We start from the raw sequence: 87,811 nt of genomic DNA on the forward strand, positions 1-87,811 counted from the left end.
TGGCTGACGCGCCAGCGCGCGCTGGCCACGCACCCCTTGAATGCCAAGCTTTTCGCCCACTCCGCGCTCCAGCGCGTGGTGCTATCCTGCCTGGCGTAGTCCCGCGCCGCCCGTCGCCCGCGGCCCGCACGAGCGCGGCGCCGGCCAGGGCCAGGGGCGGCGCCCGCAACCCGGATTTCCATGTACGTCGATTCCCACTGCCATCTGAATTTCCCCGAACTGGCCGCCGACCTGCCCGCCATCCTGGAGCGCATGGCCGCCAACCAGGTGACGCACGCGCTGGTGGTCAGCGTCAACATGCCCGAATGGCCCGGCTTGATGGCGCTGGTCGAGCCGCACGCCCATCTGTGGGCGTCGGTGGGCGTGCATCCGGACTACGAAGACACGCCGGATCCCTCCGTGGAAGAACTGGTGCGCCTGTCGGCCCATCCCCGCGTGGTCGCCATCGGCGAGACCGGGCTGGACTACTACCGGCTGTCCGAGCCGTTGGACTGGCAGCGCGAGCGCTTCCGCCGTCATATCCGCGCGGCGCGCGAGACCGGCCTGCCGCTGATCGTGCACACGCGCGCCTCGGCCGAGGACACGGTGCGCGTGCTGCGCGAGGAAAACGCTGGTGAAGTCGGCGGCGTGATGCACTGTTTCACCGAGAACTGGGAGGTCGCGCAGGCGGCGCTGGAGCAGAATTTTTATATCTCGCTGTCCGGCATCGTCACCTTCAAGAATGCCCAGATCGTGCACGAGGTCGCTGCCAAGGTGCCGCTGGACCGGCTGCTGATCGAAACGGATTCGCCGTACCTGGCGCCGGTGCCTTACCGTGGCAAGCTGAACGACCCGTCCAAAGTGATCCATGTGGCCGAGAAGATCGCCGATCTGCGCGGCATCACCGTGGCCGAGGTGGCGCGCGCGTCAACCGATAACTTCTTTAATCTTTTCAATAAGATAAAGAAATAAATTAAGAAAATAGTTCAAGTTGAATCGCGAGGTTCCCATGCAGATCGCCCGCCGTCCGTCGCCCGTTCGAGGCTCGTTCCCGTCCGCCCGCAAGGCGCTGGCAGCCATGGCGATGGCGCTGGCGGCCCACGCGGCGCAGGCCGCCAATCCGAACGACTGGTGGGTCTACCTGGCTAACGACTACGCCGACGACATCAAGGACGTGCTGGCGCAAGGCGCCGATCCCAATGTCCGCTTCCAGAATGGCCAGCCGGCGCTGATGCGCGCGGTGGTGGCCGGCGCCTGGAACGTGTTCGACGCGATCGCCGCCGACCGCCGCACGGACGTGAACGCCGAGAATCCGGCGGGCGAGACCCCGCTGATGTACCTGGCGATCGCGGGCCAGACCGAGCGGGCGCGCGCGCTCATCGCGCGCGGCGCCCAGGTCAACCGCCTGGGCTGGACGCCGCTGCACTATGCCGCGTCCAAGGGCCAGCTGGCGATGGCGCAACTGCTGCTGCAGCACAAGGCCATGGTCAACGCGCCCGGGCCTTCGGGCGAGACGCCGCTGATGATGGCCGCGCTATCGGGCAGCAAGCCCATGGTCGAGCTGCTGCTCAAGGCCGGCGCCGACGTCACCACGCGCGATACCAAGGGGCAGAACGCGGCCGACTGGGCCACCACCGGCAAGTCGACCAAGCTGGCCGCCGAGCTGCGCGAGCTGATCGCGCGCCAGGATCGGGACAAGCAGGCGCGGCGCGCGGCCGCGCCGGCGGAAGCCGAATCGGTGGATGATGCGGCGCTGCAGGCCGTCGCGCCAGCCGGCGCGGGGCAGGACGCAGCGCCGCCCAGCCTGGCGCCGCCTCCCGTCGCGTCGCCGTCACCGGCACCTGAGCCCGGTACGCCGGCCGTCCGTGGCGTCTCGGGCGTCAAGCTGAACAGCTACGACTGACGGGCCTCGCCAGCCGGATTTCCGCCGTTGCGCGCCGCGTCCAGCGGCCACGCGACGACGCATGCGCCGCCTCTTGGGGCGGCGTTTTGCTTTGCGCTGCGTGGTGTGGCGCGCCCTTGGCGCGCGCCTGGGCAGGCCGTGTCCGCGCGCAGGGCTTCCTTTGATATTTTTCTCATATTTGCTGGGGTTTTCCCTTGTAATTCTCAATTTTTGGGAATAATTTGCAGGATCAAAGCCATAAATTGATAATCTCCGCTCCAGTTCGTTTGGAGATGAATCTTGACACCCGACCCCTCTGTCGGCGCCGGCGCGGATCGCGTCCTGTATGTGCTGGCCACGCTGGCCCGGCATGACGGGCCGCTCAGCATCGCGGCGCTGGCCGAACAGACCGGCCTGGCGCAAAGCACGCTGTACCGGCAGGTGGCGCTGCTCAAGCGCTGGGGCTTCGTCGCCGAACACGATGGCGAATACGGGCCGGGGCCGCTCAGCGTGCAGCTGGCCTGGGGCTTCGACCAGTCTTCCTTCCTGATCCATGAAGCGCAGCCGGACATGGCGGCGCTGGCGGTCGCGTCCGGCGAGACCATCGGCCTGCTGGTCGCGGTCAAGGATCAGGCCGTCTGTCTGGACATGGTGGAAAGCCAGCATCCGCTGCGCTGCTCGTTCACCAAGGGTCGCGGCCTGCCGCTGGCCCGGGGTGCGTCGGCCAAGTCGCTGCTGGCCTTCATGCCGGCGGCGCGCCTGCAGGCGGCGCTGGGCTACCTGGCCGGCGAGGCGGGCATGGATCCGGCGCGCCTGTCCGGGGAGCTGGAAACCATACGCGGGCAGGGCTACGCCGTCACCGACAGCGAAGTCGACGCCGGCGTCTGGGGCGTGAGCGTGCCGATCTTCCAGCGCGCCCACCAGGCCGTCGCCTCGATCACGCTGATGGCGCCGTCGACCCGCGCGGCGCAGCGCCCGCAGGCCCTGATCGACATGACGGTCGGCGCCGCCCGGCGCATTTCACTGAAGCTGCAGGCGCGCTGAGCGCCAGGCCCGATACCGTTACGTTCCGAATACCGTCCCGACCGACCTTGATTTTCCATTCCATGCTGTCCCGGCGCTCCACCGCGTTCCCTGTTCCGCCTGCCGCCTCGCGGCTCGCCTTTCCGATATCCCTTTCCTAGGATTGATCATGACCACTCGTCGCACTCTGCTGACCGCCGCCCTGAGCCTGGGCCTGGCCGCCTGGACCGCCGGTTCCGCCCACGCGCAGGAAACCATCCGCGCCGTCACCGACGCCACCTTCCCGCCGATGGAATTCGTCAAGGACGGCAAGCGCACCGGCTTCGACATCGAGCTGGTGGAAGCCCTGGCCGGCGCCATGGGCAAGAAGGTCGAATGGATCGACATCGACTTCAAGGGCCTGATTCCCGCCCTGCAGGCCGGCCGCGCCGACATCGCCGTGTCCGCCATCTACATCACGCCCGAGCGCAGCCGCGTGGTCGACTTCACCGACCCGTACTACGCCGGCGGCCTGGTCGTGCTGACCAAGAAGGACGGCCCGATCAAGACGCTCAAGGACATGGATGGCCGCAAGGTCTCGGTGCAGGTCGGCACCAAGTCGGTCAACTACCTGAAGGAACACTTCCCGTCGGTGCAGCGCGTCGAAGTGGAAAAGAACCAGGAAATGTTCAGCCTGGTGCAGATCGGCCGCGCCGAAGCCGCCGTGACGGGCAAGCCCGCCGCCAAGCTGTTCGCGCAAAGCACGCCGGACCTGACCGTGCTGACCGAGCAGGTCACCACCGAGGAATACGGCATCGCCGTGCCCAAGAGCAAGCCCGAGCTGACCCGCGACCTGAACGCCGCGCTGGCCAAGCTCAAGGCTGACGGTAGCTACCAGGCCATCGTCAACAAGTGGTTCGAGGCCCCCGCGAAATGAACCAGCCTTTGGATTTTTCCGCCGTCTTTGCCGACTTCGACGCGCTGCTGCGCGGCGCGCTGGTCAGCATCGAGGTGACCGCCGGCGCCTTGCTGGTGGGCTGCGTCGTCGGCCTGCTGGTCGGCGTGGGCCGGCTCAACCCGCAGCGCCGCGTGATCTACAACCTGTGCAGCGTCTACCTGCTGCTGTTCCGCGGCACGCCCCTGCTGGTGCAGCTGTTCATCTGGTTCTTCGGCCTGCCCCGGTTCGGCATCACGCTGCCGGCCTTCGTCTGCGGCGTGGTGGGCCTGGGCATGTACTCCGGCGCCTATGTGTCGGAAATCGTGCGCGGCGCCATCCAGTCGGTGGATCGCGGCCAGACCGAGGCGGCGCGCTCGCTCGGCATGTCCTCGGGTCAGGCCATGCGCATCATCATCCTGCCGCAGGCGGTGGTGCGCATGATCCCGCCGCTGGGCAACGAGTTCATCGCGCTGATCAAGAACTCGGCGCTGGTGTCGCTGCTGACCATCCATGACCTGATGCACGAAGGCCAGAAGATCATCAGCGTGTCGTACCTGGCGCTGGAAACCTATCTGGTGGTGGCGCTGGTCTATCTGGTCCTGACCACGGTGGCCATGGTGATTCTGCGCAAGATCGAGCAACATCTGCGCGCCGGGGGGATGGTGCAATGAACACCGCAACCATGAATGAAATGATCCGCATCCGCGGCCTGCAGAAATCCTACGGCGACCACGCCGTGCTGCGCGGCATCGACTTCGATGTGCTGCCGTCGCAGGTGGTGGTGGTGATCGGGCCCAGCGGCTCGGGCAAGAGCACGCTGCTGCGCTGCTGCAACGGGCTGGAAGTGGCGCAGGGCGGCACCGTCCGCATCTGCGGCCAGACCCTGCAGGACAACGGCAAGATGCTGCCCGAGGCGCAGCTGAACCAGCTGCGCATGCAGGTGGGCATGGTGTTCCAGGGCTTCAACCTGTTCCCGCACCTGTCGGTGCTGGACAACGTCACGGTCGGTCCGCGCAAGCTGCGCGGCATGGGCCGCGACGAGGCCCACGCGCTGGCCGAGGACCTGCTGACCAAGGTCGGCCTGAGCCAGAAGATGAACGCCATGCCGGCCAGCCTGTCCGGCGGCCAGAAGCAGCGCGTGGCCATCGCACGCGCGCTGGCCATGCAGCCCAAGGTCATGCTGTTCGACGAGCCGACCTCGGCGCTGGACCCGGAACTGGTGGGCGAAGTGCTGCAGGTCATGAAGCTGCTGGCCCGCGAGGGCATGACCATGATGGTGGTCACGCACGAAATGGGCTTCGCGCGCGACGTGGCCGACGTGGTGGCGGTGATGGACGGCGGCGTGATCCTGGAATCCGGCTCGCCCGACGTGATCTTCACCCAGCCGCGCGAGGCGCGCACCCGCGCCTTCCTGCAGGCCGTGCTGAACAACGGCCAGGGAGAGCAGGCATGAGCACGCCGCAACTGGACGCCAGCGTCTGGGTGGCGCGCGACGACAGCGCCGAGCGCGGCGACACGCGCCGCCTGGCGCACATCGTGCGCGCCTACGACGGCCAGGCCAAGGCGGGCGAGGGCGTATTGCTGGGCTTCGCCTGCGACGCCGGCGTGGCCCGCAACCAGGGCCGCGTGGGCGCGGCGGCCGGCCCGGCCGGCATCCGCAAGTTCCTGGCCGGCCTGCCGGCCCATGGGCTGACGCGGCTGCTGGACGCCGGCGACGTGGCCTGCGAGGGCGACGCGCTGGAAGCGGCGCAGGACGCGCTGGGCCAGCGCGTGGCCGCGCTGCTGGGGCAGGGCGCCCGCCCGCTGGTGCTGGGCGGCGGCCATGAGATCGCCTGGGGCAGCTTCCAGGGCCTGGCGCGCTGGCTGGAGTCGCGCGGCGACGACGGCGCCGTGCTGGTGCTGAACCTGGACGCGCACTTCGACCTGCGCACCGGCCGGCCCGGCAGCTCGGGCACGCCGTTCGACCAGATCGCCAGCTACTGCCAGGAACGCGGCCGCAAGCTGCAGTACGCCTGCCTGGGCGTGTCGCGGCTGGCCAATACGCCGGCGCTGTTCGCGCGCGCCGACGAAGTGGGCGCGGTCTGGGTCGAGGACCGCGACATGGGCGAACGTCACCTGCCGGAGCGCCTGGCGCAGCTGGACAGCCTGCTGGCGGCGGCCAGCCATGTGTACCTGACCATCGACCTGGACGTGCTGCCCGCGGCGGTCATGCCCGGCGTGTCGGCGCCCGCGCCTTACGGCGTGCCGATGGCGGTGGTCGAGGAAATCGCGTTGCGCGTGAAGGCCAGCGGCAAGCTCCGGCTGGCCGATATGGCCGAGTACAACCCGCGTTTCGACGTGGACGGCCACGGCGCCCGCGCGGCGGCGCGGCTGGCCTGGCAGCTGCTGTCGGCCTGAGCGTTAGCGGGACCGCCTGAAAAGGCAAGGGCGGCCGCTGCGCGAGCAGGCCGCCCTTTTTCTTGTGCGCGGCGCGCGGAGCCGGCAGGTTGCGCGCGCCGTTCCCGTCTCAGCCCGTCAGACCGGCGGCGTCAGCGGAATCGACATCTGGTGATGGAACAGATTGTCGGGATCCACCGAGCGCTTGGTCGCGATCAGCTGGTTGACCTTGTTGCCGTAGTACAGGTGCAGCCAGCCCGGATCGATCTGCGCGTGGGTCTGGTTGGTGTACTTCATATCCACGTCCGGGTAGTTGATGTAGCACCCTTCGAACGGGGAGCCGGGCTGATAGACGGGCTTGCCGCCATACTGCCCGAAGTACTCGTCGTACAGGTCCGAGATCCACTTCAGATAGAACGCATCGTCGGCTGGATCGGTCCAGTAGACCTGGAACTGCGACTTCAGCAGCGAGGAACGCTGCGGGACGCTGGTGGGGTTGAGCGTTTCGTCGTTGCGGTTGATGCGGCCGCCATACGAATCGATCTGCACCAGAGCCTGGTTCAGGCGCGGGTCGGCCGTGCCGTTCAGGTACTCCCACATGGCGGTGATTTCCACGTCGGTGAAGTTGGCGCGGTGGTACGCGGACTTGTACTTGCCGCGCTGGTTGCTGCCCGAGCCGTTGATGTTCTGCGTCAGCCACAGCCAGTCCATCAGCCGCGCGTCCTGCACCGGGTGGGACAGGTCCAGCGGCGCTTCGGTCAGGCGCCGCGTCGGTCCGAGCCAGTTGGCCTCGATGTTGATGCTGGGCACCGTGGCGGCGGCCGCGTTCATCGCGTTGACGAAGTTGATGAAGGGCTGGTCGCGCGCGCCGCCGACCTTGCCGTCCGTGCCGGTGTACTGGATGTTGAGCACGATGTCGCCGGTGGAGCGGTGCTGCACCTTCAGCAGCGTGAACAGTCCGCCGTTGGCCTTGGCCGGGTCGGAGCTGTTCCAGTCGGCGTCATTGTCCGCGAACCACTGGTAGTAGGCCTTCATGAAGCGGCCGAAGGCGGCCTTGCCGGTGGCGCCCGTGCCGAACGAGGCCCAGGGATACGACAGCGACAGCCAGTAGGCCTGTTGCGGCGCGACGGGCAGTTCCGCGAAGTAGTAATTCAGGATGATGCCGTAGTTGCCGCCACCGCCGCCACGGCACGCGATGAACAGGTCGCGGTCGGTGCCGACGCTGGCCAGGTTGACGTGCTTGGCGACCAGGGCGTTCTGGCCCGGGCCCTTGGGCACCAGGATGTCCACGCCCGACAGCCAATCGACCGTCAGGCCCTGCAGGCGCGACAGCAGGCCATAGCCGCCGCCGACGATGTGGCCGCCAGCGCCCACCGAATAGCACGAGCCGCCGGGCAGGGTCCGGTTGGCCGACTTGTACAGGTTCACATAGCCGTCCCAGTTCTGGTTGCCGGCGGCGGCCGAGAACTTGTAGCGCGCCGACGCATTCCAGGGCGAGGACACGTCGCCGGCCTCGCTGTAGCGCAGGCCCGTCACCAGGCCGATGTCGATGATGGCAAGGGACTTGCCGTGGTCCTCGGGCAGCTTGTTCGCCACGAAGCCTTCGTAGCAGTGGCCGCCGCTGCGCACCGTGATGCGGCAGCCCTTGGCCAGCGCGTCGTTGGCGGCAGCCAGGACCGACTGCGCGTCGTGGCAGACATAGATCGCGTCCGCACCCTCGCCGGTGGTGGGGAAACGCAGGTTGAAACCCTTTTGCAGGGTTCGGTAGCGCTGGTCATCGTTATTGACAAAGACAAAATCCGACATGAGATCCTCTATGTTTTAAGGGTTCATAAGGGTCTTCAGACGCTAGGTCTTCACATGCAAGGTCTTCACATGCGACCGGACTCCCGCCTGGCGGCGGAATGACTCGCACACGCTATCCCCAGCCGGTCGCCGGGGACCTGCGCATTGTGCGGGATCAGGGTGACGGATTCAACGCTGTGCGACATGCCTGCGGAGGATGGACGCTGGCGCCGCCGCGCACTAGGATAGGCAGGGCGGGAAGCCGCCTGAGGGCAGGCGCCGAATGGACGCAGGTCCGCCTTTCGGAAGGCTCCGAATTATATGTGTCCCCATTTAAAATATTTTCATTAAAAATGGGGACGATATAGGTTTCGTGGATAAAATGGCGCAACTTTGTCAGGAGAGCCAGCTCATGTCTCAAACTCCCACCCACGCATTGCCGTCTTATCTGAACGCCGACGACCTCGGCCCCTGGGGCAACTACCTGCAGCAGGTCGACCGGGTCACCCCGTACCTCGGTTCGCTGGCACGCTGGGTCGAGACCCTGAAGCGCCCGAAGCGCTCGCTGATCGTCGACGTGCCGATCGAGCTGGACAACGGCAAGATCGCCCACTTCGAGGGCTATCGCGTGCAGCACAACACCTCGCGCGGCCCGGGCAAGGGCGGCGTGCGCTTCCACCAGGACGTGACGCTCTCCGAAGTCATGGCGCTGTCGGCCTGGATGTCGATCAAGAACGCCGCGGTGAACCTGCCCTACGGCGGCGCCAAGGGCGGCATCCGCGTCGACCCGCGCACGCTGTCCATGTCCGAGCTCGAGCGCGTGACGCGTCGCTACACCTCGGAAATCGGCGTGATCATCGGACCGTCCAAGGACATCCCCGCGCCCGACGTGAACACCAACGCCCAGACCATGGCCTGGATGATGGACACGTACTCCATGAACGAAGGCTCGACCGCCACCGGCGTCGTGACCGGCAAGCCGATCGCGCTGGGCGGCAGCCTGGGCCGCGTCGAGGCCACCGGCCGCGGCGTGTTCGTGGTGGGCTGCGAAGCCGCGCGCGACCTGAACATCAACGTCGCCGGCGCGCGCGTGGTGGTGCAGGGCTTCGGCAACGTCGGCGGCACCGCCGCCCGCCTGTTCCATGAGGCCGGCGCCAAGGTCATCGCCGCCCAGGACCACACCGGCACCGTGCACAACGCGGCCGGCCTGGACGTGCACAAGCTGCTGTCGCACGTGTCGCAGCATGGCGGCGTGGGCGGCTTCACCGGCGGCCAGGCGATGGACAAGAACGAGTTCTGGACCCTGGAAACCGAATTCCTGATCCCGGCCGCCCTGGAAAGCCAGATCACCGCCGCGAACGCATCCAAGGTGCGCGCCAAGATCGTGGTGGAAGGCGCCAACGGCCCGACCACCCCGGAAGCCGACGACATCCTGTTCGAGCACGGCGTGTACGTGGTGCCGGACGTGCTGGCCAACGCCGGCGGCGTGACGGTGTCGTACTTCGAGTGGGTGCAGGACTTCTCCAGCTTCTTCTGGAGCGAGGACGAGATCAATCAGCGCCTGGAGCGCATCATGCGCGAAGCCTACGCCGGCATCTCGCAAGTGGCGCGCGAGCACAAGGTCACGCTGCGCACCGCCGCCTTCATCGTGGCGTGCACGCGGATCCTGCAAGCCCGTCAGGTGCGCGGCCTGTATCCGTGATACCCGAACTGGCGGGACGCCGTCAGGCGCCCCGCCGGGGAGCAGGAGGAAGACAATAAGGAGATCGCCCCGCAAGGGGCGATCTTCATTTGGGCGGCCGGCGCGCTTGCGTCGGTCCGTCCGCCGGCGCCGCCACGGGGCGCTGGCCGGCGCGTCTGCCGGCCGACGCGATCAGGACGCCGGCAGCAGCTCGGGCTTGAGGATGCCGCGCAGTTCCGAGTATGGAATGCTGATCTCCGGTTCGCCCTGCGCGTAAGGCGCGATCGAATAGGCCGGATATTTGATGACCATGCCGTCGCGGGTCAGCGCGTAGTTGTCGTTCTCCTGGAACGGCCACATCTTGTCGTAGGCCGCCGGGTCGCGGCGGGCCTCGGCGTTGCCCTGCAGCCATTTGGCGTGGGCCCGGCGCAGCGCGGCCACGTATTCGGCGCGGCGGCCGGGAATCAGCGCCTCGTCCAGCGCCATCACGCGGCCTCGCCCCAGCTCCCAGTTCAGGAACTGGGTGGCGGGAATGCCGTGGGCCGAACCCGTCAGGAACTGCTCGGTGTGCAGCTCGATGGCGACGACGCCGCCGACCGTGTCGCGCACGCGCGCCTTGAAGTAGGTGGCATCGCGCGGACGCGCGGTCTGCCAGAAATACTGCGTGTATTCCGACAGCGTTTCATAGGGGCCGCGGCGCTGGGCGTCGGTGCCGGTCATGTAGGCCAGCACATGGTCGACCAGCGCCGTCAGCTTGGGTATGCCGGGGAAGGCCACGCTGTCGATCTCGATGCGCGGGCAGTCGCCCTTGCAGTCGGGCTTGTTGGACGCCCACTTGATGCGCTCGGTGGCCAGGTCGCCCACTTTCTCCGGGGTTGAAGACGTAGCGGCGGGCGCGGCCAGCGTGATGTTGGCGGGCGGCGAACTGCCGCAGCCCGCCAGCCCCAGCGCGGCGGCCAGGGACAGGACGCCAGCCGCGCCTCGGTGCGTGAACGTGCGACGCATAGACAGGAACCTCCAGGTAAAACGGGGCAATACCAAGGCGACCGCGCTCAGGGCACGACCGCCGTCCACTCGGCCGTCGAGAACTTCTCGTCGGCCTGGGCCTGCGCGCGCGCCAGCGTCGCCTCGCCGATCTGGCCGGGGCTCAGGCGGTGCAGGCCGGCGAAGGTGTCCACCATGCGCTGGATCACGTCGGCGCGCGCCAGGCCCGTCTGCGTGCGCAGCGGGTCGACGCGCTTCTTCGCGCTGGTGGTGCCTTTGTCCGACAGCTTCTCGCGGCCGATGCGCAGGACCTCCACCATTTTATCGGCGTCGATGTCATAGGCCATGGTGACGTGGTGCAGCACCGCGCCGGAACGCCGCGCCTGCGCCGCGCCGCCGATCTTGCCCAGGTCCGAGGCGATGTCGTTCAGCGGCTGGTACCAGGCCTTGATGCCCAGGCTCTTCAACGCTTCCAGCACCCAGGCATCCAGGAAGGCATAGGACTCCTGGAAGCTCATGCCCTGCACCAGCGCCTGCGGCACGCTCAGGGAATAGGTGATGGAATTGCCCGGCTCCATGAACATGGCGCCGCCGCCGCTGACCCGCCGCACCACGGTGATGCCGTGGCGCTGCGCGCCGTCGGGGTCGACCTCGTTCTTGAGCGACTGGAAGCGGCCGATGACGACGGCCGGCTCGGCCCATTCCCAGATGCGCAGCGTGGGCGGGCGCAGCCCGGCGCCGACTTCGTCGGTGATGGCCGCGTCCAGCGCCATGTGCAGCGCCGGCGGCTGCGGGCCTTCATGGATCAGCTGCCAGTCGTAGTCGTTCCAGTCGCTGCGGTTCGCGCTCATGCCAGGGCCCGCCGCAAGGTCACGGCCACGGCCTCGGCCGAGAAGCCGAACATCTCGGCGTCGGAGGGCAGGGCCGACTGCACCGCCAGCGCCAGCTCCAGCTCGCCGGCGTCGGCGGGCATGCCGGTCAGGCCGCGATTGATCGCTTCCAGCGCCTCGGGCGGCTCCAGGAAAAAGTCTCCGCTGATGCGCACGTCGGCCAGCCGGCCATCGCGCACCTCCACGTCCGCCACGACCAGCTTGCCGCCGGGGACCTTGTATTCGCCATGCATGGGCGCTCCTTTCTAATGCTCTAGATTCAGTTTCATGCCGTCGTGGCTGGCCGCGAAGCCCAGGCTCTCGTAGAACCGGCGCGCGTCCGGCCGCGCGCGGTCGGTGGTCAGCTGCACCAGGCCGCAGCCGCGTTCGCGGCACTGCGCGATCGCCCATTCGAACATGGCGCGGCCCAGGCCGGCGCCGCGCAGTCCGGCGGCGATGCGCACGCTTTCGATCTGCCCGCGCCACAGCCCCAGGCGCGACAGGCCGGGGATGAACGATAACTGCAAACAGCCGGCAATGCTTGAATCCAGCTCAACCACGGCCAGGAACTGGTTGGGATCGCGGTCGATGGCGGCGAACGCGTCCTGGTAGCGCGCGTTGACGGGCAGCGAGGGATCCTCGCGCGTGGCGCCCAGCGCGTCGTCGGCCAGCAGGGCGACGATGGCGGGCAGGTCCTCGGCGCGCGCGCGGCGGAACTGCGGGGTTGGAATGGACATCGCGAACCTCTCAGCGCGCTACGTTCTGCGCGGTCTGGCCGAACAGGATGCGGCGCGATTCCTCGTCGCCGACCGAGGGCGCGGTATTGATCTGGTCGGCCAGCGCATAGGCGCGCCGGGTCGCCGGACGCGCGGCGATGGCGTCGAACCAGCGCTTCAGGTGCGGGAAGTCGTTCAGGTCCTGGCCCTGCTTGGCGTGCGGCACGATCCAGGGATAGGCGGCCATGTCGGCGATCGAATAGTCGCCGGCCACGAATTCGCGGTCGGCCAGGCGCTTGTTCAGCACGCCGTACAGGCGGTTGGTTTCCTTGACGTAGCGTTCGATGGCATAGGGAATGCGCTCGGGCGCATAGCCCGAGAAATGGTGGTTCTGCCCGGCCATGGGCCCCAGCCCGCCCATCTGCCAGAACAGCCATTGCGACACTTCCTGGCGGCCACGCAGGTCGGCGGGCAGGAAGCGGCCGGTCTTCTCGGCCAGGTACAGCAGAATGGCGCCGGATTCGAACAGCGACAGCGGACCGCCGCCGTCGGCCGGCGCCTGGTCCACGATGGCGGGGATGCGGTTGTTCGGCGCGATGGCCAGGAACTCGGGCTTGAACTGGTCGCCCTTGCTGATGTTCACCGGATGGATGCGGTACGGCAGGCCGGTTTCCTCGAGGAACAGCGTGATCTTGTGGCCGTTGGGGGTGGTCCAGTAATAGAGATCGATCATGGCGGGTGTCCTTTGCGGTCAGGGCGCGGTGCGCCCTGGGCCCCGCCGGTGATGGCCGGCGGGTGGGGAAGGCCATGATAGCGGGGACGCGCAGGCCCGCGCCCCAATAACCGGGGGGCGGGCGCGGTTATGAGAGCCGGACCTCAGGAAGCGGCGCCGTGGCCGGCGCGGCCGCGCGGCAGGCGCCAGCTCCAGTTCAGGCTGACGCCGGCGGCGGCCAGGAAGATCAGCGCCACGCCGGCGATCTGCGCCATGTCCATGCGATGGCCGTACACCAGCAGGTCCAGCAGGATGGCCACGGCCGGATAGATGAAGCTGAGCGCGGCGGTGGACGTGGTCGGCAGCTTCTGGATGGCGGAATACATCAGGATGTACATCAGGCAGGTATGGACCAGCCCCAGCGCGACCAGGTAGCTCCATTGCAACGGCGAGGCGGGCAGGGCGCTGAAATCGGCCATGGGCAGCAGCATGACGGCGCCCAGCGTCACCTGCGTCAGCGCCAGCACCTGCGGCGGTATCGCCTTCAGGCGCTTGACGATGACGGCGGTGACGCCATACAGCGCGGCCGCGCCCAGGCCCAGAGCCAGCCCGGCCAGGTAGTCGCCGCCGTCGGCGCGCGCGTCCCACAGTCGCAGCACCAGCAGCAGGCCGGCGAAGGCCACCAGCGACCAGGCCAGCTTGCCGGCGCTGGGCCGCTCGCCCAGGAACAGCACGCCCAGCCCGATCAGGAAGAAGGGCTGCACGTTGTAGACCGCCGTGGCCAGCGAGATCGAGGCCAGCCGGTAGGCCGAGAACAACAGCACCCAGTTCAGCACCAGCGCGGCGCCGGCCGCCAGCGCCAGGGCCAGCGTGCGGCGCGTGTACAGTCCGGGCCGCAGCAGGCCGCGCGCCCAGCAATACGCCAGCAGCGACAGCGCGCCGAACAGGCAACGGAAGAACACCACGTTCCAGGCGCTCTGTCCGGACTCCAGCACGAACACGCCCAAGGTGCCCGACAGGGTCATGGCCGCGGCCATCTGCGCCAGGCCCACGCGTTCGGAATTCGGGTTCATGATGATCTCTCCAGCCGGACAGGGCGCCGGCGCTGATGTTTGATGGAGAAATTATCCCAGGCAGATAAAGCTGGTTATATGATGAGGTTTCGGCATTTTTATTTTCCAACCTTCTTTTAGGTGGAATATATGCAAAACGACCTAAAGAATGAAAACCCGGTCCTGGACGGTATCGACCGCCGCCTGGTGGAGATGCTGTCGGCCAATGCCCGCACCACCACCGCCGACCTCGCGCGCCAGGTCGGCATGTCGGCGCCCAGCGTGGCGGACCGGCTGCGGCGCCTGGAAGATTCCGGCGTGATCCGCGCCTATACCGTCGACGTGGACCCGGTCGCGCTGGGCTACACGCTGGAAGCCATCGTCCGCATCCGCCCCTTGCCGGGCCAGCTGCGGCACGTGGAAGGGCTGATCCAGGAGATCCCGGATTTCATCGAATGCGACAAGGTCACGGGCGACGACTGCTTCATCGCCCGGCTGGTGCTGCGCTCGATCTCGCACCTGGACGGGATCCTGGAGCGGGTGACGGAATACGCCGAGACCAACACGTCCATCGTCAAGGCGCGCACGGTGCGGCGCAGGTTGCCGCCGTTGCGGTGATGGCGGCTGGCTCGCAGGTCGCTTGGCGGGATGAAATGTCATTACATTGTTCGCACAATGCAATGACATTAAAATTGGCTTCAGAGAACCTCATGCCGGAGTCCTTAGCGTGAAAGAATCCACCGTCACTTTCCGGGTCGAGACCGAGTTGCGCGACGACTTCCATCGCGCCGTTGAAACCGAGCACCGGCCTGCCGCACAGGTCTTGCGCGAGCTCATGCGCGAGTACATCGTCCGCACCCTGCCGCCAAAGTCATTGATCACTGCCGCTGAGCGCCAGCGGCGGCAAGCTGCGGTCGAGTTTTCGCGTGCCAACGTCGGCCTGGAGGGTTTCGTGCTGACTCCGGCAGACGAAGTCCATGCGCAACGCTTCATAGACGGTGAAATCGATTTGGCCGAATTCGTCGCGGCTCAGTTGCATGACCAACCGCCAAGCTCCTGATTTGACGCCGCAGGCGCGCCACGCACAGGAGCGCCGGCATGTTTTCCAGCGCAGCGTCGAGCTTCTGCTTACGCCTGTGGCTGGCGATTTCGATGCCGCGCATTTACGGGAGATAAACCGACGGCTTTTCCAGGATCTGCCCGCATTGGGATTCGATGATGTCACGCCCGGGCAGTATCGGCCCGCCGTGCCGGATGGGCTGGATTGGATCAAGAACCGTCGACTGGAAACTGTCGACGCACCGTCTTGCGTCGCGTATTCGCGCATGGATGATATCGCCCTGGCTCGCATGGACCACATGCTTGCCGAAGCCAGGCCTGCCACGTTGTCCAGGCTACCTTTGGCCGAGTTCGTGCGGGCGCTCGGAGATCTTTATGCGGAGCTGGATTATGCGCATCCGTTTCGCGACGGCAATAGCCGAAGCCTGCGCATTTTCACCCGCCAACTCGCGCAGGCCTGCGGCTATTCGCTAGACTGGGAACGTTTCAACCGATCTCCAGGTGCTCGCGACCTGCTCTATATTGCCCGTGACCGCAGCGTCAACGCCCTGGCCTTGCCAGACATCCGGCACGCCGGCACACGGCGCGATGTCGTGCTGACCATGGATCGCTTCGAAGGCAACCCCGATCTTCCCGAACTGCTCCGCGACGCCGTATCGGCAGCCAGCTAGCGCAGCCTATTCCTGCAACGGCCTAGCTGTCAGCGTCCGCAGTTCGTTCAGCGATTTCATGGCTGAGCCGATCCGCCGGTCCCTGGCGCCAGGGAGCGAGCCATTTCGGATGCAAAGTCCGACAAATCCTGCCTGTGAATTCGAAAATATCCCATGGCCTGTCCGTTGCGATGGGCCTAGGGTAATGCCGACCACTGACCTCTGCCTGCAAACCGAATCGTCGGCGAGCCCGGTCAGAGCGCTTCCTGGCCAGGACATTGCCCAACATGGATGCACCACACAGCGCGAGCCTCGCCGGCCCGGAATCGGGGCGCGGGATAGAAAGCCGATCGATCGACTACATTCCCGGGCACGAGCGGCACGCAAAGCTGCGCAGCCAGGGGCCGTTCTGGTTTCTGGGAAATCTCCACTTCTTCACGATCTCGATCGGCTTCGTCGGGCCGGGCATGGGGCTGTCGGCGGCGTGGACCGCGCTTGCCGGCGCGCTGGGCGTCATGTTCGGCACGGTCTTCATGGCATTCCATGGATCGCAGGGGCCGGAGATGGGGCTGCCGCAGATGATCCAGTCGCGCGCGCAGTTCGGCTACCGAGGCGTCGCGCTGGCGCTGGCGGCCACGCTGTTCGTATTCGTCGGCTTCAATGTGGTCAACGTCTCGCTCATCATGGGCGGCCTGAATCTGGTCTTCGGACTGGATCCCGCCGCCGTGGCGATCGCCGTCGTCGTCGCGGGCGGCCTGCTGGCGATCTACGGGCACGACCTGATGCACCGCGCATTCAAGTGGGCGCTGATGGCCACGCTGCCGCTGTATGCGCTGGCGACCGTCGCGCTGGCCCTGGGCGTCGGCCACGGCCCGGCGGCCGCGCCGGCGTATCCCGGATTCAGCTGGGTGGCGTTCCTGACGCAGTTCGCGATCAGCGCCAGCTACAACATCTCGTATGCGCCCTACGTGTCCGACTACTCGCGCTATCTGCCCCGGGATACCCGCCGGGCAAGGCTGATCGCCGCGATTTTCCTGGGGGCGTCGCTGTCCGGCGCCTGGATGATCGGCCTGGGCGCCTGGCTCGCGCAACGGCTGCAAGCGTCGGATGCCCTGGTGGCGTTGAATGATGTGGGCTCGGCCCTGTATCCCGGCCTGGGCCGGGTTTTCGTCATCGTGTCGGTGGCGGGCTTCCTGCCGGTGATCGCGCTGAACACCTACAGCGCGATGCTGACGCTGTTGACCGCCGTGGATTCGTTCCGCAGGATCCGGCCGACCCGAGGCGCGCGCGTTGCGGCGGTACTGGCCATCAGCGGCGTCCTGCTTGCCTGCGCGCTGCTGGCCCGGGGCAATGGCATCGCGCTGCTGAGCACGTTCCTCGTGCTGCTGCTTTATTTCCTGGTGCCCTGGACGGCGGTGAACCTGGTCGACTATTTCCTGGTCCGCAAGGGACGCTATGCGATCCCGCATTTCTTCACGCCGAAGGGCATCTATGGCGCCTGGCAGGCGCGCGGCATCGCCGCCTATCTGATCGGCTTCGCCAGCATGGTGCCGTTCTTCCATATCGTCGATGCCGCGTCGGGGCAGGCCATTTTCGTGGGGTATGTCGCGCAACGGATGCACGGCGTGGATATCGCCTGGCTGGTCGGCCTGCTCGTCGCCGGATCGGTCTACCTCGCGCTGGGTCGTTCCATCGACCTGCGCGCGGAAGAGCGCGTCATCGCGGGCATCCGCGACAGCGACCTGGCGTCGATGGCCCAACACATCGCGGAGATCGAGCAATGAACGGGCCTCGCATCCGTCTGATCCAGTCGACCCTGGGCGATGGCGACGTCGCCGCCAATCTGAATCAGGCGCTCGCCCTCATCGCGCAGTGCGCCGGTCAGGTGGATCTGGTGGTCTTCTCCGAAACATACATCCCGGGCTTTCCCACGCCGCAGAACGTGGCCCGGCTGGCGGAGCCGCTGGATGGGCCATCCCTTTCCGCGCTGCGGGACGCCGCCCGGCAGGCCGGCGTCAGCGTGGCGATCGGGCTGGCCGAACGCGACGGCGAGCGTTTCTACAATACCGCCGTGCTGATCGATCACGAGGGCGGGCTGCTTCTCAGCTACCGCAAGACGCACCTTTATGAGTCCGACCTTGGGGTGTTCAAGCCCGGCGCCGAGTTTCCCGTATGCCGCTGGAACGGCATCCGCGTGGGCCTGCTGATCTGCTTCGACATCGAATTCCCTGAGACCGCGCGCATGCTGGCGAACAAGGGCGCTGAAATCATCCTCGTGCTGGACGGCATGATGAAGCCCCATGGGCATGTGCACCGTCGCGTCGTTCCGGTCCGGGCCCTGGAAAACCAGGTCTATGTGCTCATGGCCAATCGGGTGGGCGCGGGCGACCGGTACACGTTCAGCGGCGAAAGCCAGGTGGCCGATCCGTTCGGGCGCGTGCTCGCGATCGCCAGCACGGAGCAGCCGCAGGCCCTGACCGTCACGCTGGACATGGACGCGGTCGACCGGGCCCGGTCCGAGTTCCGGTATGTGGACCTTGCCGCCATCGCGCTCGATCCCGCCAGACGCGGCTGACGCCGGCTCTGGCCGGCTTGCGTCGAGGATCTGGCGATCTCAGCCCGCCGGCGCGGCCAGCGCCCGCAGGATGTCCTTCTCGATCCCGGCCGGCGTGTCCGTGGGCGCGTATCGCCGGATCACCTGGCCATCGCGGCCCACCAGGAATTTGGTGAAGTTCCACTTGATGCCCTCGGTGCCGAAGACGCCGGGCTTCTCGCCCTTGAGCCAGCGGTACAGCGGGTGCGCGTTGGCGCCGTTGACCTCGATCTTGGCGTGCAGCGGGAAGCTGACGTCGTACTTGGTGGAGCAGAAGGCGCGGATCTCTTCCTCGGAGCCCGGCTCCTGGTGGCCGAACTGGTCGCAGGGAAAGCCCAGCACCGTCAGGCCGGCGTTGCGGTGCGCCTGGTACAGCGTTTCCAGGCCGGCGTACTGCGGCGTGAAACCGCACTTGGACGCCACGTTCACGACCAGCAGCACGCGGCCTCGATACTGGTCCAACGCTTGCTCGGTGCCGTCGATGCCGCGGGCGGAGAAATCGTAGATCGTGCTCATGGGGACTCCTGGTCAGGCGTTCGAGCGCAGCGGCAGGGCTTCGCCGCCGGCTTGTCCGGCCAGTGTAGCCGCGCGGCGGCCGTGGCGGCGGGTGCCCCACAGCGTCAGCAGCAGCGCCGCCATGGCGATGGCGGCGGACATCCAGGGCAGGCCGGTCAGCGGCAGGCCGCTGCCCAGCGCCATGCTGCCCAGCCAGGCGCCGCCGGCGTTGCCCAGGTTGAACGCGCCCTGGTTCAGCGTGGACGCCAGGTTGGGCGCTTCGGCCGCCTGGTCCACGATCAGCGTCTGCAGCAGCGGCACCAGCGCGAAGCCCAGCGTGCCCCAGACGAACACCAGCGCCAGCATGGGCGCCAGCGCGTGCACCGCCTGCGACAGCGCCAGGAACACCAGCACCAGCCCCGCGAACATGCGCGTCAGCCAGAATTCCAGGTTGCGGTCGCCCAGCCGGCCGCCCAGCGTGCTGCCCACGGTCAGCGCCACGCCGAACAGCAGCAGCACGCCGGTGACGCCGCGCTCGGACACGCCGGTCACGTCGCGCAGCAGCGGCGCGATATAGGTCAGCACGCAGAACAGGGCGGCCGAGGCCAGCACGCTGGCGGCCAGCGGCCATAGCACGCGCGGATCGCGCAGCACCTTGAATTCGCGCAGGATGTTGCCGGGCTGCATCGGGATGCGGGCCGGCAGCCAGGCCGCCAGCGCCGCCACCGCGAGCAGGCCGATGCCGCTGACCACCCAGAAGGTCGAGCGCCAGCCGGCGGCCTGGCCCAGCGCCGTGCCCAGCGGCACGCCCAGCACATTGGCCAGCGTCAGGCCGGTGAACATCAGCGCGATGGCGCTGGAGCGCTGGTTGCGCGGCACCAGGTCGGCGGCCACCACCGCGCCGATGCCGAAGAAGGCGCCGTGGCAGAAGGCCGTGAACACGCGCGCCGCCATCAACGTGGCGTAGCCGGGCGCCAGCGCGCACAGCAGGTTGCCGATCACGAAGGTGCTGGCCAGCCCGATCAGCGTGGTCTTGCGCGGCAGCCGGGCGGTGATGATGGCCATGATGGGCGCGCCGATCACCACGCCCATGGCGTAGCCGGTGATCAAGAGGCCGGCGATGTCGATCGACACGCCCAGGTCGGCGGCCACGTCGGGCAGCAGGCCCATGATGACGAATTCGCTGGTGCCGATGCCGAAAGCGGCGGCGGCCAGCGCGATGAGGTGCAAGGGCATGGAAAGAGCCGGGAAGGGCGCGGCCCTGGGAAAGGGGCCTGGCGGCATGGGAAACCCACGAATTCTAGAACAAGGCGTCGCCGCGTCGCGAGCAATGCCCTGTCGGCATCGTGGAAATCAGCCTTTGTCCCGGCCGGGCTGGCGGGCTTGCGCCCGCGTTCAGACCAGTTTCAGGTCCAGCGGCCGCACGCCCGGAAACACCTGCCCCAGCCGCGCCGCGTCCAGTCCGTACAGGCGCGCGAACAGGCCGGCGAAGACGGCGCGGTACTCGTTCAGCACCGGGTAGTCGCGGTCCTGGAACAGGGTGTCGCGGCGCACCTCGACCTGGCGGCCGGCGATGCGCCCGCCGCGCACCGCGCCGCCCATCACCCAGTACACGGTGCCGTGGCCATGGTCGGTGCCCTTGTTGCCGTTCTCGCGGAAGGTGCGGCCGAATTCGCTGATGACCACCACCGTGGTCCGCTTCCAGGCATCGCCCATGGCGTCGGCGTAGGCCGCCAGCGCGCGTCCCAGCTGGCCCAGCCGCGTGGCCAGCGCGCCGCTGGCGCCGCCCTGGCCCACATGGGTGTCCCAGCCGCCCACGTCGACGAAGCCCAGGTTGTACTGGTCGCGCATGAAGCGGGCGATGCGCCGCGCCTCCTGTTCGAGCCTGTCGGCCGACACCGCGTTGCCGTTGGCGGCCTGCATCTCCGCATCCATTTCCTGGCGCGCCGCGCTCATGATGCGCTGGCCCTCGGCCACGGTCGCGTTCAGCTCGGTGCGCCGGTACATGGACGCGATGGCCTGGTTGTCCTTGTCGTTCAGCCGCGACTGGCGGCTGGCGCCGCCCAGGTCCACGTTGGGCACGTGGGCCGCGCCCCTGCAGATCTGCGGCACGTCGACGGTGAAGGCGGCGGCCTGTCCGCGCTCATCGCCCAGCACGCCCGCCAGCCGGTTCAGAAAGCCAGAGCCGTAGCCGGCGCCGCCCTTGTCCAGCCCCTGTCCCAGTTCGATGCGGTTCTGCGTCTCGAAGTGGCTGCGGCTGGTGTCCTCGGTGCCGGCAAAGGGCAGGAAGGCCAGCTCGCGCCGCTGGTAGAACGGCATCAGGCTGGCGGCCAGCGCGGGATGCAGCGCCCAGCCGTCGGCCAGCGGCAGCGCGGCGTCGGCGCCGCTGCCGGGGCGGGGGATGGCGATGGTGGGCCGCGACTCGTAATAGAAGTCGCTGGCGGCCGGCACCAGCAGGCTGGCTGCGTCGTAGGCGCCGCGCATGAATACGACCAGCAGCCGGTTGTCCCGCGCGGCCGGCGCGGCGTAGAGGCGGCCGGCGCCCAGCGCGAAGGGGGCGGCGGCCATGAGTTGGAGCAGGCGGCGACGGTGCATGAGGATCTCCGGGGCGGACGGGGCCGTGTTGTGCGGGCGGGGACTAGCGCCGCATGAATTCCGGCGAGGCCAGTAGGTAGGTATTGACGTCGCGCGGATTGGCGGCCTGCGCCAGCGCCTGGCGCGTGTCGGGCGACAGCCGGTCGAACAGCCCGGTGCCGGCATAGGCCTTGAGCAGGTCGGGCAGGCGCGGCGAGGGCGGCTGCGGCGTCTGCTGCTGCTGCTGCTGCTGCTGCTGCTGCTGCGGGTTCTCGGCGGGATCGCGGTAGAAGTTCGGCGGCGCCGCGGCGATCGCGCGCGCCGTCTCGAAGCGCGCCGTCATCTGGCCGGGGCCGGCCCAGTCCGATTGCGCCAGCGGGTAGCCGTCGGGCGTGAGGCGCTGGTTCAGCGGCTGGCCGAGCTGGCGCAGCAGGTTCAGCGCGGGCCGGGGATTGACGATGGTCGGCATGCCGGCATAGGCCAGCCGCAGCGACGAATACACATAGTGCACCGGGTCCTTGAACACGCCGGCGTCCAGCGAGCGCGCGAATTCGGGCGAGGCGTACAGCGTCTGCAGCACGGCGGCGATGTCGCCGTCGCTGGCCAGGAAGGTGCGCGCCATCCTGTCGACCAGCGCGGGCGGCGGCGCGTCGCCCAGGAAATAGGCCGCCAGCTTGGCGCTGATGAAATGGGCGGTGGCCGGATGGCGCGCCAGCAGATCCACGGCCTGGTCGACTTCTGCCAGGCCGGCGCCGGCGATGCGGTGGCCCAGGAACTGCTTGTCGCCGTAGTCGTGGCGCGCCGGATTGAACAGGAACAGCCCGTCCTGCACCACCTGCGCGCGCAGCTCGGGCCGCAGCTTGGGCGGCTCGTCGGGCCGGCCGATGCCCAGGCCGGTGAGGATGCGCGCCAGCTCCTGCACGTCCGCCTGCGTATAGCCGCCTTTCACGCCCAGCGTGTGCAGCTCCATCAGCTCGCGCGCATAGTTCTCGTTGATCTTGCCGGCCGCGTTCTGCGCATTGTCCAGGTACAGCAGCATGGCCGGCGAGCGGATGGTCGCGGCCAGCAGGTCGCGGAACTTACCGAGCGCGTGCGCCCGGATGGCGCGGTCTTCATAGCTGCCGATGAAGGCGCCCACGTCGCCCTTGGGGGCGTAGACGTTGAAGTGGTTCATCCAGAACCAGGTCATCTGCTCCTGCAGCTGGTTGGGCGAGTACAACGCGCGCCAGACCGCGCGGTCGGCCGTGGCGTCGGCGCGGTCGCGGGCGATCACGCGCGCGTCCCGCTGCGCCTGGACCCGGGCGTCGGGCGTCTGGTCCTTGGCGTCCTGGCGCAGCCGGCGCTGTTCGGCCTGCGCATCCTCGTCCGACTGCCGCGAGATCGGCAGGGCGTCGATGCGCCGCTGGACCTCGGGCGGCAGGGCGGCGCCGGGGGCGGGGTGCAGTTGGGCCTGGAGATAGCGCTCCGGCCCCAGTTCGCGGATGCGGGCCAGCTCGGCCGGCGTGGCGCCCCAGGTGATGCGGTTGACCAGCGCGGCCTCGCGCGCCGGGTCCGCCGCCGGCGGCTGGGCCAGCGCGGCGGCCGCCAGCGGCAGCAGCAGGAGGGGGGCAAGACACGGCAGAATGCGGCGGTGCAAGATGGGCATGGACGGACACCAGGAAAAGGGCGCGCGATCAAGCATATGACGCGATCATCGCCCGGACATTCCCGTTTCGCCGCGACTTGAAACGCACGGAAACGGATGGTTGTCGCCGGGCCGGCAGGGCGCGGGCAGGGCTGTCCGGCCGACGCGCTATCCCTGTATCAAGCGGGGCCATTGCCGATTTATCCGCGCCGCCCGCCTATGATGTCGCTGACGCCACCGCCGCACGCACAAGGAGCCCGACCATGCAAGGAATGACCGAACGCCTGGAGGCCATGCTGGCCAAGGGTACGGACAACATGCTGCTGCGCTTCTCGCTGGGCAAGGCCTACGCCGAGCAGGACTGCTACGGCGACGCCGAAAGGCATCTGCGCGTGGCGCTGGAATTCGATCCCGACTATTCGGTGGCCTGGAAGTGGCTGGGCAAGGCCTGCCTGGGGCAGGGCGACAAGGCCGGCGCGCGCGCGGCCTGGGAGTCCGGCCTGGAAGCGGCGCGGGCGCGCGGCGACCAGCAGGTGGTGAAGGAACTGCAGGTCTTCATGAAGCGGCTGGACAAGCAAGCCTAGACCGGGCCGCGGAACGCGTCGTCGAGCGTCGCGCCCGCGCGCGCCAGCTGCCGCGTCTGGTTGAGATAGCGTGAATAGCCCTGCGGATCCTTCGCGATGGTGTCGACGGCATCCATGCCCAGGTTCAGCGTCAGCATGGCGAACGGGCTGCCCTTGGTCAGCACGTGCGCGCCCAGTTTCACGCTGCTCAGCGCGACCTGCTTCAGGTCGTTCTGTTGCACGCCCTTGCCGATATCCACGATCATTTCCACCGAGTCGGCGATCAGGCCGAACTTGATGCCCGGCGGCTTCTTGGGCGTGGACACATCCAGCGTCTCTTTCATTGCGTCCGTCAGCGGACCCTTGACGATTCCGCTGGCCAGGGTGGAGCCAGAGGAGATCACGGCGCCCGCGTCTCCTTCCTGGCAGCCCTTGACGAAGCCGAGCGTGGCGCTGCCGATGCCGAGCTGGCGCTGCACGAGGCCGAAGAGATGTTTCGGCGTGTCCTTCTGCACGAACGTTTCGCCGACCGCATTCATTGCGCTGGCCGAATCGCTGAGCGTCTTTTGCGCGTCGCCCGCGCCGCGCTGCGATTCGGTCGCGCTGGCGTGGGTATTGAACACGGGGATGAGGCTGGCGCCTATATTGTTGAACGGCGTGCTCATATCGCGTTTCCCCGATCAAATGAACTGCTGGACTTCGTCAGACAAGGCCGGCTCAGGCAGATCTTCCGCCTGCGCGAGCAGGCTCTCGATCTGGCGGCTGGCGATGGCGCCGGCCAGCGCATCGACCTGCATGCCAAAGGCCGCAAGCAGCTCAAGAAAGGCCTCGCCCCGCCAATCGTCCTGCGCCGGCGCCCACAGCAGGCGCAGTATCAGGGTCTGTTCCGCAGGATGCAGCCCGATGCTGCTGGGATAGGCCATGCCGGGCACCACGTTGGCCGCGAGCAAGGCCCGGAACAGGTTGGCGGACATGGTCTCGTCGGTTTCCGACAAGGCGCCCGTCAGCACCAATGCCAGCTGCCCGCGCACCGGCTCGATCAAGATGGCGCGGTCGCCGCGCGTATACAGGCTGAACGCCCCTTCGTCGGTGGCGCTGATGATGACTCCCAGCGCGGATTCGATCTGCCCGATCCAGTCCCTCAGCTCGGTGGCGGCGTTGGCTTGCATGTCACGCTCCGGGGTAAAGAGCGTGGGTAACGGGCGGCGGGCGAAGGTTCCCGCCTGTTTTCAGGGCAGCTGCCGTTCCAGCAGCGGAATCTGCCTGCGCGGCGAGGGCAGGGGCTCGGCCTGCGCAATGGGACGCCTGGGCATGGCGCCCTGGGCGCCGGCAACCCTGAACACCTCGATGGCATGGCGCAAGTGCGCGCCGCGCGTGCGCAGATTGTCCACCGCCAGGCTGGCCTGTTCCACCCGCGCCGCGTTGCGCTGCGCCGCGGTGTCGGTCTCGGAAATGGTGCGGCTGACGTTGTCGATGCCGGTGTGCTGCTCGGACGAGATGGCGGCGATCTCGTTGACGATCTGCGTCACCTGCTTCACGGATGTCTCGATGTCCAGCATGGCGTCGCCGGCGCGCTCCACGTGGCGCACGCCTTCGGCCACCCGCTGGTTGGATGTCTCGATCAGTTCCTTGATCTCGCGCGCCGCCGTGCCGCTTTTCTGCGCCAGGCTGCGCACCTCGGCCGCCACCACCGCGAAACCCTTGCCGGCGCCGCCGGCCCGGGCGGCCTCCACGGCGGCATTGAGCGCCAGGATGTTGGTCTGGAAGGCGATGCCGTCGATGATGCCGACGATCTCCGAAATCCGCGACGTGCTCTGCACGATGCCCTGCATGGCCTGGACCGCGTCGCCCACCACCTCGCCGCCGCGCCGCGCCACGTCGGTGGCCTGGCCGGCCTTCTGGTCGGCCTCGAAGGCGCTGGACGCGTTCTGCTTCACGGTGGACGCCAGCTGCGCCATGCTGGCGGCCGCTTCTTCCAGCGAGGCCGCCTGGCGCTGCGTGTGCGCCGACAGGTCGGCGTTGCCGTCGGCGATCTCGGCGGCCGAATGCAGCGCGCTCTCGATGCCCTGGTGCACGTCGCGGGTGATGCTGACCAGGCTCTTGCGCATCACTTCCAGCGAGAACTTCAGCGCGCCGATCTCGTCGCGCAGGCTGGCCGGCGGCAGCGGCGTGCTGAGATTGCCCGCCGCGATCTGCCGGGTGAAATCGGTGGCCGTGACCAGCAGGCCGGTGATGGAGCGCGCGAAGCCCCACCCCGAGGCGAAGATCAGCGCCACGCCGGCGGCCAGCAGCGCGCCGGCGGCGGCCAGCTCGCGCGTGTCCATGCTGTCATACAGCGCGGCGATGGCCACGCCGGACGCGCCCAGGAACAGCGCGCAGGCCAGGCAGGCCCAGGCCAGCATGCGCGAGCGCACGCCCGTCAGGCGCCACAGCATCAGCCGCGCCAGCAGGCCGCGCAGCCCGGTGGGCTTGGGCTGGCCCGCGCTCAGGCGAACGCCGCGCGCGCCGCTGCGCAGCCGCGCATAGACCGCCTCGGCGGCCTCGACCTGCTCGCGCGTGGGCTTGACGCGCACCGAGGCGTAGCAGATGGTCTCGCCGCGCTCCATGATGGGCGTGACGTTGGCCAGCACCCAGTAATAGCCGCCGTCCTTGCGCCGGTTCTTGACCACGCCGGTCCACGAATCGCCGCGCTGGATGGTGCGCCAGAGGTCGGCGAAGGCCTCTTCCGGCATGTCGGGATGGCGCACGATGTTGTGGGCCGAGCCCACCAGCTCTTCGCGCGAGAAACCGCTGACCTCAACGAACGCCGGGTTGGCGTAGATGATGCGGCCGCGCGCATCCGTGCGGGAAATCAGATACTGCTCATCGTGCAGCGTGTATTCCTGGTCGTACACCGGCTGGTTGTTGCGCATGCGTCTGTCGTCCTGTGATGGGCGTTGGCGAGTTGCAGCCGGATCATCGGGGACGGACGCCAGGGCGATCTTGATTTAGGTCAAGATATTTGAAAATTATGCAAAACGTAAATGCGCGGAGCGAGGCGCGGCGTGATGTGATGGTCGGCTTTGGGTGCGCGGCAAGGGGCGCGTCCCGGCGGCGCGGTATTGGCGCGCCTCGGACCCTGGAACCGGCGCGCGATGCCCGCCGGTTCAGGCGCGCGGCAGATTGCCGAACGCTTCCAGCGCGCGCAGCCGGCTGCCGGCCAGGTCCACGATGGGCGCGGGGTAGCCGGCGGCCGCGCGCTCCATCGGGCTGGGGTCGTGGATGGCGTCGCCGGGCAGGTGCGCCAGCTCGGGCAGCCATTCGCGCAGGAACACGCCGTCCGGATCGAACTTGCGCGATTGCGACAGCGGATTGAACACGCGGAAGTAGGGCACCGCGTCGGCGCCGGTGGACGCGCTCCATTGCCAGCCGCCGTTGTTGGCGGCCAGGTCGCCGTCCACCAGATGCGCCATGAACCAGGCTTCGCCCAGGCGCCAGTCGATCAGCAGGTTTTTTGACAGGAACATCGCCGTCACCATGCGCAGCCGGTTGTGCATCCAGCCCAGCGCCAGCAGCTGGCGCATGGCGGCGTCGACGATGGGGATGCCGGTCCTGCCTTCCTGCCAGGCGAGCAGGTCCTCGGGCGCGTCGCGCCACGGCACGTGGGCGGTTTCCGGCTTCATGGGCCGGTGCATCGACAGCTCGGGATAGGCGGCCAGCAGGTGCTGGTAGAACTCGCGCCACAGCAGTTCATTGATCCAGGTGGCGATGCCGGCCTTGCCGCTGTCCAGCTCGCCCAGGTTCGCCGCCTGCGCCGCGCGCAGCGCCTGGCCGGCCGACAGCACGCCGGCGGCCAGATAGGGCGACAGGCAACTCGTGCCGGGTCGCGACGGGAAGTCGCGGTCGCCCTGGTAGGACTCGATGGCCTCGTCGACAAAGCCGGCCAGCCGCTCGCCGGCGGCATCCTCGCCGGCGGGCCAGAGCGCGCGCACCGCGTCCGAAGGCGGGTCGAAGCCGTCGAAGCGGTTCGGCAGCGCGTCCGCGCTCCAGGCCGGCGGCGTCTGCGGACGGGGCGCGGCGACTGCCGCCAGCGGCGCGCTGCGCAGCTTCTCGCGGCAGGCGCGCGCATAGGGCGTGTAGACGCGGTAGCACTCGCCCTTGCCGGTCAGCACCGAGCCCGGCGGCAGCAGCGTGCCGCCCTGGTGCAGGGTCCATTCCACGTCGGCTTCGCCCAGCGCGGCGGCCACGGCTTCATCGCGGCGGCGTTCGTTCAGGCCCCACTCCGCGTTGGCGTGGACCCGCGCGATGCCGTGGTTCGCGCAGAAGCGCGCGATGGCATCCGGCGCCTCGCGCCAGTCGTTCACCGTCAACAGCTTCAGGGGGATGCCCAGGGCCTGCAGGTCGCGCGACAGCGCATGCAGGTTGCGCAGCCAGAAGTCGACCTTGGCCGGCGCGTCGCCATGCAGTTTCCATTGTCCGGGCGCTGCGAGGAACAGCGCTGTGACCGTGCCGTCACGCGCGGCGGCGGCCAGGGCGGGATTGTCGTGCGCGCGCAGATCGGTGCGCAGCCAGAACAGCGTATGCATGGGACGTTCCAGGGCGTAGGGGCGTGGGTTCATGCCGGTCCGCGGCAAGGCTGGCATTCTATCCCGCGCGCGCTTCGGTTCGCCGCCAGCGCGGCGGCCTGGCAGCCGATGTAAAAACTACGAGCAGATGTGACCGGCCGATCGGGCGCGATGCACGCGGGCGGCGGTATCTGGTCAAACCATGAAACACGCTCGCGCCGTTCGCGTATTGACGGACCTGACCTTGGGCAATGTAATCGGAACGACGACCACCGCAAGATGACTGACGCCATGGGAAATCTGATGGACCTCCGCCCGTCCTTCCTGAAGGGACGCTCCTCCTCCGGCAGCACATCGCGCAATGTCCTGCAGGCGCTCTGGCAAGCGGCCGGCATGCCCGATGAAGCGTTGGCGCAGGTGTCGCTGACCGGCGCCGATCCCGTCCTGCCTTCGTCCTTCGTCGTCGGACAGGCGGCGCAAACCAGCATGGCTGCCGCCGCGCTGGCCGCCGCCGAGATCTGGCATCTGCGCGGCGGCGCGCGTCAGCAGGTCAGCGTCGACATGCTGCACGCGGCCCAGGAATGCCGCAGCTACTTCCGTATCAACGGCGTCACGCTCGATCCGTTCGACCCGATCACGGGCGCCTATCGCTGCGGCGACGGCGGCTGGGTCCGCATCCACGCAAACTTCCCCCACCACCGCGACGGCGCGCTGGCCCTGCTGGGCTGCCCGCCGGGAGAAGGCACGACCCGCGCGGCCGTCGAGCGGGCGCTGGCGCGCTGGACCGCCGTCGATTTCGAACAGGCCGCCGCCGACGCCGGCATGGTGGTCGCCGCGATGCGCAGCTTCGACGAATGGGATCATCATCCGCAAGGGCAGGCCGTCGCCGCGCAGCCGCTGTTCACGCTGGAACGCATCGGCGAGGCCGATCCGCGTCCCTTGCCCAAGTATGGTCAGGATCCGCGCCCGCTCACGGACATCCGCGTGCTGGACCTGACCCGCATCATCGCCGGCCCGGTCTGCGGCCGCGCGCTGGCCGCCTATGGCGCCGACGTGATGCTGGTGAATTCCCCGAATCTGCCGAACATCGACAACATCATCGACACCAGCCGGGGCAAGCTGTCCGTGTTCGCCGACCTGGACACGGCCGATGGCCGCATCGCGCTGGGCAACCTGCTGCGCAGCGCGCATGTGTTCGTGCAGGGCTACCGGCCCGGCGCCATGGCGGCGCAGGGCTTCGGCCCGCAGGACGCGGCGCGCATCCGGCCGGGCATCGTCTATGTGTCGCTGTCGGCCTACGGCGAACATGGCCCCTGGGCCAGGCGCAGGGGCTTCGACTCATTGGTGCAGACCGCGTCCGGCTTCAATCATGCCGAGGCCCAGGCCGCCGGGCAGCCGACGCCCAAGCCGCTGCCCATGCAGATCCTGGACCACGCTTCCGGCTATCTGATGGCCTTCGCCGCGCAGGCCGCGCTGGCGCGTCAGGCCACCGAGGGCGGCAGCTGGCATGTGCGCGTGTCGCTGGCGCAGACCGCGCACTGGCTGCGCGGCCTGGGTCGCATCGAGGGCGGGCTGGTCACGCCCATGCCGGCCATCGATGCCTACCTGCAAACGGAAGCGTCGGGCTTCGGCGAACTGGTCGCCTTGCGCCACGCCGCGCAGTTCTCGCGGACGCCGGCGCGTTGGACCCGGCCGTCCTGTCCGCCGGGCACGCATCCCACGGTCTGGCCCTGGGCCTAGCCTGACCGCACGCCGCCGCTTGCCTTGCGGCGGCCAGATGCGCTCAGAGCTTGCCGGCCTTCCACTCACGCAACGCGCGCAGCGTGTTGGCGACATGGTGTTCGGGACTCATGTCGGTGTACGAATACAGCACCTTGCCGGCCGGCGAAATCACATAGGACACGCGCTGGGCCATCTCGGGCCGGCGGTCGTGCACCGCGTCGTAGGATTTCATGATCTTGCCGTCGCCATCGGCGGCCACGGCGAACTTGCCCCGGCATTCGCTGACCGAGAACTTGTTCAGTGTGTCGATGTTGTCGGTGGACACGCCGATCACCGTCGCGCCCAGCGCCTTGTATTCATCGGTCGCCTCGGCGAAGTTGTGCGCCTCGATCGTGCAGCCCTGCGTGAAAGCGGCGGGGAAGAAATACAGCACCACCGGCCCTTGCTTGAGCGCCTCGTTCAGCTTGAAGGCATAGACCTGCCCGCCCAGCGAGGCCTGCGTGCTGAAGTCCGGCGCGGGCGCGCCGGCGGGCAGCGCGGCGTGGACGGCGGGGCTGGCGAGCAAGCCGCAAAGCAGCAGGCGGGCGACGAGGCGATTCATGGCGAACTCCGGAAGCAGGATGTAAGGAAGGGGCGCGTCGAGCACGGCGAGCCGGAGTCACTGTAGCGTCGCGCGCGGCCAGGGTCCAGCGCCTGGCCGCGAAGCCGGACGGGGCTTACTCCCTGCCGCGCCGTTCGCCGCCGCCGCGTTCCTCGCCGTGCCGTTGTTCCGGCGGCCTGGATGGATGCGGCGCGCTGGCCGCCGGCTGCGGACGGGGCGCTTCCATGCGCGCGGGCGGCGGACGGGGGGCTTCGACGCGCGCCGGCTGCGGGCGATCGTGGCGCACGGGTTGCGCCAGATTGTCGGGGCCGTGCTCGGGCCGCTGCATGCGCGGCGATGCCCCGGGCGCGCCCTGGGCTTGCGGGGCGGCCGCCGGCGCCTGGAACTGCGGCCGGGGATTGGGCGAGGCCGTCGGTCCCTGCGCGGGGCGATCGTTGTTGTGCTGGCCTGGCTGGCCGTTGCCGCCTGGGCGCTGCGCAGGGGCGGCGGGCCCCTGGTTGAAGCCGGCGGCGTTCAGGCCGGCCGGATTGGGCCGGCCGGCTTGCGGCGCGCCGGGGTTCGGTCCGCCTCGATTCGGCCCGCCCGCATTCGGCCCTCCAGCATTCGGCCCTCCAGCATTCGGCCCGCCCATGGGGCGCTGTCCCGGGCCGGCATTCGGCGCGCCGCCGGGACGCGGTCCCGCGCCCGGCGCCGGGCCATGGTCCACGAAGGCCTGCGGCGGGCGGCCCTGGTTGTGCTGGAAGAACTGCCCACGGTCGGCGCCCGCCGAGCGCGCGAAGTTGCGCTGCGCGGCGGTGGGCGGAATGTGGGCTTCGTTGCGCGCGGCGGCCTCGCGCGGGTCGGCCATGCGCCGGATGCCGTTCGGACCGCCGTTGTAGCTGATGCGGCGGTTGTCGATGTTGTTGACCACCACATTGTGCGTATACACATTGGTGATGTGGGTGACGTTCACATTGGTCACGGCACGGTTGTAGAAGTAGCGGTCGTGATCCCAGTAGCCGCCCACGAAACCGATGCCGATATAACCGAAGCCGTAGTTGATGCCGCCGTAGAAGCCGATGTGCGGCCCCCAGTAGCCGGCGTGCCACAGATAGATGCCGTCCACGAAACCCCAGTAGCCCGGCGTCCACAGCGCGCCGGTGTATGGCGCCAGCACCCAGGCGCCCGGCACCCAGAAATAGCCGTTGCGGTTCAGGCTCCAGTAGCCGGGCACCCAGATATAGCCGTCGGCGGGCGGCGGCGGCTGGGTGTAGACGGGCAGGGGCGGCGGCGGGGTGGGGCTGCGGTCCACCGGCGCCAGATTGGCGTTGGCGGGATCCGACGCGTCATAGGCGGGGGCGGCCGGGGCCGGGGGCGCCGCTGGCGGCGGATAGGCCTGGGCCAGGGCGGCGGCGCTGACGGTCAGCGCGGCCAACGCGGCCAGCGGTTGGAAGAGCCTGATTCTTTGCATGGCGTTCATGGCATTTCCTGGCTCGGCGGGGATGGGGACCGTCAGCGGTAATAGTAGTGCGGATAGGCCGGATAGGCCGGATAGTAGTAGCCCGGGTGGTAGTAGCCAGGATGGTAGTAGTACGCCGGCCGCGCCGGCACCACCACGCATCCTGACAACATGCTGGCGAGCGCCAGCGATAGCAATAGGGTCCTTTTCATGTTGCGGCTCCTGGCGAGCGCCCGGCGCGGTCGACGCCTTTTTTGCGCTCGCAGGAGTTAGGCTGGCGCGCGCGGCCGGCGTTCAGCGCTGTAATCGTTCCGAAACAGCTTTCGCGTGACCGATGTTTGCGGGCTGGTGACGGGCGGTGTCGGGCGTTGCCGGGTGTGCGCGGAAGGCGTTATTTGTGACCTTGTGTCGATTCCAGGGCCGTTGATTCGTCGTGACAGAGGGCCCGTCGGGCCCGCCAACCGGAGAACAGCATGCGCAAGCTCGTCGTTTCGACTTTCATCAGCCTGGACGGCGTGGTCCAGGCTCCCGGCGGACCGCAGGAAGACACCAGCGGCGGCTTCCCCTATGGCGGCTGGATGGTGCCATATGCCGACGAGATCATCGGCGGCCATGTGCGGAACCTGATGGCGGCTCCGTTCGAGCTGCTGCTGGGCCGCCGGACCTATGACATCTTCGCGGGCCACTGGCCGCATATACCGGCCGATTCACCCACCCGCCATCTGGCTGACCGCCTGAACGGCGCGACCAAGCATGTGGCCACGCACCGGCCCGAGGCGTTGCCCTGGCGCGGCAGCCAGGCGCTACGGGGCGATCTGGTCGACGCGGTGCGCGCGCTGCAGCGCCAGGACGGCCCCGACCTGCTGACCTTCGGTAGCAGCGACATGGTGCGCCAGCTGCTGGCGGCGGGCCTGGTGGACGATCTGTGGCTGCTGGTCTATCCGGTCATGTTCGGACGCGGCCGGCGCATGTTCGGCGATGATGCGCAGCCGTCGGCGTTCAGGCTGGCGCACGCGGGCAGCACGTCGGGCGGCGTGTTGCTGACGCGCTATCTGCGCGAGGGGCAGCCGCCGCGCACGGGGTCGTTCGATACCGTCGCCTGACGATGCATCCGTATCGGCGCTGATGCGAGCAAATATTCAGCTCTGAGTCAGGATCGTCGCCCGCATCCGCGGCTATTTCTTCTTGCGGCGGGTGGGCGCGCTGTCGGCGTAGTCGCGGCCGATGGCTTCCAGCCCGGCGATCGCGAAGCGGCTCAGGTGGTCCACCAGCGTCTCGGCGGGCATTCGCAGCATCGCCTGCACCGGCCCGGGAACGCCGCGCCGGCCGATCTGCAGCAACAGGCAGGGCGCGATGACGCTGAGCAGGCAGCGTTGCAGCGCGGGATCGTCCTGGGGAATGCCGCTGATGTCGCTGGCGATGGCCATGACCACCGCGATCTTCCGCGGGATTTCGGACTCGAACAGCACCTGGATATGGGAGGAGGGCGCGAGTATTTCCGCCGTCAGCACGCTGATGTGCCAGTTCTCCGCGCCGCTCAGCGCGTTCCCGACCAGATGGCCGATCACCGCGCGCAGCTTGTCCGTCGCGGCCAGCCGGCTTTGCGCCAGCCGCTGCAGGTCGGCCACGTCCATCAGGCGGCGGTGCGCCTCGGCCAGCACGGCCTGGTAAAGCCCGCTGCGGCTGCCGAAGTGATAGTTGATCGAGGCCAGGTCCACCTCGGCGCGCGCGGCGATGGCCTTGCTGGCGGCTTCGGCGTAACCATGGGCGGCGAACAGTTCGCCGGCCGCCTCGAGTATCCGTGCGCGGGTCGCTTCGCCGTCAGGGCGTGGCGCGCGGGCTGCCTTCTTCATGAATCCTGAATTCCTGCTGTGTTGGGGTACGCCGCAATTTTGCGCGACGTTGACTTTAAATTCAATTTAAATTTAGAATTTATTCGTCGACCCGACCCCAACGCCGAACGCGAACCGCCCGCCACCGCCCGGCCCCCCGGGAATCCCCACCATGAAAAAGCCCATCATCCTCATCGCCGCCGTCGCGGCCCTGTCGCTTGCCGCCTGGGGCGGCTGGCGCTACAGCCAGCGCGACAGCGGCGGCGATCTCGTCTACTACGGCAACGTGGACATCCGTCAGATCTCGCTGGCCTTCGACGGCAATGGCCGCGTGCAGGAACTGCGCGCCGAAGAGGGCGACCGCGTGCGGGCCGGCGCCGTGCTGGCCGTGCTGGACACGCGCACGCTGGCGCTGCAGGCCGATCAGGCGCGGGCGCAGATGGACGCGCAGCAACAGACGCTGCTGCGCCTGCGCAACGGCTCGCGTCCCGAGGAAATCGCCCAGGCGCGCAGCCGGCTCGTCGCCGCGCAGGCCGACGCGGCGCGTGCCCAGCAGGACCTGGCGCGGCTGCGCGGCATCGCCGCCAACACGCAAGGGCGCGGCGTCAGCGCCCAGGACATGGACCGCGCCCGCAGCGCCGCGCAGGTGGCCCAGGCCCAGGCGGACGAACAGCGCGAAGCGCTGCGCCTGGCCGAGGCAGGCCCACGCAAGGAAGACATCGCTGGCGCCGAGGCCCAGTTGCAGGCCACGCAGGCCCAGCTGGCGCTGCTGCGGCACCAGATCTCGCAGGGCGAACTGAAAGCGCCCGCCGACGCCGTGGTGCGCTCGCGCCTGCTGGAGCCGGGCGACATGGCCACGCCGCAGCGGCCGGTCTACGCGCTGGCGCTGGCGCAGCCCAAGTGGGTTCGCATCTACGTGGGCGAGGCCGACCTGGGCAAGGTCAAGCCGGGCATGGCGGCGCGGGTCCAGACCGACAGCCAGCCCGACAAGCCCATCGCCGGCAAGGTCGGCTACATCTCGTCGGTGGCCGAGTTCACGCCCAAGGCGGTCCAGACCGAGGAGCTGCGCACCAGCCTGGTCTATGAAGTGCGCGTGCGGGTCGACGACCCGCAAGATGCGCTGCGCCTGGGGCAGCCGGCCACGGTGCGCATGGCCGCGGACGCCGCGCAATGAACGAGGCCAGCGCCACGGTGGTCGCCGAGCGCCTGCGCAAGACCTTCGAAGCGCCCGGCGGCGGCCCGCTGCGGGCGGTCGACGACGTGTCGCTGCGCATAAGGCCGGGCGAGCTGACCGCGCTGGTCGGCCCGGACGGCGCCGGCAAGACCACGCTGCTGCGCATGCTGGCCGGGCTGCTCAGGCCGGACGACGGCGCGCTGCGGGTGCTGGACATCGACGTGACGCGCGACCCGCAGGCGGTGCAGGACCGCATCAGCTACATGCCGCAGCGCTTCGGCCTGTACGAGGATCTGAGCGTGCAGGAGAACCTGGACCTGTACGCCGACCTGCACGGCGTGCCGCAGGCGGCGCGCCGCGAACGCTATGCCCGCCTGCTGGAGATGACCGACCTGGCGCGCTTCAGCGGCCGCCCGGCCGGCAAGCTGTCCGGCGGCATGAAACAGAAGCTGGGGCTGGCCTGCACGCTGGTGCGCTCGCCGGACCTGCTGCTGCTGGACGAGCCCAGCGTGGGCGTCGATCCGCTGTCGCGGCGCGACCTGTGGAAGATCGTGCAGCAGCTGATCGACGACGAGAACCTGAGCGTGATCGTCAGCACCGCCTACATGGACGAGGCCGAGCGCTGCGCCCAGGTCTTCGTCATGCACCAGGGCCGCCTGCTGGCCGAAGGCGCGCCGGCCCGCCTGACGGCGCGCGCGCGCGGCCTGACCTTTACCGCCACGCCGCCGCCGGACACGCCCGCGCGCGATTTGCAGGCGCGCCTGATCGACGCCGACGCGCTGATCGTGGACGCGGTGCCCAAGGGCGGCGCGGTGCGCTACATCCGCCAGCCGGACGCGGATCCGCGCGCGCTGGACGCGCTGCTGGGCGGCGTCGCGCACCAGGCGCGGCCGGAAGAGCTGGAAGACGCGTTCATGATGATGCTGCGCCAGCACCAGGATGCCTGCGCGTCCGCGCCGCGTATGGCGCACGGCCGGGCGGACGACATGGCGCAGGCCACCGCGCCCGCCAGGAACGGCGGCGACGGCCCGGTGATCGTGGTGCGCGACCTGGTGCGCCGCTTCGGCGATTTCACCGCCGTGGCCAGCACCTCGTTCGAGGTGGCGCGCGGCGAGATCTTTGGCCTGTTGGGGCCGAACGGCGCCGGCAAGACCACCACCTTCCGCATGCTGTGCGGGCTGCTGCCCGCCACCAGCGGCCATCTGGAAGTGGCGGGCCTGAACCTGCGCACGGCCCGCGCCCAGGCGCGCGGGCGCATCGGCTATGTGTCGCAGAAGTTCGCGCTGTACGGCAACCTGACCGTGCGCGAGAACCTGGAATTCTTCGGCGGTGCCTACGGCCTGCGCGGCCAGGCCCGGCGCCAGCGCGTGGCCGCGATGGTGGACCAGTTCGGCCTGGACCCCCGGGCGGTCAGCGGCCTGCTGCCCGGCGGCTACAAGCAGCGCCTGGCCATGGCGGTCGGCCTGCTGCACGAGCCGGAGATCCTGTTCCTGGACGAACCGACCAGCGGCATCGACCCGCTGGCGCGGCGTGCGTTCTGGCGCGCCATCACCGCGCTGGCGCAAAGCGGCGTCACCATCGTCATCACCACGCACTTCATGGAAGAGGCGGAATACTGCGACCGCATCGCCATCCAGGACGCGGGCCGCATGCTGGCCCTGGGCACGCCGCGGGCGGTGCGCGCCCAGGCCGGCGGCGCGGGCGCGGCCGACATGAACAGCGCCTTCATCGCCATCGTCGAACAGGGCCGCGCCCGCGCCGCCGGAGGCCAGGCATGAGCGGGTCCGGATTCCCGCGCCGCTTCCTGGCGCTGCTGCGCAAGGAAGTGCGGCAGATGCTGCGCGACAAGAGCAACATGGCCGTGGGCCTGCTGCTGCCCGCCGCGCTGATCCTGCTGTTCGGCTACGGCCTGTCGTTCGACGTCAAGCACGCGCCGCTGGCCGTGGTCATGGAAGACGCCTCGCCCGGCGCGCGCGAGGCGGTCCAGGGGCTGTGGGGCACGGCCTACCTGGCGCCGTCCTGGAGCGCCAACATGCCCGAGGCCGAGGCGCGCCTGCGCGCGGGCGAGGTCGACGCCATCGTGCGCGTGCCGCCGGATTTCTCGCGCCGCCTGGCGGCGGGGCAGGGCGGCGGCGCGCGCGTGCAGCTGGTGCTGAACGGCAGCAACTCCACCACCGCGCAGACGCTGGAAGGCTATGTCGGCGGCGCCATCGGCCTCTGGTCCCAGCGCCAGGCCGAGCGCGCCGGCGGCAAGCCGGCCGGCGCCGGCGTCGAGGTGGTGCAGCGCATGTGGTTCAACGAGGCGGGCATCAGCACCTGGTACCTGGTGCCCGGCCTGCTGGTGCTGGTGCTGACCCTGATCGGCGCCTTCCTGACCTCGCTGCTGATCGCCCGCGAGTGGGAGCGCGGCACGCTGGAATCGCTGTTCGTGACGCCGGTGCGTCCGGGCGAGCTGGTGCTGGCCAAGCTGGCGCCGTACCTGGCCATCGGCGCCATTGATCTGCTGCTGTGCCTGCTGGCGGCGCGCTTCCTGTTCGAGGTGCCGATGCGCGGCTCGCTGCTCATCATCTTCCTGGGCTCGATGCTGTACCTGACCGTCTCGCTGCTGCTGGGGCTGTTCATCTCGGGCGTCACGCGCAACCAGTTCCAGGCCAGCCAGATCGCGCTGCTGACCAGCTTCATGCCGGCGATGATGCTGTCCGGCTTCGTGTTCGACCTGCGCAACGTGCCGGCGGTCGTGCGGGCCGTGAGCTACGTGCTGCCCGCCACGCACTTCATGGGCCTGATCAAGACGCTGTTCCTGGCCGGCAACGACTGGCCCACCATCCTGCGCAGCTCGGCCATCCTGTGCGGCTACGCGCTGGCGCTGGCCTGGGCGACCCGGCGCACGCTGAAGAAGAAACTGGACTGATCCATGCCTGCCCTCATCGCAACCCTGGCCCAGATCGGCGCGCTGATCCTGAAGGAACTGCTGGCCATCATCAAGGAGCCGTCCAGCCGCGTCATCCTGTTCGCGCCGGCGCTGATGCAGGCGCTGCTGTTCGGCTACGGCGCCACCTACGACCTGAACCACGCGCCCTACGCGGTGCTGGACCAGAGCCGTAGCGCGGCATCGACCGAACTGCTGGCGCGGCTGGACGGCGCCGGCGTCTTCACGCGCGCGGCCACGCTGACCTCGTCCGACCAGATCGCGAGCCAGATCGACGCCGGCAAGGCGCTGATGGTGATCAGCATTCCCGCCGACTTCCAGGACAGGCTGGCGGCCGGGCAGCGCGCGCCGCTGCAAGTCATCCTGGACGGCCGCAATTCCTCGACCGCCGGCGTCGCCGGCGGCTACCTGGCGTCCATCGTGGCCGACTTCAACGCGCGGCACGGCGCCCAGGCCCCGGGCGTGGCCGTGGAACGGCGCGCCTGGTACAACCCCAACCTGGAATCGCGCTGGACCCTGATGCCCGGCCTGATCGCCGCGCTGAGCATGCTGCAGACCCTGCTGCTGGCCGCGCTGTCGGTGGCGCGCGAGCGCGAGCAGGGCACCTTCGACCAGCTGCTGGTCACGCCGCTCACGCCCATGCAGATCCTGATCGGCAAGGCGCTGCCGGCCATCCTGGTGGGGCTGATCCAGTCCACCATCATCTTCCTGATCATCCGCTTCTGGTTCCAAATACCGATGAACGGCTCGGTGTGGCTGCTGTACTTCGGGCTGCTCAGCTTCAACATCGCCGTGGTCGGCGTGGGGCTGTCGATTTCCGCGCTGTCGAACAGCATGCAGCAGGCCATGCTCTACACCTTCCTGGTGATCATGCCGCTGATGCTGCTGTCCGGCCTGCTCACGCCCGTGCGCAATATGCCCGAGGCGTTGCAGCTCGCCACCTACGTCAATCCGCTGCGCTTCGGCATGAACATCGTGCGCGGCGTCTACCTGGAAGGCGCGGGCTGGCGCGAGATCGGCGTCGACTTCATTCCCTTGCTGCTGCTGGCCGCCGTGACGCTGCCCCTGGCCGCGTGGCTGTTCCGCAACCGCATGTCCTGACATCGAGTATCGCCATGTCCGATTCATCCCATTCTTTTCGGCGCGTTTTTCCGTGTTCCCCGCGTCTCGTTCTGACCGCCTGCGCGCTGGCGCTCGCGCTGGCCGGCTGCGCCGTGGGGCCGGATTTCACGCGGCCCGAGACGGCGGCGCCCGACGACTGGAACAGCTGGCGCAGCGCCGACGACGCGCTGCGCGCGCCGCTGGCGGCCACGCCGGCGTTGCCCTCGCAATGGTGGCTGGCGTTCGGCGACCCCGTGCTGAACCAGTTGCAGCAGCGCGCCGTCGCCGCCAGTCCCGACCTGCGCACCGCGGCGCTGCGCTATGCGCAGGCGCGGGTCCAGCGCGGCGTCGTCGCCGCGCAGCGCGCGCCGGAGATCGACGCCAGCGGCGGCATCACGCGCCAGCGGCAGAGCGAGTACGGCGCCGGCACCCGCATGATCGACGCCATCGGCGGCGACCGCGAGACGCTGGCCAAGGCCCTGAGCGAGCCTTTCACGCTATATCAGGCCGGCTTCGACGCGTCCTGGGAACTGGACCTGTGGGGCCGCGTGCGCCGCTCCATCGAGGGGGCGGACGCCGACGTAGTCCGCCAGGCCGCGCTGCTGGACCTGGCCCGGCTGACGCTGGCCAGCGACCTGGCGCGCAACTACTTCGAACTGCGCACCGCCCAGCGCCAGATCCGGCTGGCGCGCGAGGACATCGCCGCGCTGGAAGACCGCATGCGTATCCTGGCGGCGCGCGCCCGGGGCGGCACGGTGGGCCAGCTGGACCTGGAGCAGCAGCGCGCCGACTTGGCCGATACCCGCGCGCAACTGCCGCCGCTGCTGGCGCAGGCGGCGGCCAGCATCAACCAGATCGCGCTGCTGTTGGGCGAGCGGCCGGGGGCATTGCGCGACGAGCTGGCGGATCAGGAGACGGGCGCGGGCATCAACATGGACAGGGGCAAAGGCGCGGGCAAGAGCACCGCCACCGGCGCGCCGGCCTTGCCCGACCTGGCGTTGGGCCTGCCTTCCGAGGTCGCCCGGCACCGGCCCGACATCCGCGCCGCCGAAGCCAGGCTGCACCGCGCCACCGCCAACATCGGCGTGGCCCTGGCCGACCTGTATCCCAGCATCCGCCTGGGCGCGCATCTGGGCCTGGAGTCGTACCTGAGCGGCGAGTTCTCGGACTGGGGCAGCCGGGCCTGGTCCATCGGCCCCAGCCTGAGCCTGCCGCTGTTCGACCATGGCCGCCGCAAGAGCGTGGTGGAACTGCGCAAGCTGGAGCAGCAGGAAGCGGCGGTCGATTTTCAGCAGACCGTGCTCAAGGCCTGGCAGGAGATCGACGACGCGCTCAACGCCTACACGGCCGAACGCCAGCAGGCCCGGCAGCTGGCCGAGCGCGCGCGCAGCGCCGGCGACGCCTGCAAGCTGGCGCTGGCGCGCTACGAGGGCGGGGCGGTGGACTACACCGTGGCGCTGGACAGCCAGCGGCGCTATCTGCAGGCGCGGCGCGACCTGGCCGCCAGTGTAGGGCGGCTGGCCACGCGCTATGTGACGGTCAACAAGGCCATCGGCAATGTGCCGCGCGACGAGGCCGTCGGCAGCGCGCCGCCCGACGCGTCGCCGGCGTCCGCCCAGCCCTAGTGTGCTGTCCCGCTCAGGCAAAGCGGCCGAGCAGCGCCTCGGCCGTGACCACCATGCAGTATTCGCCGTCCAGGTTGGCCAGCGACATGGCATGCACCTCGTCCGCGCCGCGTGGCGCGCCGTTCCAGTCCTTGCGCCCGAAGGTGAAACAGCCGTCGGCCACCAGCCAGGTCTGAAAACCCAGGTTGCCGGCCATGCGCACCGTGGCCTCGACGGAGTTGTTGGTGATGACGCCGGCGACGACCAAGGCGTCGTGGCCCGCGTCGCGCAGCCGCTGTTCCAGGCCGGTGCCGATGAAGGCGTTGTTGGTCTGCTTGCCGATGACCGGCTCGCCGGCCGCCGGCAGGGATTCCGGCTTGAAGGCATGCCCCGGCTGGCCCGGCCGGTAGTGCGATTGCGGATGCGTGGAATCATGGCGCACATGCCACACCGGCCAGCCCTGGCCGCGCCAGTGCGCCAGCAGACGCGCGATCTGCGCCTCGGCCTGGGGATTGTTGCGCTGGCCCCAGCTGGGATGATCGATGGCCTGCTGCAGGTCGATCAGCAGCAGCACGGCGCCGGGCGCGGGAAGCGAGGACGACATGGGTGGACTCAGTTCGTGGAAGTGGGTTCGGCCGTGCGCGAGGCCTGGCTGGGCATGCGCTCGACGGCCAGCGTGCCGGGGCGGTCCGGCGAAGGGCGCAGCACCACCGCATGGTTCGGCCCGCCCGCGCCCAGGTTGGGCAGGTCGGCCGGCCGCGCCGCCACGGCCTTGAAAGGGCCGCCGCCGCTGGCGGGCACGCCGTCCAGCGTCAGGTTGGCCGCCCACGCGCCGCCGTGGCGCGACAGCACCTGGTAACGCTGCGGCGCGCCGGCGGCGCGGGCGACGATGTACACCGTGTCGCCGATCACGCTCATCGCGGGCGGCGATGCGGCCAGGGCGTCCAGCTTCGCCGGCTTGCCACGCTCGACCAGCCAGAGCGCGCCCCCGGGTCGTTCCAGAATCGCCAGCATGACATTGCCCCGCGCGTCCACGCCCACGGCCGGGCGGCCGATATACGGCACGCCCAGGTCGGCCGGCTCGCTCCAGTCCATGTTCGTATCGCTGGTGTCGCCGGCCTCCACCAGCCGGATCAGATGATTGTCGCCACGCTGCCGGAAATACAGCTCGACGCGCCGCTCATGGTCGCGGATCGCCGCCAGCCCGCCCGCCGCCTGCGGCGCCGGCACGCGCCGCCAGTCCTGCCACGCGGGCGCCTTGCCCTTGGGAGCCGGCAACTGGCGCGTGTAGTACAGCGCGCCCGTCGAGGTGGCGGCCAGGATCACATAGCGCCCGTCGGCGGCGCGCGCCGCGGCCGGCGAGCCGGTCACGCCGTCCAGCGCCGGCAGGGCCTGCCACGAACCCCAGCTGCCGTCGATGCCCGACGGCGCGATCCAGTGCAGTTGGTCGTCGTAGCCCAGCGCCACGGCGGCCGCGTCGCCCTGCGGCGCCACCACCGGAATCTGCGCCACGCGCATGCCGCCCAGCGCCTGCCAGCCTTGCCAGGTGCCGTCATGGCGCTGCTTGTTGGCCCACACGCCGCCCAGCGGATCGCGCGCCATCAGGCCCGCCGTGCCGTCGGCATGGGTATAGCTGACCAGCGGCCCGTTGGTGCGGCCGCCCAGACTCTGCCAGCGGCGCTGGCCCGAGTCCCAGCGATTGACGGCCGCATTGGTCTCGCCGGCGGCGAACACCACCAGCCCGCCGCGCCCGTCGGCGTAAAGCTGCGGCGTGATGTCCTGGCGCGATACGTAATAGGCGCGCTGCACCCAGGCGGCGGCCGGGCCGGCCGGCTCCTTGCAGCCGCTGGGGCCGGCGCAGTAGTGGTAGTCGTTCCAGGCGTAGTGCTGGAAGATCACCGACTTGCCGGCGATCTCGGCCGGGTCCAGGTTGCTGGCGCGTTCCTGGCTGGGGTAGTCGATATAGCCGGCCTCGGCGTAATTGCCGGGCACGCGCAGCATGGCCTCGCGCACCAGCCGCGCGCTGGCGATATGGTCGGGATGGCCGTGTCCCGCGCAGCGCCAGCACAGCTGCGTGTAGGGCACGCTGATGGTGTCGTCCAGGTGGCGCACCGTGGTCGGCGCGTACTGGCGGATCAGGTCGGCCAGCGTGTCGACCAGATCGGGGCGGGTGTAGCGTTCGGCATGCGGGCCCAGCGTGTCGGCGCTCTGGCCGGGCTCGGACTCGACGCGGCTCAGCGGCGTCAGGCTGCCCCAGCCCTGGCCCAGCCAGGGATCCTTCAGGCGCATGTGCCACAGCTGCACGCGCGGGTTGCCCTTGAGCGTGAAGCGCGCGATCGTGTGCCCGCCGGCCACGGCCGTGTCTTCCGTCCATTCATCGGGCTGATGCGCCATGTAGGCATAGGCCGCGCGCACGCCGCGTTCGCGGCCCAGCATGTAGCCGTCGCCCTCGCCGGCGTCGCTGGCGGTCAGGTAGACCAGCCGCACGCAGCCGCCCGCCTCGACGTTCGAGGCGATATCCGGGTTCATGAACAGCAGGTCGTCGTCCAGGTGCGCGACAAAGGCCAGGTCCTTGATGCCATGGCATTGCGCCAGCGTGGGCGGGGCGGCCGGCGCGGCCAGCGGCAGCAGGCAGGCCAGCGCGCACAGCAGGGCGCGGGCGGCGCGTATCGGCCAGGCCATCGTTGCGGGCATATCAGTCCTTGCGTGACAGGCGGCGCGTCTCCGAAGCGCGTCGGGATCGGCGGACGCCGGGCTGGGGTCGAAGTGGGGAATTGTAGTGCGGCCGGATGACGGGCCCGTGCGGGAAGCGCCTGCACAACGATCCTGGCGGCAGAGCACGGCGCGCATTGCGCGACCGAGGCCGGACTGCAAGTCCTGGCCCGTGCGGCAAGTCGTGCCGCGCCGGGCGTCCATCCAAGCGCTCGAATGGGTTCTTGCCTACCGTGGGAAAACCCCGAGTCCGCAATGCTTGCGCGGAATATTCTCGAATCCGATAATTTTCCTATTCGAGAATTATTGCGTCGCACCCGTGCAAGGACGGCAGGCCCGCTTCCGCGTGCCTGCGTGCCACTAGCCGCGCCCAGGCGCCGACGCATGCCCGCGAGCCGTGCCGAACCGGCGTCTGCGCGCCATCCGTGAACAACGGACGGCACGCAAACCCCGGGGACAGCCCGCCACGCTCTCGGGCGCCCGCAGCGCATCAGTACATACCTATAAGTACATACACAAGTACAAACCGGAGACATGCATGAGCGCGTTCAAGGAAATCAGCAAGATTGCCGGCGCCTTCGTCGGCGTGATCGTCGGCGCGGGCTTCGCCTCGGGCCAGGAGATCCTGCAATTCTTCACCAGCTTCGGCGTCTACGGCCTGATCGGCTGCGTGGTCGCGGGCCTGACCTTCGTTTTCCTGTCCATGGTCTTCTCGACCCTGGGCCAGCGCCTGCGGGCGCAATCGCACAAGGAAGTCGTCCAGGCCCTGCTGGGCCGGCACCTGGGCATGGTGTTCGACCTGCTCATCACCTTCTTCCTGTTCGCCATCACGGTCGTGATGCTGGCCGGCGCCGGCTCGCTGTTGCAGCAGTGGCTGGACCTGCCTGAAGTCTGGGGCAGCGTTCTGGCCACCATCGCCACCGTGCTGATCGTGTGCCTGGACGTGCGTCAGGTCATCGCCTTCATCGGCGCCGTCACGCCGCTGCTGGTGTTCCTGACCGTCGTGGTCGCCGCCTATGTCGTCAGCACCCCGCACGCCAGCCACGACGTGCTGCTGGCCGCCGCGCAACAGCAGCCGCGCGGCGCCAGCCAGTGGCTGGTGGCCGCCTTCCTGTACGTGTCCTACAACATCGTCGCCGGCATGCCGTTCCTGGTCATCATGGGCGGCCAGGCCAGCTCGCGCCGCAACGCGCTGTGGGGCGGCGTCCTGGGCGGCGTGCTGCTCGGCATCCTGATGCTGCTGATCGGCGCCGCCATGTACCTGCGCATCGACACCCTGGGCGGCGTGTCCATGCCCATGCTGGCGCTGGCCACCCAGATCTCGCCGGGACTGGGCCACCTGATGTCCCTGGCCATCTTCGGCATGATCCTGAACACCGCCGTCGGCATGCTGTACGCCTTCGTCGCCCGCATCCTGCCGGCCGGCGGCACGCCGTTCCGCCTGGGCACCAGCGTCGCCGGCATCGCCGCGCTGGCCGGCAGCTTCGTCGGCTTCATCAAGCTGGTCGGCGTGGTCTATCCCATCTACGGCTACATCGGCTTTCTGCTGATGGGCTGCACGCTGGTGTGCTGGCTGCGCTCGGCGCGGCCGCGCGCCATCGCATGAGGCAGGCAGGGGCCCCGTCCGCCCGACGGGCCCCGGCAAGCCCCGGCCGGCCATACGGTGTTCGATACCCCTGCGCGCGCGGACCGGGTATCGTCATGGCGCACAAGATCGCATAGCCACCGTATTCAACCGACCAAGGAACGCAAGATGCTTCGTCCCGGAATCACCCTGGATAATTTCCTCGAACGCCAGCGCGGCACGCTGCCCGACACCTACGGCGTGCGGCCGCTGGCCCTGTCCGAAGGACGCATGAGCATGGAAATGACCGTCGCGCCCTGGATGATGGCGCCCAATGGCTACCTGCACGCCGCCAGCCTGGTCATGCTGGCCGACACCTGCGCCGGCTACGCCACCATGGCGCACCTGCCCGAAGGCGCCAAGGGCTTCACCACCTTGGAACTGAAATCCAACTTCCTCGGCACCGCCCGCGAAGGCGTGCTGAGCGTGGAAGCCATCGCCGACCACATGGGCCGCACCACGCAGATCTGGTCCGCCAACGTGCTCGACGCCACCGGCCGCAAGCTGGCGCTGTTCCGCTGCTCGCAGGTCATACTCTGGTGATCGTTGGATAATGCCGTCCGTGGGCGACGCGCCGAATGACGCCGCGCCGCTCGCCACCATCGACGATCACTGTTCCCGGCACACGGCGCGCGCCGCCGGTCCGCCCGGGAACACAGGAGCGCAAGGCATGACGCTGAAAAAGAAAGGGAAGTTCTGGTACGGCACGACGCAGGAAGACCTGCGGACGGAAATGCGCCGCTACAGCGCCGACAACGTCTACGAGGCCACCCGCTACGCCGCCTCGGCCTGCGCCTGCGGCGGCAAGACCTTCACGCTGGACACTGACGAAGACGCCGGCGTCGCGCTGCGCACCTGCACTGCCTGCGGCAACGAACACTACATGGGTGATAGCGCCAGCTACGCGGACGAGGCCGAGCCGGCACGCCACCCCTGCGTGTGCGACGGCGAAGTGTTTGAACTGCTGTCGGGCGTCGCCCTGTATGAAGACAGCAATGACGTGCGCTGGTACTACATCGGCTGCCGCTGCGCGCAGTGCGATCTGGTCGGCGTCTTTGCCGACTGGAAATGCGAGGCCGGGGACGCCGACGCATTCCTGGCGGCGGTCTGACGCGCAGCCGCCGCCGCGCCGCTCAATGAAGCTGGTCTGAGCCTTCGGGCTGCAATCCCGACAGGGCATTCCAGTCGGGATCCTTGTACGTGCGCAGCTGCAAGGGATAGGCCGGATGCCCCGCCATGCAGGCGTTGAACGCGTCCAGGAAGGCCTCGACGTCGTGGGTGTAGTAACGCCATTCCTTCTGGTGATTGCCGGTCAGGCACGCCACCTGCACGCCGATGGGGGAGTCTTCGAAGCCCTTTTCGATAGCCTCTTCGAAATTGTTGGTGTGCTGCTTGTCTTCCTCATTGGGCATGCCGGATTCGACGCCCTGGTACGGCCAGGAGATGATGATCAGATTGTCATTGGCCTGACGCGCGGACGCTGACGGCAGCCCGGTACGAAAACGAACGATGACCGACAGGCCGTCGATCCGGGCTTCGCCTACCGACCACAGATCGCCTGGAAAAATGCTGCTCATGAAGAAGATTCCTGTGTGGATGCCGGACCGATGTGGGGCGGCGGTTGTTGCTGGGACAAGCTTGCGCGGATGGTTTTGAGGACGGGCAGGACGTATGCCGGGCCGATTCTCGCGGCGTCTCGACGTAGCGTTCGGCGGATGGCGCTCTCAAGGAAAGCCAGAGCCGTCTTGCGGAATGAGCGTCGCGATATCGCCCGCCATTTCTACCGTCGTCCGGGACCTGGGCGTAGCTTGTCTTCAAATGTCGAACAACGCGAGAGTCTATCGCATGCAGGTTGCGATGATGGATGCGCGGCAGGCTTGATGCGCCGGAACAGGGCGCGGGTTGGGTGTGCGATTGATTGCCTGCCGGCAATCTGGCTAGGGATACCGGCAGGCGTTTGCTACGACTAGGCGGGTCTTATTGAATGACCGCGGGCGCGGCATGCTGCGCCGCGCCGGGCTCCGCGGCTGCGTCGAGCGCGCGGGCCTGTTCCAGCATGGTCTCGGTCAGGACGCCCAGGTGCTCGCACAGGCATTCCACGCCGCCCATCAATGAGGCGACGGTCCATGCGTCCAGAGGCTGCGCGCCGGTGGCGTCGGGCTCGGCGGCGCTATTGCCGACCATGCGGGCGATGGTCTCGATGGCGTTGCGGGCGCGGTCGATGTGATGGAGCGGGGCGAGGGGGATCAGGCCGAGTTCTGGGTCGGTGGGGATGGACCAGGGGTTTTGAGTGAGGGGGTGGGATTGCATGACAAGCTCCGGTAGTGCTTGGAGTCCGCTATGCCTGGGGCCGTCCTTGGGGACGTGCGGAGACAAGCGGACATGAAAAAGCCGCCATTTGGCGGCCGTCCACCTGTGGCCTTTCCGGCTTCCATCCCGGACTACCGTTTTGTGCGGTAGTGGGGGGAGTATAGGGGAGGTGGGGAAGGGGGATTCGAGGAATCGGACGGGGTTACGTTCTGGGTTGGGCAGAGTGGGTATGGCAGGTGTCTGGGTTGTCTATTGTCGACCCTGAGCGGTCGCTCGCCCTAAGCCCTATCCTTGATTCGGCGAACGCGCGCCAGCGCGCGCAGCACGGGAGGGTTCTCGATGCCAGGCGGTATGTAGGGATCGTCGTCCGGTCGTAGCGCCATCACATCGGGATCGTTGTCGCTAACCTCCCACGCCTGCCTGACGTGAAGTTCGTGCATGGGGATCGGTTTGACCGGGATAGGGATTGGCTGGCCGCGCCTCCCTGGAAGATGAAACGGCACAAGCAGAAACGAGCCCGCGTGGGCATAGGCTCCAAGGAAAGCATCAAGATGCACGCTAGTTTTTGGATACATGCGGTTGTTGCGAGTGACATGGCCGAACAGCTGCCAGCCTTTCTGCTCGTCCCCGAAATGCATTGGCGGGCCGATCGACACGCAATAGGCATTGGGATCTTTGTTATCGACGCCACGCAGGATGGTGATCCGCAAATGCTCGGTGCCATCGTCGCTGCCGATGCGCGCATGCCAGCCGGTAAAAATTTCTTCAGCGGCTTCACGGTTTTCGAAGGAGAGGCCGAGAAACGGAATGTCGTCACATGGCGCGGGCAGGTATATGAAGGCTGAGCCGTTCCACTGCGCCCGGTTCCACGTCTCCACGTCGATCGGAGAGCGCACTTCATAAGCAGTATGCGGCATCTCCTTCATGTCGAAGCTGCCAAGCGGCGGCTCGCCTTCACCAAAGACCGGCGGGCCTGCGGGACGCTCGTATCCAGTAGGCGTCCAAGCTTGGGTGCGTTGATCGGGATAGAGAATGGGCTCTTGCTCAGCGAGGGCTAGCGGTACGGGGATGCCCTTGCCGAAGACGTTGCGCGTCATCAACGGCACGTTGCAGAAGATGAGCGCACGGTCGAACACCCGCTCTTCGACGGCAAGTTGCTCAAGCCATTGCTGGGGGTCGGCGAAGCCCATCATGCGGCCAACGATCAGGGCGAGTGTCTGATGGCAAAAATTTCGGAAGGCTTGGGCGTCTTCCCGCGACTCACCTGCAAAGCTCGGGCTGTAGGTTATGACGCCAATGGAGGAGCCCCGCGCGCTCTCGAATCGGATCGAGGGCGCGGCGATATGCGCCACATCCGCAGTCACACGCACGGTCAACCTGTCGACGTTTGGCAGCACCCGCGCGCCGAGGCTTGTGGCGACGAAGCTCTCGATCACACCAAGTATCGTTTCCGCGATCTGTATTCCCTGCACATCTGCGTCTGTCTCAAAGGTCAGCTTAACGCCGAGGATGCGGGCTGAGAGCACGCGCATGTCATCAAGGGTCAACTTCGGCGTCGTTCGGATGCCGTGTTCCGGGCCGGCATCCCATAGCGCTTGGATGAGGGCCTGCATTTCGTTATCGCCGAAATCTGGCGGAATCGAGCCTTCTTCTCGTAGTTGGTCGAGCCGACCAAGCAGGAACAGCACCGGCATCCGCGCTTCAAACAACGCATACTGATCAAGAATATCAGGCAGACGCGTGAGGTCTTCTCGCCGCTTGAACGGCGTTCTGATCAGCAACGCGCTCATTAGCATCGCGTTGCCATGGCGGCACCGATCAACGGCTTCGTCGTTTATCCCACGTGCGTTTTGAACGATTAGCTCGAGCTGATGTGCGAGTATGGCGTAGCCTACCCGCCCAAGAGATAGTTCCATACGCATAAGTCCGTGCAGCATCGCGGGGCTAATTGAGCCCAGACTGCCGTCTACCATAGTGCCCGCCGTTACCTGATGGCTGATGACGGAGAGTGCGCAGACCCGCGCCGCCCACCATAATCCGACCTTGTCGTACGCCATAGCAAGGCCACCCAGCGCGAGCATCAGCTCGCGTTCAAATTCTTTCTTCACAAGGCGGTCGATCGCCTTGCCGAACCAGCGGATCGCCTCATAGGGTTCGCCTTGCTCCAGCTTCTGATGGCCACGGGTCACCAACATGGTCGCCGCTTCGCCCTCACCTGTTCGCTGTGCCTGCACTTCTGCGATGGCGGAAAACAGCGTGTCGAAAGCGCCACTGTCCTTGATACAAGTTCCAAGCTCCGTGAGCGAATCCGCGAGCTGTTCGAAAGGAAACGTGCCGTATCCGTCGGCGCCGGCGACCACTTCGCGAAGCGCCACCCAGATATCGTCCATGGGCTCATCGGGGTGCTCATGGCGGCGATTGATCATCTCGACGAACAGTTGTAGCGATCGGGCATGCAGCGCACTGTTGGGCCGAGTCTTATCGGCCGCGATATCGGCGAGAACTTTCGCGAGCGTGACTTTACGCTCCGAGATCTTGGCCTGCGTTTCGTCCAGGGCGCCGGCGAGTACGGCCATGCGCAGCACGGACCACAGGTTTGTCAGCTTGGAGGCCAGTTCTACGTGTCCTAGGTCCACAACCAAGTCTGCGGCATCACCGTACAGCTCTGACAGAAGGTCGAAGTCGTCGAACCAGAAGTTCGCTGTCCACGCCCAGTTATAGACGATCTTGTATTCGAGCAGATGGTTTCCCGCCTTCCGTGCGACGCGGCGGGCCTGCGTAAAACGCCCCTCAACTTCAGAGCGGGGTCGTTCAAGGCCACGGGCCGCAAGCGCGGCCTCCAGCATGTCTTCAGCGATAAGGGTCGGCACTCGGGACGTATCCGCAATCTGCGCGTCCAGCGTCTCAAGCTCTTTGATGCGCACTTGGTCACGTGGGCCGGTTTCAGTGGTTTGGCGCTTAAGCTCGTCGCTCATGCCGAGGGCGGTCACGGCAAGCGGCGCGCGCCCGTGCTCGAACACGCACTCCAGAATCCAGGCCTGATCAAGGATGGTGACAGGCACGCCATACTCTTTCAGGAGCGCCAACTCGATGTCGGCCCGGTCTTTCGCGCGCGCATTGCGGCTCGTGATGAAGTAGATTTTGGTGTAGCCGCGATCTGTCTCGGCTATCTTTTTAATGTCGCTGCGAACCTTGCCCTTCCACTGTTCCTTGGCGCTGATAGCAAACGCCCAGCGTTCAGACGCGGCCTCTAGCTGCCCTATGTACCAGCGGTCGGAAATCTCCGGGCTGACTTCGTAGGTTTCAGTGTCAACCTTGCCATCTCCTCCGCCACTGGGGCCAGTGTTTGGACGTAAATTTGGGCAGATTTCGACGGCGGCCAGCTTGCGTGCGAATTTCTCGAAAACATTCTCTTCATTGCGCGCCGTGATCGTATCCAGGTGGTTTGCCAGCACTTCCCGTGTGAGCGCGAATTCTGTGCCGCCGCGTGTGTCTGAAAACAGGTATGGGCGCCGCTTCCGCATAAAGCTGGACGGCGTATAACGCGGGCTGTCTTCGGGTAGATCGTCTGTCATGTGCACAAATATAGAGCACGCCGGATAAGCCAGACAAATCGTGCACCGCGCTAATGCGATGTAAATTGGGAACATTATGACGCTTTACTGGGAGCCTACGCATCTGGAATGCGCTCGCAGATATTTTCTCAAGCATTGCGTGCTTAGGAGTTTTCGCCGAGTTGCGGCGCGAGTAGGCCTCCGCTTAAGGCTCGTCGTCGAGCGGCTCTACCCCATAGTCATTTCGGTCGAAATGCCGTCAAGCGCCCGTTTAGGCTGTATCTCCGGCGGAGCCGCCTTTACTCCCCGGGTTCTGCCGTGTCGCGCTTCGAAAGCCCGCTTCTGGTCGATAACTGACGATAGTGGTGGAACGCTCCGCCCAGTTCAAGATGATGACCAATCTGGGAGCGGAGGGAGGCTAAAGTGTAGATAGTATCCAGCATCCCTCGTCGTGCTGCGAGCAATGGTCATTTCTGGTCTGGAGGGGCCACACCGCCACATTCTCAAAGCTAGCCTCAAACCACGTATGCGCGGGAAAAGCTGGAGCCCCCCCGCGCCATAGCCCAACAGCTACCGCCCCACACAGGCCCCTCCCCAAGCCCAAGCCCCGACCAAGATGACCGCATTCTTCCTCTATTTCGAAACCAAGAACGAATCATCAACCGACTACCGTTCCTTCGCCAACGTAGGCGCCTTCGTCGTCCCCAAGACGATCGATTCCGGAAAAATGCCCATCCTCCTCCACGGCAAGCCCCTCGTAGCCCGCATGATTTCCGACGGTAGCAATCACGGCATCGCCGACTACTTCACAGGCAGCAACAAGCAACAGATCAGGGACACGCTGTTAGCCTTCATCCATGCCCGAGTGCAAAACGACGCGGTGATCGCCAACCTCATGAAGTTCATCTACAACAACCAGGAAATGCTGACGCTCGATGACGGCGACGCCATCAATCTCGCCTATGCCGAATTCGAACAGCGCTTTGACCCGTCGCTGTTCGAGCGCGGCCGCCGCGTCCGGGTGGCCTTGCGGGGATTCGGAAGCCAGCAATGAAAAAGCGCGCGGTTCCCCTGGAAATCAAGGACATTGCTTCCTCGAACCTCGACGCCTTGCCATCATGGCGGCCGGACAGCCGGGAACAGGTATTCCTGGGCCTGGACCTGGAGATCGGCTTGCGGGGCGAGCGCGCCTCCAATATGTTCCATGTCCGCGTCGCCACGCCCGAGGCCTTGCGGCGGCATGGCGGCGGCTTTTGCATGGTGAAGCACCGCACGCTGGTGATATCCGATTTCGACTGGAAGCAGCTGACCGCCTTGCTGGACGACATCGTGCGCGATTGCGCGAGAGGCAGCTGGGAAGAATCCTGCGCGGTGCTACAGCGGTACTTCAACTGGGAGTATGAAGACTATTCCGCGTAAGGCCAGGCTTCAACGACCACCATTCAGAAAAACCAAATGTTGATCGACAGGGAAATCAAGCCGGGCGTCTCGCTGGGCGGCATCAAGCTGGGTGAGAGCGTGGACCTCTACCTGGACAAGCTGTCCACGCATTATCTGGTGCGTGATGACAGGGAGGCGTCATGGGCCTTTGTGGGCGATGACCTGATATCCATCGCGTATGACGCGGACAGATTGATTACCACAGTCTGCGCCAACTCCAGGTTCCAGGGCAGCTACGCCGGACTGATCTGGCCCGGCATGACCGTATTGCAGGTGATCCAGAACACCCACGCTCAAACCGAGTATGCCGGGTGCATCGTGATCAACGGCATCGACGGCGTGGGGCTGCCCTTGCCGGAAGAACATGATGATTTCGAGAACCTGGGGCAATCGATTCCTGACGAGACCGTGCTGGAGTACATCAGCGTGTTCCAGGAAACCTGGGGCAAGAGGCGGCGCAAGAAGCAGCGCGGGAAGTAGGGTGGGAAGTAGGGCAGGAGGCGGGAGGAGCGCAGACCGTCAGGCTCACGCACCCGCGCGCCGCGCCAATACGCCGCTTTCGACCAGGCGCGACAGCAAGCGCGCATAACTCGGATGGGGACCGGCGGCGTTCTCGGCCAGGATCGCAATCAGGCGGGCGTCCGACGGATCGACGCGCTGGTAATGGCTGCCGCCATCAAACCCTGCCGGCTGGAATGCTGCGCATAGATCGACGATGGCCTGGTACTCGGCAAGCCGCAGCCTGTCCAGCTCGCGCGCGGCCATCATGTCGGAGCTCCAGCCCGTTGCCTGATCCGCCGCCGTCAGATAGGCGGCCAGGTCGTAGACCGGCATCCAGGCGGGGCCGGTGAGGCCGGTTCCTGTTTGGAATAGATCGGCCAGGTTCGTGGGGACAGGTGGCATGGGCGTTCTTGCGTGGCGTTGGTCCATGGTTGGCCTTTAGCCTAGGGTCGTGCCCGTCAGCGTCGGCGTCCGGCAAGCATACCGGACGGGACAGCCATTTCCGCTACCGATGCGCCAGCGCCATGAACCCCGCCGCCAGCAGAATCATCCCGCCAGCCGTCCCATCGATCAAACGCCGCCGCAACTCGCTCAGGCTGCCGCCGCCAAGTCGGCCAAACCCGACGCACACCGCCGAATACACCACCGCGCACCAGAACATGAACGCCGCCGACAGCAGCAGCGCCTGCACGGTGGTATTGCCCTGCTGCCGATCCATGAATTGCGGCAGGATCGCCAGGTAGACCAGCATCCCCTTCGGGTTGAGCAGCGAGGTCAGGAAGCCCTTGTACAGCTGATCCTTGACCCGCTCGCGTGAGGCTTGCAGGCCGCCGGGGCGCATGGAGGCCCGCACCAGCTTGGCGGCCAGGAAGACCAGATAGCTGATGCCGGTCCAGCGGATGATCTCGAACAGCAGCGGCGACGCCGCGACGACGGCGGCGAGCCCTAGCGCCACCAGCAGCGAGTGGACGCAATAGCCCAGGATGATGCCCGCCGTGGCGCGAAACCCCGCCGCGGTGCCGGTGGACACCGCCTGCGAGGCGACGAAAAGAATGTCGGGCCCAGGGGTGCAGACCAGCGGAATGACGGTGGCCGAAAACAGAAGAAGCGTAGAAATATCCATGGCGCAAGCTTATCGGGACTTGCCTGGAAGGTGCTTCCAAGGTCTTGCAGGGAATCCTGTATCTAAGGCAATATTTCTCGCATGGACGATATAGACAGAAAGATTCTTGCGGAGCTGCAGCGCGACGGGCGGCTTTCTCTCACGGACCTGGGCGAGCGGATCGGGTTGAGCCTGTCTCCTTGCCACCGGCGGGTTCGCGCCCTGGAAGAGGCGGGGGTGATCGCGGACTATCGGGCGAACCTGAATCCCTCGGCGGTGGGATTGAATTTTTCCGCCATCGTGTTCGTGACCTTGCGGGTCACGGACCGGGCCGCCGTGCAGGCTTTCGAGGACGCGGTCCCGCAGATTCCGGAAATCATCCAGGCGCAGCGGCTGTTCGGCGATCCGGATTTCCTGCTGCACGTGGTCACGACGGATCTGGCGGCGTATCAGAAGCTGTATGACTACAGCCTGTCGACCTTGCCGAGCGTGCAGCGGCTGACGTCGACCTTGGTGATGAGGAATGTGGTGCAGAATCGGGCCTTGCCGATTTGATCGGGCGTTTTGATCGGGGAATTCGGATCGGGCGTGAATGCTATCCTGCTCGCGTCCGCTCCCGTCCGACCGTTGTCGCGCGAAAACTCCCGGTGTCGATGCGCAATCGATGCCGTGGTCGCGACAGCCCCGATCCCGTTTTCAAGTAGCAAGAATATGCCCACCCGCCTGCGAGCCATCCGTTCCGATATCACGAAGCTTCAAGTCGACGCCATCGTCAACGCGGCGAACTCTTCATTGCTGGGCGGCGGCGGCGTCGATGGCGCGATCCATCGCGCCGCCGGGCCAGACCTGGTGCATGAATGCAGGCTGCTGGGTGGCTGCAAGACCGGCGAGGCCAAGGTGACCAAGGCCTATCGTCTGTCCGCGCAGTACATCATTCATACGGTGGGGCCGGTATGGCGGGGCGGTGATAACGGGGAGCCGGGCTTGCTGTCCAGCTGCTATCGCCGGTGCATCGAACTGGCGCAGGACAGGGCGCTTGCGTCGATTGCGTTTCCCAGCATCAGCACGGGCATCTATGGCTATCCCATTGAATTGGCGGCTCAGGAAGCGGTCCAGAGCGTTCGTGCAAGCCTGTCTGTGGAATCGTCGATTCAGGAAGTGGTCTTCTGCTGTTTTTCGCAGGAGGACTTGCTTCAATATGAGCGCGTCCTGAATGGACTGCCTGCCTGATCGGGGCTGGGAAATAGCCGCCGGGCCGCAAGCGGCGGCGTTCAACAAGGCGGCAATCAAACGTCCGTGGCGTACACCCGATCGGATCCCGCCAGGTAGCAGACCGTCGATTCCGGGCAGACAATCTCGCCGGATGCGACGGCCTGATCAAACGCCGCCTTCACGGCTTCGGGCGTCTCGAACCCATATGCAGCCAGGTTCGGCATGGCGAACTGCGCGATACGCCCGCGATTGAATCCGTCCGCCTCACCGTGTTCGCCAAAGTCGAAATCCACGGTGCCGGACGGCAGCCAGACCGCGAACCCGATGCCGTGCTTGTAGTACCGAATGCCGTCCTCGAGCACGCCAGGTAGCGGGAGGTCCATCCCGGCCCAATCCATGGCTGAAGTCGGCATCCTGATGCCAGAGGCTCGCAGCTTCTGGAGGGCCATGTGAACGCTGGCCTGGTAGTCACGGATCAGGCGGTGTAGGTGGGGGTTCATACGCTCATCTTTTGCCGAATAGCCGCTTTCGACCCACAACGGTCACTCGAGCCTGTGCCAACCGGACATTCAGTTCGGCCTCCATGCGTGACCACTAGCTTCCGATATCTGTGGCGGGCGTAGTGATTTCAGTCAGGCGCTGCCCGTCGTTGCCATCCTCGACTCTCCAGCCTCGGGTGCTTAACATCTTCCGTATTTCATCGGCTTTTGCCCAGTTCTTTGCCTCTCGGGCTTGAGCGCGCTCACCGAGCAGCACCCGAATGCGTTCCGGAATGTCAGGCGCAACTGGGTTCCAATCGCGTAGCCCGAGGCCCAGTACAGAATCAAAGCTGTCCACAGTCGCTTTCAAGGTCGCAGGAGGGAGCTCGCTCTTGACGAGTTCCCATAGCACGGCCAATGCCCTCGGCAGATTCAGGTCATTATTCAATTCGGCATTGAAGCGCGCGACGAAATCCGGATCGATGTGGCCACCGTCCGACCAACCGGAATAGAGATGCCGCAGCCGGTTCAAGGCTGTCTGCGCAGCACCAAGAGACGCCCAGCTGAAATGCAGCTTGCTCCGGTAATGAGCTGTCATGCACAGGTAACGGTAGGCAAGCGGATCGATGTTCCGACTGCGCAAGGTCTGCAAGCGAACAAAGTCCCCACTCGACTTCGACATCTTGCTGTCGGCATTGAGTGTTAGAAAATGTCCGTGTATCCAGAAGTTCGCAAGACGAGTGCCGTGGGCCGCTTGTGTTTGTGCAATTTCGTTGGTGTGATGCACGGCGATGTGGTCTTCTCCGCCACAGTGGATGTCGAACCAGATGCCGAGGTACTTCGCCGACATCGCCGAGCACTCAATATGCCAGCCCGGAAATCCACGTCCCCATGGGCTATCCCATTCCATCTGCCGCGCTACGCCTTCCGGACTGAACTTCCACAGCGCGAAATCCGTGATGTTCTGCTTCGTGCCAAGTGGCACGCGTTTGCCCGCCTGCAGGCCGGCACGGTCGAGCCGGGCCAGAAAGCCGTAGTCATCCTGTTTGCTTGTGTCGAAATAGAGACCGTCGTTGGTCCTATACACGTAGCCGGACCGGTCCAACTCGCCGATAAACGCGATCTGTTCGGCGATGTGATCTGTCGCGCGGCACCATACCGTCGGTTCCTGCAAGTTGAGGGCATGCCAATCCGCGACAAAGGCCTCGGTGTAGCGCTGAGCAATAGCGTATGCGGACTCCCCGGTTCGTCTGCTACCTTTTTCCATCTTGTCTTCGCCTTCGTCGGCATCCGAAGTCAGGTGGCCGACGTCGGTGATATTAACGACGTGACGGACCTCGTAACCGTTGCGAATGAGTACCCGGCGCAGAATGTCTTCAAACACATACGTTCTTAGATTGCCAATATGCGCATGGTCGTAGACGGTGGGTCCACAGCAATACATGCCGACGTGATCAGCTTGGATTGGCGTGAACGAGCGCACGGTACGCGACCAAGTGTCATACAACGCAAGTGGCATCAACTCTCTCCATGTCGAAGGGCGCAGGCAAAAACAAAAAAGCCGCCGGTTTTGCAACGGGCGGCCAGAGGCGATTGATTCAACGTGTAGCTAATGGCTAGACGCAGTTTTCCCCCGGCACGTTCTGACAACATGCACGGACCAGCGAAAAGAGGGATTTGGAGCGGGTAGCCATGACTGCAATCCTAGCGGCTTGTGGCTGTACAGGTCAATACTGGCGAATGACCGGTTTCTGCGATGTCTTCCGACTGACCGTTCGTGCCCGATAGAGGACAGCCTCGGCCTGGTGCTGACGACCTGCCGCAGTCCTTACCTTCGCCGAAGAGCCTTTCCGCATGACGGCCCTTCAGGGGCGGTAGTACACGACGGCTGTGACGCTCGCTCTGCGCACAATGCCGGCCACGTACTGATAGCGCCTAGACCGAAAATTTGATACTTGCGAATGCTCATGCTCACGAGCCAGGGGTGACGCGCCATGACATCAAGGAAAGACTGCTGGCGTCAACCGGCACACCAGAGCCGCTCGACGATTCGAATGAGAGCATCTGACGCGGCCCGCCCTCAAATCTATCGAACGCCTCAATCAGGGTGTTCCCGTCCTCAATGGCAACGAAGTCCCTACTACGGCGCCTTGATCTCCTTCTCTTTTTCCTTATCCTTTTTTGCGCCGTCGTAGTGCGACTTGATGGCGAAAAACATGCCCGTTCCCAACACGAGGATCTTGAACGTACCTAAGACTACAGGGACCCAAAAATTCATCATTACCTCAAAACGCTGCTTCGGCAGCTTCATTCACGACTCGTGGGCCAGGCAAGGAAAAACGAACGACAGCCGTGAGGACCACGAAAAGCATCAGCCTGATCCCGACGAGTGTGAGATCACGATGATCGATTTCATCTTGCGCTTTAGGGAGTGAAGAACGCCGACGCGCCGCATCCAGAAAAGCGCAGCACGGTGAGCGTCATGCTCCTCATAAGCCGTCGAATTCTACCGCCAAGCAACATACAAATTGTTGAATGATTTGACTTGTATGTCTTTGGGTTTGGCTTGTATGTCTTTTCGGGCTTGCGCGAGTTGAAAACATGTTTTGGGTGCGACTTTGTGTCGCAGGCTCAGGCTGTCGGAATCACCACATTGACCATAAGGGAGCAAACGCCTGGAAACTACGACGAGCGATTTTGCCTTTCCCATCTTATCGCCATCGCGAATGCGCGATGCCTGAGACGCTGAGAAAACGCGCGCTGGCCAGAGGCCGCGAGGAGCAGGTCGGCGATTTCTTCGTCAACGGGAAGTCCTGCTTCCAGCCAGGCGAGTGCTAGCTCGGCCCAGTATCCCGTTGGCCACTTGAGGGCAGCTATCACAACCTCTCGCGCGGGAGGGCCTTCATTGGACAACTGGTCCATTGGCCGCTCAAGATGGATCACTAGCTCGGATGGATTCATCAATGGTTCGGTGCATGTTGTTCGTGGTCAGGCGAACGGTGACTGGCGCTTGGATCATGCCAAGGCCGACCGTTTACCAGGCGTTCCCCAGCCCTTGTCGTATTGGCGCAGGGGGCGGCAAGGCGATGAAGAGTTCGTGGCCGCCCTTACTGATATACCTTCCCTCGATATAGAAACCACGCGACCTCGGCCCAGGACGGCGGACCGCGTTCGTCGCCACCCTCAAGAACCGCCAGTCCGGTATGGAGGAACGTCGCGATATCTGCATGTCGCCATCCTAGCGCGCCATCGTATCGATAATTCTCGGGGTCTTCCGCTTCAAGCTTTTGCGCGCGTTCGCGATCTTTTGCCAGCGCCCGAGCAAATCGCAAGAAGGATTTCCTGTCCATCACTTCGTCAAGCAGTGCTTCGAGGGACTGTAATCGAAACCGTAGATGTTCAATGCCAGCTTCGATCTCGGCGACGATCACTTCGCTAGCCCTGGGTTTGAGCACTTCCAGTAGGGCCTCGTCCCCGGACTCCCCCGTACATGCCAGGGCCTGAATTGCACTCCGGAGCAGTTGCGGGTCTTGGCTATCCAGCGCGCGCAGGGCGTGCTCACGTATGTGGCGCGAGATTCCCGGGCAGGCTTCTTCCTCGCCTTCCATCCATGTGTCGTACAGGGCAAGGCCGTCAGGCGCGGGTTCAGCGTACCTTCCGTAGCGTTCAAGCAGCCGCTCCAGACGGGCCTTCTCGAAACTTGTGCTCATGTCGGCGTTGTGCGATCAATGCGAGTCCGCATCAACTCTGCGCCTCCTTCACCGCCCGCCGCACCGCATCCCGCTGACCCACGCGTTCCAGATACGCCGTCAGCTTCGGAAACCGCGTCATGTCCACGCCATCCCCCTCCAGCCAGCTGCCGACGGTATACAGATAGCCATCCACGACGGTGTACCGTTCCCCCGCGACCCAGGGCCCGACGATCTGCGCTTCCAGATAGGCCGCGCAAACCGTCATGGTCTGCGGCACCTTGGCGCGCATGGCTTCATGGGCGGCGGGATCGTCGGCCCAGCGCGCGCCGCGGCGCTTGTGGGCGTGGGCGACGTGGGCGGTCGAGGCCAGGTAGCTGGCCAGTTCCTGCATGCGCGCGAAGGCGAAGGGATCATCCAGCGGCGCGAGTCCGGCCGCCGGAAAGCTCTGCGCCACGAAGGCCAGCAGGGCGGGGGTTTCGGTCAGCACGCCCTGGGGCGTGGCCAGCGCGGGCACGCGGCCCTTGGGGTTCACGCGCAGGTAGTCCGGGCCTTGCTGCTGCCCGGCGGCGATGTCCAGCTTGACCAGGTCGAACTCGGCGCCGGCTTCGTGCAGGGCGATGTGGGTGGCCAGGGCGCAAGTGCCGGGAGCGGTGTAGAAGGTCCAGCGTGACATCGGCGTTTTCCTTTTGAGTGGAGCGGCTTGAGGGGTATCGGTCAGCCGCCTAGGATAATGCGGACGGGGCCGGGGAGAAAGATGCCGGGGCCTGAATGCCCGGGCGCGGTCGCTTGCTCGCGTTTTGTTGAAGATGGCTGGAGGCGCCGCTGCCGCTTGTGGAGGCCGCTCGCTTGCGGGAGAATCTGGCGCAGCATTCGCCTCCGCCAACATTCATCGCGCCCAGACAACAACACCATGAAAACAACCATCATCCTGCTGCGCGGCGTGATGCCCACGGGCAAGAACAAGGTGCTGATGGCGCCGCTGCGCGCCGCGCTGGAAGAGGCGGGGCTGAGTCAGGTCCGGACGTACATACAGAGCGGCAACGTGGTCGTGTCGACGCGGCTGGGCCTGCCCGCCGTGGAGCGGCTGGTGCACGAGACGATCAAGGAACAGCTGGGCGCGGAGCTGAAGGTGCTGGCCCGGCATGTGCCGTATTTCGAGGAAGTGCTGGCGCGCAATCCGTTCAAGGACGAGGATCCGGCCAAGCTATATTTCACGCTGCTGGCATCCCTGCCCGAAGCGGCGACGCTGGCCGCGTTCCAGGCGCTGGATCATGCGCCGGATCAGGTGCGGGTGGTGGGCGACATGGCCTATGTGCGTTGCCACACCAAGTACAGCGACGTGAAGGCCAACAACAATTTCATCGAGAAAAAGCTGAAGCTGGCCGCGACGACGCGCAACTTCAATACGATCAGCAAGCTGGTGGCGCTGGGCAACGAGGGGTGATGGGCAGGCAGGGGCCTGCCCGCGCCTTGCAAGCGCTCGCGCTGAAACGACAAGGGGCGCCGCGATCGCGGCGCCCCTTGTCCTGGCTACGCCAGGTTTAGAAGCGCACGGCCAGCTTCAGCTGCCCCGACTGCTGCCGGTTGCCGCCGCCGAACTGCGCGTCGTAGCCGACGCCCACCGTGGTGTTGCGCGCGACCGCCATCTCGGCGCCCAGGCCCAGCACCGCCGCGTTGCGCGCGATGGGCACGCCCGTCACCGAGAAGTTGCTGCCGCCGTCCAGCGCCAGCTCCTGGCGCGGCTTCAGGTCGCCCGAGGCGTGACGCCAGCCCACCGACGCGGTCAGGCGGTTGGTGCGCTCGGCGCCAAACTCCCATGCGCCGCGCAGGCCCAGCGTGCTGCTGGCGACGTCATTGGTGCTGGCCGATCCGCTCAGCGCGGCGCTGCCGCCCGACTCCTTGAAGCTGCGCGTGCGCAGCTGGTTCCAGGCCAGGCCGGCGTAGGGTTCGATGCTGTAGGCATCGCCCAGCGGCAGCTTGTAGCCGAGTTCGGTGTAGAGCTGCGTCGACGTGGCGCGATAGGACGACTTGAGCTGCTGGTTCAGCGTGCCGGCCGCGACATCGCGCTTGGCGTCGATGTTGTGCCAGGTGTAGGCCGCGCCGGCCATGAAGCGCAGCTGGCCCGGGCCGGCGGCGAAGTTGCGGCCGCCGAAGACGGTCGCCGTGTAGCTGTCGACCTTGGTGCGCGACGCGCTGTCGGAGATCGTGTTGCGGCTGTCCAGATAGCCCACCGCGCCGCCCACGCGCCAGCCCTTGCCGGCTTCGGTGTCGCCGCCGACGAAGAGTCCGCCGGACGACTGGCTCACGCTGGCCGCGTTGCCGTCGCCCTTGAACTTGCTCCAGTTGCCGACGACCTGCGTCCAGACCGGATAGGCGCCGCTTTGCGGCAGGGCGTCGGGCGAGGGCGCGCCGCCAGCCTGGGCCGTCGGGCGTCCGGCGCGCATGGGTGCGTCCAGGTTGCCGCGCAGGCGGTCCAGCGACAGCGTGCGGACGGTGTCGCCCTGGCTCAGCAGCACGCTGGCGTTGCTGGCGTAGGCTTCGCCGGACAGCTGCTTCAGCGCCGTGCGCGCCTGGTCCTGGGTCATGGTCAGGACCGCTTGCGTGACCTGGCTGGCGCCGCTGGCCTGGGTCGAGGTGTTGCCGCCGTTGCCGCCACCGTTGCCGATGCCGACGCCGGACAGGCCGTTGCCGGTGGACGATGAGCCGCTGCCGGTCGCGGGCGGATCCTGCTTGTCCAGCGCGCCGCCGACGCTGCTCTCGTTGCCCGTGCCGCCGATGCTGCCGATCGGCACGTCGTTGCGCGTCAGCGTCATGTAGACGTTCTTCGGGTCGTAGCTGAGCGTGGGGGTCAGGAAGGCATAGGTGCTGGACGCGCCGGTGAAGCGGCCCTGCACGCCGCCGTCGGCCGTCAGGATGTTGTAGGTGGTGCGCGGCGCGTAGTTGCCGTTGGGGCCGATGTGCTCCACGGTACCGTCGAGCGTGGCCACGCCGGTGACGTGGATGCGGTCGCTCGCGGTGCTGGCGGGGTCGGCGTGCACGCGGTAGATGGTGTTCTGGCCGAAGGTCAGGTTGCCGTTGATCGTGAGCGTGCCGATGGGCGAACCGTCGTTGCCCGGCGCGATGACGGCGGTGGGGTAGAGCGTGGTGGTGCCCAGCTGGCCGACGCCGGCCAGCACGACTTCGCGGCCGATGTCGACGGGGCCGTTGAGCTTGCCGTCGATCTCCAGCGCGCCGTCGGCGATCAGGATGGGGCCGGACAGGCCGCTGCTGTCGGCGGTCAGGATCACCGAGCCCGGGCCGGTCTTGACGAAGCCCTGCGTGCCTTGCAGCGGGTTGGCGATGGTGTCGACGTATTGGGCCGAGGCATAGGTGCCGTCGCCGACCACGATGACGGGCTGATTGCCACCGCTGCCGACCAGGGTGATGGGCGCGCCTTGCAGGCGATACCGGTCGCTGGCGAACTGGATGCCGGACACGCGCACCGGGCCGGCGCCGCCGTCGACCGTGACCGTGCCGGCCGCGCCGGTGAAGATGGCGTAGCCGCCGTCGGGCAGGGCGCCCGTGGCGTTGCCGGGGCTGTTCCAGTTGGCGCTGCTCGCGGTCCAGGTGCCGTCGCCGCCGCCCGCGCGGGTCGCGGACGCCGCGCCGTTGCCGTTCCACAGGTTGGTGGTGCTGGGGCCCAGGATCAGGTTGATGTGCTTGTCGCCGGTCAGCGTCTGGATGTTGGCGGCGGGCACGGAGTCGCCGGTGACCGAGCCCAGGGTCAGGCCGTTGCCGCTGAGGTTGCCGGTGTACGACAGGATGCGGTAGTAGCCGGCGTTGACGCCCAGCGTGTTTACCGAGACGTTCAGCGTGGTGTTGTTCAGGGCCACGTCGCCGCGCACGGTGATGTTGTCGCCGGTACCGGGCTGCGTGATGGGCAGGCCGGCGTAGCCGGTCTCGAAGTCGTACACGGCGTTGTTCATCGACAGGTTGCCATTGACGATGAGGTTGCCGTTGGAGACGCCGGTGGGGGTGCCGACGGGATAGCCCGGCGCGACGCGCGAGTTGCCCGAGACGTTGAGGTTGCCGTTGATCGCGCCGAAGCCCGAGACGGTGGAGTTCGCGGTCGCATTGACGTTGCCGCCGAGCGTGACGCCCGCGCCGCCGCCGTTGCCGCCGATCACCAGCGTGCCGCCGTTGACGTCGACGCCGCCGGGGAAGCTGGCCGAGCCGTCGAATACCTGCGTATTGCCTGGCGCAATCGTCAGGTCGGCGGCCATGACGCCCGCGCAATAGGTCGCGCTAAGCGCGACCGTCGTTGTCAGCCATTTTTTCTTGCCATAGATCAAAACGTGAGTCCTTTTGGGTCGATTAATAACCTTATGTCCGATCGTTACTGAATCGCTGTGAAAGTGCTGCCAGGGAGGCGATGCAAGGTGCGCGAACGGAGCCGGTTATTGAAAAAAAGGACGAAATTTAAACCAGTTTTTTTGCAGGGAAAAGAATAAAAAAATGGATACCATCCAGGTTGTGGTATTTGATAAAGAGGGTGCCAGCCATTGTTATAAAAATAGTTCTCTGGATACCATCTTTATGATTAGATTGGCGAAAAATGACAAATTGAATGCTAATGAAATAGCATTGTTTCACGTTGGGCTTCGTGTGGCCGGGGGGGGCGGGAACGCCAGGAGGCGCTCAAGGAACTCATGTGATTTCCTTGAGAAAAGGTGGCCATTCCCTTGAAGATAACTATTTTGTCAGTGTTTGTTAGATTGCGTGCCAAGAACAGGCGAAGATGGCATCGAAATCAGCGAGGCAAGAGGGGCGTTGTGAAGAGATGCTGGGTGCCTGGCTGGTGCTGGTTATTTCTGAGGAGAGGTCGTGCTATCTATATTTGTTTATTATTTATTGGAAAATAGAAGTCACGAGAGAGTTGAAAAATTCAAAGCAGGGTAACGCCCGTTTCCGTGAGTCGATATCGTTGCAGCTGTATATTGTTTCGCTTTAGGGCGGCGATTAGGTCTGTGGCCAAGCTCTCGTCCGCTGGCAGCACCAGGGTGCGCAGGCAGTCAACACGTTTGGCGTGAACGGTCAACTGCCCGATGCCGGTGTATATATCGCCGCGCATGGTCGAGGTTTTGACTTCATAGGCCTCGACCAGCTCGGTTCCCCTGGATACGCCAAGATCGAGCAATACGGACTTGACGATTTGTTGATTCCTGGCAAGGCCTTTGCGTTGACGCCATTCGCTCAGGCTTTTCACTACTTCGCCATGCCTGGATACGTAGTCGATGTCGCGGGCCGAGGCCCGTCCCTTTCTGCGGCCGAAGGATTCATCAAAGTACGCGCGATACTGGTGTTCCTTTTCCTTGGCGGTCGTGGTCTCCGTCCTGCCCTCCCGGACGGCAGCCTTGAAATCGACGATGGCCTCCACGTAGGCTACGGCTGCAAGGGCGGCGCCACGCGCAGCGATAGGCATGACGAGCAGACCTTCCTTCTGCGACCCATCGCGGGCATATACCGGATGAGTTTGAAGATCCGACCAGGCCACGAACGCGTCCTTCTTGACCCCCTTTGCTCCGCCGCCTACTCGTCCGGAATGGAAAAGATAGATCTGTCCGCTGGACGCGTGCTTGGCGAAAAAGCCTGCAACGGAATCGTTGCGTCCTTCGTAGGGAATATTGATTTCAACGGCGATGGCGACACCGGGGCCTTCATAGATCCGGCCAAACCAATTCAATCGCCGCGGATTGGATGTGTTCTTGTGATCCTGCGACCAGTACCAATATTCACCATTCGAGTGCAGCTTCGCGGCCGGCCGTCGGCCGCCTTGCCAGCCGATGTCGCGAACTTCCTTTATTGAAAATTCGCGGCGTAGCGTTGCTTCGAGTTGAGATTGGGCCCTGCGAATCTCGGCGCGGTCTTCAATCAGAATGAACATGGCTGGGGTCGATGCGATGTGGAAACCGGGGAGTTTTCGGGTTCAAGCGTTAATACGGTTTCATCGTGTGGATCTGGTTCTTGGCCAGTCGTTGGACGCCGTAGGCGATGGCTCCGCCGAACACATTGGACTCCATCATTCCGGGAACCCGTGCGATCACGTATTCATCCGTTTCTTCAAGAATCTGCGAGTTGGCGAAGTACATGTCTTCCGGCTTGGTATATATCCCCAAGCCGCCCATCTTGCTGCCAAGCAGATTCAGGCTGCCGAGATTGACACGTTTTCCAGTGGCCGGCAGGTCGCCCTTCAGATCTCGCTTGACGAGGCCCGCGAGCGCAGTTGCCCCAGTGTTGAGCTCTTTCTTGTATTGGTCCAGCTGCGCTTCGGAAAATTGGGCCAATTCCTTATCGGTGTATACCGATTGCAGATGGTAGGTGTAGCGGCCAGTCCACTTGGTGTTGGCGTTGTCGACATGGAAGACCAGGGCCAGCCTGAATCTCTCGTCGTCGCAACGCTGCACGAAGACAAATGGCTTGAGATTGAAAGCCGCGGCTTCTCCAGATGCCTTGATGCCGGCGGCTTCCAAGGCGGCAGTCGAGGCTGGCAGCGGATCAACCTGTATGACCGAGTCCTTGTATTGCTTGGCCATTTCCTGGGACAGACGGGAAACGTTCATGCTGCCAAAAATCGGTCCTAACAGAATGCTGCCGCCGCCAGTCTGCATAAAGATATAGCGCGTGCCTTCGATGTAGCCTGCCTGATTCGGCAGATACTTTTTCTCAGGCATATTGGCGGAAACAGAGACTGCCGACTGCATTCCGGCCTGAACGGCAGGAGGCGTCGTTGTCTTGAGCGCGGGAGCGCAACCAGCTGCAAGAACGGCCATTGTCAAAACCAAAGGCGGCAAAAGGCGCATTTTTTTAATCCGTCAGCGAGGGAGAAGAGGGTCTGATTGGGTGAGGCAATTTAACTCAATCTCGAGACGTTTTGAAAAAATATTTCATATTAAGAAACGTCTGACTTGTTTATCGCCATCCAAGACAGGGAGAGCCGGCTCCCGTTCGTTTACTGGTATGTGGAATTGAGGTGGACGAACGGTTGCGATCATTCAACGAAACAGGCGTTTCCCTGGAGACCTGATACTGCCGCGCGTTGCGCATTGCGAGTAAGGTGTGGAGATAATCCATGACCATCCGGCACGCCAGCCCGTGCCACGAGCAGGATCAGAAAATCATGAAGACCCTACGCCGGGCATTGCGCCCCGTTCTTGCCGCAGCGGCAGTCGCAGCCGCAACGCTCACCGCCTGCGCGGACACCCCGCCCCGGCGCGCCGACATGGACTACCGCAGCCGGCCATCTCCCTCGGCACAAAGCCCGAACAGCGCGCCGGCTTCCTCGGACCGGCGCCTGACCATCCAGTCCGGCGAGGGAGAAAGGCTGAATCTCCCCTGGTTCATCCGGGATACGCAGGACTTCATCAACCGCGACTGATCTCGCCCGGGACTGCCGTGATGCGCGGCTGACGCGTCTCGCCCTCGACGGCGCCGCCACGCCGGGCCAGCCAGACATTCGCGCGGCCGCATTCCTCGTCCCACTCGACATATCGCACCACTTCGAAACCGTTGGCTTCCAGCAGATCGCGATACTCCTGGCGGTCCAGGCTGCCGTGATACAGCGGCTGTCCTTCGAGTTCCCCGATCGCTTCCCCCAGTGTGGTCCCGCTGGTGAACATCAGCGGCGCGCCTGGCGCGGCCAGGCGTGCGAAGGTGGCGAACATGGGCCGCTGGTCTTCGGGCCTCAGGTGAAAGAAGCTGTGCCAGGCGATCAGCCCGTGGAAGGTTTCGTTCAAGGGCATGCGGCGCATGTCGGCGGCGATCCAGCGGTGATCCGGGAACGCGGCTTGCGCGCCTGCGAGCAGGGGCAGGGACGTGTCCACGCCCGTGATCTCGCAGCCCTGTTCGATCAGGTGGCGGGCGATGGGCACGCCGTTGCCGCAGCCGATGTCCAGCACGCGCGGCTTGCCGGATGCCGGCAGCAGCGCCAGAAAGCGCGTCAGCCAGCCGCGCTCGAACAGATCCCGGCTTCTCTGCCGCTCAAAGGCGCGGGCATGTTCCTGGTACAGCGCGACCACGTTGTCGGCGGGAGAGGTCGGCGATTTCTTCATCTGGGAGGTCATCACTCGGACTGTCCGGGGAGTCATCAATCGGACGAATATCGGACTGTAACCCCGGGGAATCATCAATCGGACGAATCTTGAAGAATGGCCGGATCACGATCAAACGCCCAGCGAGCGCGATCCTAAAAGAACAAGGGCCGCCTACCGGCGACCCTTGTTTTCATCGACCGGCGGCTCGCGCCGTCAGTCTTCATGCCGGACGATCACGCGCGCCTCAGTTCCAGCGCCCGCCATTGCCCGCCAGGCTGAAGCGGCCCGCGCCCATGAAGGCGATGGCCAGCGCCGTGAACAGGAACATGCCTTGCAGTTCCAGCGCCCAGCCGCCGTTGTTGGTCAGGCTGCCGAGCTGGCCGGTGTGGGCCAGCAGGATGGCGACCACCATGTTGATGGCGATGATCAGGCCGCCCAGGCGGGTGTAGATGCCTACGATGATGAGCACCGGGGCCAGGATCTCGCCGATGTAGGCGCCATAGGCCAGAAAGCCCGGCAGGCCGTGCGAGGACAGCATGCCGGCGATGCCGCTGACGCCGCCGCCCGAGAGCTTGAACAGGCCGTGCAGCAGGATCAGGATGCCCAGGGTCAGGCGCAGGATCAGCTTGCCGGTGTCGTCGGATTTGATCATGTTGGGGTTCTCTTATTCAGATTGAGAAGAACAGTGGGCTGGTTGGAGCGCACCGCGAGCCTATGGTTCCTCTGTCCGGCCCCCTTTTTCCCCGGGGGTCCGGACAGGCGCGGCCATTATGGCAAAACCCGAGCAAATCCATCAAGCATTCGGCGGTGTATTAACCAACGCTTACAGCTCTTCCAGGTAGCGCATGCGGAAGCGCTTGCCCTTGATGGCGCTGTTGGACAGGCGCGAGAACGCCTGCTTGGCGATGCGGCGGTCCAGCGCGACGTAGGTGTTGAACTCGGTGACGTTGATCTTGCCGACCTGCTCGAACGTCAGGCCACCGTCGCCGGTCAGCGCGCCCAGCAGGTCGCCGGGCCGCAGCTTGTCCTTTTTGCCGCCCTGGATGCACAGGGTGACCATGGGCGCGCGCAGCGGGCGGTCTGCCTTGGGGCGCAGCGATTGCAGGTCGCCCCAGACCAGCGGGACGCCCTGGTACTGCTCGATCAGGGTGGCCCAGCGCATTTCGTCGGGCGAGCACAGGCTCAGCGCCAGGCCCTTCTGTTCGCCCCGGCCGCTGCGGCCGATGCGATGGACGTGGACCTCGGTGTCCTTGGTCACGTCCACGTTGATGACGGCGCCCAGGTTCTGGATGTCCAGCCCGCGCGCGGCCACGTCGGTGGCGACCAGCACCGAGCAGCTGTTGTTGGCGAACTGGATCAGGATCTCGTCGCGTTCGCGCTGTTCCAGGTCGCCGTTCAGCGCCAGGGCGCTGACGCCTTGCTGGTTCAGGGCCTCGACCAGGTCGTGGCTGCGGATCTTGGTGTTGCAGAAGGCCAGCGTGGACGCCGGCCGGAAATGCGCCAGCAGGCGGGCGACGGCGTCCAGGCGTTCCTCGGGCTTGATCTCGTAGAAGATCTGCTCGATGCGGCTGGCGTCGTGCTGGGCCTCGACCTTGACCTCGGCCGGATTGCGCAGGAAACGGGCGGCCAGCTTGCGGATGTTGTCGGGGTAGGTGGCCGAGAACAGCAGGGTCTGGCGCTTGGTCGGGCAGTGCGAGGCGATGGCGACGATATCGTCGTAGAAGCCCATGTCGACCATGCGGTCGGCCTCGTCCAGCACCAGGGTGTTCAGGCCGGCCAGATCCAGGCTGCCGCGCGCCAGGTGGTCCTGGATGCGGCCCGGCGTGCCAACCACGACGTGGGCGCCGTGGGCCAGCGACTCGGCCTGGGGGCGCACCGCCGCGCCGCCGCACAGGGTCAGCACCTTGATGTTGGAGATCTGGCGCGCCAGCCGGCGCAGTTCCTGCGCCACCTGGTCGGCCAGCTCGCGCGTGGGGCACAGCACCAGGCATTGCGGCGCCAGCCAGGGCGGGTTGATTTTCTGCAGCAGGCCCAGGCCGAAGGCGGCGGTCTTGCCGCTGCCGGTCTTGGCCTGGGCGATGAGGTCGCGGCCTTCCAGGATCAGGGGCAGGCTCTGCGCCTGGATGGGAGTCATCTGCGTGAAGCCCAGGCTTTCCAGGTTCTGGAGCAGGGCGGGGGCCAGGGGCAGGGAGGAGAAGGCGGTGTCGGTCACGATATTGGTCCGGTCAAGGAGGCTAGGACGCGTCCCAGGGATTGATGACGGCAATGCCCGCTGCCTGGAAGGGCGCGGCGTCGCGGGTAGCGACGGCGTATCCCCGGGCGGCGGCGATGGCGGCAATATAACCGTCCGCCATTGGCAGGCCCTTGCCGGCGGCGCGCGCCTTGATGGCCAGCGCCGCGTAGTGATGGGCGGCGTCGGCGTCGAAGGCCAGCACGCGCTCGCCGAACAGCGCGACGATGCCGTCGAAGACCATGCCCAGGCCGCGCTTGCGCCGGCCTTCGGGCAGGGCGCCGATGCCGTACATCATCTCGGCGAGCGTGACGCTGGACAGGTACAGGGTCTCGGCCACCTGGTCGTTCAACCAGGTCTTGACCGCCGGATGCGGCTCGGGCTTCATCGCTTCGGAGACGACGTTGGTGTCCAGGACGATCATGCGATTTTCATCGGCTTGGCGGGTTTGCGGTCGCGCGTGTCTTCCAGGACGGCGAAGTCCTCGTTGCGCAGGCCGGCCTTGCGGCCGAGTTCCGCCAGCAGGTCGCCCAGGCGCGGGCGCTGCTCGGCCTTCACCGCGTGTTCCAGGATCTCGCGCACTTCGGCCTCGGTGCTGCGGCCATGGTTGGCCGCGCGCAGGCGCAGGGCGCGGTGGACTTCGTCGGGCACGTTTCGGACGGTCAGGATCGCCATTGTCAATCGCTTGAGATTGCAGTCAATGCTGTCAATTTTATGTTGATGCAGTCATCCAGGGCAAATCGGCTTCTGACAGGGCGGGGTTCAAGACAGGGGCGCGTTCAATCGCCCGGCATCTGCGCATCCGCCTCGTACGTCCGCGCCAGCGCCGCCGCCGCCTGCTGCATGCGCGGCAGCCAGGCGCGGGCCGCGTCGATGGACAGGCGCGCCAGCGGCGCGTGCAGCGCCACGGCGGCCACGGCGCGGTTGCCGTGCAGGATCGGCACGGCCATGCAGACGATGCCCAGCAGGTACTCCTCGCGGTCGAAGCTGGCGCCTTCCTTGCGGATGCTGCGGAATTCGGGATCCAGCGCCTGCATGTCGCACAAGGTGTTGGGCGTGTAGCGCGGCAGCGGCGCGGCGGCCAGCAGGCGTTCGCGCGCCTCGCGCCGCATGTGGGCCAGGAACAGCTTGCCGCTGGCGCTGCAGTGCAGCGGCACGCGCGAGCCGGGCTGCAGGTTGACGCGCAGCGGCCAGGCGGTTTCGACGCGGTCCAGGTAGACGACCTCGTCGCCGTCCAGCATGGTGCAGTTGCAGGTCTCGCCGATCTCGTCGACCAGGCTGTCCAGGATGCGGTGGCGCTCGCCGCGCAGCGGCGAGTTGATCATGGCGTCGCGCGCCAGCGCGGCCAGCCGGGGGCCGCTGACGTAGCTCTTGCTGGCGGGCTCGCGCAGCAGCATGCCGGCGTCGGCCAGCCGCGACAGGATGCGCAGCACGGACGGCTTGGGCAGCCCGGAGGCCTCGGTCAGGGCGGCCAGCGACACCGGACGTTCGGATTGCGCCACCAATTCCAGCAGGGTGAGCGCGCGCAGCGCGGCGGAGGATTCGTCTTTCATCTTTCAAAAAATGAAGATCTGGCCTGTGGCGGTCCGCCCCGTGACGGATTTTGCGGAAAGTGGAACGAGGCGGGATGGGAATGACGGCGCTTCGGGTGCAGTATCGGCGTAGCCCGGCCGATATGCAATCCAGAATCCACCCGTCCAGCGCCGGCCCGCCAGGAGATAGACATGAGCAGCAAGCAACACATGACCCCCAGCGAAGCGTTTGTGGAAACCCTGGTCGCCCAGGGCGTGAAGGACGTCTTCGGCATCGTCGGCTCGGCCTTCATGGACGCGCTCGACCTGTTTCCGGCGGCGGGCATCCGCTTCGTGCCGACGGTGCACGAGCAGGGCGCGGCGCACATGGCCGACGGCTATTCGCGGGTGACGGGCAGGCACGGCGTCTGCATCGCGCAGAACGGCCCGGGCATCACCAATTTCGTGACGGGCGTGGCGGCGGCCTACTGGGCGCACAGCCCGGTGGTGGCGATCACGCCCGAGACCGGCACGTCCGGCATGGGCCTGGGCGGCTTCCAGGAAACCGAGCAGCTGCCGATCTTCTCGCGCATCACCAAGTACCAGGCGCACGTCAACCGCGCCGACCGCATGGCCGAGTTCACGGCCAAGGCCTTCGACAACGCCATGGCCGAGCGCGGCCCGGCGCAGCTGAACATCCCGCGCGACTACTTCTATGGCGAGATTGACGTGGCGATTCCCGAGCCGCGCCGCGTGCGTCGCGGTCCGGGCGCCGAGGAAGACCTGGAAGCGGCGGCCAGGCTGCTGGCCGAGGCGCGCTTCCCGGTGATCGTGGCCGGCGGCGGCGTGCTGTTCTCGGACGGGCAGGCCGAGTGCGTGGCGCTGGCCGAGCTGCTGGGCGCGCCGGTGGTGACCAGCTATCTGCACAACGACGCCTTCCCGTCGCGCCATCCGCTGTGGTGCGGCCCGCTGGGCTACCAGGGCGCCAAGGCCGGCATGAAGCTGTTGTCCGAGGCCGACGTGGTGCTGGCGCTGGGCACGCGGCTGGGGCCGTTCGGCACCTTGCCGCAGCACGGGCTGGACTACTGGCCCAAGAACGCCCGCATCATCCAGGTGGATGCCGACCATCGCATGCTGGGGCTGGTGCGCCCGGTATCGGTGGGCATCTGCGGCGACGCCAAGCCGGCGGCGGCCGCGCTGGCGGCCAAGCTGGCCGCGCGCGAGCTGGCCTGCTCGGCCACGCTGAGCGCGCGCGCCGACCGCATCATTTCCGAGAAGAGCGCCTGGGAAAAGGAACTGGACGGCTGGTCGCACGAGCGCGACGACTGGAGCCTGGACATCATCAGCCGGGGCGGCGGCCGCATGCATCCGCGCCGCATGCTGCGCGAGCTGGAACTGGCCATGCCCGAGCATGTGATGGTGTCCACCGACATTGGCAACATCTGCTCGGTGTCCAACAGCTATCTGCGCTTCGACGAACCGAATTCCATGCTGGCGGCCATGAGCTTCGGCAACTGCGGCTACGCGCTGCCGGCGCTGATCGGCGCCAAGCTGGGCCGGCCCGACCGTCCGGCCGTGGCCTATGTGGGCGACGGCGCCTGGTGCATGAGCTTCCAGGAACTGCTGACCTGCGTGCGCGAACGCATTCCGGTGACGGCGGTGGTGTTCCACAACGGCCAGTGGGGCGCGGAAAAGAAGAACCAGGTGGACTTCTACGGTCGCCGTTTCGTCGGCAGCAATCTGCAGAACCCGAACTTCGCCGAGCTGGCGCGCGCGATGGGGGCCGAGGGCCTGCGGGTCGAGCACGCCGACCAGGTGGGCGACGCGCTGCGCGCGGCCTGCAAGGCGCAGTCCGAGGGCAAGACCACGGTGCTGGAGATGATGGTGAGCCAGGAACTGGGCGATCCGTTCCGCCGCGACGCGCTCAAGCAGCCGGTGCGCTTCCTGAAGAAGTACCAGCCCTACGTCAACCAGCCCTTCGCGTCGGGGGAAACGCCGCTGTCGATCGAGCCGGCGGGACACTAGGCGCGAGGACGGGCGCGCGCCGGGGCCGGATCCGGAGGCACGGATGCGGTCCACAGGATCCAGGAGCGGGGATCCGGCGCGGCCTGCCGATACGTCCGCGACAACGGGCCCGGCCGCGCGCCGGGCCGATGCCAGCGCGCCGCGCGGGGCGGCGCCAGCAGGAGCGAGAAAGATGGCGAGCGATGGATTGTTCGCGCCGCTGCGCGATGCCGCGCTGTCGGCGGGCCGGCTGCGCACGGCGGTGGCGTATCCCTTGTCCGCGTCCAGCCTGGGCGCGGCGGTTCAGGCGCGCGCCGCCGGCTATATCGAGCCGGTGCTGGTGGGGCCGCGCGCGCGCATCGCGCGGCTGCTGGAGGAATCGGGCCTGCCAGCCGGCGGGCTGGAGATCATCGACGCGCCCGACGACGAGCTGGAATCGGCGCGGGCCGCGGCGGCGCTGGCGCGCGATGGCGCCGTGGGCATGCTGATGAAGGGCAGCCTGCACAGCGACCATTTCATGGCGGCGGTGGTGGCGCGCGAGTCGGGCCTGCGCACGGCGCGGCGCATCAGCCATGCCTTCGTGATGTCGGTCGCGGCCTATCCCAAGCTGTTCATCCTGACGGACGCGGCGGTCAATATCGCGCCCACGCTGGCCGAGAAGGCCGACATCGCGCAGAACGCCATCGACCTGGCGCGCTCGCTGGGCGTGGACCGGCCCAAGGTGGCGGTGCTGTGCGCGACGGAATCGGTGAACCCGTCCATGCCGGCCACGCTGGACGCGGCGGCCCTGTCCAAGATGGCCGACCGGATGCAGATACGCGGCGCGCTGGTGGACGGACCGCTGGCGCTGGACAACGCCATCTCGCGCGAGGCGGCGGAGCTGAAGGGCATCGCCTCGCCGGTGGCGGGGCAGGCCGACATCCTGCTGGCGCCCGATATCGAGGCCGGCAACATGCTCTACAAGGAACTCACCTGGCTGGCCGGCGCGGGCGCGGCCGGGCTGGTGCTGGGCACGCGCGTGCCGGTCCTGCTGACCAGCCGCGCGGATTCGGTGCAGGCGCGAGTGGACAGCTGCGCGATCGCGGCCCTGCACGCGCGCGCCTCGGGGGTCTAGAGCGGGTCTGGGCTATTCGTCCCAGGCCAGCTTCTGCGGGGCCTCGAACATCGCCCGGTCGAAGTTCGCGGGCAGCCGGTGCAGCAGGTCCAGCAGGGCTTCGCGCGAGAATTCCTGGCCATAGGAGGCCTTGTCGGCCTCGCACGGCACTTCGGCCCAGTACAGGTTCTTGCTGGCGTCATGCAGGATCTGGAAGCTCTGCCCCTGTTCGTTGACGATGCCCAGATAGTCGTCCAGATCGAGCAGGCACCAGAAGTAGTCGTCCAGCAGCCCGGCCAGCGTGACGCGGACGTTTTCCTCCGGCTCCACGTGGCGGGCGATGCCGGGATGCTGTTCGAAGCTGGCGTAGACGGTGTAGGCGGTCGGCGATGTGGCGGGGCGGCGCGCGGCGTCGCTGGCGGTGGACGCGGGCAGCTTGCCGGCGAACGGCGCCAGGCCTTCCTCCAGCGTCCAGACCGGGAAATCGTCCTCGTCGGCGCCGCTGGCCTGGCTCCAGGCCTCGCGCGCCACGTACAGCAACGATTCGCACCAGCTCGTGTCGGGATCGGCGTCCGCATCGTCGAACATCGCCGGCCAGCGCAGCGAGGCTTCGAACCATGCCTGTCCGCGCGCGACGGCATGGCAGGCGGCATAGAGCAGCGCGTCGTCGCCAAACGGTCCCGTCCTGGCGCGCGAGGCGGTCAGCAAGGCCGCGAGCCTGTCGGCCAGGCGCAGGGCAAAGGCCGCGATGTCATCGGCGGGCAACTGGGTCAGCGCCGCGCGCAGCGGCGCCAGGCTCTCGTCGTCCTGCCCGGACAGCAGCAGCGGGCGGTCGACATGCGTCATCAGTTGCCAGAACCGGGCTTCGGGCATGGGGGCGGGCAGGGTGGTCATGGGGCGTGACATGAATGGCGATGCCGGATGATACCCAAAAGCCCCGCTGTCCTTGGCCTGGGCAAGACGGTCGGTCCGAGCCGCCTGGTGATGAGTGGCCGACAGCCCGGGTCAGCCGGGTCAGCCTTCCAGCACGCGCAGATCCGGCGGCCGGTTCTCGATGATCGCTTCCATGGCGAAGAATCCGGTCACCGTCGACAGCTCGAAATCCGTGATCAGCTTTTGATAGAAGCGGTCATAGCCCGCCATGCCGCGGCAGACCACCTTGATCAGGTAATCCCAGTCTCCGCCGATGCGATAGAACTCGGTGACTTCCGGCAGGCGCTCGACATGCAGGCGGAACCCGTCGGCCCAGGCCTTGGCGTGGTGGCTGGTGCGGATCATGACGAACACCGTCAGGTCCAGGCCCAGCGCCACCAGGCTGACCTCGGCCCGCGTGCCGCGGATGATGCCGCAGGCATTCAAGCGTTGCAGCCGGCGCCAGCAGGCGTTCTGCGACAGGCCCACCCTATCGGCCAGCTCGCGCTGGGACAAGGCGCCGTCTTTTTGCAGGCAGCTGATGATGCTGAGATCGAACTTATCTATTTTTTCTAATTTGTCGTTCATTTGATCTGTATTTGGTAGTTTTGCGCAGAATATAGGTGATGTTTCATCACGGTGTTCCATCGTATGATATTTCGCTATTTACCGGAACCCGCGCCACCATGTCTACCCCCATCGCGACCAGCCCCGCCAAGACCACCCCCTTGCAGCAGTTTCAAGAGAGCCTGAAAACCGGCGACGTCGCGGCTGCGCTCGCGGAAGGGCTCATCGGCAAGGACGCCGCCATCGACGGCCCGTTCGGCGCGAAGCCGCTGGTCTATGCCGATTACGTCGCGTCCGGCCGCGCCTTGATGCAGGTGGAACGCTTCATCCTTGAGCAAGTGCTGCCGTATTACGCCAACTCGCATACCGAAGCGTCCTATTGCGGCGGATTCATCACCCGGTTGCGCCGCGAAGCGCGCGCCGCCATCGCCCGGTGCTGCGGCGCGGGCGAAGAGCACGCGGTGATCTTCGCGGGGTCGGGCGCAACGGCCGGCATCAACCGGCTGGTCCATCTTTTTGGCGTGCGCGCGGCCCTCGCGGCGGGCCGACAGGTCCGCGTGATCATCGGCCCGTATGAGCATCACTCGAACATCCTGCCCTGGCGCGAATGCGGCGCCGACGTCATCGAATTGGGGGAAAGCCCCGAAGGCGGACCGGACCTGGCCGAATTGGCCGCCGCATTGCAAGCGCCGGACGGCACGCTCGTCATCTGCGCGCTGTCGGCGGCCTCGAACGTGACCGGCATCGTCGCGGACGTCCCGGCCATCACGCGGCAGGTCAAGCGGTCAGGCGCGAAAATGCTGTGGGACTACGCGGGCGGCGCGCCGTACCTGTCCATCCAGATGTCGCCTGCCGCCGATGCGCAGATCGACGCCATCGTTTTCTCGCCGCACAAGTTCATCGGTGGTCCCGGCGCCTCGGGCGTGCTGATCGTCCGGCGCGACGCCGTGACCGAGACGACGCCGGCCTGGCCGGGCGGCGGCACCGTCAAGTTCGTGTCGCCGGCCGGCCACGATTACAGCGGCAGCCTGGAATCACGCGAAGAGGCGGGCACCCCGAACGTGGTGGGCGATATCCGCGCCGCGCTGGTCCTGCTGGTGAAGGAAGCGCTGGGCGCCGATTTCATGCGGCAACGCAACGCGCACTTCGTGCAGCGGGCGCTGGGCGCCTGGAAAGACGCCGGACAGCTGGAACTGCTGGGGTCGCTGACGGCCAACCGCCTGCCGGTATTTTCTTTCCGCGTGCGCAACGGCGCGGGCGGTTTCGTGCACCAGCAATTGGTCACGCGCATGCTGAGCGACCGATTCGGCATTCAGGCACGGGGCGGCTGCGCCTGCGCCGGGCCCTATGTCCATCGCCTGCTCGACATCGGCGAAGAGCAGTCGCTGCTCATGCGGCAGGCCATTCTTGACGGTCGCGAAATCGAAAAGCCCGGATTCGTCCGATTGAATTTCAGCGCGCTGCTGTCGGACGACAAGGCCGATTTCATCCTGGCGTCGGTGCTGGAACTGGCCTCGGACGCGGCCGATTTCGAAGGCCTGTATGACTTCGATCCCAGCCGCGCCATCTTCTTTCCGAAAGGCACCGCGCTGGCCGCCGCGGCCTGATCCGTCTTTCCGCCACGCGCCGCAATCTTCCGCTGGCACCAACGACAGCGGCGTTTTGGTACTAAGCCCGGCTCCGGCGCGTGGCTACGCTTGACCCCAGGCCGTCGGCATGCACGAAGCGGCCGATGGACCACGATTCCAAGGGGGAAGCGACATGCGCAGCGCAAGACATATCCTGGCCGGCCTGCTTACCGCGTTCGCGCTCGGCTCGGCCGGCGCGGCGGAAACGCCCAAGACGGGCGGCACGCTGGTGATCGGCTCGACGCAGGTGCCGCGCCACCTGAACGGCGCGGTGCAGTCCGGCGTCGCCACGGCGCTGCCCAGCGCGCAGCTCTTTGCCAGCCCGCTGCGCTTTGACGCGGACTGGAAGCCGCAGCCGTATCTGGCGGAATCCTGGGAGCTGTCGCCCGACGCGCGCACGCTGACGCTGCATCTGCGCAAGGACGCGCTGTTCCATGACGGCAAGCCGGTGACGTCCGAGGACGTGGCGTTCTCGGTCATGGCGGTCAAGCAGAACCATCCGTTCCAGACCATGCTGGCGCCGGTCGACAACGTGGAGACGCCGGACCCGCACACGGCGGTGCTGCGCATGTCCCGGCCGCATCCGGCCATCCTGCTGGCCATGTCGCCGGCGCTGATGCCGGTGCTGCCCAAGCATGTCTACGGCGACGGCCAGGACCTGAAATCGCATCCGCGCAATTCGGCCGACATGGTTGGCTCGGGACCGTACCGGCTCAAGGAATTCAAGCCCGGCCAGGAAATCGTGCTGGAGCGCTTCGACAAGTTCTTCCTGCCCGGCAAGCCTTACCTGGACCGCGTGGTGGTCAAGATCAACCCCGACGCCACCAACCTGCTGATCGGCCTGGAGCGCGGCGATGTGCAGGTGCTGCCCTACATGAGCGAGCCAACGCTGCTGCGGCGCGCCAAGGACAATGCCGCGCTTTCGATGACCAGCCGTGGCTACGAAGGCATCGGCGCGCTGAGCTGGCTGGCCTTCAACACCGCGCGCAAGCCCTTCGACGACGCGCGGGTGCGCCAGGCCATCGCCTACGCCATCGACAAGAATTTCATCGCCAAGGCGCTGAATGGCGGCTTCGCCACGGTGGCCGACGGCCCCATCATCGCCACCAGCCCCTATGCCTCGGCGGACCTGAAGAAGTATCCGCTGGACTTGAAGCGCGCCGAGCAGCTGCTGGACGAGGCCGGCCTGAAGAAGGACGGCAAGGGCGAGCGCATGACGCTGACGGTGGACTACATGCCGGGCAGCGACGTGCAGGGCAAGAACGTGGCCGAATACCTGCGCAGCCAGCTCAAGAAGGTCGGCATCGCGGTGCAGGTGCGCGCCTCGCCGGACTTTCCGACCTGGGCCAAGCGCATCGCCAGCCATGATTTCGACCTGACCACGGACATCGTCTTCAACTGGGGCGACCCGGTGATCGGCGTGCACCGGACCTATCTGTCCAGCAACATCCGCGACATCGTCTGGACCAACACCCAGTCGTACAGGAACCCCAAGGTCGACGCGCTGCTGGAGCAGGCGGGCGTGGAAACCGACGAGGGCAAGCGCCGCGCGCTGTATGCCGAGTTCCAGAAGCTGGTTACGGAAGACCTGCCGATCGACTTCCTGACCGTGATCCCGTACCACACCCTGGCCTCGCGCAAGGTCCACGGCCTGCCCGATGGCATCTGGGGCGTGCTGTCGCCGCTGGACGAGACCTGGCTGCAATAAGGCCGAGGAGGGCGCCATGTTGAGATACCTGGGACGCAGGCTGGCCTATGCGCTGGCGCTGCTGCTGGCGGTGGTGACGCTGAATTTCCTGCTGATCCACATTTCGCCGGGCGATCCGGTCGAGACCATCGCTGGCTCGATGGGCGGCATCAGCGAGGAACTGCGCGCCCAGCTGCGCGCGCAATACGGGCTGGACAAGCCCTTCATCGCGCAGCTGGGGCTGTACCTGGGGCAGGTGCTGCGCGGCGACCTGGGCCATTCCTATTTCTTCAACCTGCCGGTGACGCAGCTGATCTGGGATCGCGTGCCGGCCACGCTGCTGCTGGTCGTGACCTCGGTGCTGGGCGCTTTCCTGGCCGGCACGCTGCTGGGCACGCTGGCCGCGCGCAAGCCCAACGGGCCGCTGTCGCAGGGCATCACGCTGCTGTCCATCGTCGGGTACTCGGCGCCGGTGTTCTGGACCGGCATCCTGCTCATCATTCTGTTCGCGTCGATGCTGCCGATCTTCCCGGTGTCCGACATGCGCACGGCGGGCGCGTCCGAGCTGGGCTGGTCCGGCGCGCTGGACGTGCTGCATCACCTGGTGCTGCCGGCCTGCACGCTGGGCTTCGTCTACCTGGCGCAATACAGCCGGCTGGCGCGCGCCAGCGTGATCGAGGCGCTGTCCGCCGACTACATCCGCACCGCGCGCGCCAAGGGGCTGCCCGAGCGCACGGTGCTGTACAAGCACGCGCTGCGCAACGGCGTGCTGCCGGTGGTGACGATGCTGGGCCTGCAGTTCGGCAACGTGCTGGCCGGCGCCATCCTGGTCGAGACGGTCTTCAACTGGCCCGGCCTGGGCCGGCTGGCCTTCGACTCGGTGCTGCGGCGCGACTATCCGACGCTGCTGGGCATCCTGCTGTTCGCCTCCTTGCTGGTGGTGGTGATGAACCAGCTCACCGATCTGGCCTACCGGCTGGTCGATCCCCGGATCAAGACATCATGAGCCAGACTCCCGCCGCGCCGCCGGGCGCCGTATCCGCTGTATCCGTCTCGTCCGTTTCATCCGCAGCCGCCGTGGCGACGGGCGCTGCCGCCGCGCCAGGCCGCGCGCCGGCCCGCCAGTCGCGCGAGGCGCTGCGCGCCTTCCTGCGCAATCCATCCGCCGTCGTCGGCCTGCTGCTGCTGGCCGCCGTGCTGGCGGTGACGCTGTTCGGCCCGGCGCTGATGCCGGCCGATCCCTTCGAGATCGTCAGCGCGCCGATGGAGCCGCCCGGCGCCGAATTCCTGCTGGGCACGGACTACCTGGGGCGTGACGTGCTGACCGGCCTGGTCCACGGCGGCCGCGCCACGCTGCTGGTGGGCGTGGTGGCGGCGGTGCTGTCGGTGCTGATCGGGGTGACGGTGGGCGCGCTGGCCGGCTACTACGGCGGCTGGATCGACGAGGCGCTGATGCGCGTCACCGAGTTCTTCCAGGTGCTGCCCACGCTGCTGTTCGCCATGGTGCTGGTGACGCTGTTCTCGCCGTCGCTGGCGACGATCGCCATCGCCATCGGCGTGGTCAGCTGGACCGGCACGGCGCGGCTGGCGCGCGGCGAGTTCCTGCGGCTCAAGCGGCGCGAGTACGTGCTGGCCGAGCGCGTCATCGGCGCGGGAGACGCGCGCATCATCTGGCGCGTGATCCTGCCCAACGCGCTGGCGCCGCTGATCGTGTCGGCCACGCTGGCGGTGGGCACGGCGGTGCTGTTCGAGGCCGGACTGTCGTTCCTGGGGCTGGGCGATCCCAACGTCATGAGCTGGGGGCTGATGATCGGCAGCAACCGCCCCTACATCCTGACCGCGTGGTGGGCGGTGACGCTGCCCGGCGCGGCGATTTTCCTGACGGTGCTGGCCGTGAGCCTGATCGGCGACGGCCTGAACGACGCGCTCAATCCGGCGTCCAGGGGACGGCTATGAACGCCGCCGTCCTGCAGGCGATGACGCCCGGCGACGCGCCGGCCCCCGGCGCGGCCGATCCGGTGCTGCGCGTGGAGAACCTGACGCTGGCCTTTCGCGCGCGCGGTCGCAGCGCCGACGTGCTCAATGCGGTCAGCTTCGAGCTGCGGCCGGGCGAGACGCTGTGCCTGGTGGGCGAGTCCGGCTGCGGCAAGAGCATGACCGCGCTGGCCATCATGCGGCTGGTGCCCGAGCCCGGACGCATCGGCGGCGGCCGCGTGCTGCTGCGCGGCGAGGACCTGGCCGCGCGCGACGAGGGCGCGATGCGGCAGGTGCGCGGCAACAGCATTTCCATGATCTTCCAGGAGCCGATGACCGCGCTGAATCCGGTCTACACGGTGGGCGAGCAGATCGCCGAGCCGCTGCGGCTGCACCAGGGCCTGGACAAGGCGGGGGCGCGGGCGCGCGCCATCGAGATGCTGCGCTCGGTGGGCATACCCGCGCCCGAGCGGCGCGTGGATGATTATCCGCACCAGATGTCCGGCGGCATGCGCCAGCGCGTGATGATCGCCATCGCGCTGGCCTGCGATCCGGCCGTGCTGATCGCCGACGAGCCGACCACGGCGCTGGACGTGACCGTGCAGGCGCAGATCTTCGACCTGCTGCGCGAACAGCAGGCGCGGCGCGGCACGGCGGTGCTGATGATCACGCACGACATGGGCGCGGTGTCCGAGATGGCCGACCGCATCGTGGTGATGTATGGCGGGCGCATCGTCGAGCAGGGCGCCTGTCGCGACGTGCTGACCGAGCCGCTGCATCCGTACACGCAGGGCCTGATCGCCTGCCTGCCGGAGCTGGACCGCGAGCCGGACGAGGCGCGGCCGGACCTGCCGGAGATCCCCGGCGTGGTGCCGTCGATCTGGGATCGCGGGCCGGGCTGTCCGTTCCAGGCGCGCTGCGAGCGGGCGATGCCGCGCTGCGGCGAGGCGTTTCCGCCGCTGGCGCGGCCGTCGCGGGCTGGCGCGATGCATGGGGACGCCGATGCCGCAATGGCTTCCGACGCGGCGGCATCCGGCGCGGAGCATGGCGTGGCCTGCTGGCTTTATGTGGAGGCGCAATCATGATCCAGACCCCGACCTCGACCCCGGCCCCAATCCCGACTCCGGCCCCGGCCGCCTCCGCGCCGCTGCTGTCGGTGCGCGACCTGGCCGTGCATTTCCCCGTATCGGGCGGCGGCGGCCGGACCGCCACGGTCAAGGCCGTGGACGGCGTGTCCTTCGAGCTGGCGCGGGGCCGCACGCTGGCCATCGTGGGCGAGTCGGGCTCGGGCAAGACCACCACGGCGCTGTCGGTGCTGCGCTTGTCCGAGCCCACCGCCGGCGTCATCCATTTCGACGGGCAGGACCTGACCGCCCTGCGCGGCGAGCCGTTGCGCCGCATGCGCCGCCAGTTGCAGCTGGTGTTCCAGGATCCGTATTCCTCGCTCAATCCGCGCCAGCGCGCCGGCGACATCGTGCGCGCGCCGCTGGACCTGATGGACATCGGCCCGGCGGCCGGGCGCGCGGCGCGCGTGGCCGAGATGTTCGAGCTGGTGGGCCTGCGGCAGGACCAGCAGGCGCTGTATCCGCACCAGTTCTCCGGCGGCCAGCGGCAGCGGCTGAACGTGGCGCGGGCGCTGGCCAGCGGGCCGGACCTGATCGTCTGCGACGAGCCGGTGTCGGCGCTGGATATCGCCATCCGCGCGCAGATCCTGAACCTGCTGCGCCGGATCCAGCGCGAGCGCGGCCAGTCCTTCCTGTTCATCTCGCACGACATGGCGGTGGTCGAGCACATCTGCGACGACATCGCGGTGATGTACCTGGGCAAGATCATCGAGCGCGCCTCGCGCCGCGCCTTCTTCACGCGGCCGCTGCATCCCTACAGCGTGGCGCTGATGTCGGCGGTGCCCACCGTGAGCGGCGGGCGCGAGGCCGCCGCGCGCCGCGTGCGGCTGGCGGGCGATCCGCCCAGCCCGGTGGATCCGCCGCCGGGTTGCCGGTTCGCGGGGCGCTGTCCGGCCGCGCAGCCGCTTTGTTCAGCCAGCGAGCCGCCGCTGCGCGAGGTGGCGCCGGGTCATGACGTGGCCTGCCATTTCGTCGAGCGACGCGACGGCGCGCTGGTCGCGCCGCTGTAGATGACGACAAGTTCAGTGGCCGGCAAGTTCATGGGCGCGATGCGCCCGGCCCCGGCTTTGGCGGCGGGGCTTCGCGGCCGCGTTCCGTTTTGCAGCTTTCTCACTATCCCGCCACAGGAGTCCGATCCATGTCCCAGCCCGCCGTTCCGACCACGATCTACCAGGCCCGCAGCATCCTCACCATGAATCCGGCCCGACCGCGCGCCACCCACGTGGCGGTGCGCGACGGCCGCATCCTGGGCGTGGGCGGGCTGGACGAGCTGAAGACCTGGGGGCCGGCCGAGCTGGACCGGCGCTACGCCGACCAGGTGCTGATGCCCGGCCTGGTGGAAGGCCACTGCCATCTGCCCGAGGGCGGCATGTGGAAGTTCGTGTACGTGGGTTATTACGATCGTCGTGGTCCGGATGGCAGGACCTGGACCGGGCTCAAGAGCTTCGAGGCGGTGGCGGCGCGGCTGCGCGAAGCCGAGGCCGCGCTGCCCGCGGACCGGACGCTGATCGGCTGGGGCTTCGATCCGATCTACTTCGGCGGCGAGCGCATGGACCGCCGCCACCTGGACGCGGTGTCCAGTGAACGTCCAGTCGTGGTGATGCACGCCAGCATGCACCTGATGAACGTGAACGGCGCCATGCTGGCGCGGGCCGGCATCGATGCCGATACCGACGTGGACGGCATCACCCGCCTGCCCGACGGCAGCCCCAGCGGCGAGCTGTGCGAATTCGCCGCCATGTTTCCCGTGATACGCCTGATCGGCAACCCCTTCCGCACCGTGGGTCTGTCGGAAGACGGGCTGCGGCTGTTCGGGCAGGTGGCGCGGCGCGCCGGCGTCACCACCGCCACCGATCTGGTGAACGAGCTGGAAGGGGAAGGGCTGGCGCGGCTGTCGCGCATCACGGCCGAGCCGGACTATCCGGTGCGCATCGTGCCGGCGGCCTCGGCGCTGGCCTTTCCGGGCGATCCGGCGCGCTGCCTGGAAACGCTGCGCGCCGCCACGGCGCTGAACCACGACAAGCTGCGCCTGGGCATGGTCAAGCTGGTGGTCGACGGCTCCATCCAGGGTTTCACGGCGCGCCTGCGCTGGCCCGGCTATCACAACGGCGCGCCCAACGGCATCTGGGTGACGGCGCCGGGCGAGCTGGACGGGTTGGTGCAGGCCTATCACGAGGCCGGCGCGCAGCTGCACATTCATACCAATGGCGACGAGGCCACGCAGGTGGCGATCGAGGCGGTGGCGCGGGCGCTGGCGCGCCATCCCCGGCCGGACCACCGGCACACGCTGCAACATTGCCAGATGGCGGACGCGGCGCAGTTCCGGCGCATGGCCAGCCTGGGGCTGTGCGCCAATCTGTTCGCCAACCACATCTACTACTGGGGCGATGCGCACTACGCGCAGACCATGGGGCCGGACCGGGCCGAGCGCATGGACGCCTGCGCCACGGCGGCGCGCGAGGGCGTGCGCTACGCCATCCACTCCGACGCGCCGATCACGCCGCTGGGGCCGTTGTTCACCGCCTGGTGCGCGGCCACGCGAACGACATCCTCGGGCCGGGTGCTGGGCGAGTCCGAGCGCATCGAGGTGGACGAGGCGCTGCGCGCCATCACGCTGGGCGCGGCCTATACGCTGCACATGGATCATCTGGTCGGCTCCATCGAGGTCGGCAAGCATGCGGACTTCTGCGTGCTGGAGGACGATCCCTCGGCCTTGCCGGCCGAGCGGCTGAAGGACGCGCGGGTGTCGGGCACCGTCGTCGGCGGACGGCCGATGGCCTCGGACGCCTGAGATGGACGGCGCAAAGGGCGGACGCATCCCGCTGACCGTGGTCGGCGGTTTCCTGGGCGCGGGCAAGACCACGCTGCTGAACCATGCGCTGGCGCAGGCCCGGCGGCGCGCGGCGGTGCTGGTGAACGACTTCGGGCCGGTGGACGTGGACGCGGGCCTCTTGGCGGACAGCGCCGGGCAGGTGCTGCGGCTGGCCAATGGCTGCGTCTGCTGCTCGCTGGCCGGCGGCCTCGACGAGGCGCTGGCGCGGGTGCTGACGCTGGATCCGCTGCCGGAGTGGATCGTGATCGAAGCCAGCGGCGTGTCCGACCCCGCGCGCATCGCGCAGGTCGGGCTGGCCGATCCGATGCTGCAGCTTGAAGGCGTGGCGGTGCTGGTCGACGCCGCCGCGATCCGCGAGGCGGCGGCCGATCCCTTGCTGGCGGACACGGTGGCGCGGCAGCTGCGCGCGGCCGATCTGCTGGTGCTGAACAAGACCGATCTGGTGTCCGCGCAGGCGCTGGATGCGCTGCGGCATTGGTTGCATGGCCAGACCGGCGGCACGGCCATGGTCGAGGCGCGCGAGGGCCGCGTCGGGCTGGAATGCCTGGAAGGGGACTGGGACGCCCGTGCTTGCGGGTGCGGCGCGTGCGATACGAAGCACGGCCACGCGCACGCGCCGCAGGACGATCCCGCGCATCCCTTCGATACCTGGGTCTGGCGCGCGCCGCCGCTGCTGGATGCGCGTCGTTTCGCGGATCAGATGAAGCTCTTGCCCCGGCCGCTGATGCGCGCCAAGGGCTGGGTGCGCACCGACCGGCATGGCTGGGTGCTGGCGCAATGGGCGGGCCGGCGGCTGCGTTTCGACGCGCAGGCGCGGCGTCCGGACGATGCCGTCGAGCCTGGACTGGTGTTGATCGGCATGCGCGGGGCCGTTGGCGCGGATGAGATCGCTGCCTGCCTGGACGCGGCGGCCCTCGGTTGAACGCGGCTTGCCGCCCGCGTGTGGTGCGCTTCGGCCTTCCTGCCTGCCTTCTGGTGCAAGCGATTCCCCCCGTCTGGTTCTAGTCCATCCAACGGCGGCCGCGTACCTTGATCCTGACGATGGCGCATGCCGCGCGGGCCTGGGCGGCGCGCCGTTCCGCGACTACAGGCCTACAGAGGAGAGCAGGCAATGGGGACCACCATGGACAAGAGCGTCAGCGCGGAAATGCTGGCCGAGTTCGCGGCCGCATGGAACCGGCATGACATCGATGCGCTGATGTCCTTCATGAGCGAGGACTGCGTGTTCCTGACCGTGGCCGGACCGGAGCAGTGGGGCGCGCGGCACGAGGGGCCCGACGCCGTGCGCCGCGCCTTCGCGGCGGCCTGGCAGAACTTTCCGGACGCGCAGTGGCGCAACGGCCGGCACTGGGTCTGCGGCGAGCATGGCGTGTCGGAATCGACCTTCACCGGCACGGCGGCGGACGGCTCGCGCGTCGAGGCCGACATGGTGGACGTGTTCACCTTCAAGAACGGCAAGATCCAGGTCAAGAACGCCTACCGCAAGCAGCGCCCGGCCTTGCCGGCGCGCGCCTGAGGCGGCCATCGCCCCGACACCGCAGGGAGCCCAAGCATGGACGCTCGCATGGATGCGCAGATGAATGCACGCATGGACGCTTCGACGCCGGGCCGCGCCGGCCCCCGGCCTTATGACCCGGCCTACGATCCGCTGGTGTCGCCGCCGGGGCGGGGCCAGGACTACGCGCCCACCTACTGGGTCGCCACCGCCGGGCCGCCGCCGCAGGACGACGGCCCGGTCAATGGCGACATGGAGGTGGACGTGGCCGTGGTCGGCTCGGGCTTCACCGGGCTGTCGGCCGCGCTGACGCTGGCGCGCGACTACGGCGTGCGCGCGGTGGTGCTGGAGGCCAACCGCGCGGCCTGGGGCTGCACCAGCCGCAACGGCGGCCAGGGCCAGAACGCCTCGGGGCGGCTGTACCGCTCGCAGTGGATCCAGCGCTGGGGGCTGGACACGGCGCGCCGGCTGGACGCCGAGATCCGCGAGGGCTTCGAATACTGGAAGAGCCTGGTGGCGCAGGTGGACTGCGACGCGCAGCCGGGCGGCCATCTGTATACGGCGCATCGGCAGAAGAAGATGGCCTTCCTGGAGAACGAGAGCCGCGTCATGCGCGAGGTCTTCGGCTACGACACGCGCATGCTGAGCAAGGACCAGCTGCGCGAGCGCTACGTGGACGATCACGAGGCCGTGGGCGCGCTGCTGGAGCCGGACGGCGTGGGCGTGCATCCGCTCAAGCTGGCCTACGGCTACCTGCGCCAGGCGCGTGCGCTGGGCGCGAGCATCCATCCGTCCAGCCCGGTGCTGGGCTGGCGCGCGCAGAACGGCGCCTATCTGTTGCAGACCCCCGGCGGCACGGTGCGCGCGCGGCGCGTGGCCTTCGCCACCGGCGGCTACACGGCGCAGGGCGTGAATCCGCTGCTGGACAACCGCATCATGCCGGTGCTGTCCAACTCGCTGGTGACGCGCGCGCTGTCGCCGGCGGAGCTGGAAGCGGCCGGCCTGAAGAGCACCGTCTTCATCACCGACACGCGCACGTTGCGCTTCTACTACCGGCTGCTGCCGGACGGCCGCGTGCAGATTGGCAGCCGCAGCGCGGTCCACGGCGCCGACGCGCAGAACCCGCGCCACCTGGCCTTGCTCAGGGCCGGGCTGGTGCGCAAGTTCCCGTCGCTGCGCGACGTGGATGTGGACTATTCCTGGTGGGGCTGGGTGGACGTCAGCCACGACATGATGCCGCGCGTGACTCAGCCGGATCCCGCGCAGCAGGTCTATTACGCGTTTGGCTATGGCGGCAACGGCGTGTCGTTCTCGGCGCATGCCGGCCGCCGGCTCGCGCAGCGGCTGATGGGCCAGGATGGCCTGAAATGGGACCTGCCGATCTACGACTCGCCCTTGCCGGGCCATCTGTTCGCGCCGTTCCGCCGGCTCGGCCAGAGCCTGCTGTACCGCTGGTACTACCTGCGCGACGAAATGTTGTGAGGAGGGTGGGGGGGGGGGGGGGGGGGGGGGGGGGGGGGGGGGGGGGGGGGGGGGGGGGGGGCGGCGGGGCGGGGGGGGCGGGCCGCGCCGCCCCGCCC

The 87,811-nt window shown here is 67.2% G+C and carries 85 protein-coding genes; 43 read left to right on the forward strand and 42 right to left on the reverse strand.

Annotation, left to right across the window (positions count from 1 at the left end; genetic code table 11):
• The first annotated feature begins 180 nt into the window (after positions 1-180).
• The 7 genes from ACEU5R_RS09385 (at position 181) to hutG (ending at position 6,197) form a co-directional block, all read left to right on the forward strand.
• Entirely contained in the window at positions 181-951 is a 771-nt protein-coding gene (locus ACEU5R_RS09385; protein ID WP_103274107.1) for a TatD family hydrolase, read from the forward strand.
• A 37-nt stretch (positions 952-988) separates the two neighbouring features.
• The gene (locus tag ACEU5R_RS09390; protein ID WP_392409948.1) at positions 989-1,882 is read left to right on the forward strand and encodes an ankyrin repeat domain-containing protein; all 894 of its coding nucleotides are present in this window, start codon (positions 989-991) and stop codon (positions 1,880-1,882) included.
• A 276-nt stretch (positions 1,883-2,158) separates the two neighbouring features.
• The gene (locus tag ACEU5R_RS09395) at positions 2,159-2,905 is read left to right on the forward strand and encodes an IclR family transcriptional regulator (protein WP_103274109.1); all 747 of its coding nucleotides are present in this window, start codon (positions 2,159-2,161) and stop codon (positions 2,903-2,905) included.
• Between the two features lie 148 nt (positions 2,906-3,053).
• Positions 3,054-3,800 (forward strand): transporter substrate-binding domain-containing protein, encoded by a 747-nt coding sequence (locus ACEU5R_RS09400; RefSeq protein WP_392409949.1) that lies wholly within the window; start codon positions 3,054-3,056, stop codon positions 3,798-3,800.
• Positions 3,797-4,471 (forward strand): amino acid ABC transporter permease, encoded by a 675-nt coding sequence (locus tag ACEU5R_RS09405; RefSeq protein ID WP_103274111.1) that lies wholly within the window; start codon positions 3,797-3,799, stop codon positions 4,469-4,471. Before ACEU5R_RS09400 ends, ACEU5R_RS09405 begins: the two co-directional genes overlap by 4 nt.
• Positions 4,468-5,253: an amino acid ABC transporter ATP-binding protein gene (locus ACEU5R_RS09410; RefSeq protein ID WP_304558823.1), complete on the forward strand. Its 786-nt coding sequence runs from the start codon at positions 4,468-4,470 to the stop codon at positions 5,251-5,253. The genes ACEU5R_RS09405 and ACEU5R_RS09410 overlap by 4 nt, the downstream gene beginning before the upstream one ends.
• Positions 5,250-6,197: a formimidoylglutamase gene (gene hutG, locus ACEU5R_RS09415; RefSeq protein ID WP_103274113.1), complete on the forward strand. Its 948-nt coding sequence runs from the start codon at positions 5,250-5,252 to the stop codon at positions 6,195-6,197. Before ACEU5R_RS09410 ends, hutG begins: the two co-directional genes overlap by 4 nt.
• 117 nt (positions 6,198-6,314) lie before the next feature.
• Here hutG and ACEU5R_RS09420 read toward each other — a convergent pair whose 3' ends face one another.
• On the reverse strand, positions 6,315-7,982 hold the full coding sequence (locus ACEU5R_RS09420) for a BBE domain-containing protein (RefSeq protein WP_103274114.1): 1,668 nt from the start codon (positions 7,980-7,982) through the stop codon (positions 6,315-6,317).
• A gap of 391 nt (positions 7,983-8,373) precedes the next feature.
• On the opposite strand from ACEU5R_RS09420, the gene ACEU5R_RS09425 reads away from it, so the two are divergent.
• Positions 8,374-9,663 (forward strand): Glu/Leu/Phe/Val dehydrogenase, encoded by a 1,290-nt coding sequence (locus tag ACEU5R_RS09425; RefSeq protein ID WP_392409950.1) that lies wholly within the window; start codon positions 8,374-8,376, stop codon positions 9,661-9,663.
• Positions 9,664-9,834: 171 nt separating this feature from the next.
• Here ACEU5R_RS09425 and ACEU5R_RS09430 read toward each other — a convergent pair whose 3' ends face one another.
• The 6 genes from ACEU5R_RS09430 to ACEU5R_RS09455 all read right to left on the reverse strand — a co-directional run bounded on the left by ACEU5R_RS09430 (position 9,835) and on the right by ACEU5R_RS09455 (position 13,996).
• Positions 9,835-10,647, reverse strand: coding sequence for an RsiV family protein (locus tag ACEU5R_RS09430; RefSeq protein WP_103274116.1), 813 nt, complete (start codon positions 10,645-10,647; stop codon positions 9,835-9,837).
• 47 nt (positions 10,648-10,694) lie between these two features.
• Positions 10,695-11,477 carry a biotin/lipoate A/B protein ligase family protein gene (locus tag ACEU5R_RS09435; RefSeq protein WP_103274117.1) on the reverse strand — a complete coding sequence of 261 codons (783 nt, stop codon included), beginning with the start codon at positions 11,475-11,477 and terminating at the stop codon, positions 10,695-10,697.
• Positions 11,474-11,749, reverse strand: coding sequence for a lipoate protein ligase C-terminal domain-containing protein (locus ACEU5R_RS09440; protein WP_103274118.1), 276 nt, complete (start codon positions 11,747-11,749; stop codon positions 11,474-11,476). The genes ACEU5R_RS09435 and ACEU5R_RS09440 overlap by 4 nt, the downstream gene beginning before the upstream one ends.
• Positions 11,750-11,761: 12 nt before the next feature.
• Positions 11,762-12,232, reverse strand: coding sequence for a GNAT family N-acetyltransferase (locus ACEU5R_RS09445; RefSeq protein ID WP_392409951.1), 471 nt, complete (start codon positions 12,230-12,232; stop codon positions 11,762-11,764).
• A 10-nt stretch (positions 12,233-12,242) separates the two neighbouring features.
• A complete protein-coding gene (locus tag ACEU5R_RS09450) occupies positions 12,243-12,944 on the reverse strand; it encodes a glutathione binding-like protein (protein ID WP_103274120.1) in 702 nt (233 codons plus the stop codon).
• A gap of 143 nt (positions 12,945-13,087) precedes the next feature.
• Positions 13,088-13,996, reverse strand: coding sequence for a DMT family transporter (locus ACEU5R_RS09455; RefSeq protein WP_103274121.1), 909 nt, complete (start codon positions 13,994-13,996; stop codon positions 13,088-13,090).
• A gap of 129 nt (positions 13,997-14,125) precedes the next feature.
• On the opposite strand from ACEU5R_RS09455, the gene ACEU5R_RS09460 reads away from it, so the two are divergent.
• From ACEU5R_RS09460 to ACEU5R_RS09480, 5 genes are all read left to right on the forward strand, one after another.
• A complete protein-coding gene (locus ACEU5R_RS09460; protein WP_103274122.1) occupies positions 14,126-14,593 on the forward strand; it encodes an Lrp/AsnC family transcriptional regulator in 468 nt (155 codons plus the stop codon).
• A 109-nt stretch (positions 14,594-14,702) separates the two neighbouring features.
• Complete coding sequence (locus ACEU5R_RS09465) at positions 14,703-15,035, forward strand: antitoxin VbhA family protein (protein ID WP_392409952.1); 333 nt, start codon at positions 14,703-14,705, stop codon at positions 15,033-15,035.
• Positions 15,013-15,705 carry a Fic family protein gene (locus ACEU5R_RS09470; protein WP_392409953.1) on the forward strand — a complete coding sequence of 231 codons (693 nt, stop codon included), beginning with the start codon at positions 15,013-15,015 and terminating at the stop codon, positions 15,703-15,705. Before ACEU5R_RS09465 ends, ACEU5R_RS09470 begins: the two co-directional genes overlap by 23 nt.
• Positions 15,706-15,971: 266 nt before the next feature.
• The gene (locus tag ACEU5R_RS09475) at positions 15,972-17,468 is read left to right on the forward strand and encodes a purine-cytosine permease family protein (protein WP_392409954.1); all 1,497 of its coding nucleotides are present in this window, start codon (positions 15,972-15,974) and stop codon (positions 17,466-17,468) included.
• Positions 17,465-18,259 (forward strand): carbon-nitrogen hydrolase family protein, encoded by a 795-nt coding sequence (locus tag ACEU5R_RS09480; RefSeq protein WP_392409955.1) that lies wholly within the window; start codon positions 17,465-17,467, stop codon positions 18,257-18,259. Before ACEU5R_RS09475 ends, ACEU5R_RS09480 begins: the two co-directional genes overlap by 4 nt.
• 39 nt (positions 18,260-18,298) lie before the next feature.
• Here the strand turns inward: ACEU5R_RS09480 and ACEU5R_RS09485 are convergent, their stop codons facing one another.
• From ACEU5R_RS09485 to ACEU5R_RS09500, 4 genes are all read right to left on the reverse strand, one after another.
• The gene (locus tag ACEU5R_RS09485; protein WP_392409956.1) at positions 18,299-18,793 is read right to left on the reverse strand and encodes a glutathione peroxidase; all 495 of its coding nucleotides are present in this window, start codon (positions 18,791-18,793) and stop codon (positions 18,299-18,301) included.
• Between the two features lie 12 nt (positions 18,794-18,805).
• On the reverse strand, positions 18,806-20,008 hold the full coding sequence (locus ACEU5R_RS09490) for an MFS transporter (protein WP_392409957.1): 1,203 nt from the start codon (positions 20,006-20,008) through the stop codon (positions 18,806-18,808).
• A gap of 159 nt (positions 20,009-20,167) precedes the next feature.
• Entirely contained in the window at positions 20,168-21,367 is a 1,200-nt protein-coding gene (locus ACEU5R_RS09495; protein WP_392409958.1) for a DUF1501 domain-containing protein, read from the reverse strand.
• A 43-nt stretch (positions 21,368-21,410) separates the two neighbouring features.
• Positions 21,411-22,991 carry a DUF1800 domain-containing protein gene (locus ACEU5R_RS09500; RefSeq protein ID WP_392409959.1) on the reverse strand — a complete coding sequence of 527 codons (1,581 nt, stop codon included), beginning with the start codon at positions 22,989-22,991 and terminating at the stop codon, positions 21,411-21,413.
• A 242-nt stretch (positions 22,992-23,233) separates the two neighbouring features.
• On the opposite strand from ACEU5R_RS09500, the gene ACEU5R_RS09505 reads away from it, so the two are divergent.
• Positions 23,234-23,554, forward strand: coding sequence for a hypothetical protein (locus ACEU5R_RS09505; protein ID WP_103274129.1), 321 nt, complete (start codon positions 23,234-23,236; stop codon positions 23,552-23,554).
• Here ACEU5R_RS09505 and ACEU5R_RS09510 read toward each other — a convergent pair.
• From ACEU5R_RS09510 to phrB, 4 genes are all read right to left on the reverse strand, one after another.
• The gene (locus ACEU5R_RS09510; RefSeq protein ID WP_392409960.1) at positions 23,551-24,198 is read right to left on the reverse strand and encodes a hypothetical protein; all 648 of its coding nucleotides are present in this window, start codon (positions 24,196-24,198) and stop codon (positions 23,551-23,553) included. The genes ACEU5R_RS09505 and ACEU5R_RS09510 overlap by 4 nt on opposite strands.
• A 15-nt stretch (positions 24,199-24,213) precedes the next feature.
• The gene (locus ACEU5R_RS09515; protein ID WP_392409961.1) at positions 24,214-24,702 is read right to left on the reverse strand and encodes a type III secretion system chaperone; all 489 of its coding nucleotides are present in this window, start codon (positions 24,700-24,702) and stop codon (positions 24,214-24,216) included.
• Positions 24,703-24,762: 60 nt separating this feature from the next.
• The gene (locus ACEU5R_RS09520) at positions 24,763-26,445 is read right to left on the reverse strand and encodes a PAS domain-containing methyl-accepting chemotaxis protein (RefSeq protein ID WP_103274132.1); all 1,683 of its coding nucleotides are present in this window, start codon (positions 26,443-26,445) and stop codon (positions 24,763-24,765) included.
• Between the two features lie 234 nt (positions 26,446-26,679).
• On the reverse strand, positions 26,680-28,098 hold the full coding sequence (phrB, locus tag ACEU5R_RS09525) for a deoxyribodipyrimidine photo-lyase (protein ID WP_392409962.1): 1,419 nt from the start codon (positions 28,096-28,098) through the stop codon (positions 26,680-26,682).
• Between the two features lie 270 nt (positions 28,099-28,368).
• On the opposite strand from phrB, the gene ACEU5R_RS09530 reads away from it, so the two are divergent.
• Positions 28,369-29,817, forward strand: a complete 1,449-nt coding sequence (locus ACEU5R_RS09530; protein ID WP_392409963.1) for a CoA transferase — start codon at positions 28,369-28,371, stop codon at positions 29,815-29,817.
• Between the two features lie 43 nt (positions 29,818-29,860).
• Here the strand turns inward: ACEU5R_RS09530 and ACEU5R_RS09535 are convergent, their stop codons facing one another.
• The 3 genes from ACEU5R_RS09535 to ACEU5R_RS09545 form a co-directional block, all read right to left on the reverse strand.
• A complete protein-coding gene (locus ACEU5R_RS09535; RefSeq protein WP_103274135.1) occupies positions 29,861-30,400 on the reverse strand; it encodes a peroxiredoxin in 540 nt (179 codons plus the stop codon).
• A 115-nt stretch (positions 30,401-30,515) separates the two neighbouring features.
• Positions 30,516-31,859: an adenylate cyclase gene (locus ACEU5R_RS09540; protein ID WP_392409964.1), complete on the reverse strand. Its 1,344-nt coding sequence runs from the start codon at positions 31,857-31,859 to the stop codon at positions 30,516-30,518.
• A gap of 32 nt (positions 31,860-31,891) precedes the next feature.
• A complete protein-coding gene (locus ACEU5R_RS09545) occupies positions 31,892-32,050 on the reverse strand; it encodes a hypothetical protein (RefSeq protein WP_392409965.1) in 159 nt (52 codons plus the stop codon).
• Between the two features lie 261 nt (positions 32,051-32,311).
• Between ACEU5R_RS09545 and ACEU5R_RS09550 the strand changes: the two genes are divergently transcribed.
• Positions 32,312-32,941 (forward strand): dihydrofolate reductase family protein, encoded by a 630-nt coding sequence (locus tag ACEU5R_RS09550; protein ID WP_392409966.1) that lies wholly within the window; start codon positions 32,312-32,314, stop codon positions 32,939-32,941.
• Between the two features lie 72 nt (positions 32,942-33,013).
• Here ACEU5R_RS09550 and ACEU5R_RS09555 read toward each other — a convergent pair whose 3' ends face one another.
• On the reverse strand, positions 33,014-33,691 hold the full coding sequence (locus ACEU5R_RS09555; protein ID WP_392409967.1) for a TetR/AcrR family transcriptional regulator: 678 nt from the start codon (positions 33,689-33,691) through the stop codon (positions 33,014-33,016).
• 151 nt (positions 33,692-33,842) lie between these two features.
• On the opposite strand from ACEU5R_RS09555, the gene ACEU5R_RS09560 reads away from it, so the two are divergent.
• Genes ACEU5R_RS09560 through ACEU5R_RS09580 form a run of 5 tightly spaced genes read left to right on the forward strand, consistent with a single transcriptional unit; the run spans position 33,843 to position 40,499 of the window.
• Positions 33,843-34,844, forward strand: a complete 1,002-nt coding sequence (locus ACEU5R_RS09560) for an HlyD family efflux transporter periplasmic adaptor subunit (RefSeq protein WP_392409968.1) — start codon at positions 33,843-33,845, stop codon at positions 34,842-34,844.
• Entirely contained in the window at positions 34,841-36,622 is a 1,782-nt protein-coding gene (locus ACEU5R_RS09565) for an ATP-binding cassette domain-containing protein (protein WP_392409969.1), read from the forward strand. The genes ACEU5R_RS09560 and ACEU5R_RS09565 overlap by 4 nt, the downstream gene beginning before the upstream one ends.
• Entirely contained in the window at positions 36,619-37,755 is a 1,137-nt protein-coding gene (locus ACEU5R_RS09570; protein WP_392409970.1) for an ABC transporter permease, read from the forward strand. Before ACEU5R_RS09565 ends, ACEU5R_RS09570 begins: the two co-directional genes overlap by 4 nt.
• Positions 37,756-37,758: 3 nt before the next feature.
• On the forward strand, positions 37,759-38,874 hold the full coding sequence (locus tag ACEU5R_RS09575) for an ABC transporter permease (protein WP_392409971.1): 1,116 nt from the start codon (positions 37,759-37,761) through the stop codon (positions 38,872-38,874).
• A 14-nt stretch (positions 38,875-38,888) separates the two neighbouring features.
• Entirely contained in the window at positions 38,889-40,499 is a 1,611-nt protein-coding gene (locus ACEU5R_RS09580) for an efflux transporter outer membrane subunit (protein ID WP_392409972.1), read from the forward strand.
• A 13-nt stretch (positions 40,500-40,512) separates the two neighbouring features.
• Here ACEU5R_RS09580 and ACEU5R_RS09585 read toward each other — a convergent pair whose 3' ends face one another.
• Both ACEU5R_RS09585 and ACEU5R_RS09590 read right to left on the reverse strand, forming a co-directional pair.
• A complete protein-coding gene (locus ACEU5R_RS09585; RefSeq protein ID WP_392409973.1) occupies positions 40,513-41,082 on the reverse strand; it encodes a cysteine hydrolase family protein in 570 nt (189 codons plus the stop codon).
• A gap of 8 nt (positions 41,083-41,090) precedes the next feature.
• Entirely contained in the window at positions 41,091-43,172 is a 2,082-nt protein-coding gene (locus ACEU5R_RS09590; protein ID WP_392409974.1) for a PIG-L family deacetylase, read from the reverse strand.
• Between the two features lie 556 nt (positions 43,173-43,728).
• On the opposite strand from ACEU5R_RS09590, the gene ACEU5R_RS09595 reads away from it, so the two are divergent.
• From ACEU5R_RS09595 to ACEU5R_RS09605, 3 genes are all read left to right on the forward strand, one after another.
• Positions 43,729-44,796, forward strand: a complete 1,068-nt coding sequence (locus tag ACEU5R_RS09595) for a hypothetical protein (protein WP_392409975.1) — start codon at positions 43,729-43,731, stop codon at positions 44,794-44,796.
• A gap of 147 nt (positions 44,797-44,943) precedes the next feature.
• Entirely contained in the window at positions 44,944-45,357 is a 414-nt protein-coding gene (locus tag ACEU5R_RS09600) for a PaaI family thioesterase (RefSeq protein WP_392409976.1), read from the forward strand.
• Positions 45,358-45,484: 127 nt separating this feature from the next.
• Entirely contained in the window at positions 45,485-45,925 is a 441-nt protein-coding gene (locus ACEU5R_RS09605) for a hypothetical protein (RefSeq protein ID WP_103274142.1), read from the forward strand.
• Between the two features lie 22 nt (positions 45,926-45,947).
• Here ACEU5R_RS09605 and ACEU5R_RS09610 read toward each other — a convergent pair whose 3' ends face one another.
• From ACEU5R_RS09610 to ACEU5R_RS09620, 3 genes are all read right to left on the reverse strand, one after another.
• Positions 45,948-46,391, reverse strand: coding sequence for a DUF695 domain-containing protein (locus ACEU5R_RS09610; RefSeq protein WP_392409977.1), 444 nt, complete (start codon positions 46,389-46,391; stop codon positions 45,948-45,950).
• A 400-nt stretch (positions 46,392-46,791) separates the two neighbouring features.
• Positions 46,792-47,124 (reverse strand): hypothetical protein, encoded by a 333-nt coding sequence (locus tag ACEU5R_RS09615; protein WP_392409978.1) that lies wholly within the window; start codon positions 47,122-47,124, stop codon positions 46,792-46,794.
• Between the two features lie 278 nt (positions 47,125-47,402).
• Positions 47,403-50,699, reverse strand: coding sequence for a hypothetical protein (locus ACEU5R_RS09620; protein WP_392409979.1), 3,297 nt, complete (start codon positions 50,697-50,699; stop codon positions 47,403-47,405).
• Positions 50,700-51,294: 595 nt separating this feature from the next.
• Here ACEU5R_RS09620 and ACEU5R_RS09625 point away from each other — a divergent pair.
• From ACEU5R_RS09625 to ACEU5R_RS09635, 3 genes are read left to right on the forward strand one after another with little or no spacing between them, the layout of a single operon-like run.
• A complete protein-coding gene (locus tag ACEU5R_RS09625) occupies positions 51,295-51,732 on the forward strand; it encodes a hypothetical protein (RefSeq protein WP_392409980.1) in 438 nt (145 codons plus the stop codon).
• Positions 51,729-52,097, forward strand: coding sequence for an Imm8 family immunity protein (locus ACEU5R_RS09630; RefSeq protein WP_392409982.1), 369 nt, complete (start codon positions 51,729-51,731; stop codon positions 52,095-52,097). Before ACEU5R_RS09625 ends, ACEU5R_RS09630 begins: the two co-directional genes overlap by 4 nt.
• A gap of 36 nt (positions 52,098-52,133) precedes the next feature.
• Entirely contained in the window at positions 52,134-52,598 is a 465-nt protein-coding gene (locus ACEU5R_RS09635) for a hypothetical protein (RefSeq protein ID WP_392409983.1), read from the forward strand.
• Between the two features lie 45 nt (positions 52,599-52,643).
• Here the strand turns inward: ACEU5R_RS09635 and ACEU5R_RS09640 are convergent, their stop codons facing one another.
• Positions 52,644-53,021 (reverse strand): hypothetical protein, encoded by a 378-nt coding sequence (locus ACEU5R_RS09640; protein WP_392409984.1) that lies wholly within the window; start codon positions 53,019-53,021, stop codon positions 52,644-52,646.
• Positions 53,022-53,124: 103 nt separating this feature from the next.
• Entirely contained in the window at positions 53,125-53,742 is a 618-nt protein-coding gene (locus ACEU5R_RS09645) for a LysE family translocator (protein WP_103274151.1), read from the reverse strand.
• 81 nt (positions 53,743-53,823) lie between these two features.
• On the opposite strand from ACEU5R_RS09645, the gene ACEU5R_RS09650 reads away from it, so the two are divergent.
• Positions 53,824-54,276: an Lrp/AsnC family transcriptional regulator gene (locus tag ACEU5R_RS09650; RefSeq protein WP_103274152.1), complete on the forward strand. Its 453-nt coding sequence runs from the start codon at positions 53,824-53,826 to the stop codon at positions 54,274-54,276.
• Between the two features lie 156 nt (positions 54,277-54,432).
• Positions 54,433-54,951, forward strand: a complete 519-nt coding sequence (locus ACEU5R_RS09655; RefSeq protein ID WP_392409985.1) for an O-acetyl-ADP-ribose deacetylase — start codon at positions 54,433-54,435, stop codon at positions 54,949-54,951.
• Between the two features lie 56 nt (positions 54,952-55,007).
• Here the strand turns inward: ACEU5R_RS09655 and ACEU5R_RS09660 are convergent, their stop codons facing one another.
• The 5 genes from ACEU5R_RS09660 to ACEU5R_RS09680 all read right to left on the reverse strand — a co-directional run bounded on the left by ACEU5R_RS09660 (position 55,008) and on the right by ACEU5R_RS09680 (position 59,777).
• Positions 55,008-55,433: a DUF6896 domain-containing protein gene (locus ACEU5R_RS09660; RefSeq protein ID WP_392409986.1), complete on the reverse strand. Its 426-nt coding sequence runs from the start codon at positions 55,431-55,433 to the stop codon at positions 55,008-55,010.
• Positions 55,434-55,527: 94 nt separating this feature from the next.
• A complete protein-coding gene (gene cysS, locus ACEU5R_RS09665; RefSeq protein ID WP_103274154.1) occupies positions 55,528-56,931 on the reverse strand; it encodes a cysteine--tRNA ligase in 1,404 nt (467 codons plus the stop codon).
• A 621-nt stretch (positions 56,932-57,552) separates the two neighbouring features.
• Positions 57,553-57,723: a hypothetical protein gene (locus tag ACEU5R_RS09670; RefSeq protein ID WP_158658400.1), complete on the reverse strand. Its 171-nt coding sequence runs from the start codon at positions 57,721-57,723 to the stop codon at positions 57,553-57,555.
• Between the two features lie 796 nt (positions 57,724-58,519).
• Positions 58,520-59,122, reverse strand: coding sequence for a hypothetical protein (locus tag ACEU5R_RS09675; protein ID WP_392409987.1), 603 nt, complete (start codon positions 59,120-59,122; stop codon positions 58,520-58,522).
• A gap of 31 nt (positions 59,123-59,153) precedes the next feature.
• Entirely contained in the window at positions 59,154-59,777 is a 624-nt protein-coding gene (locus ACEU5R_RS09680) for a glutathione S-transferase family protein (protein ID WP_392409988.1), read from the reverse strand.
• Positions 59,778-60,014: 237 nt separating this feature from the next.
• Here ACEU5R_RS09680 and ACEU5R_RS09685 point away from each other — a divergent pair, with 237 nt between their 5' ends.
• Positions 60,015-60,548 (forward strand): DUF1697 domain-containing protein, encoded by a 534-nt coding sequence (locus tag ACEU5R_RS09685; RefSeq protein ID WP_212318699.1) that lies wholly within the window; start codon positions 60,015-60,017, stop codon positions 60,546-60,548.
• Between the two features lie 97 nt (positions 60,549-60,645).
• Here ACEU5R_RS09685 and ACEU5R_RS09690 read toward each other — a convergent pair whose 3' ends face one another.
• From ACEU5R_RS09690 to ACEU5R_RS09700, 3 genes are all read right to left on the reverse strand, one after another.
• Positions 60,646-63,366 (reverse strand): autotransporter domain-containing protein, encoded by a 2,721-nt coding sequence (locus ACEU5R_RS09690; RefSeq protein WP_392409989.1) that lies wholly within the window; start codon positions 63,364-63,366, stop codon positions 60,646-60,648.
• Positions 63,367-64,028: 662 nt separating this feature from the next.
• Entirely contained in the window at positions 64,029-65,027 is a 999-nt protein-coding gene (locus ACEU5R_RS09695; RefSeq protein ID WP_392409990.1) for a hypothetical protein, read from the reverse strand.
• Positions 65,028-65,076: 49 nt separating this feature from the next.
• Complete coding sequence (locus ACEU5R_RS09700; RefSeq protein ID WP_392409991.1) at positions 65,077-65,943, reverse strand: hypothetical protein; 867 nt, start codon at positions 65,941-65,943, stop codon at positions 65,077-65,079.
• Positions 65,944-66,260: 317 nt separating this feature from the next.
• Between ACEU5R_RS09700 and ACEU5R_RS09705 the strand changes: the two genes are divergently transcribed.
• Positions 66,261-66,518: a hypothetical protein gene (locus ACEU5R_RS09705; protein ID WP_392410003.1), complete on the forward strand. Its 258-nt coding sequence runs from the start codon at positions 66,261-66,263 to the stop codon at positions 66,516-66,518.
• On the opposite strand, the gene ACEU5R_RS09710 is transcribed toward ACEU5R_RS09705, so the two are convergent.
• The 6 genes from ACEU5R_RS09710 to ACEU5R_RS09735 form a co-directional block, all read right to left on the reverse strand.
• Positions 66,505-67,203 carry a class I SAM-dependent DNA methyltransferase gene (locus ACEU5R_RS09710; protein WP_392410004.1) on the reverse strand — a complete coding sequence of 233 codons (699 nt, stop codon included), beginning with the start codon at positions 67,201-67,203 and terminating at the stop codon, positions 66,505-66,507. The genes ACEU5R_RS09705 and ACEU5R_RS09710 overlap by 14 nt on opposite strands.
• Positions 67,204-67,417: 214 nt before the next feature.
• Positions 67,418-67,825 carry a DoxX family protein gene (locus ACEU5R_RS09715; protein WP_103274161.1) on the reverse strand — a complete coding sequence of 136 codons (408 nt, stop codon included), beginning with the start codon at positions 67,823-67,825 and terminating at the stop codon, positions 67,418-67,420.
• Between the two features lie 171 nt (positions 67,826-67,996).
• Positions 67,997-69,385 carry an ATP-dependent RNA helicase DbpA gene (gene dbpA / locus ACEU5R_RS09720; protein WP_392409992.1) on the reverse strand — a complete coding sequence of 463 codons (1,389 nt, stop codon included), beginning with the start codon at positions 69,383-69,385 and terminating at the stop codon, positions 67,997-67,999.
• 22 nt (positions 69,386-69,407) lie between these two features.
• Positions 69,408-69,827 carry a PIN domain-containing protein gene (locus ACEU5R_RS09725; protein ID WP_103274163.1) on the reverse strand — a complete coding sequence of 140 codons (420 nt, stop codon included), beginning with the start codon at positions 69,825-69,827 and terminating at the stop codon, positions 69,408-69,410.
• On the reverse strand, positions 69,824-70,078 hold the full coding sequence (locus tag ACEU5R_RS09730; RefSeq protein WP_103274164.1) for a plasmid stabilization protein: 255 nt from the start codon (positions 70,076-70,078) through the stop codon (positions 69,824-69,826). The genes ACEU5R_RS09725 and ACEU5R_RS09730 overlap by 4 nt, the downstream gene beginning before the upstream one ends.
• A 104-nt stretch (positions 70,079-70,182) precedes the next feature.
• Positions 70,183-70,956: an IclR family transcriptional regulator gene (locus tag ACEU5R_RS09735; protein WP_103274165.1), complete on the reverse strand. Its 774-nt coding sequence runs from the start codon at positions 70,954-70,956 to the stop codon at positions 70,183-70,185.
• A 171-nt stretch (positions 70,957-71,127) separates the two neighbouring features.
• Here ACEU5R_RS09735 and xsc point away from each other — a divergent pair, with 171 nt between their 5' ends.
• Both xsc and ACEU5R_RS09745 read left to right on the forward strand, forming a co-directional pair.
• Positions 71,128-72,939, forward strand: a complete 1,812-nt coding sequence (gene xsc, locus ACEU5R_RS09740; protein ID WP_392409993.1) for a sulfoacetaldehyde acetyltransferase — start codon at positions 71,128-71,130, stop codon at positions 72,937-72,939.
• Between the two features lie 172 nt (positions 72,940-73,111).
• Positions 73,112-74,032: a bifunctional enoyl-CoA hydratase/phosphate acetyltransferase gene (locus ACEU5R_RS09745; RefSeq protein ID WP_392409994.1), complete on the forward strand. Its 921-nt coding sequence runs from the start codon at positions 73,112-73,114 to the stop codon at positions 74,030-74,032.
• Between the two features lie 12 nt (positions 74,033-74,044).
• Here ACEU5R_RS09745 and ACEU5R_RS09750 read toward each other — a convergent pair whose 3' ends face one another.
• Positions 74,045-74,917: a DUF4240 domain-containing protein gene (locus ACEU5R_RS09750; RefSeq protein ID WP_392409995.1), complete on the reverse strand. Its 873-nt coding sequence runs from the start codon at positions 74,915-74,917 to the stop codon at positions 74,045-74,047.
• Positions 74,918-75,025: 108 nt separating this feature from the next.
• A complete protein-coding gene (locus tag ACEU5R_RS09755) occupies positions 75,026-75,511 on the reverse strand; it encodes an Lrp/AsnC family transcriptional regulator (RefSeq protein WP_103274168.1) in 486 nt (161 codons plus the stop codon).
• Between the two features lie 98 nt (positions 75,512-75,609).
• Here ACEU5R_RS09755 and ACEU5R_RS09760 point away from each other — a divergent pair, with 98 nt between their 5' ends.
• The 10 genes from ACEU5R_RS09760 to ACEU5R_RS09805 all read left to right on the forward strand — a co-directional run bounded on the left by ACEU5R_RS09760 (position 75,610) and on the right by ACEU5R_RS09805 (position 87,713).
• The gene (locus ACEU5R_RS09760) at positions 75,610-77,097 is read left to right on the forward strand and encodes an aminotransferase class V-fold PLP-dependent enzyme (RefSeq protein WP_392409996.1); all 1,488 of its coding nucleotides are present in this window, start codon (positions 75,610-75,612) and stop codon (positions 77,095-77,097) included.
• A gap of 154 nt (positions 77,098-77,251) precedes the next feature.
• A complete protein-coding gene (locus ACEU5R_RS09765; protein ID WP_392409997.1) occupies positions 77,252-78,826 on the forward strand; it encodes an ABC transporter substrate-binding protein in 1,575 nt (524 codons plus the stop codon).
• 16 nt (positions 78,827-78,842) lie between these two features.
• On the forward strand, positions 78,843-79,811 hold the full coding sequence (locus tag ACEU5R_RS09770; RefSeq protein ID WP_103274171.1) for an ABC transporter permease: 969 nt from the start codon (positions 78,843-78,845) through the stop codon (positions 79,809-79,811).
• Entirely contained in the window at positions 79,808-80,761 is a 954-nt protein-coding gene (locus tag ACEU5R_RS09775) for an ABC transporter permease (protein ID WP_392409998.1), read from the forward strand. The genes ACEU5R_RS09770 and ACEU5R_RS09775 overlap by 4 nt, the downstream gene beginning before the upstream one ends.
• Before the next feature lie 20 nt (positions 80,762-80,781).
• Positions 80,782-81,864: an ABC transporter ATP-binding protein gene (locus ACEU5R_RS09780; RefSeq protein ID WP_392410005.1), complete on the forward strand. Its 1,083-nt coding sequence runs from the start codon at positions 80,782-80,784 to the stop codon at positions 81,862-81,864.
• Complete coding sequence (locus tag ACEU5R_RS09785; RefSeq protein ID WP_392409999.1) at positions 81,861-82,913, forward strand: ABC transporter ATP-binding protein; 1,053 nt, start codon at positions 81,861-81,863, stop codon at positions 82,911-82,913. Before ACEU5R_RS09780 ends, ACEU5R_RS09785 begins: the two co-directional genes overlap by 4 nt.
• A 128-nt stretch (positions 82,914-83,041) precedes the next feature.
• Positions 83,042-84,694, forward strand: coding sequence for an amidohydrolase (locus tag ACEU5R_RS09790; RefSeq protein ID WP_392410000.1), 1,653 nt, complete (start codon positions 83,042-83,044; stop codon positions 84,692-84,694).
• A gap of 1 nt (position 84,695) precedes the next feature.
• Positions 84,696-85,658, forward strand: a complete 963-nt coding sequence (locus ACEU5R_RS09795) for a CobW family GTP-binding protein (RefSeq protein WP_392410002.1) — start codon at positions 84,696-84,698, stop codon at positions 85,656-85,658.
• A 201-nt stretch (positions 85,659-85,859) separates the two neighbouring features.
• Complete coding sequence (locus ACEU5R_RS09800; RefSeq protein WP_212319579.1) at positions 85,860-86,252, forward strand: nuclear transport factor 2 family protein; 393 nt, start codon at positions 85,860-85,862, stop codon at positions 86,250-86,252.
• 72 nt (positions 86,253-86,324) lie between these two features.
• The gene (locus ACEU5R_RS09805) at positions 86,325-87,713 is read left to right on the forward strand and encodes an NAD(P)/FAD-dependent oxidoreductase (RefSeq protein WP_392410006.1); all 1,389 of its coding nucleotides are present in this window, start codon (positions 86,325-86,327) and stop codon (positions 87,711-87,713) included.
• Positions 87,714-87,811: the final 98 nt, after the last annotated feature.

It is taken from the genome of Achromobacter sp. 413638, from assembly GCF_043119405.1.
Lineage (GTDB): Bacteria > Pseudomonadota > Gammaproteobacteria > Burkholderiales > Burkholderiaceae_B > Achromobacter.

Coding starts and splice junctions, on each gene's coding strand:
- ACEU5R_RS09735 (WP_103274165.1), bottom strand. CDS start 70,956: ATGAAAGACGAATCCTCCGCCGCGCTGCGCGCGCTCACCCTGCTGGAA.
- xsc (WP_392409993.1), top strand. CDS start 71,128: ATGAGCAGCAAGCAACACATGACCCCCAGCGAAGCGTTTGTGGAAACC.
- ACEU5R_RS09715 (WP_103274161.1), bottom strand. CDS start 67,825: ATGATCAAATCCGACGACACCGGCAAGCTGATCCTGCGCCTGACCCTG.
- ACEU5R_RS09630 (WP_392409982.1), top strand. CDS start 51,729: ATGAAAAAGCGCGCGGTTCCCCTGGAAATCAAGGACATTGCTTCCTCG.
- ACEU5R_RS09610 (WP_392409977.1), bottom strand. CDS start 46,391: ATGAGCAGCATTTTTCCAGGCGATCTGTGGTCGGTAGGCGAAGCCCGG.
- phrB (WP_392409962.1), bottom strand. CDS start 28,098: ATGCATACGCTGTTCTGGCTGCGCACCGATCTGCGCGCGCACGACAAT.
- ACEU5R_RS09685 (WP_212318699.1), top strand. CDS start 60,015: ATGAAAACAACCATCATCCTGCTGCGCGGCGTGATGCCCACGGGCAAG.
- ACEU5R_RS09650 (WP_103274152.1), top strand. CDS start 53,824: ATGGACGATATAGACAGAAAGATTCTTGCGGAGCTGCAGCGCGACGGG.
- ACEU5R_RS09420 (WP_103274114.1), bottom strand. CDS start 7,982: ATGTCGGATTTTGTCTTTGTCAATAACGATGACCAGCGCTACCGAACC.
- ACEU5R_RS09505 (WP_103274129.1), top strand. CDS start 23,234: ATGCAAGGAATGACCGAACGCCTGGAGGCCATGCTGGCCAAGGGTACG.
- ACEU5R_RS09695 (WP_392409990.1), bottom strand. CDS start 65,027: ATGTTCATTCTGATTGAAGACCGCGCCGAGATTCGCAGGGCCCAATCT.
- ACEU5R_RS09660 (WP_392409986.1), bottom strand. CDS start 55,433: ATGAACCCCCACCTACACCGCCTGATCCGTGACTACCAGGCCAGCGTT.
- ACEU5R_RS09475 (WP_392409954.1), top strand. CDS start 15,972: ATGGATGCACCACACAGCGCGAGCCTCGCCGGCCCGGAATCGGGGCGC.
- ACEU5R_RS09600 (WP_392409976.1), top strand. CDS start 44,944: ATGCTTCGTCCCGGAATCACCCTGGATAATTTCCTCGAACGCCAGCGC.
- ACEU5R_RS09440 (WP_103274118.1), bottom strand. CDS start 11,749: ATGCATGGCGAATACAAGGTCCCCGGCGGCAAGCTGGTCGTGGCGGAC.
- ACEU5R_RS09580 (WP_392409972.1), top strand. CDS start 38,889: ATGTCCGATTCATCCCATTCTTTTCGGCGCGTTTTTCCGTGTTCCCCG.
- ACEU5R_RS09390 (WP_392409948.1), top strand. CDS start 989: ATGCAGATCGCCCGCCGTCCGTCGCCCGTTCGAGGCTCGTTCCCGTCC.
- ACEU5R_RS09470 (WP_392409953.1), top strand. CDS start 15,013: ATGACCAACCGCCAAGCTCCTGATTTGACGCCGCAGGCGCGCCACGCA.
- ACEU5R_RS09550 (WP_392409966.1), top strand. CDS start 32,312: ATGCGCAAGCTCGTCGTTTCGACTTTCATCAGCCTGGACGGCGTGGTC.
- ACEU5R_RS09555 (WP_392409967.1), bottom strand. CDS start 33,691: ATGAAGAAGGCAGCCCGCGCGCCACGCCCTGACGGCGAAGCGACCCGC.
- ACEU5R_RS09800 (WP_212319579.1), top strand. CDS start 85,860: ATGGACAAGAGCGTCAGCGCGGAAATGCTGGCCGAGTTCGCGGCCGCA.
- ACEU5R_RS09710 (WP_392410004.1), bottom strand. CDS start 67,203: ATGACCTCCCAGATGAAGAAATCGCCGACCTCTCCCGCCGACAACGTG.
- ACEU5R_RS09655 (WP_392409985.1), top strand. CDS start 54,433: ATGCCCACCCGCCTGCGAGCCATCCGTTCCGATATCACGAAGCTTCAA.
- ACEU5R_RS09760 (WP_392409996.1), top strand. CDS start 75,610: ATGTCTACCCCCATCGCGACCAGCCCCGCCAAGACCACCCCCTTGCAG.
- ACEU5R_RS09570 (WP_392409970.1), top strand. CDS start 36,619: ATGAGCGGGTCCGGATTCCCGCGCCGCTTCCTGGCGCTGCTGCGCAAG.
- ACEU5R_RS09510 (WP_392409960.1), bottom strand. CDS start 24,198: ATGAGCACGCCGTTCAACAATATAGGCGCCAGCCTCATCCCCGTGTTC.
- ACEU5R_RS09385 (WP_103274107.1), top strand. CDS start 181: ATGTACGTCGATTCCCACTGCCATCTGAATTTCCCCGAACTGGCCGCC.
- hutG (WP_103274113.1), top strand. CDS start 5,250: ATGAGCACGCCGCAACTGGACGCCAGCGTCTGGGTGGCGCGCGACGAC.
- ACEU5R_RS09565 (WP_392409969.1), top strand. CDS start 34,841: ATGAACGAGGCCAGCGCCACGGTGGTCGCCGAGCGCCTGCGCAAGACC.
- ACEU5R_RS09460 (WP_103274122.1), top strand. CDS start 14,126: ATGCAAAACGACCTAAAGAATGAAAACCCGGTCCTGGACGGTATCGAC.
- ACEU5R_RS09725 (WP_103274163.1), bottom strand. CDS start 69,827: ATGATCGTCCTGGACACCAACGTCGTCTCCGAAGCGATGAAGCCCGAG.
- ACEU5R_RS09495 (WP_392409958.1), bottom strand. CDS start 21,367: ATGCACCGTCGCCGCCTGCTCCAACTCATGGCCGCCGCCCCCTTCGCG.
- ACEU5R_RS09575 (WP_392409971.1), top strand. CDS start 37,759: ATGCCTGCCCTCATCGCAACCCTGGCCCAGATCGGCGCGCTGATCCTG.
- ACEU5R_RS09765 (WP_392409997.1), top strand. CDS start 77,252: ATGCGCAGCGCAAGACATATCCTGGCCGGCCTGCTTACCGCGTTCGCG.
- ACEU5R_RS09530 (WP_392409963.1), top strand. CDS start 28,369: ATGGGAAATCTGATGGACCTCCGCCCGTCCTTCCTGAAGGGACGCTCC.
- ACEU5R_RS09620 (WP_392409979.1), bottom strand. CDS start 50,699: ATGACAGACGATCTACCCGAAGACAGCCCGCGTTATACGCCGTCCAGC.
- ACEU5R_RS09615 (WP_392409978.1), bottom strand. CDS start 47,124: ATGCAATCCCACCCCCTCACTCAAAACCCCTGGTCCATCCCCACCGAC.
- ACEU5R_RS09790 (WP_392410000.1), top strand. CDS start 83,042: ATGTCCCAGCCCGCCGTTCCGACCACGATCTACCAGGCCCGCAGCATC.
- ACEU5R_RS09435 (WP_103274117.1), bottom strand. CDS start 11,477: ATGAGCGCGAACCGCAGCGACTGGAACGACTACGACTGGCAGCTGATC.
- ACEU5R_RS09500 (WP_392409959.1), bottom strand. CDS start 22,991: ATGCCCATCTTGCACCGCCGCATTCTGCCGTGTCTTGCCCCCCTCCTG.
- ACEU5R_RS09775 (WP_392409998.1), top strand. CDS start 79,808: ATGAGCCAGACTCCCGCCGCGCCGCCGGGCGCCGTATCCGCTGTATCC.
- ACEU5R_RS09545 (WP_392409965.1), bottom strand. CDS start 32,050: ATGAAAAGGACCCTATTGCTATCGCTGGCGCTCGCCAGCATGTTGTCA.
- ACEU5R_RS09605 (WP_103274142.1), top strand. CDS start 45,485: ATGACGCTGAAAAAGAAAGGGAAGTTCTGGTACGGCACGACGCAGGAA.
- ACEU5R_RS09585 (WP_392409973.1), bottom strand. CDS start 41,082: ATGTCGTCCTCGCTTCCCGCGCCCGGCGCCGTGCTGCTGCTGATCGAC.
- ACEU5R_RS09540 (WP_392409964.1), bottom strand. CDS start 31,859: ATGAACGCCATGCAAAGAATCAGGCTCTTCCAACCGCTGGCCGCGTTG.
- ACEU5R_RS09770 (WP_103274171.1), top strand. CDS start 78,843: ATGTTGAGATACCTGGGACGCAGGCTGGCCTATGCGCTGGCGCTGCTG.
- ACEU5R_RS09745 (WP_392409994.1), top strand. CDS start 73,112: ATGGCGAGCGATGGATTGTTCGCGCCGCTGCGCGATGCCGCGCTGTCG.
- ACEU5R_RS09485 (WP_392409956.1), bottom strand. CDS start 18,793: ATGAGCACGATCTACGATTTCTCCGCCCGCGGCATCGACGGCACCGAG.
- ACEU5R_RS09640 (WP_392409984.1), bottom strand. CDS start 53,021: ATGCCACCTGTCCCCACGAACCTGGCCGATCTATTCCAAACAGGAACC.
- ACEU5R_RS09480 (WP_392409955.1), top strand. CDS start 17,465: ATGAACGGGCCTCGCATCCGTCTGATCCAGTCGACCCTGGGCGATGGC.
- ACEU5R_RS09755 (WP_103274168.1), bottom strand. CDS start 75,511: ATGAACGACAAATTAGAAAAAATAGATAAGTTCGATCTCAGCATCATC.
- ACEU5R_RS09490 (WP_392409957.1), bottom strand. CDS start 20,008: ATGCCCTTGCACCTCATCGCGCTGGCCGCCGCCGCTTTCGGCATCGGC.
- ACEU5R_RS09515 (WP_392409961.1), bottom strand. CDS start 24,702: ATGCAAGCCAACGCCGCCACCGAGCTGAGGGACTGGATCGGGCAGATC.
- ACEU5R_RS09455 (WP_103274121.1), bottom strand. CDS start 13,996: ATGAACCCGAATTCCGAACGCGTGGGCCTGGCGCAGATGGCCGCGGCC.
- ACEU5R_RS09690 (WP_392409989.1), bottom strand. CDS start 63,366: ATGGCCGCCGACCTGACGATTGCGCCAGGCAATACGCAGGTATTCGAC.
- ACEU5R_RS09625 (WP_392409980.1), top strand. CDS start 51,295: ATGACCGCATTCTTCCTCTATTTCGAAACCAAGAACGAATCATCAACC.
- ACEU5R_RS09425 (WP_392409950.1), top strand. CDS start 8,374: ATGTCTCAAACTCCCACCCACGCATTGCCGTCTTATCTGAACGCCGAC.
- ACEU5R_RS09780 (WP_392410005.1), top strand. CDS start 80,782: ATGACGCCCGGCGACGCGCCGGCCCCCGGCGCGGCCGATCCGGTGCTG.
- ACEU5R_RS09785 (WP_392409999.1), top strand. CDS start 81,861: ATGATCCAGACCCCGACCTCGACCCCGGCCCCAATCCCGACTCCGGCC.
- ACEU5R_RS09520 (WP_103274132.1), bottom strand. CDS start 26,445: ATGCGCAACAACCAGCCGGTGTACGACCAGGAATACACGCTGCACGAT.
- ACEU5R_RS09560 (WP_392409968.1), top strand. CDS start 33,843: ATGAAAAAGCCCATCATCCTCATCGCCGCCGTCGCGGCCCTGTCGCTT.
- ACEU5R_RS09730 (WP_103274164.1), bottom strand. CDS start 70,078: ATGGCGATCCTGACCGTCCGAAACGTGCCCGACGAAGTCCACCGCGCC.
- ACEU5R_RS09705 (WP_392410003.1), top strand. CDS start 66,261: ATGAAGACCCTACGCCGGGCATTGCGCCCCGTTCTTGCCGCAGCGGCA.
- ACEU5R_RS09595 (WP_392409975.1), top strand. CDS start 43,729: ATGAGCGCGTTCAAGGAAATCAGCAAGATTGCCGGCGCCTTCGTCGGC.
- ACEU5R_RS09700 (WP_392409991.1), bottom strand. CDS start 65,943: ATGCGCCTTTTGCCGCCTTTGGTTTTGACAATGGCCGTTCTTGCAGCT.
- ACEU5R_RS09405 (WP_103274111.1), top strand. CDS start 3,797: ATGAACCAGCCTTTGGATTTTTCCGCCGTCTTTGCCGACTTCGACGCG.
- ACEU5R_RS09410 (WP_304558823.1), top strand. CDS start 4,468: ATGAACACCGCAACCATGAATGAAATGATCCGCATCCGCGGCCTGCAG.
- ACEU5R_RS09635 (WP_392409983.1), top strand. CDS start 52,134: ATGTTGATCGACAGGGAAATCAAGCCGGGCGTCTCGCTGGGCGGCATC.
- ACEU5R_RS09450 (WP_103274120.1), bottom strand. CDS start 12,944: ATGATCGATCTCTATTACTGGACCACCCCCAACGGCCACAAGATCACG.
- ACEU5R_RS09535 (WP_103274135.1), bottom strand. CDS start 30,400: ATGAATCGCCTCGTCGCCCGCCTGCTGCTTTGCGGCTTGCTCGCCAGC.
- ACEU5R_RS09670 (WP_158658400.1), bottom strand. CDS start 57,723: ATGAAGCTGCCGAAGCAGCGTTTTGAGGTAATGATGAATTTTTGGGTC.
- ACEU5R_RS09805 (WP_392410006.1), top strand. CDS start 86,325: ATGGACGCTTCGACGCCGGGCCGCGCCGGCCCCCGGCCTTATGACCCG.
- ACEU5R_RS09680 (WP_392409988.1), bottom strand. CDS start 59,777: ATGTCACGCTGGACCTTCTACACCGCTCCCGGCACTTGCGCCCTGGCC.
- cysS (WP_103274154.1), bottom strand. CDS start 56,931: ATGCCACTTGCGTTGTATGACACTTGGTCGCGTACCGTGCGCTCGTTC.
- ACEU5R_RS09645 (WP_103274151.1), bottom strand. CDS start 53,742: ATGGATATTTCTACGCTTCTTCTGTTTTCGGCCACCGTCATTCCGCTG.
- ACEU5R_RS09795 (WP_392410002.1), top strand. CDS start 84,696: ATGGACGGCGCAAAGGGCGGACGCATCCCGCTGACCGTGGTCGGCGGT.
- ACEU5R_RS09445 (WP_392409951.1), bottom strand. CDS start 12,232: ATGTCCATTCCAACCCCGCAGTTCCGCCGCGCGCGCGCCGAGGACCTG.
- ACEU5R_RS09430 (WP_103274116.1), bottom strand. CDS start 10,647: ATGCGTCGCACGTTCACGCACCGAGGCGCGGCTGGCGTCCTGTCCCTG.
- ACEU5R_RS09400 (WP_392409949.1), top strand. CDS start 3,054: ATGACCACTCGTCGCACTCTGCTGACCGCCGCCCTGAGCCTGGGCCTG.
- ACEU5R_RS09675 (WP_392409987.1), bottom strand. CDS start 59,122: ATGAGCACAAGTTTCGAGAAGGCCCGTCTGGAGCGGCTGCTTGAACGC.
- ACEU5R_RS09590 (WP_392409974.1), bottom strand. CDS start 43,172: ATGCCCGCAACGATGGCCTGGCCGATACGCGCCGCCCGCGCCCTGCTG.
- ACEU5R_RS09750 (WP_392409995.1), bottom strand. CDS start 74,917: ATGTCACGCCCCATGACCACCCTGCCCGCCCCCATGCCCGAAGCCCGG.